At 35.6% G+C, this 115343-nt stretch carries 102 protein-coding genes, 6 tRNA genes, 2 other RNA genes and 1 riboswitch (1 of these 111 cut by a window edge); of the genes, 42 read left to right on the top strand and 68 right to left on the bottom strand.

All coding sequences use genetic code 11. The features are described from left to right. From J3U14_RS03855 to J3U14_RS03790, 14 genes are all read left to right on the top strand, one after another. Window positions 1-372, top strand: the final stretch of a protein-coding gene (locus J3U14_RS03855; RefSeq protein ID WP_267350547.1) for an exoribonuclease II. Its footprint begins 1572 nt before the window's first position; the window shows 372 of its 1944 coding nt (coding positions 1573-1944); its start codon lies beyond the left edge, outside the window; the stop codon is at window positions 370-372. Between the two features lie 228 nt (window positions 373-600). Next, the gene (locus tag J3U14_RS03850; RefSeq protein ID WP_065559551.1) at window positions 601-837 is read left to right on the top strand and encodes a YecH family metal-binding protein; all 237 of its coding nucleotides are present in this window, start codon (window positions 601-603) and stop codon (window positions 835-837) included. Between the two features lie 150 nt (window positions 838-987). Then, window positions 988-1653, top strand: coding sequence for a hypothetical protein (locus tag J3U14_RS03845; protein ID WP_267350549.1), 666 nt, complete (start codon window positions 988-990; stop codon window positions 1651-1653). 18 nt (window positions 1654-1671) lie between these two features. Further along, window positions 1672-3234, top strand: coding sequence for a glucan biosynthesis protein G (locus tag J3U14_RS03840; protein ID WP_267350551.1), 1563 nt, complete (start codon window positions 1672-1674; stop codon window positions 3232-3234). Window positions 3235-3244: 10 nt separating this feature from the next. Further along, window positions 3245-5602, top strand: a complete 2358-nt coding sequence (gene mdoH, locus J3U14_RS03835; protein ID WP_267350553.1) for a glucans biosynthesis glucosyltransferase MdoH — start codon at window positions 3245-3247, stop codon at window positions 5600-5602. Between the two features lie 62 nt (window positions 5603-5664). Further along, window positions 5665-6639, top strand: a complete 975-nt coding sequence (epmA, locus tag J3U14_RS03830) for an elongation factor P--(R)-beta-lysine ligase (protein ID WP_267350554.1) — start codon at window positions 5665-5667, stop codon at window positions 6637-6639. Between the two features lie 2 nt (window positions 6640-6641). Next, complete coding sequence (gene rmuC, locus J3U14_RS03825) at window positions 6642-8012, top strand: DNA recombination protein RmuC (RefSeq protein ID WP_267350556.1); 1371 nt, start codon at window positions 6642-6644, stop codon at window positions 8010-8012. A gap of 126 nt (window positions 8013-8138) precedes the next feature. Beyond that, window positions 8139-8384: an exodeoxyribonuclease VII small subunit gene (xseB, locus tag J3U14_RS03820; protein WP_267350558.1), complete on the top strand. Its 246-nt coding sequence runs from the start codon at window positions 8139-8141 to the stop codon at window positions 8382-8384. Then, a complete protein-coding gene (gene ispA, locus J3U14_RS03815; RefSeq protein WP_416380135.1) occupies window positions 8374-9246 on the top strand; it encodes a (2E,6E)-farnesyl diphosphate synthase in 873 nt (290 codons plus the stop codon). Before xseB ends, ispA begins: the two co-directional genes overlap by 11 nt. Window positions 9247-9261: 15 nt before the next feature. Then, entirely contained in the window at window positions 9262-11124 is a 1863-nt protein-coding gene (gene dxs / locus J3U14_RS03810; RefSeq protein ID WP_411590082.1) for a 1-deoxy-D-xylulose-5-phosphate synthase, read from the top strand. A 7-nt stretch (window positions 11125-11131) separates the two neighbouring features. Continuing rightward, on the top strand, window positions 11132-11425 hold the full coding sequence (zapA, locus tag J3U14_RS03805; RefSeq protein ID WP_065559560.1) for a cell division protein ZapA: 294 nt from the start codon (window positions 11132-11134) through the stop codon (window positions 11423-11425). A gap of 56 nt (window positions 11426-11481) precedes the next feature. Further along, window positions 11482-11664: non-coding RNA, 6S RNA (gene ssrS / locus J3U14_RS03800), on the top strand. A gap of 24 nt (window positions 11665-11688) precedes the next feature. After that, a complete protein-coding gene (locus tag J3U14_RS03795; RefSeq protein ID WP_267350563.1) occupies window positions 11689-12234 on the top strand; it encodes a 5-formyltetrahydrofolate cyclo-ligase in 546 nt (181 codons plus the stop codon). A gap of 294 nt (window positions 12235-12528) precedes the next feature. Then, entirely contained in the window at window positions 12529-13989 is a 1461-nt protein-coding gene (locus J3U14_RS03790; protein ID WP_267350565.1) for a catalase, read from the top strand. 269 nt (window positions 13990-14258) lie between these two features. Here the strand turns inward: J3U14_RS03790 and rlmB are convergent, their stop codons facing one another. The 12 genes from rlmB to J3U14_RS03730 form a co-directional block, all read right to left on the bottom strand. Continuing rightward, window positions 14259-15011, bottom strand: a complete 753-nt coding sequence (gene rlmB / locus J3U14_RS03785) for a 23S rRNA (guanosine(2251)-2'-O)-methyltransferase RlmB (protein ID WP_267350567.1) — start codon at window positions 15009-15011, stop codon at window positions 14259-14261. Continuing rightward, on the bottom strand, window positions 15012-17441 hold the full coding sequence (gene rnr, locus J3U14_RS03780; protein ID WP_267350568.1) for a ribonuclease R: 2430 nt from the start codon (window positions 17439-17441) through the stop codon (window positions 15012-15014). It lies immediately after the preceding gene. Between the two features lie 199 nt (window positions 17442-17640). Further along, window positions 17641-18933, bottom strand: coding sequence for a phosphoribosylamine--glycine ligase (gene purD / locus J3U14_RS03775; protein ID WP_267350570.1), 1293 nt, complete (start codon window positions 18931-18933; stop codon window positions 17641-17643). A gap of 45 nt (window positions 18934-18978) precedes the next feature. Beyond that, the gene (gene purH / locus J3U14_RS03770) at window positions 18979-20571 is read right to left on the bottom strand and encodes a bifunctional phosphoribosylaminoimidazolecarboxamide formyltransferase/IMP cyclohydrolase (protein WP_267350572.1); all 1593 of its coding nucleotides are present in this window, start codon (window positions 20569-20571) and stop codon (window positions 18979-18981) included. A 384-nt stretch (window positions 20572-20955) separates the two neighbouring features. Continuing rightward, on the bottom strand, window positions 20956-21861 hold the full coding sequence (gene era / locus J3U14_RS03765) for a GTPase Era (protein WP_267350574.1): 906 nt from the start codon (window positions 21859-21861) through the stop codon (window positions 20956-20958). Beyond that, on the bottom strand, window positions 21858-22538 hold the full coding sequence (gene rnc / locus J3U14_RS03760) for a ribonuclease III (RefSeq protein ID WP_267350575.1): 681 nt from the start codon (window positions 22536-22538) through the stop codon (window positions 21858-21860). Before rnc ends, era begins: the two co-directional genes overlap by 4 nt. A 5-nt stretch (window positions 22539-22543) precedes the next feature. Continuing rightward, the gene (lepB, locus tag J3U14_RS03755; protein ID WP_267350577.1) at window positions 22544-23545 is read right to left on the bottom strand and encodes a signal peptidase I; all 1002 of its coding nucleotides are present in this window, start codon (window positions 23543-23545) and stop codon (window positions 22544-22546) included. Window positions 23546-23565: 20 nt separating this feature from the next. After that, window positions 23566-25362, bottom strand: coding sequence for a translation elongation factor 4 (gene lepA / locus J3U14_RS03750; protein WP_065559570.1), 1797 nt, complete (start codon window positions 25360-25362; stop codon window positions 23566-23568). A 155-nt stretch (window positions 25363-25517) separates the two neighbouring features. Then, complete coding sequence (locus tag J3U14_RS03745) at window positions 25518-26504, bottom strand: MucB/RseB C-terminal domain-containing protein (protein WP_267350579.1); 987 nt, start codon at window positions 26502-26504, stop codon at window positions 25518-25520. Between the two features lie 6 nt (window positions 26505-26510). Next, window positions 26511-27071, bottom strand: a complete 561-nt coding sequence (locus J3U14_RS03740; protein WP_267350581.1) for an RseA family anti-sigma factor — start codon at window positions 27069-27071, stop codon at window positions 26511-26513. A gap of 43 nt (window positions 27072-27114) precedes the next feature. Then, window positions 27115-27687, bottom strand: coding sequence for an RNA polymerase sigma factor RpoE (gene rpoE, locus J3U14_RS03735; RefSeq protein WP_267350583.1), 573 nt, complete (start codon window positions 27685-27687; stop codon window positions 27115-27117). 216 nt (window positions 27688-27903) lie between these two features. Beyond that, on the bottom strand, window positions 27904-30375 hold the full coding sequence (locus J3U14_RS03730; RefSeq protein ID WP_267350584.1) for a class I adenylate cyclase: 2472 nt from the start codon (window positions 30373-30375) through the stop codon (window positions 27904-27906). A 111-nt stretch (window positions 30376-30486) separates the two neighbouring features. On the opposite strand from J3U14_RS03730, the gene J3U14_RS03725 reads away from it, so the two are divergent. From J3U14_RS03725 to J3U14_RS03715, 3 genes are all read left to right on the top strand, one after another. Continuing rightward, window positions 30487-31098 carry an NUDIX hydrolase gene (locus J3U14_RS03725; protein WP_267350586.1) on the top strand — a complete coding sequence of 204 codons (612 nt, stop codon included), beginning with the start codon at window positions 30487-30489 and terminating at the stop codon, window positions 31096-31098. 337 nt (window positions 31099-31435) lie between these two features. After that, complete coding sequence (locus J3U14_RS03720) at window positions 31436-32236, top strand: YdgH/BhsA/McbA-like domain containing protein (RefSeq protein ID WP_267350588.1); 801 nt, start codon at window positions 31436-31438, stop codon at window positions 32234-32236. Window positions 32237-32469: 233 nt separating this feature from the next. Then, the gene (locus J3U14_RS03715) at window positions 32470-33963 is read left to right on the top strand and encodes a hypothetical protein (protein ID WP_267350590.1); all 1494 of its coding nucleotides are present in this window, start codon (window positions 32470-32472) and stop codon (window positions 33961-33963) included. A gap of 212 nt (window positions 33964-34175) precedes the next feature. Here the strand turns inward: J3U14_RS03715 and J3U14_RS03710 are convergent. The 7 genes from J3U14_RS03710 to J3U14_RS03680 all read right to left on the bottom strand — a co-directional run bounded on the left by J3U14_RS03710 (window position 34176) and on the right by J3U14_RS03680 (window position 36566). Then, window positions 34176-34250: transfer RNA gene (locus J3U14_RS03710), tRNA-Gln, on the bottom strand. Window positions 34251-34276: 26 nt separating this feature from the next. Beyond that, window positions 34277-34362 (bottom strand) — tRNA-Leu (locus J3U14_RS03705). 75 nt (window positions 34363-34437) lie between these two features. Then, a tRNA-Gln gene (locus J3U14_RS03700) sits at window positions 34438-34512 on the bottom strand. 25 nt (window positions 34513-34537) lie between these two features. Continuing rightward, a tRNA-Leu gene (locus J3U14_RS03695) sits at window positions 34538-34622 on the bottom strand. Window positions 34623-34659: 37 nt separating this feature from the next. Beyond that, window positions 34660-34736 (bottom strand) — tRNA-Met (locus J3U14_RS03690). A 96-nt stretch (window positions 34737-34832) separates the two neighbouring features. After that, window positions 34833-35951 (bottom strand): multifunctional CCA tRNA nucleotidyl transferase/2'3'-cyclic phosphodiesterase/2'nucleotidase/phosphatase, encoded by a 1119-nt coding sequence (locus tag J3U14_RS03685; protein ID WP_267350592.1) that lies wholly within the window; start codon window positions 35949-35951, stop codon window positions 34833-34835. Continuing rightward, window positions 35952-36566, bottom strand: a complete 615-nt coding sequence (locus tag J3U14_RS03680) for a TIGR04211 family SH3 domain-containing protein (RefSeq protein WP_267350594.1) — start codon at window positions 36564-36566, stop codon at window positions 35952-35954. Window positions 36567-36801: 235 nt separating this feature from the next. Here J3U14_RS03680 and J3U14_RS03675 point away from each other — a divergent pair, with 235 nt between their 5' ends. Beyond that, window positions 36802-38919: an alpha-galactosidase gene (locus J3U14_RS03675; RefSeq protein WP_267350596.1), complete on the top strand. Its 2118-nt coding sequence runs from the start codon at window positions 36802-36804 to the stop codon at window positions 38917-38919. Window positions 38920-39347: 428 nt separating this feature from the next. Then, window positions 39348-40352, top strand: coding sequence for a substrate-binding domain-containing protein (locus J3U14_RS03670; protein ID WP_267350598.1), 1005 nt, complete (start codon window positions 39348-39350; stop codon window positions 40350-40352). A 93-nt stretch (window positions 40353-40445) separates the two neighbouring features. Here the strand turns inward: J3U14_RS03670 and J3U14_RS03665 are convergent, their stop codons facing one another. Genes J3U14_RS03665 through J3U14_RS03645 form a run of 5 tightly spaced genes read right to left on the bottom strand, consistent with a single transcriptional unit; the run spans window position 40446 to window position 44756 of the window. Further along, the gene (locus tag J3U14_RS03665; protein ID WP_267350600.1) at window positions 40446-41168 is read right to left on the bottom strand and encodes a hypothetical protein; all 723 of its coding nucleotides are present in this window, start codon (window positions 41166-41168) and stop codon (window positions 40446-40448) included. Then, window positions 41168-42319, bottom strand: a complete 1152-nt coding sequence (locus J3U14_RS03660) for a beta-ketoacyl synthase N-terminal-like domain-containing protein (protein ID WP_267350602.1) — start codon at window positions 42317-42319, stop codon at window positions 41168-41170. Before J3U14_RS03660 ends, J3U14_RS03665 begins: the two co-directional genes overlap by 1 nt. 4 nt (window positions 42320-42323) lie before the next feature. Then, window positions 42324-42590: an acyl carrier protein gene (locus J3U14_RS03655; protein ID WP_267350604.1), complete on the bottom strand. Its 267-nt coding sequence runs from the start codon at window positions 42588-42590 to the stop codon at window positions 42324-42326. Window positions 42591-42625: 35 nt separating this feature from the next. Beyond that, a complete protein-coding gene (locus tag J3U14_RS03650) occupies window positions 42626-43837 on the bottom strand; it encodes an ABC transporter permease (protein ID WP_267350606.1) in 1212 nt (403 codons plus the stop codon). After that, on the bottom strand, window positions 43818-44756 hold the full coding sequence (locus J3U14_RS03645; RefSeq protein WP_267350608.1) for an ABC transporter ATP-binding protein: 939 nt from the start codon (window positions 44754-44756) through the stop codon (window positions 43818-43820). The genes J3U14_RS03650 and J3U14_RS03645 overlap by 20 nt, the downstream gene beginning before the upstream one ends. Window positions 44757-44874: 118 nt before the next feature. Here J3U14_RS03645 and J3U14_RS03640 point away from each other — a divergent pair, with 118 nt between their 5' ends. From J3U14_RS03640 to J3U14_RS03625, 4 genes are read left to right on the top strand one after another with little or no spacing between them, the layout of a single operon-like run. Beyond that, window positions 44875-45795 (top strand): dialkylrecorsinol condensing enzyme, encoded by a 921-nt coding sequence (locus J3U14_RS03640; protein WP_267350610.1) that lies wholly within the window; start codon window positions 44875-44877, stop codon window positions 45793-45795. Between the two features lie 17 nt (window positions 45796-45812). Continuing rightward, entirely contained in the window at window positions 45813-46988 is a 1176-nt protein-coding gene (locus tag J3U14_RS03635; protein WP_267350612.1) for a beta-ketoacyl-ACP synthase III, read from the top strand. Window positions 46989-46993: 5 nt separating this feature from the next. After that, window positions 46994-47425 carry a hypothetical protein gene (locus J3U14_RS03630; protein ID WP_267350614.1) on the top strand — a complete coding sequence of 144 codons (432 nt, stop codon included), beginning with the start codon at window positions 46994-46996 and terminating at the stop codon, window positions 47423-47425. A gap of 41 nt (window positions 47426-47466) precedes the next feature. Continuing rightward, entirely contained in the window at window positions 47467-48492 is a 1026-nt protein-coding gene (locus J3U14_RS03625; RefSeq protein ID WP_267350616.1) for a BtrH N-terminal domain-containing protein, read from the top strand. 125 nt (window positions 48493-48617) lie between these two features. On the opposite strand, the gene J3U14_RS03620 is transcribed toward J3U14_RS03625, so the two are convergent. Continuing rightward, window positions 48618-50330 carry a carbohydrate porin gene (locus tag J3U14_RS03620; protein WP_267350617.1) on the bottom strand — a complete coding sequence of 571 codons (1713 nt, stop codon included), beginning with the start codon at window positions 50328-50330 and terminating at the stop codon, window positions 48618-48620. 428 nt (window positions 50331-50758) lie between these two features. On the opposite strand from J3U14_RS03620, the gene J3U14_RS03615 reads away from it, so the two are divergent. Further along, complete coding sequence (locus tag J3U14_RS03615) at window positions 50759-53848, top strand: beta-galactosidase (protein WP_267350619.1); 3090 nt, start codon at window positions 50759-50761, stop codon at window positions 53846-53848. A gap of 135 nt (window positions 53849-53983) precedes the next feature. On the opposite strand, the gene recB is transcribed toward J3U14_RS03615, so the two are convergent. The 11 genes from recB to prmB all read right to left on the bottom strand — a co-directional run bounded on the left by recB (window position 53984) and on the right by prmB (window position 68600). Then, window positions 53984-57445 carry an exodeoxyribonuclease V subunit beta gene (gene recB / locus J3U14_RS03610; RefSeq protein WP_267350621.1) on the bottom strand — a complete coding sequence of 1154 codons (3462 nt, stop codon included), beginning with the start codon at window positions 57443-57445 and terminating at the stop codon, window positions 53984-53986. Next, window positions 57424-57879: a phosphohistidine phosphatase SixA gene (gene sixA / locus J3U14_RS03605; RefSeq protein ID WP_267350623.1), complete on the bottom strand. Its 456-nt coding sequence runs from the start codon at window positions 57877-57879 to the stop codon at window positions 57424-57426. The genes recB and sixA overlap by 22 nt, the downstream gene beginning before the upstream one ends. A 10-nt stretch (window positions 57880-57889) precedes the next feature. Continuing rightward, window positions 57890-58186: a YfcZ/YiiS family protein gene (locus J3U14_RS03600; protein ID WP_267350625.1), complete on the bottom strand. Its 297-nt coding sequence runs from the start codon at window positions 58184-58186 to the stop codon at window positions 57890-57892. Window positions 58187-58637: 451 nt separating this feature from the next. Then, complete coding sequence (locus J3U14_RS03595) at window positions 58638-60404, bottom strand: DEAD/DEAH family ATP-dependent RNA helicase (protein ID WP_267350627.1); 1767 nt, start codon at window positions 60402-60404, stop codon at window positions 58638-58640. Window positions 60405-60780: 376 nt separating this feature from the next. Beyond that, on the bottom strand, window positions 60781-61632 hold the full coding sequence (gene nlpI / locus J3U14_RS03590; protein WP_267350629.1) for a lipoprotein NlpI: 852 nt from the start codon (window positions 61630-61632) through the stop codon (window positions 60781-60783). Between the two features lie 25 nt (window positions 61633-61657). Further along, window positions 61658-63772, bottom strand: coding sequence for a polyribonucleotide nucleotidyltransferase (gene pnp, locus J3U14_RS03585; protein WP_411597146.1), 2115 nt, complete (start codon window positions 63770-63772; stop codon window positions 61658-61660). A 308-nt stretch (window positions 63773-64080) separates the two neighbouring features. Further along, window positions 64081-64350 (bottom strand): 30S ribosomal protein S15, encoded by a 270-nt coding sequence (gene rpsO / locus J3U14_RS03580; protein WP_065559597.1) that lies wholly within the window; start codon window positions 64348-64350, stop codon window positions 64081-64083. A 140-nt stretch (window positions 64351-64490) separates the two neighbouring features. Further along, on the bottom strand, window positions 64491-65414 hold the full coding sequence (locus J3U14_RS03575) for a LysR family transcriptional regulator (protein WP_065559598.1): 924 nt from the start codon (window positions 65412-65414) through the stop codon (window positions 64491-64493). 423 nt (window positions 65415-65837) lie between these two features. Beyond that, window positions 65838-66593, bottom strand: coding sequence for a TSUP family transporter (locus J3U14_RS03570; RefSeq protein WP_267350634.1), 756 nt, complete (start codon window positions 66591-66593; stop codon window positions 65838-65840). 13 nt (window positions 66594-66606) lie between these two features. Then, on the bottom strand, window positions 66607-67677 hold the full coding sequence (gene aroC, locus J3U14_RS03565) for a chorismate synthase (protein ID WP_267350636.1): 1071 nt from the start codon (window positions 67675-67677) through the stop codon (window positions 66607-66609). A gap of 29 nt (window positions 67678-67706) precedes the next feature. Further along, window positions 67707-68600 (bottom strand): 50S ribosomal protein L3 N(5)-glutamine methyltransferase, encoded by an 894-nt coding sequence (prmB, locus tag J3U14_RS03560; protein ID WP_267350638.1) that lies wholly within the window; start codon window positions 68598-68600, stop codon window positions 67707-67709. 386 nt (window positions 68601-68986) lie between these two features. Between prmB and J3U14_RS03555 the strand changes: the two genes are divergently transcribed. Genes J3U14_RS03555 through J3U14_RS03545 form a run of 3 tightly spaced genes read left to right on the top strand, consistent with a single transcriptional unit; the run spans window position 68987 to window position 70653 of the window. Beyond that, window positions 68987-69871: a tyrosine-type recombinase/integrase gene (locus J3U14_RS03555; RefSeq protein ID WP_267350640.1), complete on the top strand. Its 885-nt coding sequence runs from the start codon at window positions 68987-68989 to the stop codon at window positions 69869-69871. A 10-nt stretch (window positions 69872-69881) separates the two neighbouring features. Then, window positions 69882-70310, top strand: a complete 429-nt coding sequence (locus tag J3U14_RS03550) for a hypothetical protein (RefSeq protein WP_267369572.1) — start codon at window positions 69882-69884, stop codon at window positions 70308-70310. Window positions 70311-70323: 13 nt separating this feature from the next. Further along, window positions 70324-70653 carry a tail fiber assembly protein gene (locus J3U14_RS03545; RefSeq protein WP_267350644.1) on the top strand — a complete coding sequence of 110 codons (330 nt, stop codon included), beginning with the start codon at window positions 70324-70326 and terminating at the stop codon, window positions 70651-70653. Here the strand turns inward: J3U14_RS03545 and J3U14_RS03540 are convergent. From J3U14_RS03540 to J3U14_RS03465, 16 genes are all read right to left on the bottom strand, one after another. Beyond that, window positions 70650-71180 carry a tail fiber assembly protein gene (locus J3U14_RS03540; RefSeq protein WP_267350646.1) on the bottom strand — a complete coding sequence of 177 codons (531 nt, stop codon included), beginning with the start codon at window positions 71178-71180 and terminating at the stop codon, window positions 70650-70652. The two genes, J3U14_RS03545 and J3U14_RS03540, sit on opposite strands and share 4 nt — an antisense overlap. Before the next feature lie 316 nt (window positions 71181-71496). Next, window positions 71497-72894, bottom strand: a complete 1398-nt coding sequence (locus tag J3U14_RS03535) for a hypothetical protein (protein ID WP_267369571.1) — start codon at window positions 72892-72894, stop codon at window positions 71497-71499. A 44-nt stretch (window positions 72895-72938) separates the two neighbouring features. Then, complete coding sequence (locus tag J3U14_RS03530; RefSeq protein WP_267350653.1) at window positions 72939-76670, bottom strand: phage tail tip fiber protein; 3732 nt, start codon at window positions 76668-76670, stop codon at window positions 72939-72941. 7 nt (window positions 76671-76677) lie between these two features. Beyond that, complete coding sequence (locus tag J3U14_RS03525) at window positions 76678-77280, bottom strand: tail assembly protein (protein WP_267350655.1); 603 nt, start codon at window positions 77278-77280, stop codon at window positions 76678-76680. Then, on the bottom strand, window positions 77270-77992 hold the full coding sequence (locus J3U14_RS03520; RefSeq protein ID WP_267350657.1) for a C40 family peptidase: 723 nt from the start codon (window positions 77990-77992) through the stop codon (window positions 77270-77272). Before J3U14_RS03520 ends, J3U14_RS03525 begins: the two co-directional genes overlap by 11 nt. Before the next feature lies 1 nt (window position 77993). After that, window positions 77994-78728 carry a phage minor tail protein L gene (locus J3U14_RS03515; RefSeq protein WP_065559614.1) on the bottom strand — a complete coding sequence of 245 codons (735 nt, stop codon included), beginning with the start codon at window positions 78726-78728 and terminating at the stop codon, window positions 77994-77996. Between the two features lie 62 nt (window positions 78729-78790). Beyond that, the gene (locus J3U14_RS03510; RefSeq protein WP_220215504.1) at window positions 78791-79132 is read right to left on the bottom strand and encodes a phage tail protein; all 342 of its coding nucleotides are present in this window, start codon (window positions 79130-79132) and stop codon (window positions 78791-78793) included. Window positions 79133-79471: 339 nt separating this feature from the next. Beyond that, on the bottom strand, window positions 79472-82042 hold the full coding sequence (locus J3U14_RS03505; protein WP_267350659.1) for a phage tail tape measure protein: 2571 nt from the start codon (window positions 82040-82042) through the stop codon (window positions 79472-79474). A gap of 35 nt (window positions 82043-82077) precedes the next feature. Next, entirely contained in the window at window positions 82078-82383 is a 306-nt protein-coding gene (locus J3U14_RS03500) for a DUF1799 domain-containing protein (RefSeq protein ID WP_081299198.1), read from the bottom strand. Then, window positions 82380-82694, bottom strand: coding sequence for a phage tail assembly chaperone (locus J3U14_RS03495; protein ID WP_267350661.1), 315 nt, complete (start codon window positions 82692-82694; stop codon window positions 82380-82382). The genes J3U14_RS03500 and J3U14_RS03495 overlap by 4 nt, the downstream gene beginning before the upstream one ends. 16 nt (window positions 82695-82710) lie before the next feature. Beyond that, complete coding sequence (locus J3U14_RS03490; RefSeq protein WP_220215507.1) at window positions 82711-83367, bottom strand: phage tail protein; 657 nt, start codon at window positions 83365-83367, stop codon at window positions 82711-82713. Between the two features lie 24 nt (window positions 83368-83391). Further along, a complete protein-coding gene (locus J3U14_RS03485; RefSeq protein ID WP_081299199.1) occupies window positions 83392-83799 on the bottom strand; it encodes a phage tail terminator-like protein in 408 nt (135 codons plus the stop codon). Window positions 83800-83949: 150 nt separating this feature from the next. After that, a complete protein-coding gene (locus J3U14_RS03480; protein WP_267369570.1) occupies window positions 83950-84426 on the bottom strand; it encodes a lysis system i-spanin subunit Rz in 477 nt (158 codons plus the stop codon). After that, window positions 84426-84866, bottom strand: a complete 441-nt coding sequence (locus tag J3U14_RS03475; protein ID WP_065559620.1) for a D-Ala-D-Ala carboxypeptidase family metallohydrolase — start codon at window positions 84864-84866, stop codon at window positions 84426-84428. Before J3U14_RS03475 ends, J3U14_RS03480 begins: the two co-directional genes overlap by 1 nt. A gap of 11 nt (window positions 84867-84877) precedes the next feature. After that, complete coding sequence (locus tag J3U14_RS03470) at window positions 84878-85204, bottom strand: phage holin family protein (protein WP_218837354.1); 327 nt, start codon at window positions 85202-85204, stop codon at window positions 84878-84880. A 348-nt stretch (window positions 85205-85552) separates the two neighbouring features. Continuing rightward, window positions 85553-86089 (bottom strand): antiterminator Q family protein, encoded by a 537-nt coding sequence (locus J3U14_RS03465; RefSeq protein WP_267369569.1) that lies wholly within the window; start codon window positions 86087-86089, stop codon window positions 85553-85555. Between the two features lie 287 nt (window positions 86090-86376). Here J3U14_RS03465 and J3U14_RS03460 point away from each other — a divergent pair, with 287 nt between their 5' ends. Further along, window positions 86377-87072 carry an XRE family transcriptional regulator gene (locus tag J3U14_RS03460; RefSeq protein ID WP_065558733.1) on the top strand — a complete coding sequence of 232 codons (696 nt, stop codon included), beginning with the start codon at window positions 86377-86379 and terminating at the stop codon, window positions 87070-87072. A 522-nt stretch (window positions 87073-87594) separates the two neighbouring features. Continuing rightward, on the top strand, window positions 87595-87876 hold the full coding sequence (locus tag J3U14_RS03455) for a hypothetical protein (protein ID WP_267349683.1): 282 nt from the start codon (window positions 87595-87597) through the stop codon (window positions 87874-87876). Between the two features lie 96 nt (window positions 87877-87972). On the opposite strand, the gene J3U14_RS03450 is transcribed toward J3U14_RS03455, so the two are convergent. From J3U14_RS03450 to J3U14_RS03430, 5 genes are all read right to left on the bottom strand, one after another. Beyond that, window positions 87973-88060 (bottom strand) — tRNA-Ser (locus tag J3U14_RS03450). A gap of 71 nt (window positions 88061-88131) precedes the next feature. Beyond that, window positions 88132-88221 (bottom strand): YnhF family membrane protein, encoded by a 90-nt coding sequence (locus J3U14_RS03445; protein WP_143425968.1) that lies wholly within the window; start codon window positions 88219-88221, stop codon window positions 88132-88134. A 25-nt stretch (window positions 88222-88246) separates the two neighbouring features. Next, entirely contained in the window at window positions 88247-90337 is a 2091-nt protein-coding gene (gene prc / locus J3U14_RS03440; protein WP_267349685.1) for a carboxy terminal-processing peptidase, read from the bottom strand. A gap of 9 nt (window positions 90338-90346) precedes the next feature. Then, the gene (gene proQ / locus J3U14_RS03435; RefSeq protein ID WP_267349687.1) at window positions 90347-91309 is read right to left on the bottom strand and encodes an RNA chaperone ProQ; all 963 of its coding nucleotides are present in this window, start codon (window positions 91307-91309) and stop codon (window positions 90347-90349) included. A 63-nt stretch (window positions 91310-91372) separates the two neighbouring features. Beyond that, window positions 91373-91729 carry a DNA-binding protein gene (locus tag J3U14_RS03430; protein ID WP_065558735.1) on the bottom strand — a complete coding sequence of 119 codons (357 nt, stop codon included), beginning with the start codon at window positions 91727-91729 and terminating at the stop codon, window positions 91373-91375. A gap of 177 nt (window positions 91730-91906) precedes the next feature. Here J3U14_RS03430 and J3U14_RS03425 point away from each other — a divergent pair, with 177 nt between their 5' ends. Further along, the gene (locus J3U14_RS03425; RefSeq protein ID WP_411598972.1) at window positions 91907-92248 is read left to right on the top strand and encodes a helix-turn-helix domain-containing protein; all 342 of its coding nucleotides are present in this window, start codon (window positions 91907-91909) and stop codon (window positions 92246-92248) included. Window positions 92249-92604: 356 nt separating this feature from the next. Next, window positions 92605-92993, top strand: an RNA gene (rnpB, locus tag J3U14_RS03420) — RNase P RNA component class A. Here the strand turns inward: rnpB and J3U14_RS03415 are convergent. From J3U14_RS03415 to J3U14_RS03390, 6 genes are all read right to left on the bottom strand, one after another. Then, complete coding sequence (locus J3U14_RS03415; RefSeq protein ID WP_267349689.1) at window positions 92988-93692, bottom strand: DedA family protein; 705 nt, start codon at window positions 93690-93692, stop codon at window positions 92988-92990. The genes rnpB and J3U14_RS03415 overlap by 6 nt on opposite strands. Window positions 93693-93718: 26 nt before the next feature. Beyond that, on the bottom strand, window positions 93719-95179 hold the full coding sequence (gene tldD / locus J3U14_RS03410; protein WP_267349690.1) for a metalloprotease TldD: 1461 nt from the start codon (window positions 95177-95179) through the stop codon (window positions 93719-93721). A gap of 94 nt (window positions 95180-95273) precedes the next feature. Continuing rightward, window positions 95274-96749 (bottom strand): ribonuclease G, encoded by a 1476-nt coding sequence (rng, locus tag J3U14_RS03405; protein WP_267349692.1) that lies wholly within the window; start codon window positions 96747-96749, stop codon window positions 95274-95276. A gap of 27 nt (window positions 96750-96776) precedes the next feature. Further along, window positions 96777-97262 carry a rod shape-determining protein MreD gene (gene mreD, locus J3U14_RS03400; protein ID WP_267349693.1) on the bottom strand — a complete coding sequence of 162 codons (486 nt, stop codon included), beginning with the start codon at window positions 97260-97262 and terminating at the stop codon, window positions 96777-96779. Then, entirely contained in the window at window positions 97249-98091 is an 843-nt protein-coding gene (gene mreC, locus J3U14_RS03395) for a rod shape-determining protein MreC (protein WP_065558741.1), read from the bottom strand. The genes mreD and mreC overlap by 14 nt, the downstream gene beginning before the upstream one ends. A 142-nt stretch (window positions 98092-98233) precedes the next feature. Next, a complete protein-coding gene (locus J3U14_RS03390) occupies window positions 98234-99277 on the bottom strand; it encodes a rod shape-determining protein (protein ID WP_065558742.1) in 1044 nt (347 codons plus the stop codon). A 363-nt stretch (window positions 99278-99640) separates the two neighbouring features. Between J3U14_RS03390 and accB the strand changes: the two genes are divergently transcribed. Together accB and accC are read left to right on the top strand one after the other, a co-directional pair. Then, the gene (gene accB, locus J3U14_RS03385) at window positions 99641-100105 is read left to right on the top strand and encodes an acetyl-CoA carboxylase biotin carboxyl carrier protein (RefSeq protein WP_065558743.1); all 465 of its coding nucleotides are present in this window, start codon (window positions 99641-99643) and stop codon (window positions 100103-100105) included. A gap of 41 nt (window positions 100106-100146) precedes the next feature. Continuing rightward, window positions 100147-101493: an acetyl-CoA carboxylase biotin carboxylase subunit gene (gene accC / locus J3U14_RS03380; protein ID WP_065558744.1), complete on the top strand. Its 1347-nt coding sequence runs from the start codon at window positions 100147-100149 to the stop codon at window positions 101491-101493. A gap of 133 nt (window positions 101494-101626) precedes the next feature. Here the strand turns inward: accC and J3U14_RS03375 are convergent, their stop codons facing one another. Both J3U14_RS03375 and J3U14_RS03370 read right to left on the bottom strand, forming a co-directional pair. Further along, window positions 101627-102397, bottom strand: coding sequence for an ABC transporter permease (locus tag J3U14_RS03375; RefSeq protein WP_267349698.1), 771 nt, complete (start codon window positions 102395-102397; stop codon window positions 101627-101629). Then, entirely contained in the window at window positions 102390-103334 is a 945-nt protein-coding gene (locus J3U14_RS03370; protein ID WP_267349700.1) for an ABC transporter ATP-binding protein, read from the bottom strand. The genes J3U14_RS03375 and J3U14_RS03370 overlap by 8 nt, the downstream gene beginning before the upstream one ends. Window positions 103335-103566: 232 nt before the next feature. On the opposite strand from J3U14_RS03370, the gene mog reads away from it, so the two are divergent. The 5 genes from mog to cysS all read left to right on the top strand — a co-directional run bounded on the left by mog (window position 103567) and on the right by cysS (window position 108756). Then, entirely contained in the window at window positions 103567-104136 is a 570-nt protein-coding gene (gene mog, locus J3U14_RS03365) for a molybdopterin adenylyltransferase (RefSeq protein WP_267349701.1), read from the top strand. Between the two features lie 205 nt (window positions 104137-104341). Beyond that, window positions 104342-104800, top strand: coding sequence for a transcriptional regulator ArgR (gene argR / locus J3U14_RS03360; RefSeq protein WP_065558748.1), 459 nt, complete (start codon window positions 104342-104344; stop codon window positions 104798-104800). 110 nt (window positions 104801-104910) lie between these two features. After that, a riboswitch (Lysine riboswitch) is annotated at window positions 104911-105085 on the top strand. A gap of 81 nt (window positions 105086-105166) precedes the next feature. After that, window positions 105167-106528, top strand: a complete 1362-nt coding sequence (gene lysC / locus J3U14_RS03355) for a lysine-sensitive aspartokinase 3 (protein WP_267349704.1) — start codon at window positions 105167-105169, stop codon at window positions 106526-106528. A 311-nt stretch (window positions 106529-106839) separates the two neighbouring features. Beyond that, the gene (locus J3U14_RS03350) at window positions 106840-107082 is read left to right on the top strand and encodes a GlsB/YeaQ/YmgE family stress response membrane protein (RefSeq protein WP_065558750.1); all 243 of its coding nucleotides are present in this window, start codon (window positions 106840-106842) and stop codon (window positions 107080-107082) included. 282 nt (window positions 107083-107364) lie between these two features. Continuing rightward, entirely contained in the window at window positions 107365-108756 is a 1392-nt protein-coding gene (gene cysS / locus J3U14_RS03345; RefSeq protein ID WP_267349706.1) for a cysteine--tRNA ligase, read from the top strand. 46 nt (window positions 108757-108802) lie between these two features. Here cysS and trmJ read toward each other — a convergent pair whose 3' ends face one another. Continuing rightward, window positions 108803-109489 (bottom strand): tRNA (cytosine(32)/uridine(32)-2'-O)-methyltransferase TrmJ, encoded by a 687-nt coding sequence (gene trmJ, locus J3U14_RS03340; protein ID WP_411603780.1) that lies wholly within the window; start codon window positions 109487-109489, stop codon window positions 108803-108805. 332 nt (window positions 109490-109821) lie between these two features. On the opposite strand from trmJ, the gene raiA reads away from it, so the two are divergent. The 4 genes from raiA (at window position 109822) to J3U14_RS03320 (ending at window position 113626) form a co-directional block, all read left to right on the top strand. Next, window positions 109822-110154: a ribosome-associated translation inhibitor RaiA gene (gene raiA / locus J3U14_RS03335; RefSeq protein WP_267349708.1), complete on the top strand. Its 333-nt coding sequence runs from the start codon at window positions 109822-109824 to the stop codon at window positions 110152-110154. 101 nt (window positions 110155-110255) lie between these two features. After that, window positions 110256-111407, top strand: a complete 1152-nt coding sequence (gene pheA / locus J3U14_RS03330) for a bifunctional chorismate mutase/prephenate dehydratase (protein ID WP_267349709.1) — start codon at window positions 110256-110258, stop codon at window positions 111405-111407. 15 nt (window positions 111408-111422) lie between these two features. Then, the gene (mutY, locus tag J3U14_RS03325; RefSeq protein ID WP_267349710.1) at window positions 111423-112460 is read left to right on the top strand and encodes an A/G-specific adenine glycosylase; all 1038 of its coding nucleotides are present in this window, start codon (window positions 111423-111425) and stop codon (window positions 112458-112460) included. A gap of 125 nt (window positions 112461-112585) precedes the next feature. Beyond that, a complete protein-coding gene (locus J3U14_RS03320) occupies window positions 112586-113626 on the top strand; it encodes an NADH:flavin oxidoreductase/NADH oxidase (protein ID WP_267349711.1) in 1041 nt (346 codons plus the stop codon). Window positions 113627-113685: 59 nt separating this feature from the next. On the opposite strand, the gene J3U14_RS03315 is transcribed toward J3U14_RS03320, so the two are convergent. Next, window positions 113686-114870, bottom strand: a complete 1185-nt coding sequence (locus J3U14_RS03315) for an FAD-dependent monooxygenase (protein ID WP_267349712.1) — start codon at window positions 114868-114870, stop codon at window positions 113686-113688. 7 nt (window positions 114871-114877) lie between these two features. Further along, a complete protein-coding gene (gene tatA, locus J3U14_RS03310) occupies window positions 114878-115051 on the bottom strand; it encodes a twin-arginine translocase TatA/TatE family subunit (RefSeq protein ID WP_411590960.1) in 174 nt (57 codons plus the stop codon). Between the last annotated feature and the right edge of the window lie 292 nt (window positions 115052-115343).

Here is a 115343-nt window from a genome sequence, read left to right as displayed (position 1 = left end):
CCGGATACAAATCAACTCAAAACCATGAATGAACGGCGAAAAATGTTAAGATTGGCAGAACGAGATATGGCCGAAAATCTATTTGCTCAATACTTATCAGATAAAATTGGTCAAACATACACAGCTGAAATTGTGGATATCAATCGTGGCGGTGCCAGAGTTCGTCTTACCGATATTGGTGCTTATGCTTTTTTACCTTTATCCATGCTACATTCTGTAAGGGAAGAAATCGTTTCATTACCCGATGAAGGCGTGATTAAAATAAACGATAACATCGGTTATAAACTCACAGATATTATCCCTGTTTCTATCTTTCAAGTAAAAAATGAAAATCAATCAATTATCGTTAAATTAACAAATATTAATGAATAATTAAAAATATGATGCCTTGCAGATTAATGATAATTAATCTTTACCTAATGCTGTAATTATTTAGCATCAAGGCATCATATATTGACAATATCTTAACGATTAAATCCTTTTGTTTCGTGATAAGATCTGATATCTTTCCCAACCTTGTTAAAACATTGCTTTTATAAGATAAATGGGTTATAAAAGTGTCGTTGTTATAGCATTAATCGGTAACATCAAGAGGGATTTATGGTATCAATTCATGGTCATGAAGTTTTACAAATGATGGAAGGGAATAGCTACACAGAATTATCTCTACTGGCAGCTATTGAACAACGATTTGGAAAACATGCTAAATTTCATACTTGCTCTAAAACAGATATGAATGCATCTGAACTGATTGCTTTTTTGAAAGCGAAAGCAAAATTTTCACCTGTAACAAATACACAATTTACAGTTAATATTCAGAAGATCTGTCACCACTAATGATAAAGTTGTAAGTTCTATCACATTTTTTACAAAAAAATACGTTGTTATAAAGTGTTATTATAAAAAAAAGTATATAATTTTTTTAATAATAGCTATATAGCATCCTATTGAATTATAACTCAAGAATAAGTTCATGGAATTTTATATATGAAAATAAGTAATATTTTAACATGTGCCATTGTTGCTATTCTTGTTTCAAGTTGCGCACTTCGATCTGATTTGTCACAGAAAAAAGCTGAAGGGAATACTGAAACAGATCAATTATTGGCTTTACAAAATAAAACTGAATATAACAATCCCTATGTTGTTAGTGCAAAAAATCAACTAGCTCAATTAATTGGCAACAAAAATTTTAATAACTATGTTATTAAGCGAGGATTGCTAACGTGTAAAAATGATAATAATTCAGCCTTTTGTGTTTTAAATTTTTATTTGACTGAATATTATAAGCTGAAATCTGATCTGCAACTCAAAAAAATAACTGAAGAAAACGAAGCTGAGCGTCAAATTGAACTGAATAAAATCAAGGCATCTCGCAGCAATATCAAAAATTATTGTGATCTTTCTGCTGATTTTGTCTCGGCAATTTATACAAAAGATACAACCAAGATTGCCAACTACTATCAACCCTTATTTAAAATGTCTGAGCAAGATATGTCAGCACTCTATTCTAAAATCAATAAAGATAATTATGCTCACTTTTTGATTGACCAAAACCCAAGTATTATTTTAGAAATGAAAAACGATTATGTTGAAAAGTGTTTAGGCAATCCAAAAGATAATATTATTAATTATTTCAATATATTTAGATAAACCCAATGTGAGTATTTTATGCACAATTTATTGCCAAACAGCCAATTTTATAAAACAGTCACATGCAAAATATTTTGCGTGTGTGCTGTTTCGTTAATTAGCTTTTCTTCTTGGGCATTTTCGTATGAGGATGTGATAAACAAAGCTAAAGACTTGTCAAAAAAAGCTTATCAGCAACCATCCAAAAATATCCCGAGTGAACTTGCATCATTACAATTTGCAGACTATCAGAAAATTCAATTTAATCATCAAAAAGCTTATTGGAATGATGAAGATACTCGTTTTAAACTTGAGTTTTATCATGAAGGTATGTATTTCGATACCCCCGTTAAGATTAATGAGGTCGTCAATAATCACGCTCAAGAAATAAAATATGATCCTAGTTATTTTGACCTTAGTCAGATTCACTTAGATAAATTAGATACTAAAAATTTAGGCTTTGCGGGATTTAAAGTACATTATCCTATCAATTCGCCAACCAAAACCGATGATGAAGTTTTTACTGCACTCGGTGGTAGTTACTTTCGGGCAATAGGTAAAAACCAAATCTATGGTCTTTCAGCGAGAGGGCTTGCTATCGATACAGGTGAAATATCGGGAGAAGAGTTTCCTCGTTTTAAAGAATTTTGGATAGAAAGACCCGAACCGAATCAGAAACATTTAGTGATTTATGCGCTTCTTGATTCATCTAGTGTAACAGGTGCATACAAAATAACGTTAATCCCAAGTGTTGATACCACTGTCACGGTTGAAGCTAAAGTGTTCTTCCGTACATCAGTAAAAAAACTTGGTGTTGCACCCTTAACCAGTATGTTTTTATACGGGCCAAATCAACCTTCGCCAATTTTGAATTATCGCCCTGCAATGCATGATTCCAATGGGTTATCCATTTTAACCAACAATAATGAATGGATTTGGCGTCCGTTAAACAATCCTAAGCGTCTGTCGTTTTCATCTTATAGCTTGGAAAACCCTAAACAATTTGGCTTGATTCAACGTGATAATGGTTTTCAAGATTACCAAGACCTTGACGACCATTATGAGCAAAGACCAAGTGTTTGGACAGAAATTCTTGGCGATTGGCAAAAAGGTCGTGTGGAACTCGTTGAAATACCGACCGCCGATGAAACTAACGATAATATCGTAACGTTCTGGGTTCCGAAAAAACAGTACAATGCTGGTGATGTTCTTGATATTAGCTATCGATTACACTATACGTTAAATGATCAGCAACGTTATCCAAGTAATGTTGCCAGAGCAGTTAGTACGCGTTTATCGCTAGGCGATATCAAACAGGCAAATCTAATTCGTAAACTTGATGGTTCTAATGCTTACGTCATTGATTTTGCAGGACCTCAATTATCCAATAAAATACCTGTTAAGGTGATTTCAAGTATCACCAATGGATCGATTGTTAGCACAGACTCACAATATAATTCGGTCACGAAAGGATGGCGTGTCATTGTAAGGTTTAATGTTGAAGATAACAAAAAAGCCACTGATATTCGTATTCAATTAGCTTCTGAGAAAACTAACGAAATTTTATCCGAAACATGGAGTGGTCAATACCCTGCACAATAGTGATAATCCTATGAAAAATGATTACTTTTCACATCTTTCTGACGCCGATAACTGGTGTCAGAAATCAAATGAACAGGAAATGCCTTCTGATGATGTGGCATTTTTGAAGTATCGCTTGCATCAAATTAGTGATACTTGTGATTTTAATGATGACAGAAAGCAACAACCTACCTATCCAGGCATTGAGCGTGTAGCAATCCAACCTCAAATTTGGAATAAACCTTTCAAAGCAAAATCCAAGCCAAATAGAAGTTTTATTGCCACAATTCGGCGTTTGATCATGTTTTTGTTGATTGCCATTCAAACTTATTTAGGCACAAATTATTTATCTTCTTTGCTACCCTATCAAAGTTGGGACAAAATTAATTTTATGGCTAATTGGCAGCTAAATCCTGAACTGGCAATTTATAACGTAATTCCCTATATTATTCAAGGAATTATAATAGTCCTCTTTGCTATCTTGTTTTGTTGGATCTCAATTGGTTTTTGGACAAGTATTATGGGATTAATTTTGGCGGTCATAGGTAAAGATCGATTCACCCTACCGATTCCAACTGATCCTGCATCCCATATTGACAATACGCATCGCACTGCTTTAGTTATGCCAATTTGTAATGAAGATGTGGCACGTGTGTTTGCCGGATTAGAAGCAACTTACCAATCACTCGTCGAAACCGGTCATGCCGCATGTTGTGACTTTTACATTTTAAGTGATACCAATGATCCCGATCTTTATGTTAATGAACTGAAAGCTTGGGCTGATTTCAATGCTAAAAAAGCCGATAACGGCTGTCAAATTTTTTACCGTCACCGCAAACGCCGCGTAAAACGTAAAAGTGGTAACATCGATGATTTTTGTCGTCGTTGGGGTCATTTATATGAATATATGATGATTCTTGATGCAGACAGTATTATGACTGGCGACTGTATTTTAAAAATGATTGCCATGATGGAAATGACACCTAATGCAGGTATTTTGCAATCCCCTCCGAAGTCAGTCAGAATGAAAACACTCTATGGGCGTATTCAACAATTCGCTAATCAAATATATAGTGATATATTTTGTTCAGGTACTCACTTTTGGCAATTGGGTGAAGCACAATATTGGGGACATAATGCGATGATTCGTTTAAAACCCTTTATTGAACACTGTATTTTATCGCCTTTACAAAAACGTAAAGGGCCTCTTCATATATTGTCACATGATCTTGTCGAAGCGACATTAATGCGACGGGCTGGTTATGGAGTTTGGATTGCTTATAATCTTAATGGTAGCTATGAAGAGCTTCCTGGCAACATGATTGAAGATCTTAAACGAGATAATCGCTGGTGTATGGGAAATTTAATCAATTTAAGATTAATCTTTAAAAGTGGAATTACCTTCACCCACCGCATTATGTTTTTGACCAGTGGTATGGCTTATATATCGTCACTTTTATGGTTGGTCTTTTTAATCTTTTCTACATTATTATTATTGGTATTTAACATTTCAGAACCACAATATTTTTACCAATCCAATCAATTTTATCCTACTTGGCCTAAATGGGATGAACAGTTAGCAATAAGACTATTATCGACAACGTTAATATTATTATTTGCGCCAAAATTTTTTAGCTACGGTATTATCATTGCCAAAACCAGAGCAAAAGACGTAGGTGGAATTTTTAAATTAACCTTATCTATCCTTATTGAAATGATATGGTCGATGATTTTAGCCCCTATCCGCATGATATTTCATAGTAAATTTGTGGTAAAAGCATGGTTGGGTAGTAAAATCCAGTGGAAATCCCCTTCACGAAATGATGACGCGTTAACATGGGGCGAGTCATTCTATTTTTGCTGGCCACTGTCAATATTAGGCATTATTTGGTTAGCGATAATAATTTGGCTCAACCCGCAATTTACCTATTGGTACATTGCAATCCTGATACCGTTAACTATTTCTCCATTGGTTATTCGTGTTTCGGGTCTTTCTAGTGTGGGAATCAAAGCTCAAAAAGCAGGTTTATTTTTAACCCCTGAAGAAACGCATCCAACTCGTGCCGTCACATTGACAGACGATTATTTACAACAAACCGAGGCTGCTTTTGTGCAACATGGCTTTATTATGGCACTTGTAGATCCGGTTTATAATGCGCTGGCATGTGCATTATCTACTTCACGTCATTTAGCGAATGAAAAAAATCAATTAGTACGTGACGAATTAGTTCATCACTATTTACACACAGATCTTGAAAAAATTACTAAAGAACAACAATTGGCAATTTTAGAAGATCCTTTCATCCTTTCTCAATTGCATCGCCATATTTGGCTGCAACAAGAAAAATACGACAATTTGTTCCAATTATGGCAAAATGAGCGTCAATAGTAATTTATAGGGCTTTAGCCCTATTTCTTTTTTATGAATTATCAACCCTCATGGATTTTTTTATGACTTGGCAACCTTCTGCATCTATCACTAACCTTCTTAAGCGCGCAAAAATCGTTTCTCAAGTAAGACAATTCTTTGCTGACCGATGTATTTTAGAAGTTGAAACTCCAACTTTAAGCCAATATGCTGTCACGGATGTGCATTTAAGTTCCTTTGATACCACTTTTTATAAACCAGGCGAATTTGAACTATCTCAAGGACAAAAAATGACGCTCATTACCAGTCCTGAATACCATATGAAACGCTTACTGGCTGCGGGCAGTGGTCCTATTTATCAAATCTGTAAATCCTTTCGTAATCATGAAGAAGTGAGTCGAATTCACAATCCCGAGTTTACTATGCTTGAATGGTATCGAATTCAATTTGATATGATGCAAATGATCAACGAAGTCGACGATCTATTACAATACGTCTTAGATTGTGAGTCTGCTGAAAGGATTTCATACCAAAAAGCTTTTCAACGTCATTTAAATATCGACCCGCTCGAAGCAGATCACCAAACATTAATTACTGCCGCAAATCAACTCAACATGGGTATAAAAACTGAAGATTATGATCGAGATTCATTATTACAGTGCTTGTTTACCTTAGGCGTTGAACCGCATATCGGGAAAGATAGACCCATAGCTGTCTTTAATTTTCCTGCTTCTCAAGCAGCATTAGCCACTATCAGTTCCGAAGATCATCGCGTTGCAAGTCGTTTTGAGTTCTATTATAAAGGTGTAGAACTTGCCAATGGATTTAAAGAACTGACAAATGCGCAAGAACAAAAGCTACGATTTGAACAAAATAATCTGGATCGCACCAAATTAAACTTACCACAACAAAATATTGATGTTGAATTATTAGCAGCAATGGAAGCAGGATTGCCTGATTGTGCAGGCGTTGCGGTAGGATTAGATCGCCTAATCATGCTAGCGCTTGAGTCTCAAAGCTTAGCTGATGTGGTATCATTTACTTTTGAAAGGGCTTAATTATGCTTGCTGCGTTGGGATTAATTGATTGGATTGCAATTATTTTTTGTTGTGTATCCTTAATTTTATTAATAATCGTTTTTAAGTACCAATTAACGAGCCATAATCTCAAACAATTATTTGATATTCAATTGTCACAGAAAAAAGAGGAATTGCAGACTCTTGTCAAACAAGTCATGCAGTTAGAAAATGAACTTAATGCGTATCGACAACAACACGTTGCTCAAAATATGAAAATTAGCGAACTGAAAACTCGCTTAGAAGAAACGCTTAATTCTGCGCATGAACGTCAAACTATTCTTGAACAAAGCGAGCAACGTCTTACAACCCAATTTGAAAACTTAGCTAATCGCATATTTGAACACAGTGGTAAAAAAATTGAACAACAAAATAAACAAAGTTTAGATTTTTTATTGTCACCACTTAAAGAGCAGTTAGAAGGCTTTAAAAAACAAGTTCAAGATAGTTTTGGTCAAGAAGCGAAAGAGCGTCATACACTGACACACGAAATTCGTAATTTGCAGCAACTCAATGAGCTTATGACTAAAGAAGCGATTAATCTTACTAATGCCTTAAAAGGAAATAATAAAACTCAAGGAAATTGGGGTGAATTTATCCTCAGTCAAATTTTGGATAATTCTGGATTACGTTTAGGTTATGAATATGAAACACAAGTAAATCTAACCAATGACGATAATCGACGATTACAGCCTGATGTCATTGTACATTTACCTCAAGGTGGTGATGTTGTGATTGATTCAAAAGTCACCCTTGTTGCTTATGAGCGCTATTTTAATGGCGAAGATGAGGTCATCAAAGCTAAAGCCATGTCAGACCACTTGATAGCAGTCCGTAATCATCTTAAACAACTTAGCCAAAAAGACTATCATAAACTTATCGGCATTAATTCGTTAGATTATATTCTGATGTTTATTCCCGTCGAACCCGCTTTTTTATGTGCCATAGATCAGGATCCCTCATTAATCAATGAGGCACTAAAAAATAATATTATGATAGTCAGTCCAACCACGCTTTTAGTGGCACTGCGAACTATTCATAATCTATGGCGATTTGAATATCAAAATCGCAATGCCGAATTAATTGCCGATAGAGCAAGTAAGCTTTATGATAAAGTCCGTGGTTTTGTTGAGGATATGGAAAATTTGGGTAACTGTTTAGATAAAGCACAACAAACATTTCAAAATTCAATGAATAAATTGGCTAAAGGACGAGGTAACGTCATTGGTCAAATTGAAAAATTTCGGGAATTAGGTGTTGAAGTTAAAAAACCGATCGATCCTGATCTTGCTTTAGTGTCACTAGATGAATTGGAGCAGAAACAAGAGACTATTTCAAATAATCACGGTAAGTAGGTATTGTATTGATAATGAAGAACGTCAGGCATTGAAGATCGCTAAATGCTAGAATATACAGATAAAGTGTCATTCACCATTCTTAAAATAACGTGTATACTCACTGAGTAAAAAGAGGATTACCTTATGCCCAAAAAAACGACTAAAGAACCGAGTTTTGAAGAAACACTGAAACAGCTTGAAACTATCGTCACACATTTAGAAAATGGTGACCTACCCCTAGATGAAGCATTGAATGAATTTGAAAAAGGGGTCAAGCTTGCCAGAGCGGGTCAAAAACAGTTAAAACAAGCGGAGCAACGGATACAAATTTTATTATCTGAAAATAGTGAAGCTGAATTGTCAGATTTTTTAGTGGATGATGATGAATAACTTAAAAACGTTGCAAGATCGTATTGATGCTTTTTTAACATCGTATTTATCAGAAAAATCGGCATCGACTTTGCAACAAGCTATGAGTTACAGTTTACTTGCTGGTGGTAAGCGAATACGCCCTATTTTAGTCTATTTAACAGGTCAAATGTTTGGTTGTCCACTTGCTAATTTGGACGAACCGGCAGCCGCAATTGAATCGATCCATACCTATTCGCTTATTCATGATGACCTACCTGCTATGGATAATGATGATTTACGGCGAGGTAAACCTACTTGCCATATTCAATTTAATGAAGCACAGGCTATCTTAGCCGGAGACGCATTACAATCATTAGCATTTACATTATTAGCTGAAAGCCAATTCATCGATGATCAAGCCAAAATTAGAATGATAACCGAACTGGCACAAGCAAGTGGTTTAGATGGGATGTGTTTAGGACAATCACTTGATTTACAAGCTGAACACCAATCGATATCACTTGAGCATTTACAAAAAATTCACTGCTACAAAACTGGCGCTTTGATAAAAGCAGCGATACGCTTAGGCGCCTATGCGAGCGGTAATCAAGCTATCCCTTATTATGCTAATTTAGATCATTATGCAAAGGCAATTGGACTTGCTTTTCAAATTCAAGATGACATTTTAGATATTATTGGCGAACAAGCCATTATGGGAAAACCACAAGGTTCAGATATTGCGCATGAAAAAAGCACTTATCCGGCCTTAATGGGATTAAAAAATGCGCAACAGTTGACACAACAACTTTGTCAACAAGCTATCGATAGTGTGAAGCAAATACCTTATAATAGTAAGCCATTACAAGACCTTGCTAGTTATATTATTAATCGTAATAGTTAACACACTCACTCAATAATAAAGATGAATTTAGATAATTATCCGCTATTAAAACAAATTAACTCTCCAACCGATCTTAGGCGCTATCCGCTTTCGCAATTATCTGCGATTTGTCGTGAGCTTAGGCAATTTTTGTTAACTAGTGTAAGTCAATCCAGTGGACATTTAGCTTCCGGTCTTGGCGTAGTTGAATTAACGGTCGCCCTCCATTACGTTTATCATACGCCATTCGATAAAATTATTTGGGATGTTGGACATCAAGCCTATCCACATAAAATTTTAACGGGTCGCCGTGATCAGATGCTGACTATTCGCCAAAAAGACGGCATACATTCTTTTCCACATCGAGAAGAAAGCGAATATGACGTATTAACTACAGGACATTCTTCAACTTCAATCAGTGCAGCATTGGGTATTGCCATTAGTGAACAAAAAAAACAATCAGGTCAAAAAGTTGCAGCCATTATCGGAGACGGTGCATTAACAGCAGGCATGGCATTTGAAGCAATGAATCATGCAGGTCATATCAAACCCGATATGTTAGTGATTATAAATGATAATGATATGTCCATTTCTGAAAATACCGGAGCATTAAATCAACATTTAACGCAAATTCTATCCAGTAAGGCCTATACTTCTTTTCGAGAAAGTGGCAAACGTGTTCTTTCCAATATTCCGCCATTAAAAGAGTTAGTTAAAAAAACAGAAGAACATTTAAAAGGTTTAATCACTCCTGCCATTTTATTTGAAGAACTGGGTTTTAATTACATTGGCCCCATTGACGGACATGATATTGAAAATTTAGTCTCCACATTACAAAGAGTGCGACAATTAAAAGGCCCTCAGTTATTGCATGTCATTACACAAAAAGGGAAAGGCTACGAACCAGCTGAAAAGAACCCGACACTCTGGCATGGTGTACCAAAGTTTGATCCTATTGATGGAACTTTCCCGTTAGATAAAAAAATTGCACCCACCTATTCGCAAGTTTTTGGTGAATGGCTGTGTGAAATGGCAGAAAAGGACGAGCGATTGATCGCTATTACCCCCGCAATGAGTGAAGGTTCTGGTATGACTGAATTTGCTAAACGTTATCCCAACCAGTTTTATGATGTGGCTATTGCTGAGCAACATGCGGTAACGTTAGCGGCAGGTTTTGCTATTAGTGACTTTAAACCGATTGTGGCAATCTATTCTACTTTTTTACAACGTGCTTATGATCAAGTTATTCATGATATTGCGATACAAAATCTGCCTGTTTTATTTGCGATAGATCGCGCGGGGATCGTGGGTGCAGATGGAGAAACCCATCAAGGGGCATTTGATTTAAGTTTTTTAAGATGTATACCAAATCTAGTTATCATGACACCAAGTGATGAAAATGAATGTCGTCAAATGCTATATACTGGCTATCTTCATCAAGGGCCTGCAGCGGTACGTTATCCTCGAGGAGAAGGAACAGGAACACCGCTAGCACCTTTAAATGCCATTCCATTAGGTCAATCTAAGGTATGCCGAGAAGGCGAAAAAATAGCTTTACTCAATTTTGGCACATTACTCCCTGAAGTTTTACAAGCTGCCGAGCAAATTAATGCTACAGTTATTGATATGCGCTTTGTAAAACCATTAGATGAGAAAGTACTTTTGCAGATTAGCCAAACCCATAATATACTAGTCACAATAGAAGAAAATAGTATTAAAGGCGGAGCAGGAAGTAGCATCAATGAATTCCTGTTATCGAAAAAAATAAAATGTGATATTTTAAACATTGGATTACCTGACAGGTTTATTCCACAAGGATCACAAAGTGAAATTAGGGCTGAAATGGGATTAAACTCAGAACATATTATCGATAAAATCAATAAATTTATAAATCAATAGGTAAAATATGGAAACTCAAGCTGTCACTATTCAAATTTTTGGACGAACGTTAAAATTTAATTGTCCAGTTGATGAAGTGGACGCCCTCAATAATGCTGCGAGAGATCTCGATCTACGCTTGACAAATTTACGTGAAAAATCACCACAAGTTGGAAGTGATCAACTAATTATGACGGCTGCACTGAATATCTCTTACGAACTGACTAAAGAAAAAGAAAAGAGTGATCAGTTTAGTGGTCGCTTAAAATTATTACAACAGTTACTTGATTCGGCTTTAAACTCTAACAATGAATCACTCTAATTGTAAATTTAATAAAAATACTATTGTATGATTTTTCAAATTTTGTATTATGTTACCCATCTCTGGGATGTTCGCGATTAAGGGTTAGTCCCCTGAGCCGATATTCTTTACTTTAGAATGATGTGACTTTTAATTGGTGTGTATGCCTTAATATTAAGGAAACCTAAAAATTAAAACACGTTGTTCACCTTGAACCTTGGGTTCAAGGGTTACGACCCTAACGACATCTTGGAGTTTTCCTTTTCTTCATAAGTGATAACTTAATGAACATCCGACAGATTATTCGCCAAAAAAGGCGTCAATTATCGCCTCATGAACGTCAAATTGCCCAGCAACGTATTTACCAAAAAATTGCTGATCATACTGCGATTGGTCAAGCCAAGAATATCGCAATATTTCTCTCTTTTGATGGCGAAATTGAAACTAAACCTATTATTGAATATTTATGGCAGCAAAATAAAGCTGTCTATTTACCGATAATTCATCCTTTTGTGTCCACTCACTTACTTTTTATTCAATACACGCCTAACAGTCAATTAATCAAAAATAAGTATGGTATTTTAGAACCCGCTTTAAATGTATTAAATGTCATTCCCCATCAAAAATTAGATATTGTTTTCACTCCTTTAGTTGCATTCGATGATCGAGGTTATCGTTTAGGAATGGGCGGCGGATTTTATGATCGTTTGCTAGCTAATTATAAAGCAGACCAAATTTTACCTATAGGTTTAGGTTTTGCCTGCCAAAAAGTTCAGCAACTAAGCAACCAACCTTGGGATATCCAATTACCTCAAATCATTTATGCCTGAATCACCTTTACAATTATATTAAAAAAAGTGATTGAAATTTGTATCATTTAAAATTGAATAGTTGTATACTTATTTACGCTTCATTTCTTAACTTTGTTTTTTTAAACAATGGCTATTCAAAAGTAATAATTTGTAAATTACAATCTTTCTTTTTACAGTATGTTATTCATCCTTTTAGTTCTTTTTTTGTTTTGTATTATTGTTTCATACTCAAGTCTTAGGGAATAAATATTCTAACTCATGGTGGAATTTTATTTCTTAAGACTTTTTTTTATAATAAAAAGGAGTGTAGCAATGTCAGAAAAAAAAGCCTTAACCACCAACAATGGAGCTCCAATAGCCGATAATCAAAATTCCCGTACCGCAGGTCCTCGAGGCCCTGTATTAATTGATGATTATCAGCTTATTGAGAAACTTGCACAATTTAATCGTGAGAACATTCCTGAAAGACGTGTACATGCCAAGGGATCGGGTGCGCATGGTACATTTACCGTGACTAATGATATCACTCAATATACTTATGCCAGTATTTTTGCCAAAGTGGGGAAACAAACTCCCGTGTTTGCCCGATTTTCAACTGTTGGCGGTGAACGAGGTTCATCCGATACAGCCCGTGATCCTAGGGGATTTTCTGTAAAATTTTATACCGATCAAGGTAACTGGGATATTGTTGGCAACAATACACCGGTATTTTTTATACGTGATGCCCTCAAATTCCCAGATTTTATTCATACCCAAAAACGTGATCCTAAAACCAACTTAAAAGATCCGCAAATGATGTGGGATTTTTGGTCTTTGTCACCGGAATCACTTCATCAAGTCACCATTCTGTTCTCTGACCGTGGTATTCCTGACGGCTTTAGACATATGCATGGTTTTGGTAGTCATACTTACAGTATTATTAATAAAGATAATGTTCGCACTTGGGTTAAATGGCATTTTAGAACGGAACAAGGTATTAAAAATATCCATCCTAAAAAAGCAGCCGAATTAGATGGTAGTAATCCCGACTCAGCACAAGAAGACTTATTTAATGCAATTGAACGCGGTGACTATCCTAAATGGCGCCTTTACATGCAGGTAATGACTGAAGAACAAGCCAATCATCATCCTGAAAACCCTTTTGATGTGACAAAAGTGTGGTCACAAAAACAGTATCCATTAATTGAAGTGGGCGTAATGGAACTTAATCGTAATCCAGAAAACTATTTTGCTGAAGTTGAACAAGCCGCATTTGAACCAAGTAATGTCGTGCCTGGAACGGGGTTATCGCCAGATAAGATGTTACAAGGGCGAATTTTTGCTTATGCCGATGCACATCGTTATCGTATAGGCACAAACTACCAACAATTACCGATCAATGCGCCGAAATGTCCGGTACACAATTATCAACGTGATGGAGCTATGCGCTTTTATACACCAGATAATGCGCCTAATTATGAGCCAAATAGTGTTGATAGCGCACCTAAACAACAACCACAATATGCTGAGCCACCGATGCATGTGCCTGCTGGTACAATGGATAGACATGATCATCGTGTTGACGATGATTACTATTCACAGCCACGCGCATTATTCAATTTAATGCGTTCCGATCAAAAACAGCTCCTAATTGATAATATTGTCGGTTCAATGAAAAACGTTGATCGTGATATCCAAATTAGACAGCTTAAACACTTTTATAAAGTCCACCCTGATTATGGTTCTGGTGTTGCCAATGGGTTAGGAATTGAAATCGATTTTATCAAAAGTTAGTTCACCTTATAACCACAGTGCCGACTTTGCTTAATCGGCACTGTATGGTTAATACATTTAGCGCTAAGTTAAATAAACAGGCTATTTATTTGTATTTACTCTTATTTTGGCTGGCGAACAGGACTTAACTCTATTGTTGAAAATTCATAGATAAATATAAAACTGTTTTGATGGTTATTTGGAAGAATTTCTTGAGAAAACAATCAAATATTGTTTTATTTACAGCTTGGTTAGTGGTTTAACTAAACCAAGCTTTTTATCCTAGTTAATTATTTAATTTTTTGTCTGACTATCTCAAATAAGCAAATGCCCGTTGCTACCGAGACATTCAGCGATGACACAATTCCCGCCATTGGAATACTGACCAATTCGTCACAATGTTCTTTGGTTAAACGTCGCATACCTTCCCCTTCTGCGCCCATAACCAGAGCCAATGGAATATTTGTTGATGATTTGTAAAAGTCAGTTTGATAAAGTGTGCGTTCTGCTTCTCCAGCTGTGCCCACAATCCACACATGATACTCGTCTTGTAACATTCGCATAGTACGAGCTAAATTGGTTACCCGAACAACAGGGATACTTTCAGCGGCTCCACAAGCCACTTTTTGTGCCGTCGAATTAAGCGGAGCCGAGCGATCTTTCGGGACAATAATAAAATTAACCCCTGCGGCGTCTGCTGTTCTGATGCAGGCACCAAGATTATGTGGATCTGTTACGCCATCTAAAATCAGAATAACGGGATTGGGTTGCTGTTCAACTAGTAATGGAATGTCATTTTCTTGATAGGTACGACAGGGTTTTACTATTGCTAAAATACCTTGATGTACACCATTTTTAGATTTGTCATCTAACCACTGGCGATGGGTTATTTTCACGATTAAACCAAGTTGTTCTATTTCATGCACAAGACTATTAAGACGTTTATCTTCCCGCCCTTTGGCGATGTAAACCTCAATAATTCTTTCAGGGGCACGTGTTAAAAGTGCTTCTATAGCATGGATACCGTAAACTGTTTCACTCATCTATTTTTTACTCTTTACTTTCTTACTTTTAGTCGTTTTACTTGTTGATGTCGATGCGATTTGAACCGCATTTTTATCTACCTTTTTGCGCTTTCCTTTATTTTTATTTGTCGCTTTCACCTTTTTTCTAACGCTGCCACTCACTACTTGTTTTTTGCTTTTACGCTTTTTAGCCGGTGCAATATCGTTATTATTTTTATCATTTAGCTGTTTAGCCTTAGTTTTTGCGGTTTTACCTTGACGCTTAGGGCTATTATTACTACTGACCAAGGCAAAATCAATTTTTCTTTCTTCAGGATTAACATTTTCTACTTTAACGCTAACTTTATCACCTAAACGGTAACTGTAATGGGTATTTTCACCAATTAAACGATTTCGTGAAGCGTCATAAATATAATAATCATTTTCAAGCGATGAAACATGTACCAGACCGTCTATAAATAGATCATCTAATCTGACAAAAAACCCGAAGTTCACAACACTTGATATGGTACCATTAAAGACTTCACCCACATGATCTTGCATATAATCACACTTGAGCCAATCAACCACATCACGCACTGCCTCATCGGCTCGACGTTCAGTAAGTGAACAATGTTCGCCAAAATAGAGCATTTCGTTAATGGTATAACGATGCCCGCCTGTCTTACTGGTTTTATGCTGTTCATTGGCTAATATCCACTTAATGGTTCGATGTAACAGTAAATCTGGGTAACGTCGAATTGGCGAGGTAAAATGACCATACTCTTTAAGTGCAAGCCCAAAATGACCTCGATTTTCTGGATCATAAATCGCTTGTTTCATCGAACGTAAAATAACTGTCTGTAACATGTCACTATCAATACGCTCTTCAATCGCTAGCATCAACTCGGCAATATCTTTTGATTTTGGGTTAACACCGCCACCTAACGATAATCCTAGTTCTTGTAAGATGCTACGTAAGTTATTCATTCGCTCTTCATCAGGACGATCATGAACACGAAACAAAGCAGGTACGTCCGCTTCAATCACCAGTTTTGCTGCTGCAACATTAGCTAAAATCATACACTCTTCAATAATTTTATGTGCATCATTACGTTGTGCTAACTCAATACTTTCGATCCGTTTATCGGCATTGAAAATGAATTTCGGTTCTTCCGATTCAAAACCAATCGCTCCACGAGCAATTCGTGACTTATCCAATATTTTGTATAAGCCATATAGGTTTTCTAAATGTGGCACTAAATCATGGTAATGTTGACGGAGTTCTTCATCACCATCTAAAATTTTCGCAACTTTCGTATAAGTCAATCTAGCATGAGAGTTCATCACAGCGTCGTAAAATTGATAACCGGTCAAACGACCTTTATTTGATATGGTCATCTCACAAACTAAACATAGTCTATCAACCTGTGGATTAAGCGAACAAAGACCATTTGATAACGCTTCTGGCAACATCGGCACGACACGAGAAGGAAAATACACCGATGTACCGCGTAAGCAGGCTTCTTTATCAAGTGCTTTATCGGGTCTGACGTAATAACTGACATCAGCTATTGCCACCCATAATCGGTAACCTCCACCACGATTTTTTTGGCAATACACGGCATCATCAAAATCACGTGCATCTTCACCATCAATGGTAACTAAAGGTAGATCCCGTAAATCTTTACGCCCTTTTTTGGCTTTTTCGGGCACTTCATCACCAAATTTACTCACCTCTTTTTCAACGGCTTTAGGAAATTCATATGGGATTTCATGATTACGAAGGGCAATATCTATGGCTAAGTTAGTCCCCATGTTTTCACCAAGGACTTCTTTAATGACACCGACTGCTTTTTGACGACGTTCTGGGCGTTGTTGTAACTCAACAACGACGACCGTTCCCATGCGTACTGTGCGTTTCGGTTTACCAGTGATTAAAATATCAAAATTTAAGCGACTATCATCAGGCACCACAAATCCAACGCCTTGTTCAATAAAGTAACGACCAACAATTAAATTACTGCGAGGCTCTAAAATACGCACAACACGTGCTTCTGTTTTTCCACGATATTGATTACTCAGTGGTTGGGCTAAAATCACATCACCTTGTAAGACTTTTTTCATCTGTTCTGGCGATAAAAAGTAATCTTCAGGGTTTCCTTCAACACGTAAAAAGCCAAAACCATCACGATGTGCAATCACCTTCCCCTTAACCATATCTAACTTTTCAGGCAGTGCATAACATTTACGGCGTGTAAACACAACTTGACCATCGCGTTCCATTGCACGTAAGCGGCGATGTAGTGCTTCTTTTTGTTCTTCAGTTTTAATGGAAACGGCTTGGGCAATTTTTTCTAAATTAGCAGGCTTCGCCTCTTTGGTTAGGTAATCTAATATTAATTCGCGACTGGCTATCGGTGAATCATATTTCTGCGCTTCTCGTTCATAGAATGGATCGTTTATCATAAGGAATATCCAGAGATCATATTTAATTGGTAGCATAACATAGAGTTATGTAACTTAAAATAAACATTCCTTTTTACTACTAATCTTTATCGATATAATTTACATAGCTAAACAAAACTGAATTATTAACATCAAAACCGAATCTAATTTGCCATTTCTAAGCCTATAAATGATATAAATTCAATTATGTTTTACTCATCTATTGAGTGTTTTTTTCACGCTCAATGGCGCGATAACCGATATCATGACGATAAAAACAGCCGTGCCAATGGATTTTATCAACTTGTTGATAAGCACGTTGCTGAGCTTCCAATACCGTATCACCTAAAGCAGTGACACAAAGTACACGACCACCGTTAGTTAACACATGCCCTTTTTCAAAAATCGTACCTGCATGGAACACTTTACAATCAACTGTCGATTCGGTAGGTAAACCAATGATTGTATCTTGGATATTATATTCACCTGGATAACCACCAGCCGCCATAACGACACCTAATGCAGGTCTTCGATCCCAGTTGGATTTAACCTTACTTAATTGACCATTTACCGCCGCCAAACATAACTCAATCAAGTCTGATTGCATACGCATCATAATGGGTTGGGTTTCGGGATCGCCAAAGCGACAATTAAATTCAATTACTTTAGGATTACCCTGTTTATCAATCATTAAACCTGCATACAAAAAACCAACATAAACATTGCCTTCTTGAGCCATGCCATTTACGGTTGGATAGATAATTTGTTCCATAACTTTGGTAAACACCTCATCTGTCACAACAGGTGCTGGAGAGTAAGCGCCCATTCCTCCCGTATTTAAACCCGTATCACCGTCACCGACTCGCTTGTGATCTTGACTTGTTGCCATTGGCTCGACATGTTTGCCATCAACCATGACAATAAAACTGGCTTCTTCGCCCATTAAAAATTCTTCAATAACCACTCGATGACCCGCATCACCAAATGCATTACCCGCTAGCATGTCACGTACAGCATTTTCAGCTTCTTCAAGGGTCATGGCAACAATAACCCCTTTACCGGCTGCTAACCCGTCGGCTTTAATCACAATTGGGGCGCCTTTGTCACGTATATAGGCAATGGCAGGATCAATTTCAGTAAAAGTTTGATATTCAGCTGTGGGGATTTGGTGACGCGCTAAAAAATCTTTAGTAAAAGCTTTAGAACCTTCTAGCTGAGCTGCCGATTTAGTTGGCCCAAAAATGTTTAATCCAGCTTTTTGAAAACTATCAACAACACCAAGTACTAATGGGACTTCAGGCCCCACTATAGTTAAATCAATTTGCTGTTGCTGGGCAAAATTAAGTAATCCACTAATATCATTTGCTTTGATATTAATATTTTCTAAATTAGGCTCAAGTGCTGTACCTGCATTACCCGGTGCGACAAAAACTTTTGTAACCAAAGGGGACTGTGCCGCTTTCCATGCTAAAGCATGCTCACGACCACCATTACCAATAACTAATACTTTCATACCCATTCCTTTAATTTGTTCTTAACTGACATTTATATTATACGATCAATGTCTAAAATGACGCATATTAGTAAAAATCATTGCAATATTATGTTCATTAGCAGCTTGAATAACCTCATCATCACGGATAGATCCACCTGGTTGAATGACACAAGTTACCCCGACTTTAGCCGCAGCATCAATGCCGTCTCTGAATGGAAAAAATGCATCAGATGCGACCACACAGCCCGCTACTTCTAAATTTTCATCTTTCGCTTTTATACCGGCTATTTTAGCCGAATACACACGACTCATTTGTCCTGCTCCAATTCCAATGGTCATATTGTCTTTGGCATAAACAATAGCATTGGATTTAACAAACTTAGCCACTTTCCAGCAAAACAGTGCATCAGATAGTTCTTTTTTAGTTGGTTGCCGTTTGGTCACCACTGTCAATTGATTTTCGGTGACCATACTTAAGTCATGTTCTTGAACTAACAGTCCACCATTTACTCGCTTAAAATCTAAACGACTATTCGATGATTGCGACCATTGACCACATGCTAATACACGTACATTTTTTTTCGTCTGCATTATGGCAAGTGCATCTTCATTAATTGACGGTGCTATAATCACTTCTACAAATTGGTTTTCTATAACTCTGGTTGCCGTTTTTGCATCTAAAGAACGATTAAAAGCAATAATCCCACCAAAAGCAGACGTTGGATCGGTTTTAAACGCATTTAAGTAAGCATTCAAAAGGGTGTCACTCACAGCCACTCCGCAAGGATTAGCGTGTTTGACAATCACACACGCTGGCTCATCAAATGATTTAACGCATTCAAGTGCTGCATCCGCATCCGCAATATTGTTATAAGAAAGTGCCTTACCTTGTAATTGTTTAGCTGTCGCAATTGATGCGTCGTTTATATCTTCATCAATATAAAAAGCTGCTTTTTGATGTGCATTTTCACCATAACGCATGTCCTGCTTTTTGATAAATTGAAGATTCAATGTTCGTGGAAATTGTCCAGACACTTTATCGGTTTCACCATAATAAGGCGGCACTAACTGCCCAAAATAGTTGGCAATCATGCCATCATATTTTGCTGTGTGTTCAAAAGCTTTAATCGCCAAATTGAAACGATATGGGTAGCTAAGAGAATTATCTTGCTGATCCAGCAATTCAATAATGGTCGCATAATCATTGTAATCAACAACAATAGCGACATCTTGATGATTTTTAGCCGCTGCACGTACCATGGTGGGGCCACCAATATCAATATTTTCAACGGCATCTTCTAAACGGCAATCTGATTTAGCGACGGTGTCAGCAAAGGGATACAAGTTAACCACGACCATATCAATCGGTGCAATTTGATGTTGATGCATCACATCATCATCTAAACCTCGCCGCCCTAAAATTCCACCATGAATTTTAGGATGAAGTGTTTTGACTCTACCCTCCATCATCTCAGGAAATCCAGTATAGTCTGAAACCTCAATGACGGGAATATTGTGTTTCATAAGCAATTTAGCGGTACCGCCCGTAGAAAGAAGTTCAACGTTTCGTTGATGAAGAGCTTGGGCAAATTCGATAATACCGGTTTTGTCAGATACGCTAAGTAAAGCGCGATGAATAGGTCGAAACTGCTGCATGACGGGGCTCCGAAGTTAATACTTTAAATCCAAATCAATTGAATCGGTATTATATAGAAAAGCATCATCGATGTTTAGTGATTAGTTTATATTCTGATAAATTTAATTATATCCTGCAAAGCGAATCTAACATTTTAAGCCTAGCATATGGAGCATTTGAAAATTTACCTTGAAAAATAGAACAAGCTTTTTTAGCTATAAAAGTGATCTGATTTTAAAAAATAAAGAGTATTGTTTGATTGGTAGTAACCGAAAAATTGATAAATAGGTAGTTCTAATGTATTCCTATCGCAATAAAATTTATTTGGTTAAAAAATGAGTTATCAATAAAGCGGAATAACCTAAACTAAATTGATAACTCATTAAATAACCAAGCAATAAGGTTTAATCGTCACTATAGCCAAGACTGCGTAATGCACGCTCGTCATCAGCCCAACCCGCTTTGACTTTAACCCATAACTCTAAATGAACCTTGGTATCAAAAAAAGATTGCATATCTTTACGCGCTTCCATCCCAATTTTTTTGATCTTTTCACCTTTATTGCCGATAACCATTTTCTTTTGACCATCACGTTCGACCAATATTAGACCATTGATTCGATACATGCCTGTTCGTTCATCAACTTTGAATTGTTCGATTTCAACGGTTACCGAATAAGGCAATTCATCCCCTAAAAAACGCATTAATTTTTCACGAATGATTTCAGATGCCATAAACCGTTGCGATCGGTCAGTAATGTAATCTTCTGGAAAATGGTGTTCACCAACCGGTAAATGTTTTTTCACAATATCTTTGATGATATCAATGCCTTCACCCTTTTCAGCGCTAATTGGTACGACATCAAGAAAATTGATTTTTTGGCTGATTTCTTGAATATGAGGTAACAATTGGGTTTTATCGGTAACATTATCAATTTTATTGATCACTAATAAAACAGGCGATTTACAATCTTTCAGTTTATTGGCAACCATTTCGTCATCATCGGTCCAGTGCGTACCTTCAACGACAAAAATCACCAACTCTACATCACCAATAGAGCTACTTGCCGCTCGATTCATAAGGCGGTTAATCGCTCTTTTTTCTTCAATGTGAAGACCGGGTGTATCGATATAAATTATTTGGTCATTACCTTGAGTATCAATGCCCACTATACGATGACGTGTTGTTTGAGCTTTACGCGAGGTAATTGAAACTTTTTGACCTAATAATTGATTTAATAATGTTGATTTGCCGACATTTGGTCGACCTACAATGGCAACGAATCCACAATGTTGTGTTGTTTCTTTCATTTTATACCTAATTGATTGAGTGCTTGTTGAGCAGCAGCTTGTTCGGCTTTACGGCGACTAAGTCCTCGCCCTAAATATTGATGATCATCATTTTCAAGTTTGCATTGAATCAAAAATTCTTGCTCGTGTTTATCACCTGTAACTTCAAGGATCAAATAACAGGGACGTTCTTGATGTATACCTTGTAAGTATTCTTGAAGTCTTGTTTTTGAATCTTTTTGTTTCACGCCCGGCTTAATTTCTGCTAACCGGCTCTGATACCAAGACAGTATTAATCGCCTGACATTTTCAATATTACTATCTAAATAGATCGCACCAATAATGGCTTCAACTGCATCAGCGATAATTGATTCCCGACGAAAACCACCGCTTTTTAATTCACCTTGTCCTAAGGTCAGATAATTTCCTAAATTGAATGCTTTACCTATTTCAGCCAATGTTGTGCCACAAACTAAGCTTGCTCGCATCTGACTTAAATCGCCTTCATCTTGCTGCTTAAATCGATGAAAAAGATCGTCTGCAATGGCAAAGCTTAAAATAGAATCGCCTAGAAACTCTAGGCGTTCGTTATGTCGTTTATTCGCACTTCGATGAGTTAAGGCTAATTCAAGTAACGAAAGGTTTTGAAACTGATAGCCAATCGACTGTTGCAAAGATTTTAAATTTTTAATACTCATGGCGACTAGTGTATGCCTCCAATACGGCTAAAGCGAATCCCCGTAGGCCATTCATCGGGTTGTTTTTCAAAGCTAATCCATATTGCTGTCGCTTTACCAACGAAGTTTGATTCAGGCACGAATCCGAAATAACGGCTGTCGCCACTGTTATCACGATTATCACCCATCATAAAGTAATTGCCTTCCGGTACAACCCAAGTCGCAAGCGGTTGTCCATTTTGATGGAAGAAGTATTCGGGTTTTTCAATTATGTTTTCCGTTGTTAAAATATCGTGTGGTTTATCACCCAGTGTTTCTTGCTGTATGTTTATATTTAATGATTCGACAGAGTTTGAATCAGCAATCCCTTTTTCTTTATACTGTTCTAAAGTATAAAAATTAGGCCCTGATTTGAATTGCTGATAAACTTGTTTCCAATTACTTAATTTTGGTTCACTGTAATGTAAATCCAGTGGTTGCGTTTTTTGCCCTACACAGTTGGTATCACTACTTTGGCAAGCAGGATAAATAAAGAGTTTTTTGTCTTGAACTGAGTAAACAATTTTATCACCAGGCAAGCCAACTACACGCTTAATTAAATCCATTTTTGAACCATCTGGGTGTTTAAAAACAGCAACATCTCCGCGTTTAGGGTGCCCTGTCGATATAATGACCGTATTAGTAATGGGATCACGCAATCCATAAGAATATTTCTGAACAGCAATAAAATCACCAATCAAAAGTGTCTGCATCATCGAACCAGACGGAATCTGAAACGGTTCATATAGAAACGAGCGGATGAAAAATACAACAAAAAGAACGGGGAAAAATGAGGCTAAATTCTCTACCCAACCTTTTGGTTTACCGACTTGAGCCAGCACTTTTCCATCGATTTCACCATTGCATTGTTTACGGACTTCCTCAACTTTACGCTGTCTTGCAGGCTTCCAGCGGTATTTTTCTAAAAACCAAAAGATACCTGTTATCAATGTTGCTATTGTTAATATGATGGCGAATGTATTAGCCATTTTTTTTCCTCTTTTACTGGTTAATCTTTACCGACATGTAAAATAGCTAAAAACGCTTCTTGTGGTAATTCAACATTACCCACTTGTTTCATGCGTTTTTTACCCTCTTTTTGCTTTTGTAAAAGTTTTTTCTTACGACTAACGTCACCACCATAACATTTTGCTAATACATTTTTACGTAATTGCTTAACGGTTGAACGAGCAATGATATGATTTCCGATTGCTGCTTGAATAGCAATATCAAATTGTTGACGTGGAATTAAATCTTTCATTTTTTCAACTAATTCGCGACCGCGATAAGGTGCATTGTCCTTATGAGTGATTAACGCTAACGCATCGACACGTTCTCCGTTAATAAGTACATCTAACCTGACCATATCGGCAACTTGGAAACGTTTGAAACTGTAATCCAATGAAGCATAACCACGAGAAGTTGACTTTAACTTGTCAAAGAAATCTAAAACCACTTCGGTCATAGGGATTTCATAGGTTAGCGCCACCTGATTTCCATGATAAACCATATGCGTTTGTACTCCACGCTTTTCAACACAAAGTGTAATAACATTGCCAAGATAAGTCTGTGGTACCAAAATGTTACACTCGGCAATAGGCTCACGCAATTCTTGAATATTGTTAACAGCAGGTAATTTAGCAGGGCTGTCAACATAGATTATCTCGTTTGACGTTGTCAGCACTTCGTAAACTACTGTTGGCGCTGTCGTAATCAAATCTAAGTTGTATTCACGCTCTAACCGCTCTTGAATGATTTCCATGTGTAATAATCCAAGGAAACCACAACGGAAACCAAACCCTAATGCACCTGAGTTTTCTGGCTCATAAAATAGCGATGCATCATTTAGGCTTAATTTTCCAAGTGCATCACGAAAGGCTTCATAATCATCCGAACTAGTCGGGAATAACCCAGCATAAACCTGGGGTTTTACTTTTTTGAACCCCGGTAATGGGTTTTCTGCTGGTGTTTTAGCAGATGTTAATGTATCACCAACAGGAGCCCCTAAAATATCTTTAATTGCACAGACAACCCAACCTACTTCACCACATTGTAAACAGGTTTTGTCGACTTGTTTTGGGGTAAATATTCCAAGGCGATCAACATTGTAAGTCATACCTGTGCTCATCACTTTGATTTTATCCCCTTTCTTTAATTCACCATTTTTAATGCGAATTAAAGACACAACACCAAGATAATTATCAAACCATGAATCAATTATCAATGCCTGCAAAGGTGCATTTGAATCGCCTTCAGGTGGCGGAATATCATTAACCAATTGTTCGAGTACATCAATAACCCCCACACCTGTTTTTGCTGAACAGCGAACAGCATTAGAGGCATCAATACCAACAATATCTTCGATTTCTTCTGCCACACGTTCCGGCTCAGCAGCGGGCAAATCAATTTTATTTAGCACTGGGACAACTTCAAGATTCATATCTAAAGCGGTATAACAGTTTGCCAGAGTTTGTGCTTCAACGCCTTGACCTGCATCAACCACTAACAACGCCCCTTCACAAGCCGCTAACGATCGCGATACTTCGTAAGAGAAGTCAACATGACCGGGGGTGTCAATAAAATTAAGCTGATATGTCTCACCATTTTTTGCATGATAATCGAGCGTAACACTTTGTGCTTTAATTGTTATACCACGTTCACGTTCAAGATCCATTGAATCTAAAACTTGTGCTGCCATTTCACGATCAGAAAGGCCTCCACAAATTTGTATGATGCGGTCTGAAAGTGTAGATTTACCATGGTCAATATGAGCAATAATTGAAAAATTGCGGATATTTTTATTCATATCAATAAATTATATTTTGTATTTTAGTTGTAAACAATTAACTATTTAAATACCGAATAGTGATAAACAGTATCTCATAATAATTATAAAGCTAGAAAGAGTAGCATTTTACACATTTATCACTGCTAAGCATAGCGTTATCGAGAAGTTAACCACTATTTCTCAATAATATTTTGTGCAATACGTTCTATAGTCGTTCGCGGTAGATTACCAATAATGATAATATTCTTTTTAGCAATATTGGTTGAAAAAATGGTTCGTCCACCTTGTTGGATAAACTGATTAGCCTGATTTGCTTTTTCGGAAGAAACATTGACCGTAAATGAAAAAACGCCATCTGAAAAAAGCTTTGTGGCTATATCTGAATTATAAAAATTGACATTATATGCTGCCACTTCTTTAAATCCTTTAGGTAGCCATGCTAATCGCCATGAATCGAGTACGTTTTCTTGTTTTTCAATAGATAATAAAATAGGGTAGCTTCGAGTTTCGATGTATTCCTTTACTGCTTTTTTATCAAAATTTTCGTCGAGATCGACTACTTTAAGTTGGCTGATAATTTCGCTATGTTGATCTAATAAATCTATACGAATCGGTAGGTAAATTTCATCATCAACCCAAATAACATAGCTATAACGATCTTTATCTTTTGCGACCATTTTAACCAATTGTACGCTACGATTTGCTGTCCGTGTTTTTCCTAATAAAGTAAAGTCATATACATCGGTAAGTTCATTAAAATCGTTATATATAATATCTGGGAAAGCCTCAACAATTCGTGAACTGCTTATCGAAAAAGACTCGCTATCCGGTTGGAAGTAGCTAATGACGTTTTCATGTAAAATAATTTCTCTCGCAGCACCTTCAAGATAAAGTAACAACGCTTTGACATCTTTTTTATTTTCCGCACCTAAATGCGTGTATTCATATGTGGTAACGTATTGATTTTTATCTTGTGATAAGAAGTGAATTTGATAATCTTGAGTTTGCACTGCCTTGCTCATTTTATTAAGCAGAGCGACAGGATCATTATTTTCACTAGCTTGAATTGACAGGGACATTAGCAGAAAAAACAGACTAGCAAATATATAGCTACTCTGTTTTATCATTGTTTGGAAATTTGAATAAAATTTTAATTTCATTTCGGATTACTGAGCATTTAACCTTTTTTGCAGTTCATAATCTTGTACAAGTAATCTGATTTTATCATATTGTCTTTTTTCTAGAAGTTGCTGATCATTCTGTTGCTGTAGTCCTCCAACAGGCGCAACATTGACACCAACAGGGATGGTATTTAAAGTTGGGATATTACTATCACTATCAGATTGACGTTGTTGATATTGTACACCCGCAATAATCGCTAAAGTAACGCAAGCAGCAAGACCAACTTGACTGACTTTTGCCATGACGTCTTTGAGACGAATCCAAATAAGATTTTGTTTATTTGGTCGCGATATTTCATCCTGATTAGGTTGATTGGTTAATTTGTTATAGATATCTTCTTTAGCAATGGCGTTTGCCACTTGTTTAGAAATATCCAAAGTTAATGCGCTACTATGCAAGTCACCACGCATTGCTTCTCTGGCAATATGATAGCGATGCCAACATGATTGAAGGCTTTCATCATTTGATATTTCATCAATGAAATGATCACTTGTAAACTCGCCATCCATAAGCAATGAAAGTTGCTCTTTCTGTTCAATTCGCATAGTAGATACCTTAAATTTATGACTACTCATTATCATTTTGTATTCAACCAATTAATGGTTTTAATTTTTCATCAATCGCATCTCTTGCTCTAAAAATGCGTGATCTCACTGTTCCAACCGGCGTATCCATTATTTCTGCAATCTCCTCATAACTTAAACCATCAATTTCACGTAATGTAATTGCTATTCTTAAATCATCAGGAAGCGCATCAATTGCTTCAAATACGGCTTTTTTAACTTCATCAGAAAGCGCTAAATTCTCAGGATTATCAAGATCCCTGAGCGAATCAGCTCCTTCATAACTTTCCGCCTCGCTTGCATCAATATCCGATGAAGGTGGTCTTCGACCTTGAGACGTTAAATAATTCTTTGCTGTGTTAACCGCTATGCGGTATAACCATGTGTAAAAAACACTTTCCCCTTTAAATAAGCTTAACGAACGATAAGCTTTGATAAAGGTTTCTTGTACAACATCTGGCACTTCAGAAGCGAGTACATAACGAGAAACCAAGTGAGACAATTTATTTTGATAACGAACCACAAGTAAATTGAACGCATTTTTATCTCCGTTTAATACACGGTCAACTAAAACTTGGTCTGTTACTTGCTCCCCCATTAAAGGCCATTCCTCATTATGTTAATAACTGTTGCTCGGCCAAAACGCTGCACTCACACAGTTAGATTCTTAAATTAAAAAAAAGTTCCATTATTTTAATAGAAATTTTATTTTGGGATCTATTAATAATTAGATTAAAGTTTTTTAAAATTAAAACCAGTTGATTTATTTAACTATTTTTCATAACACTATTGTGTAATGACATTTTAAATAATGCTAATTTAATAAAAAGATCTCACGCTTACCAGCATCATTATAGGTGATTTGGTAGAATTGAGGTAGATTAAAATTGACTGAACTACTCGTTTTAAAGGTAAAACGATCATCGGATAGCACATAAAAATCATTTATATCTTTAACCATACTCTCCTTTGTGCCGTTGCAATTACGGTAAATTTCTATTTGGTTATTTTCATTCAAAATGTAAAGATCGAATCCTGAATCGGTATCTTCAAAAAAGAATTGAATGATTCCCTCATAGGCAACACTGTCAATTTCTTTTGGTAACTCATTTGTTTGATCCAAAATATTTAACGGGCGACCTTGTACTTTATTGTTCGATACTGCCCCATAAAAATCGATTGCATTATCAAACTGATGAAAAGAGACCCCTAACCTTTCAAAAAAGAGATACCATGAAGAACCACCTATCCGTAATGGTTTAACCTGTGTCGAATTATTTTGTGTCGTGGTTAATCGTAATTCTATACACTCATCCATTAATGTTTTCATTTGTTGCTTAATTTCATTACCTAAATATTTACTGTAGCAAAAAATTTCCATAGGATTAGGTAAATCCGCATCTTTGTGCATGCGATTTAATAACGTTTTAATCGCTTCCAGTACGCACAACGCTCCGCTAAAATGTAGTACACGTATTTCATTCCATGAATTGCGATAAAGCAAATCAACCGATCCCACTAAACTTAACTCTTTTTTTCCGTAATTTAACACATTGTTGCTAAACTCAAATTCAAAATCTAGATTAGTACTAGGATCATCTTCAAGATTTAACATGATTGCTAAATGACGAATTTCACAAGGCCCATATAACTGTTCTTCCGTCGCCTTTGGAATTTCTATAGGAAAATATTCTTTTAAGTTTTCAATTAATTTATTGATTTTCGAGTTATCTCTTTTTTCACCGTCATGACAGTAAAATTGAGTTTTATCTGAGATTAAGCCATTAAAATAACACCAACCGACTAGTTTAACCAGATATTTACTATATTCTAAATATTGATGACCTGAAATTGAGTTTAATACCGGTTTTTGATTATACACATACCAACCAGCACGATTAATTCTATCTTCTTTTACGTGGATAAACGTTAATGCTTGTTCTTGCAAATTATTAGCAATATTTAACTTTAACGTCGTTATTTTTCCGGGTAATACTTCAAAAGAAGCGTAAAGCTTACGAGTTAATATTGCCATATCTTGTGGACTAATGAGAGAATCCAAATTATTACGGCGCCCAAAATTAAGTAAATTTCGGTATCCTGTCATCATGGTTTGCAGTAATATTTCATGCATTTCTCGAACTTGCTCTATCTTCCAAGTATGACTCGCATCCAATTTAGCTAAACGCTCTGACGTCCAGCCCCACTCTTTTACCAGATCATTCAAAACGTCCCGACGCCATGAAACAGTTTTTTTTGTTTGAGAAAGTTTTTCGTTTACTTTTAGATAAAAACAGATTCTGATCAGATCCAGCCTTTCAAAATCTTTAATCTCGATTAAATATTGAGTGATCCTATCTAAAAGCATATAGTAAGAATCTAAATTTATTCCCTTTTGAGTTAGCGATTTTTGGATACATTCTCGCATTTCATAAGCTATGGGTCTATTTTGCGGATATATCCAAGAATAAGCTTCTAGTAGTAACGTTTTGAGCACCGCTTTAAAAGGAGAATCGATACTTTTGTAGAGTTGCCATAAACTGGCTCCAAAATACTCTTCAGCAGAAAGACCTGTTAAAGGTCCAAAATCGATCCACTCTTCCCGCTTAATTAGCTTTGAATCAACCAAAGCATTCACACACTGTTCATAAGTCGAATAGCTAACGTTATTCACGGTGAAGTTATAGGGCACCACAAACCATAACAGATATTTTCCTGCTAATAGTGTGGCTGTTCGATAAAATTCCTCAAGTAATAAAATGTGTTGCGCAGAACCACAATTTTCCCCCATTAAACATTCATGATGTTTATTGATGAAGCGATCCACATCAACGACAAATAAGGTTAATTTTACATTTTGTTCTTTAGCCCAATTTTCGACTAAACGACATTTTTCAATTAAGGCTTGCTTTCTTTTTTCGGATAAATTATTTTCAATACAAAGCCAAATATCTAAATCGGATTCGACTGATTGTCCAATGGAACATGTACTACCCATGGAGTAGAGTGCCGATATTTCGGGATTGTTCACATTTGGAATAGCCTCAAATTCAAAACAGTTCTTGAGTTGCAAACAAATCTCATCGGTTGTCTGGTAATAAGCGATTCCTGATGGAGTATCTTCAGCAAGATAGCCGGGCAATTTAGGGTGATGAAAATGAAAAATGGCGGGTAGCAAAGAAAATACACGTTGAAACTCAATTGACATCCCAGTCAAAGCACGTTCATGTTTTAGATGGACAAGATCTTTAAGTTCTTTTTTTATGTTATTAATATAATATAGCATAACTTTATCTGGATGAAACACGTGTACTACTAACGGACTGCCTCAATCTAACATTTTATGAGTAGAAGGTAAATAGAATAAAAAATATAAAAATTTGTTAAGTGAACTATTATGATAACAATAGAAAAAATTACGAATCAATTTAAAACAAATAGTAACGCGAGCTCGATTGATAACAAAGCTGCAGTACTTTTACCCATTATTAACGATGGCAAACAACCTCAATTGTTATTTCAGGTCAGATCGAACAAACTTAAATGGCAACCAGGCGATATCTGTTTTCCTGGCGGTCGGGTAGAATTGACTGACTTAGATCCAGAATATACCGCAAAAAGAGAAACATTTGAAGAATTAGGTATCCCAATGAGTCAAATGACTATTTTAGGAAAAATGCCTAAATTTATCGCCACATTGGGGCTAGTCATTTATCCGTTTGTTGCAAAAATAGATTCCCTTGATAATTTACAGCTTAATCGGGATGAGGTCGAACAAATATTTACCGTACCGATTGATTGGTTTATTGAAAATCCCCCGCAACAAGCTGTAATGCTAATCGGGCATAAACCATCAGATAACTTTCCTTTTCATCTATTACCAAATATCCGCTCTGACTGGCAAAAAAGATCGGAGCATAATATCTTGTATTATTCATATAATAATCGTATTATTTGGGGATTAACTGCCCAAATTTTATCTAATTTTATCAATACAATTAGTCGTTAGTTAAAATGGATAACTCGAAACCAATCTAATTATTCATTTAATTAAAGCTTTTTTTGTAGCAATTTGTAGTAATTTTAGCAATTAATGCTAAACAATATGTCCATGTAACAAAAAATCCTTGAGAATCACTCAGTAAATATTTTAAATAGATAGCGTTGTTTAATTTATCTCTCGTTAACAACTTTACGTCTGAACACTTTTGAAAGTTAAAAAAAGACAACATCTGAGAGCTACTTAAGATTTCTACACTCTCTATTAAAGATTTCATCTCTACCCATTGAATAATTGTTAAACATTGATTATTAATTTCAATCATTTAAAAAATAAGGGTATTATCATGAAACGTTTCAATAAATCATCGATCGCATTAGCTGTAGTATTATCGTTACCGTTCGTTAGTGTTTATGCTGCCTTACCTTTAACCGATGAAGAAAGTAGTAATTTAATTCCAATGAAAGAGATTTCGGTAACAGGTAATTATTTGCAAGCGCAAAATGCGGAAGATGATATTTCAAAAGCAGCCGATGAAGCTGGAGCTAAGTATTATCATATTAAAGCACTTGAAGCGGCAGAAACATCAAGCTCAGCTGATTCTGCTATTGTCTATGCTGATATTTATCAATCTAATGCACCGATTGCATTAAATAAAGAAGAAACAACTTATAATGGTATAGTTGCTTATGAACGTAACAAAGCACTTTATTATTTGCCATTTGAAGTTGTCAAATTTAAAGGAAGTTTTAACAACACATCTGAAATCACCACTGAAGCAAGTAAAATCGCAGCAGATAAAGATGCTTATGCATTTTATATCAGCTCTATCGAGCCTTCTAATCTAAAAAATCAATCTCAAGATGTTGAAGTGGCTTTATATAAAAAAGATGCGCCAGTAAGAGATTATATCGTTACCAAAGCAATTGAAGGTGAAGATGCTTATGAAATCAGTAGTGATGCATTTAAAACGATGAAACCTTATACCACAATTGTTTTCCATGGCGTCTTTAACAACACTACTGAAATAAGTGCTGCTGCACAGAAACATGCAATTGCAAATGGCGCTCAATTTTATTACGTGAAAGAGGTATCAACCAACCCAGCCAATACAGCACAAACAGTTTATGTTAATTTATATAAATAAAATATCTTAATTGCATTTTCCACGTGTTAGAGAACTCAATCACTTTAACCCGTGGAAAACATAAAATCACACAATACTTAAATAGTGAATAATGCTGTTTAAATAGCCAACCTTTATCTGTTTAATAATTTATTTGTTAAAAACATATATCTAAATTCATTACAAAACATAATTTTAAGAAACACCTGATTTTTCTCATTTTCAATCACTGCATTAAAACGGTTGGGAAACGTATGTTATTAAAAAATGTTAGGATTAAACGATATATCAATGTTACGAAAAAAATATTAAAACACAGTTCTTTTGTCATCATTTTTGTTAGTTCAACAACTGATGCACTCAGTGCTAAAACAGCGCAAGTTATTCAAGGCACTGCGCCTTATTTTACTCAAGCTGACAAAGTAGGGGTTGAAGGTGCTCGTGATTACGATAAAGCAAATTTTATTTATTTTGGTGTTAAATTCAAAGGTGCAACATATTCGGGAATGAATGAGCTAAACATGGCGATAAAACAATCTAGATTTTCCGCCGTCGATCCAAACACAACCACACCCAATCAACTGTTAGCGCTATTAAAATCCAGTTATGGATTAGAGGGGACTATACTGCCATTTAACCCTTTGTTAGTTGCCGATGATAGGAATAATGTTGCTGATGATGAAGGTGATATTCCAATTAAAATAAATCCTCCTGATGCAGGATTAAAAATCGATTGGTTTTATCGCTCTATCAATCAATCTTTTTTGTTGCTGGAATCAGATAGAAATAGAACTTTTTGTGAATTGGCTCGATTAGGTTGGAATCCCTATATTCGAATATCAGGCCCTGTTGTTTTAGTGACCGAATTTGGAGAACCAAACTTCAGAGTTTATGCATCGCCTAAACGGGACTTTTTTATTTATAATGCAATTAGACCCACCGTATGTGCAGCCAAACCTTCTATTGCTTACTCATTTGTTTTTGAAGGTCGGGATTATACAGGAGACTGGGCTAAACAAACTTGGGGTGAAAATAATGAATACACGTATGACTCTGGTCTGGTTAATAAGGTGCGTTCAAAAGGTTTTCCAACAACTGGGTTTGACCATGCTCAATTCACCATGTCTTTTGCAGGTGTTCCATTTGATTTATCCACCATTTCAACATCGACAAATTCAAATGGTGTAAATCTGACAACTAATCTTCTTAAAAACAATGATATTGATGACTACTTAGTTAATACTTCTCTGCAATTTCATTTATCCGGAAAAGCGACCGACAAGCCTACTTTTTCAATCAAGTCCAATGGGAACGAAATATACACTTTTACAATTAATAAATGGTTTGCTACGTCTGATTTGAATGCAACCACTTATGACCAAAGTGCACTAGCTTGCCAAGGCAATTATGTTGTTCCAACGATTGAAGACTTTACCAATAGTGATCAAACAATTATCACTTCTGGAGCATGTAAATCAGATAACAACTCTAACAATTGTTTGGCAATCAAGAGTAACCATTATTATCGAAAAGTTGGAAAGAGTCTTTTTGCTGAATGGGGCGATATCACCAATGAACAAAACCAGTATTACCATGCTTATCCGGGTAATAACTTTCCTAAAAATATTTTATATTGGACATCGGAAGAAAGAGATACTAATCATCAATATGCAGTGGGGCCATCTATTGGTGCGATTGAATGGTTAGCGAAAGATGAACCGATCAATTTTGTTTGTGTGCTTAAATGATAACGCGTCTGTTCGAGGATTTTGCTGTAATCATACGCTTATTTGAACTGATGATTTAAAAAATAATAGTGATAAATTAATTTTTTTAAAATATAAAATATTGAAGTTTACTGAAGCGATGCCAATTTGAACAAAATTTATTGAAATTTAAATTTAGATCTTATTGGAAAATAGAAGCGATTGATTCTTTGTAATAAGAAAAGCAGAATAAATGGCTGGGGTACCAGGATTCGAACCTGGGCATGGCGGGATCAAAACCCGCTGCCTTACCGCTTGGCTATACCCCAATATTATTCAGGAAAAAGATATCTAGTGGTACGGGTAGTGAGATTTGAACTCGCACACCTTTTCGGAACTAGAACCTGAATCTAGCGCGTCTACCAATTCCGCCATACCCGTATTGGAATACTCAAGAAAGTAACAAACAGAGATAAAACAGATTAACTAATAGATATCAAAATATGCAGATTGGAATGGCTGGGGTACCAGGATTCGAACCTGGGCGTGGCGGGATCAAAACCCGCTGCCTTACCGCTTGGCTATACCCCAATAAAGGATAACATTAAGATTAAAATGGTGCGGGTGAAGGGACTTGAACCCCCACGCCTCGCGGCGCCAGAACCTAAATCTGGTGCGTCTACCAATTTCGCCACACCCGCATGATATACTTCCGGTAAAAGTATAACTTAATCTTAATGGTGGCTACGACGGGATTCGAACCTGTGACCCCATCATTATGAGTGATGTGCTCTAACCAGCTGAGCTACGTAGCCATTTCATTCGCAACGTCATAACCAACACTGCGAGGCGCATTATGCTTGTGTTGAGGCAAATCGTCAACCCTTTTTTTTAGATATTTTAAAAAAAAGTTATGATTGATTAAGTTGCAAGCGAATCCAGTTTAATATCACTTCAATTCGCCTTTTTTGCAACTCAAGATTAATGGATTGTCCAGTAAACCCTTGAGCAATAATTTCTTGCACATTCACACTATAGGCTAAATTATAAGCATGTTCAAGATATTGAGCTTGCGGATAAGTTGCGCTTTCATTGAAAGCTTCACTGGCAATAATCAATTGCTTTAAATGATGAGGATGACGCCAAACATCAATACCATTTAATAATTCTAAAATTTGTGAAGCGCTTTGCACTGTTATATGACTAACAACCTTTCTGTATTGTTGAACTATTTTGGCAATTTTAGAAAATGAAGTTGGTGCTTTTATCTGTTTACATAAACGTTCAACGGAATCTTTACTGATTAAATCACCACATAAAACGCCAAAACGCACAGTTAACTCATGGGTAAGATTTACTGATTTTTTTAAAGCATAGATTATATTGGTCGTTAACACTAATTCAGGAAATAAAATTTGAAGTGCTCCGCATTGCTCAAGGACTTGGAAATAAATTTGTGGATTTTCGCTGGCTAATGCTTTTTCCGTTTCTTTCCACACTCTTTCAGGAGTGAGATAGCTTATTTCGCCTATGGATATCATCTCTTTCATAAGATCCATTGTTTCTTGAGCGATTGTAAATCCTAAATGATGATACCGAGCAGCAAAACGGGCTACGCGTAAAACACGTAAGGGATCTTCGCCAAAGGCACTTGAAACATGACGCAACAATCTTTGATTAATATCATCTACGCCATGGTAAGGATCGACAATATTCCCCTGCTCATCCATGGCAATAGCATTGATAGTGAGATCCCGACGAATTAAATCTTGTTCTAAGGTAATTTCTTTACTGAAATCACAAATAAAGCCACAATACCCTTTTCCTGATTTACGTTCAGTACGCGCTAAAGCATATTCTTCTTTCGTTTTTGGATGTAAAAATACCGGAAAGTCTCGACCGACTTGCTCAAAACCTAACGAAATAAGTTCTTCGGGGGTTGCGCCAACGACAACCCAATCTCGATCGAAAACTGGCAGACCTAATAATCTATCCCGAACTGCTCCACCAACAAGATAGACTTCACTCATCTAACGCATCCAACGGTCTTTTTTACTTCGGCGAGGCATAATAATAGGTAAAATAAGACCTAAGATAAGTCCACCACCTGCAACAAGACCACCATAAGTAAACCAAGTCACAATTAAGTCACGTCGCTTATCATCTACTTGATTTAACATTGAGTCTAACATTGCTGCTTGTTCTTTTACTTGTTTTTCCAATTCGATATTTTTATTTTTCAAGTTCTGAACTAATTCTTCTGAGGTTCGTAATTGTTGCACATAGTCGGTCACTAATTTCTGTTGATATTTATCCGCATTATCAACTTTATCTTTGTATTCGGCTATTTTAGCTTCCAAATAAGGAATACGCTCTTTAAGGCTTGGTGTATCGCTTAATTTATTGGTTTCGATCCATGCCACATTGCCACTTTTCAGCAGCAGCTTAGTGTATTTACCATCCGCACTTCTTTCAAGCGCATTGACTTTTGAACCACTTTTGATCGTATTTGTGAAAGCATGTTGTTGGCTAGGACCACGACGTAAGTAAACATCAACCTCATCAATAACATATTTATCAACAGCATTTGCACTAAAAGCAACTGCAATAAGAGAAATTAAGGTAAAAATATTTTGTTTCTTCATAAAATTTCAACTAATCATCCATAAATAATTACATAATAACATAAAAATTGGATATTTCGCATAATCATTTTACATTTTATGTTTCTTAATTATCCAATACTTAATTCGCCTCATCAATTGAAAACGATTACATTTTTTATGCGATCTTAATCACAGATTAAAAAATTTATTATTTAAATAAAAGAGAATAATCGCTAATTTATATTTAGCAAAGCAATTAACAATGGGAGATATTATGAACTGCCGTCTTAGCAATAAAAATTTAGATATTCTTATTCGAACAAAACCCTATGCAGAATTATGTTATTTTGGTAAACGATTACATGATGATCACATTGAAAATTATGATTTATTTATTCCGGCAGTGCCAAATTCACGCATTGATGTTCACGTCCCTTTTACTCTCTGTCCAGAAGAAGGATTAGGTAATTTTAGTACGCCAGGATTAGAAGGACACAGGAATGGAAAAGATTGGTCTCCCGTATTTGTTACCAAAGATGTAAAAAAATCAGACAATCAAATAACAATTATCAGTGAAGACAGTATCGCAAAATTACGTTTAACCAGTCAGTTTATTTTGGATGATTGTGGGGTATTACAATGTCAAAATAGCCTGACCAACTTAGATGAAGAACCTTATTCAGTCAATCGATTATCAATAACGCTTCCTATTCCTGAACGTGCACAAGAATTAATGGCTTTTAGTGGACGCTGGATTAAAGAATTTTTTCCTCACAGAACAAAAATTGAACATTGTAGCTATTTACAAGAAAATCGCCGAGGAAGAACTTCACATGAATATTTCCCTGGTATGATTGTTGGTACCACAGGGTTTAAAGAACAAACAGGCGAAGTTTGGGGAATTCATTTAGGTTGGAGTGGTAATCATCGTATCCAAGTTGCGGTTAAAAGTAATGGTAAACGCTTTATTCAAGCCGAAGCATTATATAGCGCAGGCGAAATATCGCTCGCCCAAGGTGAAACCCTTACAACACCATGGCTATATGCCACTTACAGTGATGAAGGTTTGAATAAAATGAGTCACCACTTTCATCAATTTCTGCGTAACAATATTATTACCTTTCCACAAAATAAAGCACGTCCTGTTCATCTTAATACTTGGGAAGGTATCTTTTTTGACCATAATCCAGATTACATTATGAAAATGGCAAGTAAAGCGGCACAAATGGGCGTTGAGCGCTTTATTATCGACGACGGTTGGTTTGGCAAGCGTGATGACGATTACCAAGGTTTAGGTGATTGGTACCTTGATGAACGAAAATACCCCAATGGACTTGAACCGGTTATCGAGCACGTGAAAAATTTGGGCATGGAATTTGGTATTTGGGTTGAGCCTGAAATGATCAACAAAAACTCGGATTTATATCGAGCACACCCTGATTGGCTACTTGAGTTATCGGGTTATCAACAACCAGAAGGACGTCATCAATATTTATTAGATTTGCAAAATCCTGCTGTTTTTGATTATTTACTTGAAAGATTAATATGGTTACTGGGTAGTTATGATATTGATTATATTAAATGGGATATGAATCGAGAAATTGTTCAAGCGGGTCACAATGGCAATCCAGCTATTGTTGGACAAACAAAAGCATTGTATCGTTTACTCGATATTTTACGAGAAAAATTTCCGAACGTAGAAATCGAATCATGTTCATCAGGGGGTGGACGGATAGATTATGAAATATTAAAACGAACACAACGATTCTGGACATCAGATTCTAACGATGCATTAGACAGACAAATCATTCAACGCGGAATGAGTTATTTCTTCCCACCAGAAGTCATGGGCGCACATATTGGTGGCGGTTTGTGTCATACAACTTATCGTGAACTGAACATGAATCTTAGGGGATTAACTGCTTTATTTGGTCATATGGGCGTTGAACTTGACCCCGTAAAAGAATCAGAAGTTGAACAGCATGCATTTGCACATTATATTGGACTACATAAACAATTACGAAATTTATTGCATAGTGGTAACAATTATCGATTGGATGTTGATGACAGCAATGCAATGCAAAGTTATGGAGTAGTAAGCCAAGATAAAAAAGATGCTGCGTTTATCATTGCCCAATTAACCTTACCAACTTATGCTTTGAGTGGTAACTTACGCTTGACTGGTCTACTGCCCGAAAAACAATATTTGATTGAAATACTTGATCTACCTGATAATATTGATCCGAAAATAAATGGACATGTAATGAAAGCTCTACCTTATTGGATGGTCAACAAAACGACATTATCAGGCGACTGGTTAATGCAAATTGGACTACCTTTACCCGTTTTAGATCCTGCAACAGCAATGTTGATTAGAGTGGTAGCTCAATAAAAACTTTTGACTTACAAAGCACACAATAAATTTACAAAAAATTAATATTTTTTTGAAAATAACAAGGGGGAAAAAGGCCATAATGCAATTTTCCCTTTGTATTAAATTAAGTTTGCATGATCAGAATTTAATCGAATTATTGGCAAATAGTTTTTTTTCCTTTATTATAATTAGTTAGGAATAATAAATAGTTATAGTCAATTATTAAGAGAAACAAACTGGATCAACTAAAAGAAGTTTTAAGATGTAAGTAAAGTAAAAGATATTTTAGTACAGATTACTTCCCGCTTTACAAATACTTTTCATTTTTATTTCGTTGGTAGTCTACATAGCTCTATATTGGCAATCTTAAATTATAAAAATTTACATGAAATAAATTTAGTTTGAGTAATTATTTTAGCGATAGTAATTTAATAAAAGGTTTTTTTATGGCGACAATAAAAGATGTTGCATATTTAGCTGAAGTTTCAGTTGCAACGGTATCCCGAGTTATAAATAATGCAAATAATGTAAGTAAAAATACACGTGAAGTCGTAAAAAAAGCCATGGAGACATTAAACTATTATCCAGATGCTAACGCTCGCGCATTATCTCAACAACACTCTAATACAATTGGCATTGTGGTCGCCGATGTGTCCGACCCTTTTTTTGGGGCGATGGTTAGCACGGTTGAAAAAGTAGCTTATCGAACTGGTCATTTTTTGCTAATTGGCAATGGATACCATAAAGAAAAACAAGAATACAATGCCATTACTCAGCTTATTGAGCACCGCTGTAAATCATTAGTTGTTCATGCCAAAATACTTTCCGATGAAACACTCATAAAATTGATGCAACAAGTGCCAGGAATGGTTATCATCAATCGTATAGTGAAAGGGTTTGAAGCACGTTGTATTGCACTTGATGACCGTTATGGCTCGTATATCGCGGTCAAACATTTAATTCAAAATGGACATAGGAAAATAGGTTATTTATGTTCGAATCACGAAATTTCAGACGCTTCAGATCGACTAAATGGTTATAAAGATGCGTTGAGTGAATTTAATATCGAGATAGAACAGAATCTAATTACCTACTCTTCGCCTGATGAAATAGGTGGAGAAGAAGCCATGAAATCCTTATTAGAACGGAATCGAAACATCACCGCTATAGCCTGTTATAATGATTCTATGGCTGCGGGTGCCATGTCAGTCCTGTATGATAATGATTTAAAAATCCCAGCTGATATTTCTGTTATTGGGTTTGATGATTTATTAATGGCTAATTATTTACATCCTAAACTGACAACGGTTCGGTATCCTTTACAAGCAATGGCAGAACAAGCAGCTGAGCTTGCCTTATCCCTCGCTAAAGGAGAGGCTCCCTCAAATAACTTAATTAATATTTTTACCCCAACATTAACTAAACGTTATTCTGTCAATTCTATAGGCTAAGGTAGAAATAAACATTCAATAAAGCGTTTCAATATTAGCGGCTTAACAATAAAGAAAAATGTTAAGCCACGATTAAATAATCGTATTGAACAATCAATGTTTATGTAAAGGTAATTTTTTTATTAATAATAATTTATTTAATATCAGATCAACCGAAATTACATCGCAATTTGGTTGGCTATTTAAATCAAACGTTTTTAAAACAGAATCATAAAAATAATTCGCATGGGTCATTATTGGTTGATTGCTGACATCACCCTGGCAAGGTTTGTTGGCAATGGTTAAACTGGCTAAAGCTGAAGTATCAGGATGCCGAGTCAACAATAACCAAAAACTGCCTTCTTTAGAATATTCATCATAACGACGTGATTCATAACACCACCCCACCAATGCCTGATCAACCACACCTTCTTGTAAATCCGTTATGGCTGGGAGTAAAATCTGTGACCAATTACAAATATCTGTCGAAATAAAAATATTGGGTCCATTCACTTTCAATGCATCAGCAACATAAAAAGAAATCGCATTATTTATGCTATTAATAAAATTAAATGGTCGTGGTGTTTTACGTTGAAAAATATCCATCTCCAGTTCATACATATTACTGGGTGAACTAAAAATTGAGGTCACATACACGCCACAATGAGCATTAATCTTTTCTATGGAAAGCGCACCTAACAATGATAACAACGCTAAACGACTTGTACGTCGACTATTAATATTAAATTGCTGTTTAAGCAAATTTTTTAACTTACTTTCTTCACTATGGCTCTCTGCGATAAACTGTGATGTACTGAGTAAAAAAACACTTTGCATTATTCTGTTATCTCCAACAATAACACAGCGTTATTACCGCCAAATCCAATACAATTTAATAAATAATAACCTTGAGGATAAGGTTTTGAAATGTCTGTAAAACCATTTGTATAAATAGGTTCAGATTGCGCCATGTGATAATTTGGATAACTAGGCGTCTGTTTTGATTCAAATATCAACAATAATATTATCATCTCAAGTACACCAGATGCCCCTAATGTATGACCAAGATAAGGTTTAAAAAATATCAACGGTTTTCGCTCTGTAAAAGCATTTGTTAAGCTATCAATTTCAACTTTATCATTCATTGGACTACCTGTCGCATGAGTTTTAATGGCAACAATATCGGTTTCAGTCATATCGAATTGCGTTAACGTGTCTTTAATGAGTGCGCTAACATTTTTAGGATCCGTTGTGGTAATATTAGAGGTATCACATATCGTTTTACCGCCTTTTAAGATAAATTGATTATTGTTTGCTAATCGTGGTTGATTGCTTAATGCAATACAACCAATCCCCTCCCCTAAAATAAGTCCTTGGCTAACACTTAAAAATGGTGGTTGATAATTATTTGTTAGTAATCCTAAAGCATTAAATCCTTCTAAAGTGATAGAATTGAATGATTCAAATCCCACAATGATTGCCCGTTCAATTATGCCTTGGGAAATGTAATTTTTTGCATAAAGTAATGCATTAGAACTTGAAGTACAAGACGTCGCAACATTGATCACATTAAGATTTTTCCATTTTAATTTAAGTTGTTCTGCTATTTCATTTAAAGAAAAAGGTTGGTGATAACATGCTTCTGTTAATTCTGATAATTCCTTATTAAAAAATGTAATTTCATGCGAAGACATTGCAAAAGAAGTGGAAGCTAAAAAAATTGGGATTTGTTCCAATTCTGATTCTTGCCACTGACACGCCTGTAAAGTTTGCAAAATTTGAAATACTATACGATCAACAATCTCAGTTAAACTTAGCCGTTTTTTATCAAAGGCTGGAAAATAATTAACAGATAGTGATTCACTTGCTGTATTTAAAGGAATCAATTTAGGTTTTCTTGGATGAAAAAGAATATTGCTAATAATCTCATGGCAGTTATCACCTTGTGCGCACACCGCAGAAAAACCATTAATGTAAACATTGTCCATAATATTATTTTTTTATTTGCTCAAGTACATATTTATTGAGTTTCGAAACCGTGACCATATGTATTCTTACTTCTCGGTCACCTTGTAAACGAACGCCAAATTGCTCTTTTAACGCTACGCAAATTTGTAATGCATCTAAAGAATCTAAATTTAATCGACTGGTAGGCCCAAACAGCGGCTCATTATCTGTTAACTCCTCGGCAGTTAAGATATCTTCTTTTTCAGATTCGGTAATAATTAACTGTTTTAATTTAAAAATTAAATTATCCAAATTTAACCTCTTGTTTTTATTATTTAATTAAAAATTTATAAATGCTTATTATTTAATTGCCGATAGTAAATAATTCCTGCTAGCAATAAAAAAATTAGCGCAAAACCTATTAACGACAACCATTGTGGTAATATTTGTACAAAATCATACTGATCAAGCAAAAGATTATGAAAGCCTTTCAAAGCCCAAGACATAGGCGAAATTAAACAAATTATTTGCATGGTTTCTGGCATCATATAACTCGGTACCATAATACCGCCTAAGGCTGCCATAATAATATTTCCCCCACCACCTAATACCACAGCATGTTCTGCCGATTTTGCAAGAACGCTAACTAACAGTGCATATCCCAAAGCAGATAAACTAATTGCTATCGATAACAATGCATAGTTCCAATAAGCGCCTTCTAAAACAAATCCTGTAATATTGATTAAAGGTAAAATATAAATACCTAACAAAATCATGCCAATAAACTGTAATTGATTAATCAAAAAATAAGGTAACAATTTTGCGATAAGTAAAGAAAATGCCGATGATTTTGCTAGTCGTAATCGAATAATAGTGTTCGTTTGTTTTTCACAAGTCATGACATTTGATAAAGGAATCATGATAAAAAACATACCAAAAATTAACCAAGCAGGAACACTTTGTTGTACCGAACTCGGTTTAACCACTTTAGTGCCTTCTACATTGATAAACTCTTCAGTGATTATTTTTCCTGACAAATAGTTATCTAGTTGTTGTTGCCGTTTTATTTCGATTGCATCTTCATCCATTATAGAAGAATCATTGTTTGGCGTTGAAAAAATATCTTTAAGCCGTAGCTGTAAATAACTTTTCTGGATAATTGTTTGTAAATTCATCAATCTTAGTTGATCGATCCCCGCTAAGGTTAATAATGCTAAAGGCGATTCATTACTCAAATTCTCGGTATTTTGATTGGAATTAATTAATAAAAAATCATAATTTCCCTCAATTAATTTAGCTTTTGCATTATCCTTATCAGCTATATCAAAAAAATCAACATTCATATTTTCTTGATTGCCCAAAATCACTATTAACTGCGAGTTCAATAAATTGGATGATTCACCGACTAAGGCTATTTTAGTATTTTGATTGAAATCATCACGTTGGCTTAATGCCACAGACATAATGAACATAAACAACATAGGCATAATAAAAAGAACAGCTATACCATGTAAATCACGACTCAACAGACGAAATTCTTTAGCGATTGCAGCTAGCATTGCTTTGCCCTCCATGCCTCAATACTGACTTATTCAAGAAGTCCAAATAAAATGACTCTAAAGAACCATGACCATACTGAATATTTTGTATTTGGTATTGTTGAAATTCTTGTAATATTGTTGTGATCTGCTCAGGCGATGAATCAATGACAACTGTTTGCATTGGGGTATGTCGAATTAAAGTGGCATTAAATTGGTCAAGCACATGTGAAGGCACACTTTGCGCTAACGTGATAATACATTGTTGTTGAGCATGTTGTGTCAATATCTGATCAATAGAATGGCAATACAAAATTTTACCGCTCTCCATAATGGCAATTTTTTGACATAAACTTTCTATTTCGTGTAGATAATGAGAAGTGTAAATGACAGTTACCCCTTCTTTAGTTAATTGCTTCACACTGTCTAATATAAATTGGCGGGATGCAGGATCAACCCCAACCGTAATTTCATCCATAAAAATTAGCGTTGGCGAGTTAATTAACCCTATAGCAAAATTTAATCGACGTTTTAAACCACCCGACAAATTCGCTGACAACTTATTTTTATAATCTAAAATATCGACTTTTTTCATCAATGAAATTAGAAAATTAGGATCTTTAATTTTATACAACGAAGCAAAAAATTGTAAATTCTCGAAAACCGTCAATTGAGGATAAAAAGCATATTCTTGTGGAATTAAAGAAATACGTTGCAACTGTTGACGTGACAACTGAAAGAAGATCTGATTATTAAGATAAATTTGCCCGGATTGTAATGAAAGTAAACCCGACATTAATGATATCAATGTTGTTTTGCCGGCGCCATTAGGCCCTAATAATCCAAAGCATGTGCCGGATTCAATTTCTAAATTAATATCACACACCGCATAATTATTAGCATTTTTATAGCGATAAGTTACATTTTGGAGCTTTAACATACAATTCTTTAAAATAATTTTAATTTTTATAAACAGAATGTTAACATATTATGCTATTATAACAAAATGCATGTTAGGTAAACAATTAACGATAAAATCTAATAAATCAATTATAACAATGAGTAACAAAAAAAACGTTCTATTAGTGTACTATTCACAAACGGGTCAATTAACACAACTTACTAGACATTTCGTATCACCTTTAGCTAATCATGAAGATATTAATTTAGAAACGCTTGCTATTGAACCTCAACAAGCCTATTCTTTTCCATGGTCTTTTAACCACTTTTTTAATATTTTTCCAGAAACGGTTCATTTAATGCCTTCACCCATTGTTGCCCCACAATTTAAACAGCAAAAATATGATTTAATCATTCTAGCTTATACTGTGTGGTTTTTATCCCCTTCTCAGCCTATCACCGCATTTTTACAAGATAAAAACACGCAACAACTCTTAGCCGATACCCCTGTTGTCACGTTAATTGGATGTCGCAACATGTGGTTAATGGCACAAGAAACCGTGAAGAAATACTTAAAAGAAGCAAATGCTAATTTAGTTGACAATGTTGTTCGCATAGATAGCTGTGGCGGGCCTGCAAGTTTTATTGCTACACCGCTTTGGATGTTTACGGGGAAAAAACAGCCCGTACGTTGGCTACCGAAAGCGGGCATATCTGATGAGGACATTAATGATTGTGCTAAATATGGTGAAAAAATTAAAACCGTATTGCTAACACAACCCAAAATCACTGAGCCAATGTTAAAAAACATGGGGGCAGTCAAAGTCAATGAACGTTTGATTCTTAGTGAAAAATTTGGTTATCGCAGCTTCTATTTATGGGGCAAACTGATCATTAAAGCAGGTAAAATCGCTCGACCACTTCGTCAAGGTTTACTTTATTTTTATATTATTTTCTTGGTAGTAATCATTTTAACCGTTGTGCCAATTAGTGCACTGATCAAAACATTACTATCCCCATGGTTAAAAAACAAAATCAGTAAACAAAAACATTTATTTAGTTGGCCTTCAGGCGAATAAAATATAAGAGTAAGACAATGAAAACACATAATGTTTATATTAATAAAATTGCCGCATTTTTACCGAATAATCCTGTTGATAATTCATCAATGGAAAATGTCCTTGGACAAGTTGGTCACAAACCGTCCAGAGCAAGAGCAATTATTTTAAAAAGTAATGGGATAAAAACGCGATACTATGCGATTGACCCGCATACTCGTCAGGCAACACATAGCAATGCCAATTTAGCAGCACAAGCCATAAAGTTATTGTTCAAAGATAACCATCAATTTGGTATAAATGAAATGACTTTTTTAGCCTGTGGTACTTCTTATCCCGATCAGATTATGCCTGGTCATGGAGTCATGGTTCATGGCGAACTCAATGAAACTCATCCTTGCGAAGTTCACAGCAGCTCAGGTGTTTGTGTTGCAGGTATGTCAGCACTGAAACACACGTTTAATGCTGTAAAAGTTGGTGATCATTGTACCGCCGTTAGTTGTGCATCTGAAACTGCATCTGCTGTAATGAGAAGTGAGAACTTTGAAGCAGAAATAGAACAAAAAGTGAAAGCGTTGTCTACACAACCTGAACTGGCCTTTGAAAAAGATTTTTTACGTTGGATGCTATCTGATGGAGCTGGGGCTATGCTATTGAGTAGTAAGCCAAATAGTCATCATTTATCATTAAAAATTCACTGGATTGATATTTTATCCTACGCAAATGAGATGCCAGCATGCATGTATGCTGGCGGTGACTACTATCAGGATCAGTTCATAGGTTGGAAGCAATTTACTCAACTTGACCAACAAAATCAAAGTTTGTTAAGTGTTAAACAGAATGTAAAAATGCTAAATGATAATATTGTTAAGTATACCGTTGAAAAGATGCTTGCTAACTCAATTAAAAAACATGATTTGAAAAAAAATGATATCGATTATTTTTTACCTCATTACTCTTCTCATTATTTTCGTGAAAAACTCTATCAAGGATTGATAAATATTGATTTTGAAATTCCTTATGAAAAATGGTTTACCAATCTTACTTCAAAAGGTAACACAGGTTCAGCTTCTATCTATATTATACTTGAGGAATTTTTGCGGACGCATTCACTCAAGCATGGGCAAAAAATATTATGCTATATCCCAGAAAGTGGGCGATTCTCATCTTGTTTTATGTTACTTGAAGTCATTGATGCTAACCAAGAGAATTAGAATTTATGGATATTAACCAAATTCCACAAGATAAAAGTAAAACTTATGGCGGTCATGCCAAAGTGGTTTATGCTGTTAAAAATGGAAGTTATACAAAAGCAACTACTAGCGGTTGGGAAGATGAAGAGTTTGTAACATTACAAGCTGTAGATGCATTAGCAGAACAAACTCAGTTGGCTTTTCATGCAGTGAAGAATGAACAACGCTCATCACTCTTTTACTATATGTTTTTATATCGTCATGATATCACTAGCCTTGCTCAAACAAGTGGTTTTTTTCGTTGGCAAATCAAACGGCACTTCAAACCTCAGGTTTTCAAAAAATTATCAGATAAAAAATTAAATCGTTATGCACAAGTCTTTAATTTATCCATTGAACAGCTAAAACAGCTTCCGACTGAAGACAATCGAACGCAAAACAATTATCCATTTAAATAAACTTATTAGATTTTGTATAATCATAATAATCAGGCAACATAATGACAATTCATCATTTTCAACATCAGCACACCGCACACTGTGAAAGCGGTGTTATGTCGACGCTACTCAAGCACCACGGTTTTGATTACAGTGAACCCATGCTCTTTGGTTTATCTTCTGCACTTACATTTGCCTATTTACCGATTATAAAACTTTCGGGTATGCCACTCATCGCTTATCGTATGCCTCCAAAAACAATTATTCGTAATTCTTGCAAACGATTAGGCATTAAACTGAACATGCAAAAATTTGTCTCCGCAACACAAGGCATGCAAAAATTGGATCAAGCATTAGACAACAATCAATTAGTTGGACTACAAACTTCTGTTTTTTGGTTACCTTACATTCCCGATGCTTTGCGCTTTCATTTCAATGCGCATAATATTCTTGTCTATGGGAAAGAAGCAGAACAATATTTGATTAGTGATCCGGTTATGGAATTACCAGTTCAATGCTCAGCATCAGACTTGGAACGGGCTCGTTTTGCTAAAGGTGCATTGGCAGGAAAAGGATTAATGTATACATTAGAAGATACCCAAAAACAGGATCACCATGTAAATCTATCTCAAGTGATTCGCAGTGCAATCCTTAAAAATGCGCGCCAAATGCAAGCCCCTTTACCTTTTATTGGTATTAAAGGTATTCATCTTTTAGCTAATCGAATCCAAAAACTAAAAAATTCGATGAAAAGTGATCAATATAAAAAACTTTATCTAGGTCATATTGTTAGAATGCAGGAGGAAATCGGAACAGGTGGAGCTGGTTTTCGTTATATGTATGCTTCATTTCTTCAAGAGGCAGCAGATCATTTCTCATCAAATCACAAACCATTATTGATTGAGGCTGCCGATAATATGACTAATATTGGCGATGCGTGGCGTAAATTTGCTAGCCGTACGGTAAAATTATGCCGAAATTTGAACGAAACTGGATTTAATGAGGTATCTGAGTTATTACACCAAGTTGCCGATAGTGAAAAAAAATGTTGGCGATCACTCAGTCAAAGTATCAAAAAAATAGCTTGAGCAGCTAATAATGATAGGTTATTTTGATGCTCAGAAACAAATGATAAGGGCTTTTAAAAAAATTTAAACGTCGAAAAAATAGAGACCTATTTTCACGAATTTAGGTCTCTATTTCATTAATTAAATTAAAACCACACTTCAGTTTGCACCCCAAAACTAATTTGATGTTTTTTACCATTAAATTCAAATTTACTAATATCATTATTTAATGACTCAATATACGATAGATAGAAACGAATATCGGGACGAGAGGATAAAATACTTTCACCTACTTTAAATGAATGATACAGGGTTGTTTTGTAGCCTTCTTCTTTATAAGTTCGACCATTAACTTTATTTTTTTGTTTAAAGTAACCAATTTCAATACCACTTTGATTGTATTGATCCCAAATATAAGCAGGTCTTACTGCTGATTTAAAACTGGTAAAATCTGTGTGAGGTAAGTTTAAATCATAAGAATAAACATCTTTACCTGTTGTTAAAGCTAATGCATGCGCCACAATAATATTATCAGAAAAATACGCTTCACCTTCAGAAACTAATCGATAAGCCTTACCTCCTGTGTGTTTACCTATATAATCATTATCAGCATTAGCGGCAAATTCTGGATTATTGGTATTGATATTGCCCAAATGTGAAGCGACTGAATTGGTTGCAGTCTGTAGCGTTAGCTGATTAAAACCACCAAAAAAGTTATTTTGACGTAGAACAACACTACCTAACCAAGCATTTTTAACAGTGACATCATCTTGCAGTTTCGATTTGTTCGGCGCTGAGTATCGGGCATTAACAGCAAACAATGCATCTTGCCATAATGGGATATCTCGGTAACGCAATTCAATTTCATTGATATCAACTTCTTCACGCCTTACTTTAGCTATATCTGTTCCCGCTGTTTTTTTATTGACCTTAACATTCACATCAGCACGTAACAATGCTAAATCTAGCTTTCCTACGCCAATTTCCAAATTTTCAATACCGACACCCCCACCAGCTGGCGATTTTTGGGTTTTCCAATCAAGCATTTGAATTTCATTATACGGTAAAGAGTGCTTACCTACCCACAAAGTCGCTTCAGGAAAAAGAGGAACAAATCCTTTGGTGGCTAAGTAGATATCAGAAAATTGCATGATATTGTCGTCTTGCGTATTAAACAATCCAGCCGCTTTATCGGTTGCCACATTACCATCAATCATAACAATTGCATCCACTCGACGACCATCTTGATCATACACTTTTTGTCTGAAGACAAGATCGTACCACCCCCCATATTCGTTCCCAAATCGTCCTAGAGCGCCTTCGGCATAATTTTTGGGTTTACCATTCATCGAAGTTGACCAACCACCACGAAAATACCCATTAAAGGAAAATCCAATTTCTTCTTTAATATAATCTTTGAATTCTGTTAACGTAAACGATTTTTTAGTGGCAATATTACTATTCTGTTCTTCATTAGTTTGGCTATCAGTGACTAACACAATCGCATTATTGTTAGTAGGATGCTTAATACTAAAAGGTTGTAGATTAACTGATTTTTGTTGTTTGAGTGCGGCGGTTTGTATTTTTATCTCTTTTTGTTGATTGCTTATCACTAACTGTTGCTTTTCTAAATTAAGACTTAACTGAGCAATTTGCTTATTCGATTCAATCAGCTGTTTTTTCAAATCAATAGATTCATTACTCAGCGCAATTAATTTTTGCTCTAATAAATTAATTCTTGCCTCTAACTCATCTTGAGTAGCAGCTATCGCATTAGGCAAATAAAATAAACCGAGCATGGTAATTAAAACAATTCGCTTAGGCTTTACTTTTATTAATGATTTTGTTAGATATTTCATTTTTCTCTACTCATAATTTAATTGTTTATTCATTAGTCTTATAAATTTAAGACAAAAAAAAACCTAAAGAATAGGTAACAACAACTATTCTTTAGGTTTTGCCCGCTTAATATCGGTAGCAATCCAAAAGCTAATAATTAGCGTTTTCAATATAACAAATAAAAAAATGGTTTCAAAAATAAAATCCTGATGTTGTGACTTAAGTCACAGTAATTAAAAGTTATTTAAAGATAAAAAATGTAACCGTAAACAAAAAAAAATAAACAGAATTAAGAAACTTACAATTTTATACATGATTCCGATTAGACAAATGTTATATTGTTCACTGTTGTATGTCCTAATTTAGTTATAATAATTCGCATTCAAAAATTGGTTAGATTAACGTAAATCATTTAGTACTAAATTGTTAAGATTAAAATGGTGAAAAAATGAATCTCTCTTTAGATACAATCATAAGTAGAAATGATTGGAATAATTTATCAGTTCTTAGTATTAATAGGCTTCCGACACATTCTAAATTCCACAGTTGGCGTGATAAATTACAAGCTAAAAATAATATTGATTCAGAATCAATATTATCTTTAAATGGGGATTGGTTTTTTAGCTATTTTGATAACCCCAAACACGTTCCGGAATCATGGTTAGAAAGAGAGATAGACACCAATACCATTCCCGTTCCATCTAATTGGCAATTACACGGTTACGATGCACCAATTTACACCAATATACGTTATCCATTTCCTTATAATCCCCCTTTTGTTCCTAACGATAATCCAACAGGTTGTTATTCTCGTTATATCAATATTACGCAAGCATGGTTAGATAAAGGGGAAACTAGAATCATTTTTGACGGTGTTAGTTCTGCTTTTCATCTTTGGTGTAATGGTCAATGGGTGGGTTATTCACAAGACAGTCGAATCGCTGCGGAATTTGACTTAACCCCTTACTTAAAAGTTGGGCAAAACAGAATAGCAGTCTTAGTTTTAAAATGGTGTGATGGAAGTTATCTTGAAGATCAAGATATGTGGCGATTAAGCGGTATTTTTCGAAATGTTTCGCTACTTAATAAACCTAAATCACACCTAAAAAATATCCAAATTAAGACAGAACTTGATGCCTGTTATCGGAATGCTACGTTATCGATACAAGTTGACGTAAAACACAATGACAATATGGATCAATTAAATATTGGCATTGAATTATGGAAAAATAGCGATTTGATTTCCGGACAATTTCAACTGATTGGTACCGAACCCATTGATGAAAAAGGGGGCTATCATGATCGCCTGTTTTGTCATATTCCAGTTATTTCACCTGAATTATGGAGTGCTGAAACACCTAATCTTTATCGTGTCGTAATCAGTTTATATCATAAAAAATCCGGGCTTATTGAATCCGAAGCTTATAATATTGGTTTCCGAGTGGTTGAGATCAAACATGGTCAGCTTTGTATTAATGGTCAACCTTTACTTATCAAAGGAACCAATCGCCATGAGTTTTATCCGGATCAAGGCTATGCTATCACTGAAGAAGCCATGCTTCATGATATAAAACTGATTAAACAACACAACTTCAATGCAGTACGTTGCAGTCATTATCCCAATGATCCTCGTTGGTACGAACTTTGTGATCAGTATGGACTTTATTTAGTCGATGAGGCGAATATAGAATCTCACGGCATGTTCCCTATGTCCCGTTTATCAGATGACCCCTATTGGCTCGCAGCATACAGTGAACGGGTTACACGCATGGTGCAACGAGATCGCAATCACCCATCTATTATTATCTGGTCACTTGGGAATGAATCCGGGCACGGTTCATCACATGATGCACTGTATGCTTGGATCAAAAGTAATGATCCAACTCGCCCCGTTCAATATGAAGGAGGAGGCGCAAATACGGCTGCCACCGATATTATTTGCCCTATGTACGCTCGAGTCGATCAGGATCAGCTTCATCCAAAGGTACCTAAATGGGCTATAAAAAAATGGATATCCCTGCCCGATGAAAACCGCCCACTTATTTTATGTGAATATGCACATGCTATGGGAAATAGTCTTGGTGCTTTTTATAAATATTGGCAAGCATTTAGGCAATATCCAAGATTACAAGGTGGTTTTATTTGGGAATGGGCAGACCATGGTCTTCGTTGCCAAACATCATCAGGAGAAAGTTATTGGGCTTATGGCGGTGATTTTGGCGAGGCTTACCACGATAGGCAATTTTGCTTGGACGGCTTAGTTTTTCCCGATCGAAAACCGCATCCAAGCTTAATCGAAGCCAAAAAAGTTCAGCAACCTTTTCAATTCAAACTCATTAGTCAAAAACCTTTAGTTGTCGAAATAACCAACGAATATTTGTTTCGACGTACTGATAATGAACTATTACAATGGGAGATCTTAATCGATGGTAATAAACAACGAAGTGGTCAAATTACCCTTGATATGCAACCAGATAGTACAATCAGAATAAAATTACTTGATAGCTTACCTAACTATATCAATTGTGAAGATGTTCATCTTTCTGTCATTATTATCCAAAAAGAAGAAACTCCATGGTCACCAATTGGTCATCTTGTCGCTTGGGAACAATGGCAACTTGAGAATGTCTTTATTCCGCCTCTTAAGCTTAACAAGCTTAAAACCCCCATGACATTAAAGGAAAATAAAAATAATTATTTAATTTCTCATCAAAATCAAAATTGGTTATTTGATAAAACTACTGGTTTTCTAAATCAATGGACTAAAGAGGATAAACCATTATTGGCTTCGCCGTTTTGTGATCAATTTATTCGAGCGCCAATTGATAACGATATTGGAATTAGTGGTGACTATGATAGCAATAACAATCCATTTGCTTGGGTTGAACAGTGGAAAGCAGCAGGTTATTTTGATTTAACCCATAAATGTCTTGGAATACAAGCTTCACAATCATCCAGTACTATCATTATCGAAGCGTTGCATGGTTATTTTTATGAAGGTCAAAGAGTGATTCAAAGCAAATGGATTTATCAATTTGATCAGCAAGGCTATTTAACGCTAACGGTTGATGTTGATATTGCCAACAATATGCCAGCGCCTGCGCGTATTGGTTTAACATATCAACTTAACGAAATCCCAGAAAAAGTTAAATGGCTAGGTTTAGGGCCGCACGAAAACTATCCAGACCGTAAACACTCTGCCATTTTTTGTAAATGGTCATTACCTTTTTCTGAACTCTATACTCCTTATATTTATCCTTGTGAAAATGGTTTACGCTGTGATGTAAAGAAATTAATACTGGATGAAATGACGATCACCGGTCAGCAATTTCAATTTAACATCAACCAATATGGTACTCAACAGTTAATGGCGGTCACACATCGTCACCTTTTAGTGGCGGAACCTTGTGCTTATGTGAGTATTGATGCTTTCCATATGGGGATTGGTGGTGATGATTCATGGACGCCAAATGTCCATTCTGAATTTTTATTAACTAAAAAACATTATCGTTATCAATTAACCTTCGAGGTTAACTAAAAGTTACGATGATAAAAAAGAACAACGATAAGGCATAATAAATTTGTGCTTTATCGTAATTTGCTTAACAAGCAGTTAAAGCTATCGATTCAAATATCAAAAACTGAGATTGAGGTACAACAACTAGCAACCTATTTAACTAACACCATCAAATAGCTTATCTAACTCTTCGATAAAAGCTTGTTCAGGAAGATGGTAAAAGATACCATGGTCTGGCATACCACGTAAAAAAAGATAATAAACTCCCCCAAAATGGGTTTGATATTGATAATTAGGTATGCGGCTTTTCAAAAAACGATGTAACGCAAGACTATAAAGTTGATATTGCAACTCATAACGATGCTCACACATCACCTGTTCTAATGCTTTTTGTCCATAATCTTCAGCTGAATAACCTAACCAATTTGATTTATAATCAATAATATAATATTTCCCTTGATATTCAAAAACCAAATCGATAAATCCTTTCAGCATGCCTTGTACTGTTTCAAAATCAAGTGTTGGACATTGATAAGATAAGTTGTCATAGGTTTTACAAATGCTATCAAGTTGTTCACAACTTACTGCTTCACGAATCGGAAAATAAAATTGTAATTCATTGATACATCGCCCTGTTAATACATCTGATAACACCAAACCTTGTTGATTAAGCGTTGTGGACAACACTTGTTGTAACCATTCCAATAAAATAGCTTGCCAAGTTTGATCTAAATTGAGTTTTGTTATTGTTTCACTACACAAGGTTTCGATATTCTTCTCAGAAACATTTTCCATTATCTTATGCAGCAAAGTCCCCACATACGCCCCTTTGGGAAAATGGTGAATATCATAGGTTAATTCGGTCTGCAAAGTGGCTTGGGATTCTGGCGTCTGTTCATCCCAATCGCTGATAATTTCTGGATTGATTGTTAAAACAGCGTGATGTTTTTGCAGTTCCGTATAACTGGTTACGCGCCACTGATGACAAAGTTTCCGTTTAAATACATTAGCCGTTAAAGATTGATTTAGCTGACAATGAGCAGTGTACTTATCATTTTCAAGGGGTAATTCCACATTAATGAGATCCGCCATTGCTGCTATATTGTTTAACTCACCTTTTAACAGATAATGGATAGCTGATTGGTCTTTCTTCATAGAAGCAAGACCAATACTACAATGATAAACGGATCGTGTCATAGCAACATACAATAAACGTAAGTCTTCCGCCATGCGTTCATCTTCAATCTGTTGTTTTATTTCATCCGTTAACATCCATGCATAAGTTTGTTGAAAATCGTTATTTTTATCATGATAAAACTGTGTATCAGACACACGATATTGGCAAATAAAAGGTAACCAAACGATTGGAAACTCTAAACCTTTTGATTTATGGATGGTGATAATCTTGACTAGATTTTCATCACTTTCAAGACGCTGCTCATGATTTTCGAGATTAAAATCAGGATTAACAATCTGTTTGGTTAACCAACGTATTAACGCATGTGGACTATCTAAATCATCTGCAGCTTCTTGTAATAACTCACTTAAATGCATAAAGTTAGTTAAAATACGCTCTCCGTCTTGTCGAGCAAGAATATTTTCCGCTAGCTGACGTTTTTTCATCATTCGACGTAACATCACCAATACGCCATAATATTGCCATATAACCTGATACTGCTTAAATTCTTCTACTAAGCTTTCCCATTTATCTTGATCATCAGTGATTTGTTCAAGTTCAGACATCGTCTGTCCTAATAACGCCGTCATCATAGCCAAACGTAAAGCGGCTTCATTTTCTGGCATCAATACCGCTTGCAGAAGGCAAAGCACATCCTTAGCCTCATCTGACTCAAACACGCTATTACGATTGGATAAATAGACACTTTTAATGCCACAAACGGCTAATTTTTGCTGAATAATTTCAGCTTCTCTACCTGTTCGTACTAAAATGGCTATATCTGACGTCGTTATTGGGCGACAACCCTTGCTATCATTAATTAATATTGAAGAGTCCGATAACCATTTGACTATTTGCTTGGCACAGCAATTTGCCATCTGCTCTTGATAATCAGCTTTGGTTGTTACTTCTTCTGGCAATAAATAAGCTGTTAAAGCATTGCTTTCTTGATCATTAATTAGCAATGATTTTTGCTTATTTTTTTCAGCGCAATTCATTGGTAAAAAGGGAATATCATTAAAAACAAACGGATTTTCATGATGGGCGAATAATTGATTTACCGCATTTACCATAGCTGAGGAGGAACGGTGATTCACATCCATAGTAAAATAATTATCACCGGTTGAACGTTTCGCCTTAAGATAAGTGAAAATATCGGCGCCACGAAAACTATAAATAGCTTGTTTCGGATCACCGATAAATAATAATCCGGTATCAGATCGCTTGCTATCATAAATACGATCAAAAATTTGGTATTGAGTTGGGTCGGTGTCTTGAAATTCATCAATTAAAGCAACCCGATATTTCGTTGAAATACTTTGTGCTAATCGTTTTCCTGTTCGTGTCACTAACGCCCGATTAAGCTGCCAAAGCAAGTCATTAAAACTTATCTCAGTGCGTTTAATTTTTTCATCATAAATGCCTTTTTGGATTATGGTTACAATATCCATTAAAATATGGCTTCGCAAATCCAGTTTACACTTATAGAGTGTATCAATTTCAGTAAAAACAGAATGACTTGGAACGATTTTTCCTTCTTTTGTTTTGCTCGCCAGAACTGATTGACAAAATTTTTCAAGCTCATTAGGTAATGCAAACGTAAGCGTTGTACTATTAGCCCATTGTGAAACTTTTGAAAGCCAATTAGGCAGATATCGGCTACTATAAGATTGTTTACTGACACCCGATTGATTAATAATATCCGATAATTGATCAACATGCTTTAACCATGATTTTTTTACCGTTTCAATCATGTTAAAATTTTGCTGATAAAACTCAGCTATTGCTTCGGTAATATTGGGGTTTAATTCAGTTTTCTCATTAAAGGTATTGGATAAATAAGGGGTAATATCGGCTAATAATTCCGCCGGCTCTTTCCAACAGTCTCGAACTAAATAAGCATACGATTTTTCAAGAGGTGTAAAATAGTATCGCCAGAAATCTTGCACGACTTGTAATTGCAATTGATATTCGTCGGTGATTAATTTTTGTTCGAACAACACGCCGGACTCAAACGCATGGCTAGTTAGTATTCTTTGACAGAAACTATGAATCGTGTAAATTGCTGCATCATCCATTGATTGTTGGGCTTCAGTAAGTCGTTGAATCGCTTGTTGACGATCAACAATCAATGTCATTAATTGCTGATAAATAGGATCATCATGTTCACCGTTTAATAATGCCAGTCTTAACTCTTGTATGTTTTGTCGTATACGTGAACGTAACTCTTGAGTGGCCGCTTTGGTAAACGTCACCACTAAAATTTGGCTAACATCAAGCGGTGTAGAATAGCTATTTTCACCAATGCCAAGCAGTAACCTTAAATATATAAAGGCAAGCGAATAGGTTTTACCCGTACCTGCCGATGCTTCAATCAGTGTTCTGCCTGTTAACGGTAAATCAAAAAGATTGAGTTTTTTTATTCCGCCTGATGAAACCATTCAAGCTTACCAATAGTTGATGTTAACTCAATGCATGCAATTGATGCAGTCGGAAACATGGGCGGAGAGATATCAGGACAAAGTTCATTAACCAAATATCCAACTAAAGGAAGATGCGAAACAATAATCACTTGCTCAATACCTTGAGAAGGAAATGTCGATAACAAATTCGCAATATATTCAGGATTACCGCCAGGTACTAACAGTTTATCTGTTTCTACCGTTGAAACAGAAACTTGTGATGATAACTCTGCTAATGTTTGCTGAGCACGTAAATAAGGGCTAACTAAACCAAGATCAAATTGGAAACGTTGCTGTTTAAGCCACAGCCCGGCATGGTTTGCCTGACGAATTCCATAAGGAGTAAGGGAACGGCTTGAATCAGATGAAGCAGAATAACCTGCTTCACCATGCCGCATTATACAAACTTTCATTTATATCCAATTAGCGTAATTTTAATTGAAAAATCAAGCATTCAGCGCCACAACAAAAGGTAAATTTTGCCGTTAATTTAAAACCACCGTCAACCTTATCAACACTGCTATTAATTTCGCAAGGCTCAGTTGCCACATCTTTTGCTGCTTGAGTTAAAGATGCTAATTTAGCTTGTGCTTCTGACTCTGTCGCAAAGACATGCTCATACTCAGCCGTGCAATCCTCATTATCTATGATTGTGCCAACATCTACGCAACAACACGCCGGAGTATCATTTGCTTTACATTTATTTAAAGAATCTGTCATGCCATACCTCTGTTTTACCGATTAAATTGACAGTAGTATACTCTCAATCATATCTAAGGGCAAAATTCTCATCAGGATTTATTTAGAATAGCTTTACTTTGATAACATTCTTTGAAAGATAAAACGACATTGTTATTGACTAAATGGAATCAAGAATCCGAGTTGTAATTTGAGTTTTTTGAAATTGAGAAAATTAAAATAAATCTTGTCTATATGTCAGTAACCTTCACCAGCAAATCAACGATTCAATTTGTAGTTAACTCAATGCCCTTTTTCAGTTCTGTTAAGGTATTCTTTTGTTATGAATCCAAATCCGTTTAACCAGAAAGGCGTTCAATTTAGGTTATTGGGATTGAATTTAATTGAGATAGTTAATGTTTTGGTAATCTTAAAAAGATTTAGATCATAAAAAAAGCAAAAAAACCTCTACCAAATGGTAGAGGTTATATGATTAAAATTTAGGTGCAGATGAACGACCTCGTTTTTTTGCAAAACTTTTATCGTTCGATTCTGTTCGGTTACTTTTACGTCCCCGTTTAGCATCTGACTGAGCACCACTGACCAAGCTCATTTTCATTGGTTGATTCAGTACCCGTACTTTTTCTAAATGTTTAAGGATATCTTTTGGCATTCCTTTTGGTAACTCAACCGTTGAATGGGTTTCATAAAGTTTGATGTTACCAATATAACGGCTACTAATATCCGCTTCATTAGCAATAGCACCAACAATATGCCGAACTTCAATACCGTTCTCTTTACCAATTTCAATACGATACATATCCATGTCACCCACATCACGTCGTTCTCGGCGTTTTGGTGATTCTCGATTATCACCTCGTAGTCGACGCTCGCCACCACGATTATCTCGATCACGATTTTCACGAGATGGTTTAAATACCGGATCAGGTGGTAAAATTAATGGACGCTCACCTTGGGCAAGCTTCAATAATGCAGTTGCAATAGTTTCAAGATCCGCACCACTTTCAGTTTGGATTTGACTTAATATTGCTTGATATTGTTCTAAATCGTTACTTTCAAGCTGTTGTTGAACTTGCTGATTGAACTTAACTAAACGACGTTTTTCTAATAATTCTTTAGAAGGTAAGCCCACTTCTGGGATTGGTTTTTTAATTGTTTGTTCAATATTTTTTAGTAAACGACGTTCACGGCTATCAACAAATAAAATTGCACGACCTGCACGGCCTGCACGACCTGTTCGCCCAATACGGTGAACATAAGATTCTGAGTCTAAGGTAATATCATAGTTGATAACTAAACTAATACGTTCAACATCTAATCCGCGCGCTGCCACATCCGTTGCAATTAAAATATCTAATCGACCATTACGTAATCGATCAAGTGTTTGTTCTCTTAATTGCTGAGTCATATCTCCATTTAATGCAGCACAACTGTACCCGTGTTTTTCAAGCACTTCGGCGACATCAAGCGTTGCTGTTTTTGTTCGTACAAATATAATTGCAGCATCAAAATCTTCTGCTTCAAGAAAACGTATTATTGCCTCATTTTTACGCATTCCACGCACTAACCAATAACTTTGATCGATATCAGGCGCTGCTTGATTAGTCCCTTTTATCTGTACTTCTTTTGGATTATGCATAAATCGTTTAGTGATACGGCGAATTGGCGCAGGCATTGTTGCTGAAAATAGCGCTGTTTGATGATCTTCGGGAATGGCAGCCATAATATTTTCAACATCATCAATAAAGCCCATTCTTAGCATTTCATCGGCTTCATCAAGAACTAAACCTTTAAGATTTGAAAGATCTAATGTTTTACGATTTAAATGATCTAATAAACGTCCAGGCGTGCCAACTACAATTTGCGGTCCTTGTTTTAACGCTCGCAATTGCACATCATAACGCTGACCACCATATAGGGCTAATACATTCACCCCTTTCATATATTTTGAATATTCTGAACAGGCATCAGCAACTTGTATTGCAAGTTCACGTGTTGGTGCTAATACTAATAGTTGTGGCGCTTTTAAGCTGGCATCAATGTTCATTAAAAATGGAATGGAAAAAGCCGCTGTTTTTCCACTTCCGGTTTGCGCCATACCAAGCACATCTTTTCCATCTAATAATAGTGGAATACATTCAGCTTGAATGGGTGATGGTTTGCTAAAACCAAGATCATTTAATGCGTTAAGGATGTCCTCGGATAAACCAAGGTCAATAAAAGAAACTTCATTTGTCATGTAAACTCGCTTATAAATTTATCATATATATAAACTTTCTATTTTAATTGCTAAACAATTAAGCTTAATGAAATAAAGTAATTCATCTCAATATGGTTAAATGTTTAATTGCATTTCCTTGAAAAGAAAGCTATATATAAATTTATGCCAGCTCACTAAATTGAAAATTTACGATTCACATCAAAAATTAATTACCGATACTATAATTGATTATTGTTGTGAATGTTATATGGACAAATATCACATTTGCGCAATACTCTGATCCGATTAAGGATATAACTAATTAACGACTCATCAATAACTTGAACAAGTATTAATAGTCAATCAGAACTAAACTATAACAATATTTTCACTTTTAAAACTGGCATGACCCATGTTACTTTTCCTCAAGTAACTTCATTTCATAGAGTGCCTGTTGATGTTCAACAAAGTTATAAATATTATTAGCTAAAGCATATTTAAATAACATTTTGGCACGCTCATTATCACCTTTATTCTGATAATATTTACCCAAATAAAAGTAGGTTTCACAAAGACGCTCAGCTAATTGCCGATTATTTTCAACGCCTTCTTGAAGATTTTGCATCAATTTAGATTCATTAATTTTACCTAAATAAAATGCAACAATATGGCTACTATAAATCGATTTATCATTTAACCGATTATAACGGTCTTGTAACATATTTAATGCTGTTTTCTTATCAATCTCATTTTCAATTAGATAAAGCCATAATAATCTAATTGGCTCATTCACATCATATTGATAAAACTGAAGAGCGTCTCGGTTAGCAGATTGATAATGACCTGTACGATACAACGTGATTGCTCGATTCAGATATGCATAAGCATAAGCTGGATCGATTTCTAAAGTTGTATTAAAAGACATTAAGGCAACATCAAAGTCACCTTCTCTTAAAGCATAAGTCCCTAAAAAGTTATAAATATCTGGAATGTCAGCGCTATAACCTAATAAGGTAGAAAAATCAATTTGCGCAAATGCTTTAAAACCTAATGAATCATAAACAATTCCCCTTTCAAAAATAAGCTGCATTCGGGTTACAGTATCAATATTTTTTTGGGATAATTGTTGGCTAATCTGAGCAATTTTCAATTCATCATTATACGAAACTTGCTCAGGAACAGCCAAAAGGAGCGGTGAACTTGAACAACCTGACAATAGAATAACAGCTATAAGTAAGCAGACAATCCTCAGGTTGAAAAGTTTCATTTTAAAACCCCTAATGATTAATTTTTTATTCAGTAATTGGTGAATGTTCCGTTGTTGGTTCAATTGCATCTTTCATACTTAAACGAATTCGACCTTGACGATCAATTTCAAGGACTTTCACATTGACTTCTTGTCCTACTTTTAAGTAGTCAGCTACTTTTTCGACACGGTGATCAGCGATTTGAGAAACATGAACCAATCCTTCTTTACCACCAATAATAGAAACAAACGCACCAAAATCAACAATTCGAGTGACTTTACCAGTATAAATTTTACCAATTTCAACATCAGCAACTAAATTATTGATACGCTCCATAGCATCTTTAGCTTTGTTCGCATCTGATGCTGCAATTTTAACTGTGCCATCGTCAGAGATTTCAATGGTTGTGCCTGTTTCTTCAGTTAATGCACGAATCGTTGCGCCACCTTTACCGATAATATCACGGATTTTATCCGGATTAACGTTCATTGTATAAATACGTGGGGCAAACTCAGATATTTCTTGACGCGGTTTATTAATCGCTTGGTCCATTACCGTTAAAATATGCAATCTGGCACCTTTCGCTTGATTAAGGGCAACTTGCATGATTTCTTTGGTGATACCTTCAATTTTGATATCCATTTGTAATGCACTCACACCTTCACGAGTTCCGGCTACTTTAAAGTCCATATCGCCAAGATGATCTTCATCACCTAAAATATCTGATAATACGACAAATTTATCGCCTTCTTTAACTAATCCCATTGCAATACCTGCAACTGATGATTTGATTGGCACACCGGCAACCATTAAGGCAAGTGAAGCACCACAAACAGAAGCCATAGACGATGAACCATTTGATTCGGTAATTTCAGATACGACACGTACGGTATAAGGGAACTCTTCTTGGCTAGGCATGACCGCAGCTACACCACGTTTAGCTAAACGCCCATGACCAATTTCACGACGTTTAGGTGATCCAACCATACCTGTTTCACCGACAGAATATGGCGGAAAGTTATAATGCAATAAGAAACGTTCAGTATATTCGCCAGTTAATTCATCAATAATCTGAGCATCGCGTTCAGTCCCTAATGTTGCTGTGACTAACGCTTGAGTTTCACCACGTGTGAATAAGGCGCTACCATGTGCTCTTGGTAATAAATTGGTACGGATATCCAGTGCCCGAACCATATCTTTTTCACGACCATCGATACGCGGTTCACCAGCGATAACGCGCTGACGAACAATTTGGCTTTCCAAATCAATAATAATGTTCATCACTTCGTTTTCATCAAGTTCTTCATCTTGCGCTTTTAAAGAGGTTAGCACATCTTCTTTAATCAGATCAATTTGCGCATAACGAGCTTGTTTTTCTGTGATACGGTAAGCTTCACCTAGACGATCTTTCGCTAATTCAGAAACAGCATTATATAATGCTTCATTTTTAACTGGTGGAACCCAATCCCATTTTTCACGATTCGCTTTCGCCACAAATTCATTAATGTTATCAATGACCACTTGTTGTTGCTCATGACCTAATACGACTGCAGCTAACATTTGTTCTTCACTTAATAAATCAGCTTCCGACTCAACCATCAGTACCGCACTTTTCGTACCAGCAACCACTAAATCCAAACGGCTATTTTGTAGTTCTTTTACTGATGGGTTCAATACAAATTCATCGTTAATTAAACCAACTCGAGCAGCACCAATTGGACCATGAAAAGGCACACCTGATAAGCAAAGTGCAGCGGAAGCACCTATCATTGCAACTAAATCTGGACTAACATCCGGATTGACTGACACGACTGTTGCAATGATTTGAATTTCATTAACAAATCCTTCTGGAAATAATGGACGTAATGGACGGTCAATTAAACGTGCAATTAACGTTTCGCCTTCGCTTGGACGACCTTCACGTTTAAAAAATCCACCCGGAATACGACCGGCAGCATAAGTACGTTCTTGATAATTAACTGTTAATGGGAAAAAGTCTTGACCTTCTTTGACTTTTTTATTAGCCACCACCGTAACAAATACAGCGGTATCGTCCATATTAACCATGACAGCAGCCGATGCTTGACGTGCTAAAATACCTGTTTCTAAAGTAACAGTGTGGCGTCCATATTGAAATTTTTGATATGTTGGATTAAACAAAATAATATCCTCTTGTTAATAATGCTGTTGAAATGAAAAGCTCGACAGGCAGTAGTTTTAAGTACAACTTATTGATTTTTTTATTTCAACAATGTAGGGTCATCAACAAAAGATTATTTCACTGTCACGACTAATGACAGATCTATAAATTATAGAGCTCTCATTAGTCGCGCGAAACATGAGATACAATCTTTTAATGTGTTGATTTACAAAAACGAATTAATTTTACTTTCGAGCTGAGCATTATAGCAAAGCTCAAATTTTTAACAACGAAAAAGAGGCCTAAGCCTCTTTCAAGTAGATTTTGATTAGCGACGTAAGCCTAATTTTTGAATCAATTGGTTGTAACGTTCGATATCTTTACGGCGTAAATAGTCTAATAATTTACGACGGCTAGATACCATACGTAATAAACCACGACGGCTGTGGTGATCTTTTTTATGCTCAGAAAAATGACCTTGTAAATCATTAATACGCGCAGTTAAAAGAGCAACTTGAACTTCAGTTGAACCTGTATCGTTAGTTCCACGACCATATTCAGCTACGATTTTCGCTTTAGCTTCTACAGTTAGAGACATAATAAACCTCATAAAATTAGTATAAAACATGGCATGTCCGATCTCTAATTCAGACAACCTCGGTATTCATATAAATATGAATTGGGCGCAATTATACTGAATTTTATTAAAATAGCAATTTGATTTACGTAACTATAAGTTTACTTAAGTTCAAAGCCATACTCTTCTTGAATCAATTTTTTCAATGCTTCAATATAATTTTGTGCAGACAGGCTTAATTGGGCTTTTTGCGAAGTAATCCAACCTATCAAAATTTTTTCATTAACTTCAAGTGGTATGGATAAAATATCAGACCCATTTAAATCCGTACTTAATACGCCAGTACTAATCGTATAACCATTTAACCCATGCAACAAATTAAACAAGGTGGCTCTATCACTCACATGAATACTTTTTTTATGGTAAACAGTACTTAAAATCTCTTCAGAAAAATAAAATGAATTATATTCTCCCTGTTCGAAAGACAAATAAGGGTAATTTTCAAGATCACTTAACGTTAACGATTTCATTGATGATAAAGGATGATTGGTGCTGATAAATACGTGTGGGTGGGCTTCAAATAGCGGATGAAATGTCAATCGATGTTCTTTCAGTAAGCGTAGAATCACTTTTTGATTAAAATCTGTTAAATATAAAATCCCAACTTCACTTCGTAAATTAGCCACATCGGTAATGATATCGTAAGTTCTGGTTTCTCGGAGAGTAAACTCATATTCATCAGTATGATTTTTTTTGATGAGATTCACAAATGCATTGACAGCAAATGCATAGTGTTGAGTGGAAATGCTACAAAGTTGTTTTGAAGGGACTTTTTTTGAATAATGTTGTTCTAATAATTCAGCTTGATCTAAAACTTGTTTCGCATAGCCTAAAAATTCAACGCCATCAGTGGATAATGAAACTCCTTTAGACGTTCGTACAAAAATTTCAATACCAAATTCTGCTTCTAATTCTTTAACTGCTGTGGATAAGCTTGGTTGGGTAATATAGAGATTTTTTGCAGCTTCATTAATTGAACCTGAACGAGCAATTTCTAAAATATAGCGTAATTGTTGTAGTTTCATAGCGTCACTTATTTAGTCGTATAAGCCCATTACGGGATAATATCTTGTTAACTATATACCAAAAATTAGCAGATGTGCACTAACTGATTGTTTAAAATTAAATCTGACATACAGGCACAATACTATTTAATTTATTTGTTTACCAAATGAAATGTAATTGGGATAGTTAAATGAATGAGGAGTTGAAAATCTAGACTAACAGGTTTTATAAGTGATGGGTGAAAGGAGTAAATGAAAGGATTAATTTTGCAACGTAATTGCGTGTGTTAATGAATAGAGCCAATTGATTCTACCAATTTAAAATTGTCTAGCTGACCAGTTATAGCCTCGTTTTGATTCAATAAACATGTATATGAATCATGATAATTACCTATTAATCGACCTTGAACAAAGTTGACTTATCCTTGTTCGTATCTATTGCCATTAAATAAAAAAATTTTCGTAGATTAGTTTGATGCTCATAATGGTCGAAACGGTGATTAACATAGGTCTGATTAATTTGCGCCCTTTAGTGATTACCATTTTAGCGCCTACCCTTGCTCCAATAAATTGACCTAATAACATAATCAGACCAATTGACCAAACAACTTCGCCACCTAAAATAAAAAAGATTAGACCAGCTAAATTTGAGGTGAAGTTTAAAACTTTAGTATGTGCCGTTGCTTTTGTGAGATTAAAACCTGCAAGGGTAATATAAGCCACAGCGTAAAATGAACCCGCACCGGGGCCAAAAAATCCGTCATAAAAACCGATTCCCAAAGCAGGTATAAGTGCAAATTGAATAATAGAGAAACGACTTTTACGATCATCTTCGCCAACTTTTGGCGAAAGTAAAAAATAAATGCCTACGCTAATAGTTAATATGGGTAGTAAAAGTTTTAAAAATTCAGCTTGAACATGGATGACTGAAATCGTACCTATAGCAGAACCAATAAAAGCAAATGCAATCGCCCACTTTTGCTGTTTTAAATCAACCATACGTTGACGAATAAAATAGAGACTAGCTGAAAAAGATCCACCACAACTTTGTAACTTATTTGTTGCTAACGCACTAGCGGGTGGCAGCCCTATAGCGAGTAAAGCTGGCACAGTTAATAAGCCTCCACCACCAGCAATTGAATCAATAAAGCCAGCTACAACAGCGATAGCAAATAATAAAACGAGTATTTCATCACTCATAAATGATTACTCATCATAAATTCACATCGCTGCATTGAGCTCGATAACGAAGATAATGATCCATCAGCACTATAGCCACCATTGCCTCAGCTATCGGAACCGCACGAATCCCCACACATGGGTCATGTCGCCCATGCGTAGAGACGTCAACCGATTCACCAAATACATTTATCGAACGACCTGATATTTCAATACTTGGCGTGGGTTTAAGGGCAATATTGGCGATTATCGTTTGTCCGGAACTTATCCCGCCTAAGATACCACCAGCATGGTTAGATAAAAAACCATTTGGTGTAATTTCGTCTCGATTTTCGCTTCCTCGTTTAGTGACAACCGCAAATCCGTCGCCAATCTCAACCCCTTTTACCGCATTGATGCTCATTAAAGCATGAGCAAGTTCAGCATCTAATTTATCAAAAACAGGTTCCCCCAATCCTACAGGAACATTTTCAGCCACAATACACACTTTAGCACCAATCGAATCTCCCTCTTTTCGTAACGATCTGAGTAGCTGATCGAGCGACGCAAGTTTTGATTCATCTGCACAAAAAAATGGATTTTGTTCAACTTGCTGCCAATCTTTTAATTCGCACTCAATATCCCCCATTTGTGCTAAATAACCACGAATTTGAATACCCATTTTTTCGTGTAGATATTTTTTAGCTATTGCTCCTGCCGCTACGCGCATCGCTGTTTCACGAGCAGAAGAACGCCCTCCCCCTCGATAATCTCTTATCCCATATTTGTTGTGATAAGTGTAATCTGCATGGCTAGGTCGAAAAATATCTTTTATTTGGCTATAGTCTTGCGAACGTTGATCGGTATTTTCAATCATTAATCCAATACTTGTACCAGTTGTTACCCCTTCAAATACACCAGATAATATTTTAACTTGATCAGGTTCTCGGCGTTGGGTGGTATAACGAGAGGCGCCTGGGCGACGGCGATCTAAATCTATTTGTAAGTCTGATTCAGTTAATGCTAATCCCGGTGGTACACCGTCAACAATACATCCTAATGCAACACCATGCGATTCACCAAACGTTGTGACTTTAAATAATTTTCCGATTGAGTTTCCAGACATAATAACCTTATTCCGATTAATGCATAAATTTATTTAAAATAGTGATGATATTTTATCAAATCTTGCTGTGTGATTGAAAATACCCCGAATCCACCACGCTCAAAGTCAATCCAATTGAAAGGAACATCTGGATACTGTTCTTGCAAACTAACCCAACTATTTCCTACTTCACAAACAAGGACACCGTCGGGAGTTAAGTAATTAATCGAATCATGCAAAATTCGTTTTACTAAATCCAATCCATCAAATCCGGCTTCCAGCGCCAGTTTTGGTTCGTATAAATATTCTTCTGGCAAATCATTCATATCTTCTTCATCGACATAAGGCGGATTGGAGACAATAAGATCGTATTGTTTAACCGGCAAATCATTAAAGAGATCCGACAAGATAGGAGTAACTTGAAAGTTCATTTCATGCAAGTCGATATTAGTTTGAGCAACATCGATTGCCTCAAGCGAAATATCAGTGATATCAACATGCGCTTTAGGAAAAGCATAAGCACAAGCAATACCAATACAACCACTACCGGTACAAAGATCTAAAATATTTCCAGGCGGTGTGGTAAGTAGCGTTTTGAAATGATCATCAATTAATTCACCAATCGGTGAACGAGGTATTAAAACTCGTTCATCAACATAAAAACTATGTCCACAAAACCACGCTTGATTTGTTAAATAAGGAGTTGGAACCCGATCGTCAATTCGCTTTTGAATAATATCAAACAGAAACTGTCTTTCTTCTTCCGTCAGATTGGCCGCGTAAAATTCGGGAGGAATAGATAATGATAATCCTAAACTGGCTAAAATAAGTTGTTTTGATTCATCGATAGGATTATCCGTTCCATGTCCTAAATAAATTTCTGATTGACTGAGTTGTGAAGTTGTCCAGCGAATAAAGTCCTGAACAGTACTTAAGTTTTCCATAATGGCTCCAAAAGATCGAGGAGAGGAAGATATCATTCGTCAATGAAGGTCATCTTATTCTCAATAAATATCGCAAATCGAGTGTTTAAACAAACCTTTAAAATTGTATCATTCATTTATTTCAACAATTTAATTATTCGCAATATAGGGTGAAGAAAGTAAGTTAAATAAATTAAATATACTCATTATGATAATCTATCATTTTAGAATTAATTTTAATTCATTTATGAATTTTTTAACTACGCGAAATATTATCAAAGTATTTTATTATATTCAATTATTCATTCTCAATCATAATAGTGAGTCATGGAGAGTATTTTTTAATAATGACTTGATAAATATAAATTTAACAGATATAAAAAACATTTTAGCTTAATGAGGCAATCATGTTTTTTCTTTCTAAATTATTTAAACCCCAAAATACTCATCCAAAATCCGTTAACAATTGGCTTGATGAATATATTACAATTCTTGCCGAACGTAATTTAAAACCCAAAACAATCGAAATAAAAACGTATTTGCTAAAAGTTATCCGTCAGCAAATTGGAGATAATCCTCTCTCCCAAATAACCCCTCCTGATATTTCCAAAATTATTAAAATCTACACAGACCAGGATAAAGCACCGTCAGCAAAATGCATGTACCACTTGATCAAAGATATCTTTCGAGAAGCTTACGCACAAGGTTGGAATGACAGAAACCCAGCCGAGCCAATCAAATGCCCTAAGGTTGTGGTCAAACGTTCACGCATGACATTAGGCGAGTTCAAAAAAATATTGAGTGAGGCGGAAAAAACAGGAAACAAAATAATGCATGACGCTATGACATTAGCATTAGTCACAGGTCAACGCCGTTCAGATATAGCTGAAATGAAAAAATCAAATGTTAAACGAAATTATTTATTAGTTGATCAGTATAAAACAGGTGCAAAAATCGCGCTACCGATAAAACTTGAATGTAAAAAAATTGGCACCAGTTTACGGGACATTATTGAATCAGCTGATAATGATTTTCTGGTCAGTCGTAATAATGAAAAAATAAAATTAGACGATATAACGCGTCAATTTTCACGATTACGCGATAGAGTTTTTAATCGTGATTATTGGACGGGAACACCTACCACGTTCCATGAAATTAGATCGCTGTCAGAGCGTTTATATAGAGAACAACGAATTGACACAATGACATTACTCGGACACAAATCTCAGCAAATGACTGATAAATATAATGATAGTCGAGGACGTGAATACAAAAAACTGAGAATAAATTAAACCTATTTATATGGTAGGTAGCGCTATTGACGTCGTGTCAATTAGTGTAAACGGTGAACCATTCATTACGGATATCTCAGAGATTCAATCTAAATTAACAGATTTGAATAACAGGGTTTATATTACTGAATCATATCGAAATGGGGATAGTTGGTATCAACGTTTTTCCAATGGCTTTATCATGCAGGGTGGGACGCAGAAAATTGGCGACGTAGGGAAATTATCTGGCGGTAGCGTAACATTTAATATGATAACACCATTTTCAACAACATGTTGGACACCTCACCTAGAACAGATATCAATAAATCAAGGATGGAATTATTTAACAAGTTGTATACCGCAAATTTATACTGATAGATTTGTTTTGTATATTTATAACAATCACTCATCGTTGGTTGCATTTCAGCCAGTGTTTAGATGGTTGGCGTGCGGTTATTAGAGGAGATAAGATTATGACATATACTGACGAAGAATATGCAGAAATGGCAATAAAAGCGAATGAAGAAGGGAAGGTGTTAAAAAACATAAATGGCAAGTTAATGCTCGTTGATTCTGAACCTATTGCGTTAACTAACGAACAAATTGTCTCACAAAATCAAACTATGAAAATCTCATTAATCAACGAGGTTAACGAAAAAATAGCTATCTTACAGGATGTTATAGATTTAGATATGCAAGAATCTAATGAAGAGGAACAGCTAAAACAATGGAAAAAATACCGCATTTTATTAACTCGTGTTGATGCATCAGATGTTAATGTGGTATTCCCTGAAAAGCCCTAAACGGGCTTAGCTGGGAATTCAATATCTAATTTATTTGTATCAATAGATTTTAGCTGTATACGATATAATTTCCATTTTTTCAGTAGTTTTTTATCCTCATCTGTTGCTATTTCAAGCTCTATTTTGTCATTCAAGATTTCTATCTCACTATTAGCATCAGATAACAAATTTGCTAATTTTGATTGGTTTAGTTTAATGATAAAAGCATTTTTTTGCTCTTCATCAAGTATCCATTTTTCACCATTCCATTTGCAAAATTCGAATGGCTCAAGTAGAGTAAATCCTGCTTTTAGTTCACCAAGGTAGTCAATTTTAACAGTTTCTTTTGTTTCAATATTAAAAGCGGTTTTTTCGCGGTTATCCTCGACGAGAATCCATTTCCCGTCTTGTTCGCATGGACAATAACCCTCTTTAATTGTAGGGGCAATCCGTAGCGCATTATCAGGCGGTAGCGTGTCATCGTTCGCCTCTAATTGATGTGTAAATGGTTTTAAATCGTTTGTGTTATCGTAATAATAATTAATCATAAATTTTCCTATTTTGTTCACCTACTCGACAAGTAGGTAGTTGGGAGGATGATGCTATCCGTAATATAAAAGGAGGGTTGCCTCTCGGTGATTTTAAAGCGCTTCTCGGACATGCTAAATTAATGGCAGGAGATAAAAATGGTGCTATATCAATATCATCAGCTGGAGATGATTATGTTGCAAGCTCGATCTCGACACCAAATCCACGTCAGTTGAGATGGGTATTTTTCGACTTTGACGCATCACGTTTTGTGCCAACCTCACATGAAAACAGAACTATTAATCTCGGAGGGACCCCAGTTATATATTTAGGAGTTTAAACACCCAGATAAATTACGGGGGTCCCTCCGATATTGATTGCTCTATTCTCATTCGCGGTTGGTGCTACTCGTGAAGCATCGAACGATAAAACTGTATGCCATCCGTGGGAATTTCCACCATATGCTGGTTTGGCAATGGCATCGACCCTAAACGCACCATTCGCATCTAGTTTCGAAGTGAGAAAATTACCGAATTGGGCGGTAATATTACGTGTAGCGTCATCCTCCCAACTACCTACTTGTCGAGTAGTTCCATTTACTGCACGCATAAAACATCCACGTCCATCTGGCGCAAATGCGGTTGGCACGTTAATATATTGAAGACCGTTAATAGTTTTAATCGTAATGCGATGATCGTTTTTATAGTTAACTGATAAACTATTTAAAGCCTGTCCCTGCGGCGAACTGAGCAGATAATTATCACCATTTCTGAAATACCAACCGAACGGCAATTCATCACGCCGAAATGGCATTAAATCCCATTTTCCCACCCAGTCAGAACACACTAAATGGTTACCTACCATATAAATAGGTAAGCCGTTCACATCTTTTTTAACAGCAGGAATAGCACCAATATCATCAGCCGTTGGTTTATTATTAGGCGAATAAACACGAACATCATTTTCTTTTAGCGTTTTAACATTTAATGAACCATTAATTGACTGATCATTTGCACCGGATTTTTTAAGAAAAACGGTAGTATCAATTGAAGATGCGGCATTTTTAGCGTCTTCTGCTGATTTTTTAGCATTTTGTTCAGCTGTTTTAGCATTGTTCTCAGACAAGCTGGCAGCATTTGCGCTATTACTAGATTTTTGAGCTGAATCACGTGACGCTGTGGCTGATGAACTAGCACTATCTGCGCTACTTTTTGCTGATGCTGCACTATTGTTCGATGATGAGCTTGCGTTTTTAGCTATATCGGCATTTTTTGATGTCTGTTCAGCGTAGACCTTACTCTGTTCCAGTAATTTGGTGAGTTCATTTGCAATTGAATATTGTGATTTTATTGTGACTTGCCTACCATCAGGAGCGGTTAGGGTAACCGCATCCTCACCCGTTAATATCATTTGCCATGCATCGAGTTGTGTTTGATAATAGTTTAACATTTCAGATATTCGCAATGCTAATGCCTCAATAGAAACATTAGGCGATGTTGGAATTTGGTATTTAATACCACTCCTTGTTTTTCCATTGTATTTATTTGCTAGCGTTAATTGTGTATCAGATTGAACTGAAGCTATTTCGCAAATTTCTATAAAACCTTCAGTATTTAACAGCAACATTTGACCAGCACAAATACCAATTAATGAATTGGTCCATTTTGTACCAACTCCCGTTACTATTTTACTTCCATTTGTTACTGCTATCGTACCTGTATTATACCACGACATAAGTTCCCTCGAATTTAATTGAATGCTTTGAGATTTATTTACTACTAATTGATTATGAAACCATCTGAGTTTTTCATTAAAAATACTAGCGTATTGAAACTAAATAAATATATTGGTCGACCTTCACCCGGTTTATTAATTGTGATCGAAATATCGACTTTTTCACCATAAGTAAATGGCGGAATATATAGACATAAATTTCGAAGCCTATTTTTAGTGTAAATTTTTTTTAAATCCATTGGATATTGATTATTGAATAAAATTGTAGGATTACCTCGAAAATTTTCCGCAATTTCCCATCTATTACCTATGATATTTTTAGACCAAAATTGAGATTTAACAATGATTTCATTAGCAAAACAAAGTTTTTGCCATTGTCCATTTGCAATAACACTCATTATATGTACATTTTGATTCGGATTTAATTCTTGCAATGTGACATCTTTCACAAATGAAACGGCCGAAAGCACATTCCCCTTGATTTGATTAACATTTAGAGTACCTTTAATTTCACAATTCTCATTGATAACGACATTATTCAACTCTCCTGATGTGGCACGCAATCTCCCTGAAATGTCAGCATTAATGGCTTTCAATGTTCCTGTATGCTTGGATAATTGCCAACCAGATACACCCTCTCTAAAATTATTTGATTCAATAACATTGCCAATTTTCGTGTTCGTTATTGAAGCATCACCAATAACTGCATCATTAATGACAACTTGATTACCCTGTGTCGTAAAGACTGTTTGAGGATTTCCATTGGCTGAGTTCATGATTGAAAAACGATCTTGAAGAAAAATGACATTACTTTGCATTCCTTGTTCAGTATTTTCAACACCCATTGTCATACCTGCAACATACTGTTGACCTTTGTCATCTACTTCAACTTTCATTGTACGATGAGCTGAAACTTTACCATTTAAATTATTTACCGTTTCACTGACATCTGAAATGGTGGTAGAAACATCTCCAACTTTTGTGTTAATTGCCTGTATTGATTTGGCAGTAGCGGCATTTTGTTCAGCTGTTGTCTGTTTTAATTCTGATAAATTGCTATTTATATTACCGTATTTAGCGTTCAACTCTTTTAAAGCAATGGCTGTTGCTGCTTTCTCAGTTAATAACGCTGAATGGGTTTCATGAATTTCAGCGAATAAGTTGCCGTTTTCAACTCTGCGCTGTTTTGTCTCAGCGTCTATAGCCAGTGCATTTTCAATAATGGATTTTGCATTCGCTATTGAATTAATAGCAGCATTATCTGCAGAGTCGACAAGAGATTGCCAAGCGTCTGTTTCTTTTATTTCTTCAAAAATATGGTCTGTCAAATCGTTAGTATTGGTACTTGAAACACCTCTAACCCAATCTGTCCAATCACTGATGTTACCAATTTTATCGACAAGGCGAGCACGGTAGAAAAACTGTTGACCTATAGCTAACCCGGTCTGAGAATAATTGCAAGTTGGGTAACTAACATTGCTTAATAGCAGGGCATTTTCTTCATTTTCAGTCGTACTATATTGAATTTCTGTGTAACTACTATCACCGCTTCCAATTGGAAACGACCAATTAAGGTCAATACCAAATACCACACTTTCGCTAGCAGTAAAGTCTACTGGTCTGTCAGGTTTACCAACTTTTCCCTTGATTGCTTTGGCTTGTGAATAAGCCCAGGGTGAAGATGCATCTATCGCATTTACTGCACGTACTCGAACTTCATAAACACCAGCGTAAACACCTTCGACGGTAAAATTCGTTCCATTAGTTCGCCCAATATTAATCCAAGACGAATTATCTTTTCTCCATTGAGCAATATAGTTTGTCGCACCTTCTACCACATCCCAAGAAGCTTGTAATGATGCCACTGACAGGCCTTGAGATATATAACTACTTTCTGATAAAACAATATTTTTGGGGGATGAAACTGAACTTGGTGGAGTAACAGTTATTGGTTTTGACTCTAATCGTATACCTTGATCTATATATTTGAATTTATTTGGATCATGATGAATAGCCGTAATTGTAAACTGACCTTCATTAGACGATGATATTGAGGTTACTCTATAATACTGAATAGCGATATTATCACTATCAATACACCATACTGCACCAGCAACTGGTGTCAGTTTATAATTAGCCGTAACAGTGAGTGTTTTTTTATCTGTACTAATCGCTCTAATTGTTCGGCTTTGCGCAGAACCATCTGGTAAATTAAGGACTAACCGATCGCCCACATCATATTCAACGGCTCTATCTAATGTGATTTTTCGTCCTTCAACAGCGTGAATACGCCCGCCATTTTCTTTGCCAGAACGAGAAGGGTCAGCAATCCCAATAATTCGTGCAGGTAAAGGAATATAGCCATCGAGTCCTACCGAAAATGTGATCACTTCATCTTTTGCATTAGAAAGTAAAGCCCAACGTCCACGTCGTTGCGCTTCAGCTTGCGAAGTACAACCTATCGCTGTTAATTTCATGACATTGACATCATAACGACGCATCAAATCATGATCCCACACTGCCTCAACATCATCACAATAATGATTGTTAGGATCAGAATATGCAACTAAACAGGATGTATAACGATTTTTATATGAACCACCAGAATAGGTAAAATCACCGATAACATTAGAAGGATGATAGATAAAATCTGGTTCATCTTGTGGCATATCTGCGGTTAAACAGATCTGATCATTACCCCAAAATATAATACCCCGAAATGAAGCCACTAAATCTTTTAGAACGTTATAAGCCTCTTCTTGACTTTGTATATATTCGTTACAAGCAAAGCGAGGTTCCATGCCACCTCGACCATCAGGTACCATTTGATCACAATACTGACCTAATTGATAAATTGACCATTTATCGAGCATTGTTGAATCAATTCTGACCCCCATACCTGCTATCTCATCACGCATCAAATAATAAGAAAGCCAAGCAGGATTATTGGTATATGCCATTTTAAATCCGCCAGTCCAAGTGCCTGAATAGGTCCTGTTTACCGGATCATAATTGTCTGGTACTTGGACAATTTTTCCTTTCAGTTTACAACTAATTTTAGGAATAGAACCATTAAATTGGCTAGCATCTAACTCGATATAAAGTAGAGCGGTATTAGGATACCGTAATTTACTGTCAATAATTTCCGCATATGAAAAAACACTAAACGCATTAATCAATTTATTCGATTTCGAATCAGGTGTTAATCGTCTAACACGTATACTCCACCCTTCTAATGCATTTGGTAAATTGATGCGATGATCTCGCTGATATTCTGAGGTAGTTTTTCCATTAAATTCACCATGAATAACAGTTTCAAACGCACTGCCATCTGTTGATAAGTCAATAGTATACTTGGTAACAGTTCCTACCGTATCACCATTTTCTTTATAATGTAAATGACTTGGTAAACTTAATTTGATTCTTATGGCATCTAATTCTAGATTACTAAATGATCGTATCCAAGGATTGTCAGATTTTACTGTAAAAGCGGCTTTTAACTCATTACTTATTTCAGGTATTCCTTGAATATAATCTTGCGTTTGAGCACCATTACGGAATTCCCATGCAACACCATTAAAATTACGTGTACCATCGAGATTGGCTAGTGGAGTATTATCAATGAATATATTTTGTTCTGTTAGATCGCCTTGAATTTCCCCTTCACTTAATGCTAAAAGCACTTTGAGCTTTGCTGTTGAAAGCAAATTATCGGGTTGTTCATAAGGTCTATGTTGCTTTTTTTTACCGCCCTTTTGACCTTCTATTAATTGCATAATCCACCTATTGTTGATCTTCTGAATAAATACCCGCGTTAATCACTGCGCCACCAATTTCACGGTTACCTAATAAAACAGGAACAGGATAGCCTACCGCATTGGTATTAACGGGCGCTCCAAAACCATAGTTAGGTTTATTTTCAGTATTTGATGCCCCGCCTGCGTTAAATTTAGGCTGAGGGGTAAGTAATTGCACAATGCCACCTAATGCCATGCTCAAACCAATACTAGCTAAAACTGAAGATGCAGTAATTTCAGCACCCAATAGCGTTAAAGAGGCACCACCAGTAAAGAAAGCACCAATTAAAGCAACGGCTCCGATCACAACTTGTAATAAACCACCACTTTTTGCGCCTTGAGCTATCGGCATAATCACATAATTTTTGCCATTAACATTAATATCAAACTCATCAATTCCAATATTTTTTCCATCCACAAAAAAGGCAAACTTAATGCCTTTTAAATGAGCCGTACTCATATATTTTTCAAACCCTTTTATTGTCACACAAAGTGCGCGTAGCAATTCCCGGATATTGTTTACGTCATACGTATGCTTTTTTCCAAATTGCCTTGCCATTGCACCTTTCAATGTTAACTTACTGAGCATTCAATAACTCCTTATGCCGCACAATGCGAACAGTTCTATCTCTAAAATATTTACCGTAAGGTGTACGTGTAGATAATTGACCGTACAGGTGGTGTAAAATAAGATTATCACCCACATAAATAGCAGCATGATTTGTGACTTGCGAACCAATGCGCATCATAACTATGTCCCCGACTTTCATTTCATTCAGACCGACTTCAACAAATCCTTCTGCTTGCCAATTATCATCATAAAGATGCTCTTTCCCACTATCCCACCATTCTCGTGGCACTGAATAATTGTTTAATTTAATCCCATATTCACGATCATAATAATCCATTATTAATGACCAACAATCAGCGTGACCAAGCAACCATTGCCGTCCGGTATAATCTCGATTTATTCGTGGCGATATTGTGCAAAAATCACCATCAGGGGCAGACATTATTCCCCATTCAATACCTGTATAATCACATTGAATACGGTCAAACTCTGACGGAACCAGTGACGTAACATCAGGATGAGAATGAATAATCATGATAATTTCACCTTGTTTTTCTGCAGCTAACTGTTCTTCTGGTGATATTAAAAAATGCGCTTGTGGATTATCTGAAATGTTTTTACAAGGTAGATAGATCTGTTTTTTTCCCGTATCAATAATGAATCCACAAGCTTCATTTGGGTATTCGCTATCCACATGCTTTTTGATTGAATCTAGTAATTTTTGTCGCATATTACTTACCTTGAAGATTAGCCGCAGGAAAACCGCCAAACGGAAGAGGTTTATTACCATGTCGGGCTTTACAATCTTTTAATAGTCCTCCACATTCATCTTTTGCCGGATCATCAACGGCAATTCCATCTTTGGTGAAAAACTTATTTCCAGCATAATCACAGCCTGTACCTGAGCGGTACCATCCGCGCATACACCAAGTACATAGTGTTGTGATTTGCCTGGTAGGCAATTGTAAATTTTGAATATCAAATGGCGAACAAAGTTCAAATTCAACAATAGCTTTCGTTTCTTCGCGTTTATTATTAATAAAAAATAATTGAACTCTTTCTTGAGTTGGATCGGCTGTGGCATTACCTGCTAACCAGTTGTCTGAATCAAGATATTTTGCCATTGTGGTATGAATTTTTACTCTCGCTTGAACTAAATCATCATAATCTATACACAATCTAGTCACTCTTCCGTCAATATTACCGATTGACAATTTAGGGGTAGGTTGTGCACCCGTACTACTTAATTCAAGATCGCTTAATTCATACGGATACGGTAAATATTCTTTACCTTGCCATTTTATAGAAGGTAAATTTCCAACAGCAAAGGAAGCCCACCCTTCAGCAGAGATATTATGAGAATGAAATCGTAAAACCTCATCAAGCCCAAATTTTGTACAATCAACTTCAATAAGTTGTATCAGCTCATTGCCTTCAATGGCTTGTAAATCTTGTGTTATTGACATGTTCTCTCCATCAATCCCCAAAACTTAATTAAGAAAATTTTTTGAGGTCTACATTTGAATAATTAAGGTGCATAAGATTGGACAAAAGTAAAACTTAGCTTTACCACATTCGAAGAGATAAATTCAGATTTGATTGATTCGTTTTGAACACGATATAATCTTTCTTCTCCCCAAGGGTTAACCCACTGAAAGGAATGAATAATATGGCTGTTAAGAAACTGACGGATTTCAGATAATTCGTTACAATGACCCGTATAGGACAAATCCCATGTTTCACCTGATTTATTGATTCCAGAACTCCAAATTTGCGAATATCCATCGTTAAATTTTACTTCTGTGATACTCATTTTTTCCCCTCCATTGGGGGAATGCATTGTTTTCCATTTAAATTTATCTACTTTCATATACTCCTCAAACAAAATTTGGTTTTGAATATGTCTAGGTAATTTAGTTGAATTAAAAACATCAAAATTGAGTAATTAACAATACAATTTTTTGACATAAGCGTGAGAACGGATATTTATTAATGTGATCAATTCTAACTTTATGTTTTTTTTGCAATAAGAAATTAACTTAATTTTGTTGAACTGAATCCATTTACGCGCTATAGACGACTAAAATACGATGATATTCCAAGAAATAGGGATGACTAAAAATGAGTTGTTATTGTGTTTTAATATTCGAATAAGTATTAAAATTATGCCATTTAGAGATTTTAATAAGAATCTAAATGGTTAATATTATTACTTCATCGCATACATGACGTTGTATAACTCTCCTCCCGGTGAAACTGATTTTTTAAACATCTCATTCATTTGCCGTCTAATAACTGCATCTACTTGAGATTGAACTTGTTTTGGATCGGTATTTTTGCCATGAGTAGAAGTACTATTTTCTGAAGACATATTTAATACAATATTGGGATTAACAGTGATTGCATTTGAAGAAGGAGTTGTGCGTTGGGCTAATGCTATCGGAGCCGAAATAGAGGTATGAATATAACCACCGCTATCGTATCCTTTATGAGAATCATTCATCAGACTATAAAGATAGTCTACACCTAATCGTTTAGTTGCCTCTTTTGTAAAAACAAACTCGCCTTTATGAACAATTCCTGCTGGTTGGTACTTGTTACCTCGTCCGGTAAAACCGCCCGGTACCAATGCATATCCCACACTTCCACCCGAAGCATATCCAAGAATTTCACCCCCTGTATAAGCTTGTTGAAGCCCTCCGGTCGCTTTTCCTCCACCACCAAAACTCGTTAAAGCTGATTGAATAATCTGCGCTAAAATCAATTTATTTATAATTTCAATCAGATTAACTAAGATAGTTTTTGCAAACTCCTGAAAGTTTGCTTTGCCTGTTGTGACAAGCGTTGTCATCATTTGAGACATAGATCCAATTGAATTTTGCGCAAAATCTTTAGCAACACTAAAAACATCTTGAGATGTTTCAGCAAATTCTTTCAAACCGGTTGTTAAACCAGCTATCCAATCTCCTTTTTGTAAATCTTCTTGCACAAAACTTTCTTCTAAAAGTTGAGCTGCCTCAAGGTAGTTTTGGGTTATAGTGATGATGTTTTCTTGACTTAGATTATTACTCGGATCTAAATCTTGTTCCTTATTTCTTTCTAAATTAATTCGACTTTGATACCTTGATGATTGAGATGATGTCATTCCAAAGGTCGCTTTTTTATCTGCAATCTCATTTTGTAATTGAGTAGAATTGTGAGTAATATTTTGTAAAATCTGTTGGGCTTTGATTCGACCATTGATTTCTTCAGAAATTGCCGCATTTTTTTCATATTGAGTAAGTAACGACGCTTTATTGGCTAGTAAATAACGTTCTTCTGCGGTTAGTCTACTTTTATTGTTTTCTTGTTCCAAGATGTTAATCTGAGCTTGCAAATCAAAGTATTTTTTACGTTCTGCCGTTATCGCAGCGATCGTTGCATTCTGTTCTTTTAATGATTCTAGTTGAATTTGAAGATTTTTCTCATCACGTTGACTAGTTTTTAATAATGACGGCGCACTATTTTTTGAAGAAAATAAAGTATTTATTTTATTTCTATTGCCTTTATCGCCTTGAGGGTTGCCATTTAAATCATTTAATGACTCCAGTACTTTTTTAGAGTTATGGACTTTAATGATAATATCTTTCAATTTAATTATAAAATCATCTAAATTATCATTTCCTACTCCCGTTTCCTTTGATATATTTCCTATATAAGTTGCAATCTCATTTAATTTATCAGCCAATTCAAATGAATCTGAGATTTTACTTATTGCATAAAGTTTATCATAAAAAACTGATGCATTTTCATTACTAATATTAAAAGATTTATTGGTTTTCTCAATTTGTTGACGAATATAACGTTGATTGTCAGGTCTACCATCAGTATAGCTTAAATTATACTTTATTTGGGGATGTTCAGCTAAAATATCCCTGGTTAAAGATTCTTTTGAACTTATAACTCTTTTTGCATTTAAATCAAACTCTTCTAAAAGCTCATTAATTGCTTCTCTCGAATGAACAATTGTATTATCGGACAGTCTTTTAGAAGTTTGAATAAATGCCGTCGCAAGGCTAGGATTTATATTTGCTAGCTCCTTCAATTCATCAGTAAATGAAACTGTTCCATCTTTATTTAGTTTAACAATACCATACAATTTTTCTTGGGATTCTCTTAAACTATCAGTGGCAGATACAGCATTATCAAAATAGTCAAACAAATCCTTACCGACGACGGCACCCACTTCAACTATCGTACCAATAGCTTTTCCAACAGGACCGAATAATTCACCAATTTCTATTCCATGTTCCGCCAGTGTCATTAATGGATTTTTCTTTACATTCGCTTGTGTGGACATCTGTTTCATTTGATTTGAAATCTGACTTAATGCCGCACTCATTTTTTCACTTGTATTGGCAAATGTTTCTTGCGATTCAATTATCCCAATTAATTGATACTTAGAGCTTTCAATTATTGAATTAAAAACTTGAAAAGCATGAGCATCAATAAATCCATTTCCATTATTGTCAGATAATTGTTGTTGCACGTAAAGCAGATTATCCAATGCTTTGTTGACCGGATGAATGATCCCTAATAACTTATTATAGACTCCAATTTGGTTATACAAAGATTCCAATTGACGTTTACTAATATTGTTATGCATTAGTTTAGATGTATTTAGTGTTCTCAAACTTTTATCAGTGGTTTTAAGCTTTACATCTAACTCGTTAATTCTTTTAATCTCTTTATCAAGATTGCCTGTATCAACTTTTAATGATAATGTAGTTGTTTTTGACATAGATTACCCATATTAAATAAACCGACTTTCGTCGGTTATTTTGATTTGTGTATGATTGTTAAGGCCTGACTTTCCATTAACCGAATATCATTAAAAATTTTTTGGTTTCCTTTAATATCAAGCATTTGCATTACCCAAGGTAAGCAATTATAGTCAAGACCTAAAATACCACTCATGCTTGTTCTCCACTGCGTTGACATGGCTTGGAATAACTGGAAAGCATCCCAGTTATCTGACCATATTTCTATATACTCATCTTCATAATCGACTTCCGATAGCCCAAAAGAATCAAGTTCAGCTTTTGAAGGCGTTGATGAATAAAGTGCAGTGGCAAGCTCTATGAGTTTTTTTCTCGTTGTCCCAACATCTCTTTATAATAAGTATTAGTTATTGCTTGCCAAGCAGCAGGATAGTTATTTAATAAGATATTTAAATTTTCTTGATTAAACTCTTCATCCAAATTCCAACCAGATACAATTTTTATCATAAATTCAATGATAGGTTTATCCTTAAGCTCGGTTTCAAACACGGTCAGTTTATCAACTGAATAATGTTTGAAATCAAAGCTAATTTGACCATCGTCCAATCCAGGACGCGGAATGGAAACTTCACATCTAAATGTCGGATCTGCAATAAGTTTAAATTTTGCCATGATTAAAATGCCCTAATTAATCTTTATAGAAAGTGATTGCTGGTGACTCAACTGTCGCACTTACTTTTACAGTTTCAATATCATTAATGGCTGTTGTAGGCGTCGGATCAAAAGCAATACGGACAGAGTCATAACGTGTTTCTTTAGCTTTAGGAACATACATTTTCATTGCAACAACATTATTGGTTAAATCCAACTGTTGTAACAATGTGTAGATAGGTAATGAGCTGTCATGAGCAATGGTAAAACTTTTACTTTTCGCTGATTTGATAGTCGGTAATTGACGTTCTGCATCATCATCAAGGAACTGAATTTGAATAAATTGCTGTTCACCACCTTCAGTAGCAACCTCTTTAATTTGAGGTAGTTGTTCCCATTCCGTTATTTTGGTAATAGTTCCTTGTCCTTCTCCAACAGGGAATACCGTTGTATTACTAGTATTAATATTGCCCAAAGTCACTTCATTGTTATTTACGTGAGAAATTTTTGCGACAATATTATTCAATTTAGTCCATGATGAAGTGAGCATGACTTCGTCCCCGACCACTAGTCCATGCCCTGAATTTAACGTTACCACTGCTTCTTTAGCATTAGAAATTGAATTAAAGTTAGTTACTTCGTTGTGTGATTTTTGCACATACACACGTGAACCATTAGGTAAAGCAAAACCCATAATATATATCTCCTTAAATTTTATTTAAAATATAGAATCAGCACGATAGTTAAAGCTGATCGGTAGTGTATAACAAGCATTATCCATTTTTGCTGGATAAACACTTGGTATAGAATTTACATAAAGTGAAAAGTTATGACTTGTTAACTCTAAATTGAGTGGAAAATGCTGAATAATTTCATCAGATATTTGTTGAGAACGTAACTTACCGCTATTGATAGGTGCGACAACAGAAATTTGATAAACACCTCGATAAACCTTCAATTTTCCTTCTGAATCAACGCTTGTTGTTACTTCTGGTAAAATATAAGTTCTGAGATAAATATCGGAATGAGAAAGAATTTCACTATTTTCATCGAAAACAGGTAAGTTCAGTTTTTTTGCAATAATATCAAGGTGAGATTCAAGCAATGCTGAGATTGTTGAAATCAAATTATCATCTCCTTAGCGACATTTTAAAAATAGATCTTGTTAATTATTGTTTGCTTATAAATTTCATAAAAACTTCAGAAATTAAGGAAGAGTTTTTAAATTTATTCAATAAATTCGATTAGAAAAAGCTATTTACACCTGATAAAACAATTATCTATTACACATAAACAGTGTGTTATTTTGAGGTGCAATGACCTGACAGTAGTATTGTTGCCATCCTTCGATTAGGGCTTGGTTATAGCTGATTGCGTGGGTAAGACGGTAATAATCTTGTTGAGAAGATTTTGCAAGTCGTAAGGCTTTGTCAGCAATATCGCCGGTGGCGGCACTATTTCGTTCGAGGGTGGCGACTTTGATGCGCAACTCGACAAGACCATTATCCACATCATCACGTAAACTATCTGTTTTAACCTGTTCATCTTTTATTGTCTCAAGAATATTTGACTCAATTAATTTAATGGCACTGTTACCTTGTTTATACGCGTTAAATTGCGCTTCTAACGCCACCGTTTTAGCCATTGCCAGTTGTTCACCTTGCCAACAGTGATATGCAAAATAAATCGCTAAACCGGTTATTACAATGCCACCATACGGTAATAACTTAATCAACAATATTAATTTATTCATCATACTAATCCGTTTAAATACACCGTTTTACCACCATTTTTGACGGCGGTCAGCACTATTTGGCGATTATGAGTGGGACTGAATCCGATATGAACCCATTGATTATGCTCCTGAATAAGCTTATCAAACACGACTCCTGCATCTATCAATCGTTGACAGATTTGTTTCGGTGTGCCAAATGGCGAACGGAAGTCAACCGCCAAACCTTGAGTGTGTGCACTACTTGCCACCCCGCCTACCCGGGCATTTAATGCCGGACAACGGTAACCGGAAGTAATGATGATGGGGTGCTCAAGGGCTTTTCTGACCAGTTCAAGTTTTATTGCTGTTAATTGGATATTGGGCATCAGTGCTGCCGGTACGGAATTGTCAATTTTTAATCGACTGGCCGTCAATGAGTAGGTAAACTCATCCAGTTTAAAATGTTCAGTCAGTTTCATTAGTTTTCCTTTTAATCATCATGTCCACGTGTTTTTTTTATTAATTGTTCTTCAAGCGCTTTAATTAAGGTTGCACCCGACCACCCCGCTAAACCGGCAACACCGCCGGCCAGCTCAAACTGCCAGTTAAAATAACTGGCTGCCAACACCACCAGCGCGCCGGCAAAAGTAGAAATAAATATCTGAGCAATTAAAATCATCAGATTAAACTTATTCCCATTAATAATGTGATAGCAATAACTGGCTAATGACCCCAGTAAGGTGACAAAAAACAAATAAACGACAACATACCAATTGATATGGTCAGGCTCTTTGATTGGCATAGGTTTCATCTTCATCGTGAGCCTCCTGCTGAGGCAGTTAAAAATAAGAAAAGGTTACGCAGCACTTATGTATAAATTATTTTCTGTGATTGCTCTGCGAACCCGTTGAATTGTGATAACTGATAGTTAAATCGTAGACATAAAAAAACCGCAATGAAGCGGTTGAATAAAAGAGACTTATATTAAAGAAGTTTATTTAATTTATTTTGATTATTTTATATGAATAAACAGGATGTTAAATAACATATTGCAAATTAAAGGCAATAAAAAAGCCCGCTTAGCGGGCTTAAGTAACAATTCTTGATTTTGAGATAATTATACATACATTAGCGTACGTTGTCAAGATTAACTGTCCCACTTTTTTTAAAACACTAAATGTTGCAATAACTCCAGTTCAGTGCCGGTTAACATCGTTTGCATCGATAATGCACCAATAATGTAACTTTCACCACTACTTTTTATTTTTCGGATATTGCCTTCACTACAGGCCAAATCCTGCGCTATTTCACGTAAATTTTTAGGTTTGATAATTAATGTCGACGATATTTGTGTTTTGCTTGGTTCAATATAAAGATGATCATCCACGATCATTTCGTCTCCATAATAAAATTTAATTAAGACTTTTGCTTCTTCTTTTATTTTCGTAATTTTACTGTTTTTCATCGTCGAAATAATGCCATCTATTATTAACCCGTCTTTATCTAAACAGACCTGTTTATATTCCTTTTTTTGGGATTGATATAAACTAAATACTTTGCGTTGTTGATAGGCTTCTTTTCGAGCCCAATTACCCCAACGGGTTAATACTTGAGTGATATCATAATCAGCATTCAAACTCACTTTATTAAGCCATTGTGTCGGGTTTTGATATTGTTCAACATTGATTTGTTTTGCTAGCATTATTCACCTCAAGTAGTTTCATTTTATTAACGTTAAATTAATAACTAGTAAAAGAATTAATTATCAACATGTTTTCATTCATGTTTTATCTCTCTTTCAGTATTAAAGTTATTTTTTATATCTCTATTAGCACTGATCATGACAAAGATATTCTTGAAAAATTCCTTTCAAATAACTATTATTATTAATAATAACAATAGTTATCATAAAAATCAATAACCAATGTTATTTGAATGATGATAACTTGAGTTATACAATAAAGTACTTCATTACAATGGGATAAAAAAATGACGACATTTACAGAAAGATTAAATTCAGCATTGAAACAATCTGGTATGTCTCAACATCAATTAGCTGAAAAGGTTAAAATTAGTCAGCCCGCCATTCAAAAATTACTGTCAGGAAAATCCAATACATCAAGAAAAATTGTTGAAATAGCCAACGCGTTAAATGTTGATTTATTGTGGCTGACAAAAGGCATTGGCAAAGCGAAATTAACTAAAAATAGTGCCAATGCGACAATGTTAGGAGCTATCGATGAATGGGATAGTAAAACACCACTTGATGAGGATGAAGTTGAAGTGCCATTTTACAAAGATGTTAGGCTTTCTGCAGGTAACGGATTTGCTGATGATATTGAAGATTATAACGGATACAAACTGCGATTATCACGGTCAACAATGCGAAAATATGGAATTGATAAAGACTGTGCCGTATGTTTAACTGTTTATGGAGATAGTATGGAACCTGTTTTTAGAGACGGGTCAACTGTCGGTATCAATCAAGCAGACACTAATATTCGAGATGGAAAAATATACGCAATTAATCATGACGGGTTATTAAGAATAAAAATATTGGAAAGATTGCCTGGTAATCAAGTCAAAATCCGAAGTTACAATTCAGATTATGATGATGAAACTGTTTCTTTGGATGATATCACCATTCTAGGAAGAGTCTGGTGGCAATCATCGATATTGGATTGATCGACACATAACATTTACCGCTTCGGCGGTTTATGTTCCTACCATTATGCCCTAACATTTTAATTTTTTATCGTAACCTCATTTTTTATTACTTTTGTTATTGACTTTTTTGATAACTTATATTATCATTATGGTTATCAAAACTAATCAACTTACCATAAAGTTAGCAATACCACGAGTTACTAATGGGGTAACAAGATTCAAGTAGCTAGCAGGGGCTTACGAACATACTGCGGTTTTGATGAGATATTCAATACAAGTTTGTGTAAACCAATTTATTGAATATCTGACAACTGGAAAGACAGTAATATTCTACACCCTTTTGCCCCGAAATCGGGGCTTTTTTAGAGGTTAATATGACGAATAGAGATTTTGTTAAGATGAAAATAAAAGATCGTTTTCATCCTGATTATCAATTAACGAATACCGAGATCAAATTTTCATTATTTGGTATTTTTATTTTAATCTTGTTTGGATTATTGCTTTTTTAGTTGGAATAGATAAACAGCAACGAGGTACGTGATGCATCAATTACACCGATTAGTTGAAAACGCCTATGAAGCTAATTTTTGCAAAATGCTTGATAGAATTGAAAAACAAGATGCAAGAGATGAGTGGATCGATAAACGGGCTAGCGAACTTATAAAAAACTTTAGCAATGAGAATGACTGGCAACTTCTAGAATTAATTAAACTGAAACTTGATAATCACGCAGTTAATGCTGAGATTTATGATCAGTTCGTTTCGGATATTTGCTATTCTCAAGCAAGAGAAGAATCAAAAGCACAATTTAGTAACGTATAGATAATAAAAATTGATACTTTATAATCAATATCCTAAAAACTAAAATGTTAGATAACGCTGTTTTAAACGTAAAGTCCAGCAAAAATCGGGAAGAGATGGCGGTGAGGAAGGGATTCGAACCCTTGATACGTTGCCGTATACACACTTTCCAGGCGTGCTCCTTCAACCACTCGGACACCTCACCTAAATTATAAAGCCTGCTTTTCAAAAGCAGGCGCATACTATAATCGTCACAAAACAATTTTTCAAGTATTTTTAATTCATACAAACAATCACACCAAATGCAGCAATTAAACTGAGTATGGCAACTGTACTAAATAATGCATATTTTAAATTTGAACACATATTTTTATCTCCAATTTTAATTATTTTATTGATCAACCGAAATGTTTAATGGAATGACATCACTGTTTACTTGTTCTTTCGCAATTTTGGAATATTTAGGCGCAAAATCAAGCAGTATTTCAACAGCTTCATCTAAATAAGCATCGGGTCGTTTATAATCTTTTGGTAAGTCTTCTAATTTCGCAATTGGAGCCAAACCAGCACGACTCAAACGCTCATTCATGCGTTTCAAATCTCGGTCATCATCGCTCTTTTGTTCATCTTCCCGATATTGTTTATTTAAAGAAACAATATAACGACTATCCTTTTTATCATTGAACCGTTTAATATCATCTTGAATGTAGATAAACTCAGGATTTTTGGCAATTCGAGCTAAATGGTTGGCTTTAAGTTCTGAAAATAAAGGTGCGATATTTGCAACTTTTGAATATTGCGCTGAAGGTATTTTATCCCATGGCAAAGCATTATCTAAATATCTTTCACCGGTTTCGTCAACATATTTTTCATTGATCATATCAATGTCAGGATCAACCCCTTTAAGTTGCGTACTCCCACCATTGATTCGATAAAATTTTTGAACAGTATATTGCACACCGCCTAATTCAGGCCAGTCCGGATGTAATCTTGCATCCACTGGATAGGCTATATTTCGGGAGGTTTGCACCGTTCCTTTACCATATGTCGTTTCTCCAACAATCAACGCTCGACCATAATCTTGCATTGCGGCAGAAAAAATTTCAGAAGCAGAGGCACTGTACCGATTTATCATTACCACGATTGGCCCTGAATATTTGATACTTTCATTTTTATCATCATAAACATTGATTTTTTGTAGATTGTCACGCACTTGAACCACAGGCCCTGTATCAATAAATAGCCCAGTTAATGCAATAACTTCTGCTAAAGAACCACCGCCATTATCGCGTAAGTCGATAACAAGCCCTTGCAGATTATCTTGATTAGCTTGCGTTAATAGTGAATTGACTTTTTGAGTTAATCCTATATAAAAACTCGGAATTTCGATAACACCAACCTTCCCTCGTTGATTGTCAATAATTTTTAGTTTAGCTTCCCTGTCTTCAAAATGAATTTTATCACGTGTTAATTCAACAATTTTAGGTTTGCTACTATTGCCTGCCGGTAAAATTTCGAGTCGGACAACAGTTCCTTTTCGCCCACGAATTTTTTCAACAACATCATCGAGACGCCAGCCAATAACATCTTCAATGGCTGAATTACCTTGTCCGACACCAATAATTTTATCACCAATGGTTAGTTGTTTACTTTTTTCAGCCGGTCCACCCGTTACAAAAGACATAATCTCGGTGTAATCATCTTTTTGACTTAAAGTGGCTCCAATACCTTCCATTGATAAATTCATCTCAGCATCGAAGTCTCGTTTCTTTCGTGGCGCCAAATAGCTGGTATGAGGATCAATTTCGCGTGCAAATGCATTCATAAACACTTGGAACGCATCTTCAGTTTTGGATTGTAACAATGTTTTTAACACACGATTGTAACGTTTAGTTAAAACTTCACGTATCTCTTTCTCATTTTTACCGGATAATGAGAGACTTAACTCATCATATTTGACTCGTTTATCCCAATAATTATCAAGCTCTTCTTCGGTGCTTGCCCATGAAATATCTTCTCTTTTAAAATCAATATTTTCATTAGTTGAAAAATCCATAGGGCGTTGTAAAACTTTTAAAGCATATTGAAATCGGTTATATCTTTTTTGAATAGAAAGATTATAAATGTCATAGGCCATTTTCAAATCGCCATCTAACAGCTCTTGACCTAACGACGCTTGTTTATCTCTAAAACTATCAATATCACGCTGAATAAAAAAAGATTTATTGCCATCTAATAGTTTAAAATAGCGGTCAAAGATTTTGGCTGAAAATGCCCCATCTAAATCAAAATTACGGTAATGGGCTTGAGTAAAATAGTTAGTTACCCTATTTGCCACAATTTGATGAATTTGATCTTGTTTAAGCGTAGGTAATTGTTCTGTAACTGACGAATTAGTCTGAACTGCTTGGCAAACGATACTTGGACTAATAACACAAAGAACAAGTAACGATTTTCTTATACCTTTAAATAAATTACTCATTGCCATTCTCTATTGATTAATTATGTGCTCTGGTTTAACTGTTAGTTGCATACCTGAACCAACCTTCACTTTGATATGTTCTTTTTCAATATCAATGATCTGCACTTTTAATGGTTTATTGCCCATCGTAACCTTAACAAAATCACCAATTTTTAAAACTCTATTTTTTTTAGGTGGAGTATAAGCTCTTTTAGGTTTCGATTTGTTTTGTTTTTTAAAGTGCTCTTTAGCTTTACTTTTGCTCTCTTTAAGCTGTTGTTGTGCATAATCCATCTGTTCTTGGGTAATGACTTCATTGAGATTACCATCTAAATCAACACGATGCGAGCCAACTTTTATACTATATAAGTAACGCCAATTATTGGTATAAACACGTAAGGCAACACGTAGTTTCGTTTTGCTTAATTCTTGGTTTCCATCAAGACGTGAAAGTATGTCCTGAAATATGCCGATTTTCAAGGGTTTTGCTTCGCCCTCAATAGTAAAACAATTAGGAAATTGTTGGGCTAAATATACAATAATTTCTTTACTATTTGTCAATTGAAACTGTTTTTCCATCTGTTCTGCCGTAATAATTAAACTGTTGGGTTGTGAATGAATTGCGTTATTGTTTACTTTGGGTTGTTCTTTAAAGGATTCTATCGTTTTTTCTTTACTTTCTATTAGTTGTTGCTTAGCAAGATTCATCTGTTCCTGAGTTATGATTTCATGGGGATTACCGTCTAAATCGATCCGATAAACCCCAATTTTTATACTTTCTAAATAATGCTGACTATTCATGTAGAAATCTAACGCATCATTGAGTTTAGCTAAGCTTAATTTAGGGTTTTCATTTAATCGGGAAATAATGTCGTAAACAATGCCCTTTTTAAAAGGTTTGACATTATTCCCAAACGCAAAAGAATCTGGAAATTGCTTAACTAAATAAGCAATAATTTCGTCATTTGTTGTTAATTGAAATTGTTTTCCCATTTACTTTTCCGTAATAACTAAATTTTATAAGCGCTAAAGTATATATCAGCTAAATTAATAACACTAATCTTCTTTATTTTGTTTATTGATGAAACTGATGAAATCTTTTATACCATTTCGCATTAGCCATGAAGAGACAATCGATTGCTCATCGGGTGTCAATTGTTCAAAAGCAGTCATCCAAAGTTGAAGAGGTTCAATGGGTGAAATTACATAGCTTGCACTCTCTTCCTCAATATATAATGCTTTTTTGACATCTGACGGTAAACTTCCAATATGATATTCGACAGCTTTACCTCGAACACCTGAACGTTTACGTGCAGTCCATTTTTCAGCTCTTGCTTTTCGATTAATACCTTGTATTGTTGTAGGCATCCCTGCAATGCTTGACAGCTCTTTAGATGAGAACCATTCTTTCATTTTAACCATCCTAATTTTAAATAACCAGAAAAAAATACAGAAATTAAAGAAATCTTGTTATACTAAATAAGAAACGAATTATTATCACAAATTAACTTGAATAATGAAATTACTCGTTTCAGTAATTTTAGAGCATAGCATAGATAAAATAAGTTATAAACTAAGAGGGAACAAAAAATGGAAATAAAATTCAGCGATTGGCATCACGCTGATATTATAGCTGCACTAAAAAAGAAAGGGACAACACTATCTGAATTATCCCGCCGATCGGGTTTTAGTTCGTCAACTCTTGGTAATGCGCTTGTTCGACCATGGACAAAAGGGGAATTTATCATTGCTAAAGCCCTTGATTTAGATCCGTCCGAAATTTGGCCTAGTCGTTATATTGATGCAAAAACAAATCAGCCAATTAAGCGTGTTGTTTATGAAAAGAAATTAAATTTTGAATCATCCGGTTTAAATCAAGAAATGATTGAAGAAATGATAGAAAAAATAAATAAAAATAATCAGGAAACTTAAGAAATATTTCAATGAAATATATAAAGATTAAGTTCATTTGTTTCTAAATTTTATGTATTGACTGATATTTTCAACAAAATTAAAGTATTAAACTATATTAATTTTAAGTGACTTCTTATTTTGTTTAAAAATAGTTTTTTAGTTTAATTAGTGAATGAATTAGGGAGTATATGATTACTCATTTTTTTATTGTGACTTCGCAAGTTGCATCATTATTTTTAATTTAGTAAAACTAGAGATAAAAAATAGTTTAATTGAGTTTAAAAACCATTCTTTTAAACAGATATTCTTATTAGTGATGCTAAAATCATGATGCTGTGCTAGACAAAATGATACTTTACGCTATACTAATCTGCGAAATTAACCAGACAATCGCTGCTTTGTTGTAGTCCTTGTAAAAGTGGAGACAAACAGAGGGGAGGAAAGTCCGGGCTCCATAGGGCAGAGTGCCAGGTAACGCCTGGGGAATTTTGGCGTGAGCTAAAATTTACGACTAGTGCAACAGAGAGTATACCGCCGATGGCTTATAGTTAAGATCAGGTAAGGGTGAAAGGGTGCGGTAAGAGCGCACCGCGCAACTGGTAACAGTTGTGGCACGGTAAACTCCACTCGGAGCAAGGTCAAATAGGGATTCATTGGCGCGGCCCGCGTTGAATCCGGGTAGACTGCTTGAGCTAATGCGTGAGTATTAGCCTAGAGGAATGATTGTCCACGACAGAACCCGGCTTATCGGTTAATTTCAATTTTCTTCTTTTTGATTCTCAATTTCAGCGACATGCACTTGTTTCTTTTTGTTTAACCAACGTTTTAACGCCAGCCAAATAGAGAAGATCAAACCTAAAAGCAATAACAATACAGGAATTAACATTAAAAGTGACATGATCTGCTTCTCATAGGTTTTAAAAATCGGCGACAAACCGAATAGATAACCTAAAGTCACAATCAAGAAAATCCATAATGTTGCACTAATCCAATTATAAATATGAAATTTTCTACTATGTAGATTGGATAATCCAGCCATCATCGGTAATAATGTTCGTACAAAAGCAATAAATCGACCGATAAACAACGCTTGTAATCCATATTTATGGAATAAAACTTCGGATTTACGGTGATATTTTTCAGGCAGGTGTTCCATCCAACCTTTTACAATTTTGGTATTACCAAGCCAAAGCCCTTGTAAATAACCTAACCAAGTTCCCAGGGCTGCTGCTGCAATTAAGATGACATTGATTAACCCGAAATGGAAAACATCAAGACTAATTAGCACACCAGTTAAAAAGAGCAAGCTGTCACCCGGTAAAAAAGCTGCCGGTAAGACGCCATTTTCTAACAATATGATGACAAATAACATACCATATAATGTCCATAAGACATTAGGGTTTGATAGTGTTGCAACATCCATATTAATAAAAGCTTGATAAAGAGTAATGATTGTTTCCATCTATTTTAAAATCCTATTCATCTAAGTTATTGGTGATTAATAGTACCACCTACAGTTAAATTATTCACTTTCAATGTTGGTTGCCCAACACCTACCGGTACACTCTGCCCTGCTTTACCACAAGCACCCACACCAGAATCTAATTCAAGATTATTCCCGACCATTGATATTTGTTGCATGGTTTCGATACCGGAACCAATTAATGTTGCCCCTTTTACCGGCGTCGTTATTTTGCCTTTTTCGATTAAATATGCTTCTGATGTGGAGAAAACAAATTTACCAGAGGTTATATCAACTTGACCGCCAGCAAAATTTGGTGCATATAAACCATAATCAACACTACTGATAATTTCATCGAACGTTGAATTGCCTGATAACATATAGGTATTCGTCATTCGAGGCATCGGAAGACAATCATAGCTTTCACGGCGTCCATTACCTGTAGATTGAGTATTCATCAATTTTGCATTGAGTTTATCAAACATATAGCCTTTTAAAATGCCATTTTCTATCAGTACTGTTTTTTGACTTGGCGTTCCTTCGTCATCAATAGAAAGTGAACCGCGTCGATTTTCCATTGTACCGTCATCCACTATAGTACAAAGTTCTGAAGTGACTTTTTCACCTATTTTTCCTGAAAATACAGAGCTATTTTTACGATTAAAGTCACCTTCTAAGCCATGCCCCACCGCTTCATGTAATAAGACACCTGGCCAACCTGCGCCAAGAACAACTGGCATTGTTCCTGCTGGTGCTGGTTTAGCAGATAGTGAAACTAATGCTTGGCGTACGGCTTCACGTGTGTAGCTATCGGCAATGCTTTCCCCTGTTTTAGGGTGAATAGTTAAAAAGTAGTCATAACCAAAACGACCACCACCACCACTACTACCACGTTCACGCTTGCCATCTTGCTCGACAAGAACAGAAACGGATAATCTGACTAATGGTCTGATATCGGCACAATAAGTCCCATCAGTAGCCGCAATAAGGATATCTTCATAACTGCCAGTCAAACTCGCCGAGACTTCTGTAACTCGTGAATCAAGCGCACGTGCTAACTGATCGACTTGCCTTAATAAGGCTATCTTTTGATCTTGATAAAAGCCATTAATTGGATTAATTGACGGATATTTTAAGCTATTTTCCAATGTTTTAAGGGGAGTAATTTTAATTGGCGTTTGTAAAGTTGTAATGGAATTTGCCGCCAAGACACTCTGCTCTAAGCGATTTAAAGCAAGTTGATCGGTATAGGCAAACCCTGTTTTTTCGCCAATGATAGCTCTAACCCCCACACCTTGATCACGATGATAAGAAGCATTTTTGATAATACCATCTTCGATTGCCCAACTTTCATAAAAGCCCGATAAAAAGTACAAATCGCCATAATCAATTTTTCTTGAACCTAACATATCCAATAAACGCATAATATCTGAATGATTTAGGTTATTTGGACAAAGTAGTCGTTCACTTACTTCAGTTACAATCATAGATTCCTTAATTAATATTTCAACTTTAATAATTTTTAAAGTTCACTTATTATCAATATATTGTTAATTTTTCATATCTCAAGGCTTTGAAGCTTTACATTAATACCACATCATATTGTTCTTGAATATAAAGCGGTTCAACTTTGACTTCAACACGTTTACCAACAAACACTTTCACTTCAGCTAAAGCATGTGATTCATCATTATTTAAAGCATTGGCAACCGCTGCAGACGCATAAACCAATAAGTATTCAGAACGATGTGCTTTATGAACACGGACAATTTCACGCAATATTTCATTGCATACGGTTTCTACGGATTTGACGATACCGCGACCTTTACAGGCTGGACACTCTTCACATAAAATGTGCCCCAAACTTTCACGAGTACGTTTACGCGTCATTTCTACTAAGCCTAAAGTCGAAAATGAATTTACGGTCGTTCTTGCTCTATCTTTGGCTAAAAAATCTTGTAGTGATTGGAGCACTCGTTCTCGATGGACATCTTCTTGCATATCGATAAAATCGATAATAATAATACCACCTAAATTACGTAATCGTAATTGACGCGCAATAGCAATAGTTGCTTCGATATTCGTATTAAAAATTGTCTCTTCAAGATTGCGATGCCCAACAAATGCGCCTGTATTAATATCAATTGTCGTCATGGCTTCGGTTTGATCGATAATTAAATAACCACCTGATTTTAATTTAACTTTACGATCCAGTGCTCGTTGAATTTCGTTTTCTGTATCATAGAGATCAAATATTGGCGCACTACCTCGATAGTGCGTTAGTTTATCAGTAACTTCAGGCATGAATTCTTGCGTAAATTCAACTAATAAATCATACGTTAATTTTGAATCAACCAAAATGCGCTCAATAGGATCGCCAACAAAATCACGTAATACACGCTGAGAAAGTTGTAATTCTCCGTAAACCAGATTTTTACTGATTGGCCTAGCCATACGCTCTTGTATTTTTGACCACAGTCGTTTTAGAAAATTAGCATCTTGTTCTAATTCATGCGCACTTGCACCTTCAGCTGCCGTACGAACAATAAAACCACCTTGATCGGTAACATACTGTTCAACAATTTTTTTAAGTCTATCTCGTTCTTCTTCACTTTCAATACGTTGAGAAGTCGCCACGTGAGCTGAGTTTGGACCGGGCATTAATACTAAATAACGAGAAGGCAATGTAATATCTGTAGTTAACCTTGCCCCTTTAGTTCCCAACGGATCTTTAACGACTTGTACCATCAAGTCTTGTCCTTGGCGAACAAGTTCAGAAATATCTTTAACTTGAAATTGCTCTTGCTCAGTATCCGATACACATTCCGTATGAGGCATAATGTCTGAAGCATGTAAAAAGGCTGCTTTTTCAAGACCAATATCAACAAATGCTGCTTGCATGCCAGGTAAAATGCGGATCACTTTACCTTTGTAGATATTTCCAACAATACCACGCCGAGATTCACGATCGACATGAATTTCTTGTAATACACCATCTTCAATATAAGCGACACGAGTTTCAGAAGGTGTTACGTTCATTAATAGTTCAACTGACATAAAGATTCCTGTTAAATAGATCGCTAATTAATTGATCGCAAAGCTCCGTCTCACTAGTCGTAAAAATAGGTAAATTACTATCCATAATACTCCGTCAACAAAACTTGATAGTAAATTTAATGGGGACATTGTTATAGTATGGTAAATACTGACCTGAAATAAAAACATCAATAAATTATAACAAATTGATATGCCAAAAATAATAAAGCATTGTTGCCATAATGCTAAATTACGTATCAACTGGTATTTAAAAATCAGTAAATAAGCAATAATAGAAAAAATAAATGCATGGATACCGATTATCGTACCGGAAAAGAGATCCATAATAATGCCTAGAATAAATGCTGTCCCTATACCAACACGATGCGGAAGCGCAATTAACCAATAAGCTAAAAAGAGCATTAGTACATGTGGCTTGTATATATTATAAGATGGCGTCCAAGGTATAATTTGTAAACATAAACCTAAAAATAACGTTATCCAAATAACCAGTATTCCTCTAGGGTTTTTCATGTTGTTCTCCTTGATCGCCCCATAATAGTAATAGATAACGTAGTCGTTTTAAATCAGCAGTCGGAGTAGCTGAAATAATGGGTGATGAATCACTGATATCAATTTTAACTGAACTTACTACCGCAACAGGATAACCTTCTGGAAATCGACCATCTAGCCCCGATGTGACAAGAACATCACCAACTTTAATATCAACATTATTCGGTAAAAAATCGAGTGTTAAATCATTATTACATCCATTACCGACAGCAACCATAGCAATATCATTTCTTTGCACTTGAACAGGTATGGCATGTTGAAAATCACAAACTAAAATAGCTCGACTCGTGTTTTGAGCTGTCTCATAAATCTGTCCAACAATACCTTTTTCATCAATCACAGGTTGCCCAACATATACACCTTCATGTTGCCCTTTATTGATAACGATCTGATAAGCGTAAGGATTAGTATCAGCTAATAAAACTTGAGCAGCCATTTTATGCTCTTCATGCCATAAAGGTGCTTTCAATAATTCCCGTAATCGATTATTTTCGTGTCTTAAATGTGCAAGTAGTAGCAGATCAGCTTTTTTATTTAATAATTCTTCAGATAATCTTTCGTTTTCATTGACTAATTCTTCTCTGGATTTCGACATTTCATAGAGTGAATCATACGATGCTGCCGGTGAATTAGAAATGTAATAAAGTGGCGAAATAATAGTATCAAGATAATATCGAATTTCTTTAAATGGACGATAATTAACATCAAAAACTATTAAAATTAAAGCAAGTGCCATAGAAATAAATAGTTGCACACTAAGCGGTGAACGATTAGAAAAAAGTAATTTCATTGTTCAATACTTACCTGTTATATACTTAAGCGCTATTGATACAAAGATGTGACTCCGTCGACAATGTCGACGGATAAGAAAGTATGATATTGAATAATTTACCACTTTATTGCACTAAATGAAATGGTAACTAAGACAAATCTTAATCTTCACTGAAAAGATCACCACCATGCATGTCAACCATATCCAGTGCTTTTCCTCCGCCTCGTGCTACACAAGTAAGCGGATCTTCAGCGACAACAACATGGATACCCGTTTCAGCGGCTAACAATTTATCGATATTACGTAATAACGCACCACCACCTGTTAATACCATACCATGTTCAGAAATATCAGAAGCAAGCTCTGGCGGACACTGCTCTAAAGCGACCTTGACAGCACTCACGATACCACTTAATGGTTCTTGTAACGCTTCTAAAATCTCATTCGAGTTCAACGTAAAGCTACGAGGAACACCTTCTGCTAAATTTCGACCACGAACTTCAATCTCAAGAACTTCATCACCCGGATAAGCGCTACCAATGAAATGTTTAATTTTTTCGGCTGTTGCTTCTCCAATGAGAGCACCATAATTACGACGAACATAGTTGATAATAGCTTCATCAAATCGGTCACCACCTATTCGAGCAGAAGCAGAATAAACCACACCATTAAGGGAAATCACCGCAACTTCTGTTGTTCCGCCGCCGATATCAACAACCATCGATCCCGTTGGTGACGAGACGGGTAAGTCTGCACCGATAGCGGCTGCCATTGGTTCTTCAATTAAATAAACTTCACGGGCACCTGCCCCTAATGCCGATTCCCGAATAGCACGACGTTCAACCTGTGTTGCCCCAACAGGCACACAAACAAGAACACGCGGGCTAGGTCTTAAAAAACTATGGCTGTGCACTTGGCGAATAAAATACTGTAACATTTTTTCTGTGACAGAAAAGTCAGCGATAACACCATCTTTCATTGGTCTAATAGCTGCAATATTACCTGGAGTACGCCCTAACATCTGTTTCGCAGCCTGTCCGACAGCAGCAACACTTTTCGGTGTTCCAGAACGATCTTGTCGAATGGCAACAACGGAAGGTTCGTTTAATACGATCCCTTGCCCTTTTACATAAATAAGTGTATTGGCTGTACCTAAATCAATAGATAAATCATTTGAAAACAAGCCGCGAACTTTTTTGAACATAATAAAAACTTTTCCTAGAATTAATCTTGTTTAAGTATATTTAGAGTTTGAAGCAAGCTAATTATAAAATATAATTTTCTTGTAAAATCGGTCAAAATAATATCTTATTTAGTCTGTCAATTCCATAGCAAGCCTCAATAATAATTGAGTTATAATATTGTATCGCAATTATAAAATAATACCTAGAAAATAGTATAGCAATAGATTGTAAAGGAGATATATAATGACAAATTATATTTTACAGTGTATCCTGCGGCGTTAATGTTGAGTTACTGCCTTATTATCACGTTAAAAGATTTCTTTTAAGATATTAAGGATGCATTAATTAATTGTTACTTATATCAAATAAACACGGTGTAATTCATGGATATACGCAAAATTAAAAAATTAATTGAGTTAGTTGAAGAGTCAGGTATTTCAGAACTTGAAATCTCTGAAGGTGAAGAATCAGTACGTATTAGCCGTTCAGTGGCAACAACAAGCTATTCTGCGCCTGTACAAAATATTCAAATTCCTCAAGCTGCTCCTGTTGTAGTAACATCAGCTTCTTCTAATGGAGAAGTGGCTAATGAAGTCGAGCCTGTTGCTGTTTCTGGAACAACAATAAAATCCCCAATGGTTGGTACTTTTTATCGTACACCTAGCCCTGAATCAAAAGCGTTTGTTGAAGTTGGGCAAACAGTGAATGTGGGCGATGTACTTTGCATTGTCGAAGCGATGAAAATGATGAATCAAATTGAATCAGAAAAAGCTGGGACTATTAAAGCTATTTTAGTTGAAAATGGTCAACCCGTTGAATTTGATCAACCATTATTCATTATTGAATAATCAGAATTTATTAATTAATTTTTACGATTAAGAGATTGAATATGCTTGATAAAATTCTTATTGCTAATCGCGGTGAAATTGCGCTACGTATATTACGTGCATGTAAAGAACTTGGCATTAAAACTGTTGCTGTTCATTCTTTGGCAGATAAAGATTTAAAACATGTCTTACTTGCAGATGAAACTGTCTGTATCGGTCCTGCAGCGTCTGCCAAAAGCTATCTTAATATACCGGCATTAATTTCAGCGGCCGAAGTTACCGGTGCAGCTGCGATTCATCCTGGATATGGATTCTTATCAGAAAATGCTGATTTTGCAGAGCAAGTTGAACGTTCTGGTTTTATTTTTGTCGGTCCAAAACCAGACACGATTCGTTTAATGGGTGATAAAGTATCTGCGATTGAAGCCATGAAAAAAGCAGGTGTGCCTTGTGTACCTGGTTCTGATGGTCCATTGAGCAATAATATTGATACAAATAAACAGATAGCCAAAAAAATAGGTTATCCCGTCATTATTAAAGCCTCAGGTGGCGGTGGTGGTCGTGGTATGCGTATTGTTCGTGATGAAAAAGATCTAGAACAATCCATTAAAATGACCAAATTAGAAGCCAAAACTGCCTTCAATAATGATATGGTTTATATGGAAAAATTCCTTGAAAATCCACGTCATATTGAAATACAAGTGCTTTCTGATGGTCAAGGTAATGCAGTTTATTTAGGTGAGCGCGATTGTTCAATGCAAAGACGTCACCAAAAAGTGGTAGAAGAAGCTCCTGCTGTTGGTATTACGCCTAAAATGCGTAAATTTATCGGGGAACGTTGCGTTAATGCTTGTATTGAGATTGGTTATCGTGGCGCAGGTACATTTGAGTTTTTATTTGAAGATGGCGAGTTTTACTTCATTGAAATGAACACGCGTATTCAAGTAGAACATCCTGTAACTGAAATGATAACTGGCGTTGATTTGATTCGAGAACAAATCTTAATTGCCGCTGGCAAACCACTTTCAATCAAACAGAGTGATATTCATATTAAAGGTCACGCGATTGAGTGTAGAATTAACGCAGAAGATCCAAAAACATTTATGCCATCACCGGGTAAAATTACTCGTTTTCATGCGCCGGGTGGGTTTGGTATTCGTTGGGAATCTCATATCTACGCTGGTTATACCGTACCACCATATTATGATTCAATGATTGGTAAATTAATTGCCTATGGTGAAACTCGTGAAGTGGCGATCGCTCGTATGAAAAATGCGTTAGCTGAACTCGTTATCGATGGTATCAAAACCAATATTGATCTTCACATTGAAATTATGAATGATAAAAACTTCCAAAAAGGTGGAACAAATATCCATTACTTAGAGAAAAAACTAGGTATTTATGAGTAGTCCATTAATGTCTAATCTCGACAATAATATTGTTATTTTAGCGTGTTAATTGCTTGATTTGTCAAATCATTAACATAAAACTTAACGGTTCTACTTATCCGCCGACTTATGTCGGCGGTGTTATTTTTACTGCTTAACTTCTTAATCCTTTACCACTTTCAATCAAACGCCACACAGCGATATATAAAATCACCACAAACAAGATAAGCATTGAAAAAGTGATCCATAGCGAAACATCTGTGGTACCAAGAAAACCATAACGAAAACCATTAATCATATAGACAATAGGATTTAATTTAGATACCCATTGCCAAAATGTTGGCAGTAACGTGATTGAATAAAATACCCCCCCAAGATAAGTTAACGGCGTTAACACAAATGTTGGCACAATACTAATATCATCAAATGTTTTAGCATAAACTGCATTTAACAGTCCAGCTAACGAGAATAGTATTGAAGTTAATAGTAGTGTGAAAATAACGAATACCCAAGAATGAACTTCATAAGTCACAAAAAAAAGGGATACCATTGTCACTAAAGCGCCAGTTAAAATACCTCGAATAACGCCACCACCAACAAATCCCCAAATTAAGATATGTGTTGGAACAGGTGCAACTAAAAGTTCTTCGATATTACGTTGAAATTTAGCACTAAAAAATGATGAACAAACATTTGTATAAGAGTTGGTAATTACCGACATCATAATTAATCCCGGTACAATAAATGCCATATAACTATGACCACCCATATTGCCAACTCGTGACCCAATTAAATTGCCAAAGATAATAAAGTAAAGCGACATAGTTATAACAGGAGGAATTAAGGTTTGAATCCAAATTCTTAAAAATCGTATCACCTCTTTACGCCAGATACTTTTTAGGGCTATCCAGTATAAGTTATTCATTATCGGCTCCTTTTGTTTGAGTATCATTACGGACTAAATCAACAAATAACTCTTCAAGTCGATTGGTTTTATTGCGCATACTGATAACTTTGATTTGTTGTTGATTAAGTTGCTCAAACAATTGATTTAATCCATGCTGTTTATCGACTTTAACTTCCAACACGCCTGGCTCTACATTGGTAAATGCATAATCGTTTAAAACTATAGGCTGACTGGTTGGTAAATAATCGATAATAATCGTTTCAGATTGACTATTCGCCAGTAAATCACGCATAGAGGAATTAGCAATGAGTTCACCATGTTGAATAATACCAATATGCCGACATAACATTTCTGCTTCTTCTAAATAATGTGTGGTCAAAATAATCGTAATACCCTGACGATTGATTTCTCTTAAAAAATCCCACATAGAACGTCGTAATTCAATATCAACCCCTGCCGTTGGTTCATCAAGAATTAATAATTTAGGTTCATGAACTAATGCTCTTGCTATCATGAGTCGTCTTTTCATGCCACCTGATAACATACCTGCTCGGCTATTACGCTTATCCCAAAGATCTAAAATACGTAAATATTTTTCAGCACGTTCAAGTGCTAATTTACGGGGTAATCCGTAATATCCACCTTGGTTTGCAACAATTTGCAGTACTTCTTCAAACTGATTGAAATTAAATTCTTGAGGCACTAACCCTAACTGCCTTTTGGCGTTGACAATATCTTTATCTAAATCAAATCCAAAAATTTTAACTTGACCCGATGTTTTGGTAACCAAAGAACTTATGATTCCAATCGTAGTGGATTTTCCAGCACCATTAGGCCCAAGCAGTGCATAAAAATCACCAGCTTGTACAGTTAAATTAATACCTTTTAATGCTTCTACACCATTTTTATAAATTTTTTTGAGTTCAATTAACTCAAGTGCAGGAATAGATGACATGGATGTATCCTAATTGAATATTTTATAATTAAATTGCTATAAAATCCTATTTGATGTGAATTAATATTGACAATATAATTATTCATTGTAAAGCGCTTTTTAGCATTATTTGAATTGATTATATGGCACCCCATTAACAAAACATAAAAAAGATTAATGTTTGTTAAAATCAACTCACAAACGCTTAAACTAAGTTAAGTTAAAATAAATCATTAAGTAAGGAAAGAATATTATGATTAAGATTGGGTTGGTTTCGGTATCAGACCGTGCATTTAATGGTGTATATGAAGATGAAGGAATTCCATCTTTAATTACCTGGTTAACAAAAACATTAAAAACCCCGTTTGAAACCCTACCGCGTATTATCCCTGATGAACAACCGTTAATTGAACAAACCTTATGCGATTTGGTGGATAAATTACATTGTGATTTAATACTGACAACTGGCGGAACAGGGCCAGCTTTAAGAGACGTCACACCCGATGCAACAATAGCGATAGCCGATCGTATTTTACCTGGCTTTGGTGAACAAATGCGTCAAATTGGTTTGCATTTTGTGCCCACTGCAATTCTATCCAGACAAATCGGTGCAATACGAAACAAATGTTTAATTCTGAATCTACCTGGCAGACCTAAATCTATTCAAGAAACATTAGAAGGTGTGAAAGATAATGCTGGAAATGTGATTGTAAATGGTATTTTTGCCAGTGTGCCTTACTGTATTGAGCTATTAGAAGGACCATACATCGAAACACATGAACATGTTGTTAAAGCTTTTCGACCGAATAAACCTGTAAAATAGAAACTTTAGTTTTATGCAACTTTGATGCATAATTATCTAATAAAATAAACTGCTTTTATTTCTCCATTCGATAAAAGTTTTTGTGCAATAAAAGATAACTTCTGACTTCTATATTGTTATATCTGATTGATTTTAAACTTTTAAGCAATGTTTATAAATAAAATTGAATGTCAAAACAGTAAAACATTTAATCCAAAGGAACACTATGAAACAAGATGATTTCACTCGCGTATTTAAAGAGATGCTAAGTCAAGAAAAATTTAGTTCACAAGTTGAAATTGTTCAAGCTCTTCAAGAGCAAGGTTTTGACAATATTAATCAATCTAAAGTATCAAGAATGTTAACTAAATTTGGTGCCGTGAGAACACGAAATGCCAAATCGGAGATGGTTTATTGTTTACCCGCTGAAATCAGTGTTCCAACGACAAGTAGCCCATTAAAAAATTTGGTTTTAGACATTGATTATAATAGTTCAATGGTCGTCATTCGAACTAGCCCAGGCGCTGCGCAACTTATCGCAAGATTACTTGATTCAATCGGAAAATCAGAAGGTATTTTAGGTTCCATTGCTGGCGATGATACAATTTTCAGTACACCAACGAAAGGATGTACGGTGAAAAAATTATATCAAATTATTCTTGAGCTATTTGAACAGGAATTATAAAAACTGATCAGTTAACTTTTCTGTTATTATTTGAATTTTTAATATTTAACCTATTGACACAATTAACAGAATCGTTAATTCTATACACACTGATTTTGTAATTTAAATCACAAGAACGAAGAGGCGCATTACTCAGGTAGATTATTTTAGGGGCTGGAACCGTTAATAAATGATTGAGGGGATGTAATGCCGAGATTTAATTGATAATCCAGAACTCAGTTAGATCGACTGCAAGGGCTGAATCCCTTGGGTTGTCACCCTAACAGGTGGAGCGCTTCAGGGTTTTACTCATTTTCCTTAACGGTAAATAAGTCATGACCTCGCTCTAACTCTGTTAAAAATAATAATTTTTAATATGAGGAATTCATGGAAACATCATTTGTAATTGCTAAATTTGGTGGTACCAGTGTTGCCGATTACCAATCTATGGTAAACAGTGCAAATATCGTTGTCACCAATCCGAATGTCAAAGTTGTGGTATTATCTGCCTCTGCAGGTATTACAAATTTATTAGTAGCTTTAGCTGAAGGGCGAGATGCTGAAGTAAGAGCACAACACATTGCGAAAATTCAATCTATTCAATATAGTATTTTAGAACAACTTCCTCAAAATCCTACATTACGTGCTGAGATAGATCAGATAATTGCTAATATTGCCTCTTTATCAGAAGCCGCTAGTCTCGCTACATCATCCGCCCTAACCGACGAACTTGTCAGTCATGGCGAAATTATGTCTTCTAAACTTTTTGTAGAAATATTGAAAGAAAAACAGAAAAATGTGTTATGGTTCGATGTGCGTAAAGTCATGCGGACGGATAATAAGTTTGGTAAAGCCACACCAATAATTGAAGATATTAAACAACTCTGTTGTGCACATTTAAAATCATTGTATGCCAATAACATTATTGTTACACAAGGATTTATTGGTTCTGAAAGCACCGGTAAAACCACTACCTTAGGTCGAGGTGGTAGCGATTATACTGCCGCTTTGCTTGGTGAAGCATTAAATGCAACACAAATCGATATTTGGACAGATGTTGCAGGTATCTATACTACCGATCCTCGAATTGCGCCATCCGCTAAACGCATTGACGAAATTTCTTTTGCTGAAGCGGCTGAAATGGCAACATTTGGCGCTAAAGTGTTACATCCTGCAACACTGGTGCCAGCTGTTCGAAGCAATATCCCAGTATTTGTCGGGTCGAGTAAAACGCCACAAGCAGGCGGAACAATTGTTTATAATACCAACAGTATCAAATCCGATCTGCCATCATTTAGAGCATTAGCATTGCGCCGCAAACAAACCTTACTTACGTTAACTAGTTTAAATATGTTACATGCTCAAGGCTTTTTAGCGAATGTGTTTACTATACTGGCTAAACATAATATTTCGGTTGATTTAGTCACAACGTCAGAAGTCAGCATTGCATTAACCATTGATACGACAGGAACCAACACCAATGGCACCAGTTTATTAACTAAAGCACTATTTGATGAGCTTTCCACACTTTGCCATGTCGATGTTGAAGAAGATTTAGCTCTAATTGCCATTATTGGTAATAAACTGACATCAACCAAAGGTATAGCCAAAGAAGTATTTGGTGTCTTAGATGATTTTATCATTCGACTTTGCTGTTACGGTGCTAGCACGCATAACCTTTGTTTATTATCAAGAAGTAATGATGCGGAAGACATCATTAAAATTCTCCACAAAACAATTTTTGAATAATACTCTCTATGAGGAAGATAATCTCTTCCTCTTTATCTGTTAAGTTCAAGCTAAATTCCATACTAAGCTAAAAAATAAATTGTAAAGCTTAATAAAATATCTAAACATTTAATAAAAAAAATTATAGAATATAGCTAAATTATTTTATGCCGTACGTTCATAAAACTGTTCTCTATTTATCAATTGTCATCAATCTTCATCTAGTTTTGTTATTAGTAATTTATACGTTTAAAAAGTGTATTACTTTTTTTAATTCAATTTACTACATCTGTAAACTAACATTAAATACAACAAAATAAGGGTAAATTATCATGGGTATTATAAGTTGGATTATTCTAGGATTAATTGCCGGTTGGATTGCTAAATTTTTCATGCCTCTAGGCAGTGTTGGGGTGGTGAAAACCATTCTACTCGGTATCGCGGGAGCCTTGGTAGGAGGATATATAAGTACTTTCTTCGGCTGGGGAAGCGTCACTGGATTCAATTTCCCAAGTTTGTTTATCTCAGTATTAGGGGCGATTTTATTAATCTATCTTTATCGTCTTTTCAGATAAAAAATTCGTTTCAAATCAAAATTGGCGGATTTCTTCCGCCAATTAATTAATGCAATTATCAAAATAATTCTTATCGATAATTCAATGAATTTTATTTTTTGGTTTAGCATCAGTTATCATACTCACCGCTTTTAAACCTACGCCTGTAGCATCAAAAAACCGAATGGCATAAATTAGATTCCTTTCATTTTCGTTGTAAAGATGTGAATAAGTAATTTCGTCGTATGGCGATTTTTGTTATATTAATCTCCAAAATCACTTATTAATAAATAGTAAACTAGAATGCTTAAAATATTCAATACATTATCTCGAGAAAAAGAAGTATTTCAATCCATTACCCCCAATAAAGTCGGGCTTTATGTCTGTGGTGTGACGATTTACGATCTTTGTCATATTGGTCATGGGCGCACTTTTGTCGCATTTGATGTTGTTTCTCGTTATCTACGTTTTTTAGGTTATGACTTAACTTATGTCCGTAACATTACCGATATTGATGATAAAATCATTAAAAGAGCCCTTGAAAATGGCGAAACCTGTGAACAATTGACCGAACGTATGTTACAAGAGATGTATGCTGATTTTGATGCATTGAATATTAAACGTCCTGACGTTGAACCTCGTGCAACTCAACATATGCAACAAATTATTGAATTGGTTGAAGAGTTAATAAAAAAAGACCATGCTTATATTGCTGATAATGGCGATGTAATGTTTTCCGTCGATAGTGATCCTAATTATGGTATTTTATCTCGTCAAAATTTAGAACAATTACAAGCGGGTGCCCGTGTTGATGTTGTTGATGTAAAACGCAATCCAATGGACTTTGTGTTATGGAAAATGTCTAAACCAAACGAACCAAGTTGGGATTCACCATGGGGTAAAGGTCGTCCTGGTTGGCATATTGAATGTTCAGCAATGAATAGCTACCAATTGGGTAATCATTTTGATATTCATGGTGGTGGGTCTGATTTGATGTTCCCACACCACGAAAATGAAATTGCTCAATCAACTTGTGCTCATGATGGACAATATGTAAATTATTGGATGCATTCGGGTATGGTAATGATTGACCAAGAAAAAATGTCAAAATCACTAAATAACTTTTTCACGATTCGTGATGTATTAAAGCATTATGATGCAGAAACAGTTCGCTATTTCTTATTGTCAGGTCACTATCGCAGTCAACTCAACTATAGTGAAGAAAATCTAAAACAAGCCAGAATGGCACTAGAGCGTTTATATACAGCTTTACGGGATACCGATCCTAATCATCCTCATACCACACCAGACAGTGATTATTACCGTCAATTCTGTCAAGCAATGAATGATGACTTTAATACACCTGAAGCCTATTCCACACTATTTGATCTCGCGCGTGAAATTAATAAAGCAAAAGCGGAAAATGATATGGCGCATGCCAATGAATTGGCAGCCGAATTACGCTATTTATCTGCTGTTCTAGGTTTATTAGAACAAGATCCAGTCAAATTTTTACAAGGCGAATCACAAGACGATGTTGATAGCACCTTAATTGATGCTTTGATTCAACAACGTAATGAAGCCCGCGCCAGTAAAAATTGGGCGTTAGCCGATGAAGCCCGAGATAAACTAAATGCTATGAATATCGTGCTTGAAGATGGTGCGAATGGCACGACTTGGCGCAAAAAAAGTTGATGATATAAGTTAAAACACCCATTTAAAAATGGGTGTTGATAATCATCTATCTTAATTTTTTATCCACTGACGTTAAAATACCCCGTAAAATATTTAACTCTTGTTGTTCAATCCGTGCGCGAGTAAATAACCGACGTAAGCGCCCCATAATTTGACCGGGGTGATTAGCATTAATAAATTCAGTTTTCAACAAAGTTTGTTCTAAATGCTGATAGAAACGTTCGATGTCTTCATCTTTGGGAAACTCAATACTATTTATATCAGCCTCTTGTTCAGTTAAAACAGAATCAATATTTAACATCGACATTCGTATTTCATAACAAAGCACTTGTACTGACATCGCCAAATTCAATGAGCTATAAGCTGGATTTGCAGGAATCCCAACATGATAATGGCACTTTTGCAACTCCTCATTAGTTAATCCCACTCGTTCACGACCAAAAACCAAAGCAACATTTGCATCATTATTAGATGCTTCTTGAATAATTTTATCGCCACACTCTTTTGGTGTTAAATTCGGCCACTGTAAGCTGCGAGGACGAGCACTAGTCCCGATCACTAACCGACAATCTGCAATCGCCTCATCCAAAGATGAAAAAATTTGGGCTTGTTTTATAATATCACTCGCTCCAGCTGCTAAAGAAATAGATTGAGAATCTGGTTTTATTACTGGGTTAACCAAACAAAGATGCGTTAATCCCATTGTTTTCATTGCTCTAGCGGCTGAACCCATATTACCAGTATGCGAAGTTTCAACTAAAACAATCTTCACGTTATCTAAATAATTCACAATATCCTCATTAAAAAGTATCGAGTTCCTATTAGAACCAAATAGTTAACAGTATATAGGAAAAAGATGGCAAAATGCAGATTTGAAATCTGATTGATTAAAATCAGCAGAAATTATTTTGAATGTTAATCACAAAATTTACAGAATAAATAAATAACTGATTGACGAAACTGCAATAATTTGCCAATGTAGAGGTAGAAATCCCCCATTGAGTTAGCTCAATTTGTTAGCGAATTTTTTAGTAAACTTTTTAGTAAACATAGTGGAGGTCAATCATGACGTTAAGTATTACCAGTAAACAAATGGACATTACTCCTGCAATTCGTCGTTATCTTGAAGATAAGTTTTCGAAACTAGATAAATGGAGAGCACTGTTAATCAACCCTCACTTTATATTATCGAAGGAACCTGATGGATTTATTATTGATGCCACCATTGCAACCAAAGGCACACCGTTAGTTGCTTCAGCTAAACACATTGATATGTATGCAGCAATTAATGATCTTATTGGAAAACTCGAAAAACAACTCAATAAGATTCAGCATAAAGGGGAATCTCGCCGAGCCTTTGATAGCATCAAAGGATCCGTACTGGAAGAGCAAGTTTAGAAAATAGATGATCACAAATAAATTAAAAGGCACTTTGATAGTGCCTTTATTTTTTAGCTTGTTATAATATTACACATCTATTTTTTACTTAATTAAGCCAAATGACTGTTAATCCTTTACTACCCTTGCGAGATAAAATTAATGAAATTGATGCGAAATTATTAGAACTTGTAGCTAAACGTCGCCAAATTTCAACACAAGTCATTCAAACAAAAATTGAAGCCAACATTCCTTTGCGTGATTTAGAACGTGAACGCTCATTAATCAATTCACTTATTCATCAAGGAAAAGACTATCATCTTGATGATATTTTAATAAAACGTCTATATCAGGTTATTATTGAAGATTCCGTTCTACTACAACAAAAGATCTTACAAGAAAAACTTAATCACAACACCATAGCGACGGCAAAAGTTGCTTTTTTAGGGCCCAAAGGCTCTTACTCCCACTCTGCTGCGCGACGTTATGCGAGTGCTCACTTTGAAGAAATGACGGAATCTAGTTGTTCAACCTTTAAAGATGTTTTTGAGCAAGTCGAAAAAGGAGTGGTGGATTTTGGTATTTTACCTATCGAAAATTCAAGCTCTGGTTCGATTAATGAAGTTTATGATCTTTTACAAAAAACCAATTTACATATCATTGGTGAACTTTCATTACCTATAGATCACTGCGTACTTGCTATTGCTGATGCCAAACTGGAGCAAATTGACACTATTTATAGTCATCCACAACCATTTCAACAATGCAGTAACTTTTTAGAAAAATCACCTCATTGGAAAATTGTCTATTGCGACAGTACCTCGTCAGCTATGGAGATGGTAGCAAGCCTCAATAAGCCAAATGTTGCAGCAATGGGTAACAAAGATGGCGGTGAATTATATGGACTACAAGTACTTGAACATGATTTTGCTAATCAAAAAGAAAATATCACTCGCTTTATTGTGTTAGCTCGACATCCTGTTGACGTTTCAAATCAGATACCTGCTAAAACAACTATCCTAATGAAAACAGGTCAACAAGCTGGGGCTTTAGTTGATGCATTACTAGTATTGCGCAATCACAACATTGTCATGACAAAGCTGGAGTCTCGACCAATCCATGGTACGCCATGGGAAGAGATGTTTTATATCGATCTACAAGGTAATCTAAATTCTCATGAAATGCAAACTGCGCTCAAGGAACTCTCAGCTATTACCTTATACACCAAAGTGCTTGGCTGTTATACAAGTGATTCCATTTCTTCTCTCATGTAATATATTATTAACACTATGCAAAAATTTTCAAATGCCGTGCTCAAGTGGTATGAACAGTACGGCAGAAAAACGTTACCATGGCAAATTGAAAAAAGTTCTTACCATGTTTGGTTGTCTGAAGTGATGCTCCAACAAACTCAAGTTGTAACTGTCATCCCCTACTTCAATCGTTTTATTGAGCATTTTCCGAAGATAACCGATTTAGCACACGCCCCGATTGATGATGTGTTACATTTGTGGACTGGATTGGGTTACTATGCTCGAGCCCGTAATTTACATAAAGCGGCGAAAATGGTTACTGACAAGTTTAAAGGTCACTTCCCTACTTTATTTGATGATGTCGTTGCCTTACCCGGTGTTGGGCGGTCAACTGCTGGCGCAATTTTGTCGCTATCTCAAAACCAACATTACCCTATTTTAGATGGTAATGTAAAACGGGTTTTAACACGCTTTTTTGCTGTTGAAGGTTGGACTGGCAATAAAAGCATTGAAAACAGACTTTGGCAATTGAGCGAACAGGTCACACCAAAGCATGATGTAGCAAAATTTAATCAAGCGATGATGGATATAGGTGCAATGGTTTGCACTCGCACTAAACCTAAATGTAACTTATGCCCACTACAAAGTGATTGTATCGCTCATCAAACAAACAGTTGGCAACAATATCCTACCAAAAAACCGAAAACAACAACTCCTGAAAAATCGGCTTATTTTTTGATGCTAGAATACAACCAGAGTATATGGCTTGAAAAACGACCGCCATCGGGTATCTGGGGCGGTTTATATTGCCCACCACAATTTGCTACAAAGCAAGCATTAATCAATTGGCTAAACGATTGTGGAATTCAAACAACTCCACCACAACAATTGATTTCTTTTCGCCATACTTTTAGCCATTTTCATTTAGATATCATACCGATTCATTGCATCATGGTTAACAACACGAAATGTTTAGATGAAAGTAATGGCTATTGGTATAACTTAACAACAGAAAATGCGAAAATTGGCTTAGCAACACCCATTTACAATTTATTGAAGCAATTGAATTCATGATTGATTAAATGAGCTTAAAATTGATCGGTTGGTTAACTATCGGTTAAATTAGAGATATTATAGCTTAATTATTCTTCACAAAAAGTTGAGAATCTATTGTTCACCAATAATTTAAGGAATTCTATATGGCTAAAATATCTTATTTAAATACGCCTTTTACGATTAAAAGATTATCATTAAAAAATCGTATTGTTATGCCTCCAATGTGTCAATATCAAGCTAAAGATGGTTTACCAAATGATTGGCATTTTATTCATTATGTTTCAAGAGCTGTTGGGGGCGTTGGTTTAATTATTGTTGAAATGACGAATGTTGCACCAAATGGACGAATCTCGCCAAATTGTCTAGGCTTATGGAATGATGAACAACGTGATCAGTTTAAACGCATTGTTGATGCCGTTCACGCCCAAAATGGCAAAATAGCCATTCAAATTGCCCATGCAGGGCGTAAAGCGTTGGGAGCTGATGATGTGGTATCTTGCTCTCCCCTTCTTTATGACGGCGTTAACGAAGCCAATAAACAGTGGCAATATCAAATGCCAAGAGAATTATCAAAAAATGAAATCGCTGACATTATTCAAAAATTTAAAGAATCAACCCGTCGGGCCGTTGAAGCTGGTTTCGATGCAATTGAAATCCATGGCGCACATGGTTACTTAATACATCAATTCAGTTCACCTAAAACCAATTTACGAACCGATGAATATGGTCAAGATAAGTTACTCTTTGGAGAACAAGTTATTAAAGCCGCTAAATCGGTTATGCCACCTGACATGCCGTTAATTATTCGGTTTTCAGCGCAAGAATATGGTAAAGATGGATATAGTGTTGATTATGGATGCAAAATAGCTAAACGTTTTGCCGATGCGGGCGCTGACGTTTTAGATGTGAGTGGTGGCGGTGACGGACAACTTGATCCAGCTCACACCCCTGATTTTCATGCCGGTTATCAAGTTTACTTGGCTAGCGCTATCAGACAATCGATAGATTTGCCAATAATAGCTGTTGGTATGCTTGAGGATCATTACTTAGCCGATTACGTTTTAAGCCGAGGTGATGCAGATTTGATAGCTGTTGGTCGAGGCTTATTAAATGATCCATATTGGCCTTTACGTATTCCTTCATCGCCATTTGTTCCGGCATCTTATCAAATCGCCTTTAAATAACTTAAGCTAAAATTTTACTTCCTGTAGCACACGCTACAGGATAATAAACATCAGCAAATTTATATCTTCATGGCATATTTAATTAACTGTTTTTTTAATGGAGAACAATAATCAATAGTATTCATGCCTACCGTTCTTAGTGCCTTCTTAAATAAGTTATCCCCATTAAACATATCTTGAATAGTTTGCATTGCCGCTAACATTACCATCGTATCTTTACGACGCGTAAACTGAAATGATTTTAGATTACTGACCAAGCCAATATCCTGATTCTCATCGATTAATTTTTTTATTGTCGACACTAACAAGGCCGAATCTTGAAAACCTAAGTTGACGCCTTGCCCAGCTAAAGGATGAATTGTGTGCGCTGCATCGCCAACTAAAACTAAACGATGTTTAACAAACTGCTTGGCAAAGCGTGCTTTTAATGGAAAAATCATTCTTGGGTTAATTAACTGACAGTGGCCTACTTTATCACCTGTTAATTGAAATAATTGATGAGAAAAGTCGGTTTCAGATAACAAAGCTAAATTAGCTGCATTATCAGGTTTAGTTGACCATACTAAACAACTTTTATTAGGATGATAAAGGGGAAGAAAGGCAACAATACCATTGGGATAAAAAATTTGTTTTGCACAAGCATGATGAGGATATTCGGTTTCAACGGTTGTAATAAGTGCGTGATGAATATAATTACGTTCTAAAACCGAAATATTTTCATGCTGACGAATCCATGAATTTGCACCATCTGCACCAATAATAAGTTTCGCTGGTAAAGTAACCTGATCTGCCAAGGTCAAAAAAGCACTATTATCATCGAATACACTATCTATCACTGCTTGACTATAAATCGTTATGTTGTTACTAGCTAAAGCATAGTGATATAAATAATGAGACATAACGTGATTTTCAATGATATAACCTAAATTTTGATAACCATAATCCTTAGCCTGTGCTGATAAATGAGCCTGACCATTCTTTTCCCACACATCAATTTCGGTAAACTCTTGCACACGACCACTTAAGCAAAGTGCATCCCATACACCAATTTGAGCAAAATAGCGCTGGCTAGCACCATTTAGCGCTGAAGCTCTGACCCCAATCTTATGCTTTGGCAAACTTTCATGTAGGTGAATATTTTTATCAATAATGGCAATTTTCAAATCATAATGACTTAAAGCACAAGCCGTTGCCAAACCTACTAAGCCACCCCCAACAATGGCGACATCAAATTGAATACTCATAGTTCAATTATTTATTATCTAATTTAGGATCATTCTTAGATTCAATATCTTCACTCATCTCCTTTTTAAACCCTTTCAGCGCCGAACCTAAATCAGATCCTAAGTTTCGTAGTTTTTTAGTACCAAATAACAAGACGACAACAGCAAGAAAGACTAAAAGATGTGGGATACTAAATGACATAATAAAATCCTCTTTATTAAATTTTATTAATTCGTCTAACAATAGAATTGTAAACAAATGGTATATATGTTTATACATTATACCTTTTAAGGGATGATTTCATAAGAAGTTTAAGCAAAAAAAAAAGACCTGCATATAAATATGCAGGCCAACATGAAATATAAGGAATATAAGGAAAGAAAACAATGAAAAATCCTTACACTGCTTATTATCCATTTTTTTTCGTTTCAGTCAACGTTTTTATTTGTTTTTTTATTTATTTTAAATTTTAAAAGAAAAAGGTCAAAAACAA

Source organism: Gilliamella sp. B3801, from assembly GCF_026536645.1.
Classification (GTDB): domain Bacteria; phylum Pseudomonadota; class Gammaproteobacteria; order Enterobacterales; family Orbaceae; genus Gilliamella; species Gilliamella apicola_I.
This window is presented reverse-complemented; position numbering and strand designations above follow the sequence as displayed.

Excerpts from the sequence above, each read along its gene's own strand:
- J3U14_RS03850 (WP_065559551.1), top strand. The coding sequence starts at position 601 with ATGGTATCAATTCATGGTCATGAAGTTTTACAAATGATGGAAGGGAAT.
- J3U14_RS03845 (WP_267350549.1), top strand. The coding sequence starts at position 988 with ATGAAAATAAGTAATATTTTAACATGTGCCATTGTTGCTATTCTTGTT.
- J3U14_RS03840 (WP_267350551.1), top strand. The coding sequence starts at position 1,672 with ATGCACAATTTATTGCCAAACAGCCAATTTTATAAAACAGTCACATGC.
- mdoH (WP_267350553.1), top strand. The coding sequence starts at position 3,245 with ATGAAAAATGATTACTTTTCACATCTTTCTGACGCCGATAACTGGTGT.
- epmA (WP_267350554.1), top strand. The coding sequence starts at position 5,665 with ATGACTTGGCAACCTTCTGCATCTATCACTAACCTTCTTAAGCGCGCA.
- rmuC (WP_267350556.1), top strand. The coding sequence starts at position 6,642 with ATGCTTGCTGCGTTGGGATTAATTGATTGGATTGCAATTATTTTTTGT.
- xseB (WP_267350558.1), top strand. The coding sequence starts at position 8,139 with ATGCCCAAAAAAACGACTAAAGAACCGAGTTTTGAAGAAACACTGAAA.
- ispA (WP_416380135.1), top strand. The coding sequence starts at position 8,374 with ATGATGAATAACTTAAAAACGTTGCAAGATCGTATTGATGCTTTTTTA.
- zapA (WP_065559560.1), top strand. The coding sequence starts at position 11,132 with ATGGAAACTCAAGCTGTCACTATTCAAATTTTTGGACGAACGTTAAAA.
- J3U14_RS03795 (WP_267350563.1), top strand. The coding sequence starts at position 11,689 with ATGAACATCCGACAGATTATTCGCCAAAAAAGGCGTCAATTATCGCCT.
- J3U14_RS03790 (WP_267350565.1), top strand. The coding sequence starts at position 12,529 with ATGTCAGAAAAAAAAGCCTTAACCACCAACAATGGAGCTCCAATAGCC.
- rlmB (WP_267350567.1), bottom strand. The coding sequence starts at position 15,011 with ATGAGTGAAACAGTTTACGGTATCCATGCTATAGAAGCACTTTTAACA.
- rnr (WP_267350568.1), bottom strand. The coding sequence starts at position 17,441 with ATGATAAACGATCCATTCTATGAACGAGAAGCGCAGAAATATGATTCA.
- purD (WP_267350570.1), bottom strand. The coding sequence starts at position 18,933 with ATGAAAGTATTAGTTATTGGTAATGGTGGTCGTGAGCATGCTTTAGCA.
- purH (WP_267350572.1), bottom strand. The coding sequence starts at position 20,571 with ATGCAGCAGTTTCGACCTATTCATCGCGCTTTACTTAGCGTATCTGAC.
- era (WP_267350574.1), bottom strand. The coding sequence starts at position 21,861 with ATGAAAGAAACAACACAACATTGTGGATTCGTTGCCATTGTAGGTCGA.
- rnc (WP_267350575.1), bottom strand. The coding sequence starts at position 22,538 with ATGAGTATTAAAAATTTAAAATCTTTGCAACAGTCGATTGGCTATCAG.
- lepB (WP_267350577.1), bottom strand. The coding sequence starts at position 23,545 with ATGGCTAATACATTCGCCATCATATTAACAATAGCAACATTGATAACA.
- lepA (WP_065559570.1), bottom strand. The coding sequence starts at position 25,362 with ATGAATAAAAATATCCGCAATTTTTCAATTATTGCTCATATTGACCAT.
- J3U14_RS03745 (WP_267350579.1), bottom strand. The coding sequence starts at position 26,504 with ATGAAATTAAAATTTTATTCAAATTTCCAAACAATGATAAAACAGAGT.
- J3U14_RS03740 (WP_267350581.1), bottom strand. The coding sequence starts at position 27,071 with ATGCGAATTGAACAGAAAGAGCAACTTTCATTGCTTATGGATGGCGAG.
- rpoE (WP_267350583.1), bottom strand. The coding sequence starts at position 27,687 with ATGGGGGAGCAAGTAACAGACCAAGTTTTAGTTGACCGTGTATTAAAC.
- J3U14_RS03730 (WP_267350584.1), bottom strand. The coding sequence starts at position 30,375 with ATGCTATATTATATTAATAACATAAAAAAAGAACTTAAAGATCTTGTC.
- J3U14_RS03725 (WP_267350586.1), top strand. The coding sequence starts at position 30,487 with ATGATAACAATAGAAAAAATTACGAATCAATTTAAAACAAATAGTAAC.
- J3U14_RS03720 (WP_267350588.1), top strand. The coding sequence starts at position 31,436 with ATGAAACGTTTCAATAAATCATCGATCGCATTAGCTGTAGTATTATCG.
- J3U14_RS03715 (WP_267350590.1), top strand. The coding sequence starts at position 32,470 with ATGTTATTAAAAAATGTTAGGATTAAACGATATATCAATGTTACGAAA.
- J3U14_RS03685 (WP_267350592.1), bottom strand. The coding sequence starts at position 35,951 with ATGAGTGAAGTCTATCTTGTTGGTGGAGCAGTTCGGGATAGATTATTA.
- J3U14_RS03680 (WP_267350594.1), bottom strand. The coding sequence starts at position 36,566 with ATGAAGAAACAAAATATTTTTACCTTAATTTCTCTTATTGCAGTTGCT.
- J3U14_RS03675 (WP_267350596.1), top strand. The coding sequence starts at position 36,802 with ATGAACTGCCGTCTTAGCAATAAAAATTTAGATATTCTTATTCGAACA.
- J3U14_RS03670 (WP_267350598.1), top strand. The coding sequence starts at position 39,348 with ATGGCGACAATAAAAGATGTTGCATATTTAGCTGAAGTTTCAGTTGCA.
- J3U14_RS03665 (WP_267350600.1), bottom strand. The coding sequence starts at position 41,168 with ATGCAAAGTGTTTTTTTACTCAGTACATCACAGTTTATCGCAGAGAGC.
- J3U14_RS03660 (WP_267350602.1), bottom strand. The coding sequence starts at position 42,319 with ATGGACAATGTTTACATTAATGGTTTTTCTGCGGTGTGCGCACAAGGT.
- J3U14_RS03650 (WP_267350606.1), bottom strand. The coding sequence starts at position 43,837 with ATGCTAGCTGCAATCGCTAAAGAATTTCGTCTGTTGAGTCGTGATTTA.
- J3U14_RS03645 (WP_267350608.1), bottom strand. The coding sequence starts at position 44,756 with ATGTTAAAGCTCCAAAATGTAACTTATCGCTATAAAAATGCTAATAAT.
- J3U14_RS03640 (WP_267350610.1), top strand. The coding sequence starts at position 44,875 with ATGAGTAACAAAAAAAACGTTCTATTAGTGTACTATTCACAAACGGGT.
- J3U14_RS03635 (WP_267350612.1), top strand. The coding sequence starts at position 45,813 with ATGAAAACACATAATGTTTATATTAATAAAATTGCCGCATTTTTACCG.
- J3U14_RS03630 (WP_267350614.1), top strand. The coding sequence starts at position 46,994 with ATGGATATTAACCAAATTCCACAAGATAAAAGTAAAACTTATGGCGGT.
- J3U14_RS03625 (WP_267350616.1), top strand. The coding sequence starts at position 47,467 with ATGACAATTCATCATTTTCAACATCAGCACACCGCACACTGTGAAAGC.
- J3U14_RS03620 (WP_267350617.1), bottom strand. The coding sequence starts at position 50,330 with ATGAAATATCTAACAAAATCATTAATAAAAGTAAAGCCTAAGCGAATT.
- J3U14_RS03615 (WP_267350619.1), top strand. The coding sequence starts at position 50,759 with ATGAATCTCTCTTTAGATACAATCATAAGTAGAAATGATTGGAATAAT.
- recB (WP_267350621.1), bottom strand. The coding sequence starts at position 57,445 with ATGGTTTCATCAGGCGGAATAAAAAAACTCAATCTTTTTGATTTACCG.
- sixA (WP_267350623.1), bottom strand. The coding sequence starts at position 57,879 with ATGAAAGTTTGTATAATGCGGCATGGTGAAGCAGGTTATTCTGCTTCA.
- J3U14_RS03600 (WP_267350625.1), bottom strand. The coding sequence starts at position 58,186 with ATGACAGATTCTTTAAATAAATGTAAAGCAAATGATACTCCGGCGTGT.
- J3U14_RS03595 (WP_267350627.1), bottom strand. The coding sequence starts at position 60,404 with ATGACAAATGAAGTTTCTTTTATTGACCTTGGTTTATCCGAGGACATC.
- nlpI (WP_267350629.1), bottom strand. The coding sequence starts at position 61,632 with ATGAAACTTTTCAACCTGAGGATTGTCTGCTTACTTATAGCTGTTATT.
- rpsO (WP_065559597.1), bottom strand. The coding sequence starts at position 64,350 with ATGTCTCTAACTGTAGAAGCTAAAGCGAAAATCGTAGCTGAATATGGT.
- J3U14_RS03575 (WP_065559598.1), bottom strand. The coding sequence starts at position 65,414 with ATGAAACTACAACAATTACGCTATATTTTAGAAATTGCTCGTTCAGGT.
- J3U14_RS03570 (WP_267350634.1), bottom strand. The coding sequence starts at position 66,593 with ATGAGTGATGAAATACTCGTTTTATTATTTGCTATCGCTGTTGTAGCT.
- aroC (WP_267350636.1), bottom strand. The coding sequence starts at position 67,677 with ATGTCTGGAAACTCAATCGGAAAATTATTTAAAGTCACAACGTTTGGT.
- prmB (WP_267350638.1), bottom strand. The coding sequence starts at position 68,600 with ATGGAAAACTTAAGTACTGTTCAGGACTTTATTCGCTGGACAACTTCA.
- J3U14_RS03555 (WP_267350640.1), top strand. The coding sequence starts at position 68,987 with ATGTTTTTTCTTTCTAAATTATTTAAACCCCAAAATACTCATCCAAAA.
- J3U14_RS03550 (WP_267369572.1), top strand. The coding sequence starts at position 69,882 with ATGGTAGGTAGCGCTATTGACGTCGTGTCAATTAGTGTAAACGGTGAA.
- J3U14_RS03545 (WP_267350644.1), top strand. The coding sequence starts at position 70,324 with ATGACATATACTGACGAAGAATATGCAGAAATGGCAATAAAAGCGAAT.
- J3U14_RS03540 (WP_267350646.1), bottom strand. The coding sequence starts at position 71,180 with ATGATTAATTATTATTACGATAACACAAACGATTTAAAACCATTTACA.
- J3U14_RS03535 (WP_267369571.1), bottom strand. The coding sequence starts at position 72,894 with ATGTCGTGGTATAATACAGGTACGATAGCAGTAACAAATGGAAGTAAA.
- J3U14_RS03530 (WP_267350653.1), bottom strand. The coding sequence starts at position 76,670 with ATGCAATTAATAGAAGGTCAAAAGGGCGGTAAAAAAAAGCAACATAGA.
- J3U14_RS03525 (WP_267350655.1), bottom strand. The coding sequence starts at position 77,280 with ATGCTCAGTAAGTTAACATTGAAAGGTGCAATGGCAAGGCAATTTGGA.
- J3U14_RS03520 (WP_267350657.1), bottom strand. The coding sequence starts at position 77,992 with ATGCGACAAAAATTACTAGATTCAATCAAAAAGCATGTGGATAGCGAA.
- J3U14_RS03515 (WP_065559614.1), bottom strand. The coding sequence starts at position 78,728 with ATGTCAATAACACAAGATTTACAAGCCATTGAAGGCAATGAGCTGATA.
- J3U14_RS03510 (WP_220215504.1), bottom strand. The coding sequence starts at position 79,132 with ATGAAAGTAGATAAATTTAAATGGAAAACAATGCATTCCCCCAATGGA.
- J3U14_RS03505 (WP_267350659.1), bottom strand. The coding sequence starts at position 82,042 with ATGTCAAAAACAACTACATTATCATTAAAAGTTGATACAGGCAATCTT.
- J3U14_RS03495 (WP_267350661.1), bottom strand. The coding sequence starts at position 82,694 with ATGGCAAAATTTAAACTTATTGCAGATCCGACATTTAGATGTGAAGTT.
- J3U14_RS03490 (WP_220215507.1), bottom strand. The coding sequence starts at position 83,367 with ATGGGTTTTGCTTTACCTAATGGTTCACGTGTGTATGTGCAAAAATCA.
- J3U14_RS03480 (WP_267369570.1), bottom strand. The coding sequence starts at position 84,426 with ATGAATAAATTAATATTGTTGATTAAGTTATTACCGTATGGTGGCATT.
- J3U14_RS03475 (WP_065559620.1), bottom strand. The coding sequence starts at position 84,866 with ATGAAACTGACTGAACATTTTAAACTGGATGAGTTTACCTACTCATTG.
- J3U14_RS03470 (WP_218837354.1), bottom strand. The coding sequence starts at position 85,204 with ATGAAGATGAAACCTATGCCAATCAAAGAGCCTGACCATATCAATTGG.
- J3U14_RS03465 (WP_267369569.1), bottom strand. The coding sequence starts at position 86,089 with ATGCTAGCAAAACAAATCAATGTTGAACAATATCAAAACCCGACACAA.
- J3U14_RS03460 (WP_065558733.1), top strand. The coding sequence starts at position 86,377 with ATGACGACATTTACAGAAAGATTAAATTCAGCATTGAAACAATCTGGT.
- J3U14_RS03455 (WP_267349683.1), top strand. The coding sequence starts at position 87,595 with ATGCATCAATTACACCGATTAGTTGAAAACGCCTATGAAGCTAATTTT.
- J3U14_RS03445 (WP_143425968.1), bottom strand. The coding sequence starts at position 88,221 with ATGTGTTCAAATTTAAAATATGCATTATTTAGTACAGTTGCCATACTC.
- prc (WP_267349685.1), bottom strand. The coding sequence starts at position 90,337 with ATGAGTAATTTATTTAAAGGTATAAGAAAATCGTTACTTGTTCTTTGT.
- proQ (WP_267349687.1), bottom strand. The coding sequence starts at position 91,309 with ATGGGAAAACAATTTCAATTAACAACAAATGACGAAATTATTGCTTAT.
- J3U14_RS03430 (WP_065558735.1), bottom strand. The coding sequence starts at position 91,729 with ATGAAAGAATGGTTCTCATCTAAAGAGCTGTCAAGCATTGCAGGGATG.
- J3U14_RS03425 (WP_411598972.1), top strand. The coding sequence starts at position 91,907 with ATGGAAATAAAATTCAGCGATTGGCATCACGCTGATATTATAGCTGCA.
- J3U14_RS03415 (WP_267349689.1), bottom strand. The coding sequence starts at position 93,692 with ATGGAAACAATCATTACTCTTTATCAAGCTTTTATTAATATGGATGTT.
- tldD (WP_267349690.1), bottom strand. The coding sequence starts at position 95,179 with ATGATTGTAACTGAAGTAAGTGAACGACTACTTTGTCCAAATAACCTA.
- rng (WP_267349692.1), bottom strand. The coding sequence starts at position 96,749 with ATGTCAGTTGAACTATTAATGAACGTAACACCTTCTGAAACTCGTGTC.
- mreD (WP_267349693.1), bottom strand. The coding sequence starts at position 97,262 with ATGAAAAACCCTAGAGGAATACTGGTTATTTGGATAACGTTATTTTTA.
- mreC (WP_065558741.1), bottom strand. The coding sequence starts at position 98,091 with ATGAAATTACTTTTTTCTAATCGTTCACCGCTTAGTGTGCAACTATTT.
- J3U14_RS03390 (WP_065558742.1), bottom strand. The coding sequence starts at position 99,277 with ATGTTCAAAAAAGTTCGCGGCTTGTTTTCAAATGATTTATCTATTGAT.
- accB (WP_065558743.1), top strand. The coding sequence starts at position 99,641 with ATGGATATACGCAAAATTAAAAAATTAATTGAGTTAGTTGAAGAGTCA.
- accC (WP_065558744.1), top strand. The coding sequence starts at position 100,147 with ATGCTTGATAAAATTCTTATTGCTAATCGCGGTGAAATTGCGCTACGT.
- J3U14_RS03375 (WP_267349698.1), bottom strand. The coding sequence starts at position 102,397 with ATGAATAACTTATACTGGATAGCCCTAAAAAGTATCTGGCGTAAAGAG.
- J3U14_RS03370 (WP_267349700.1), bottom strand. The coding sequence starts at position 103,334 with ATGTCATCTATTCCTGCACTTGAGTTAATTGAACTCAAAAAAATTTAT.
- mog (WP_267349701.1), top strand. The coding sequence starts at position 103,567 with ATGATTAAGATTGGGTTGGTTTCGGTATCAGACCGTGCATTTAATGGT.
- argR (WP_065558748.1), top strand. The coding sequence starts at position 104,342 with ATGAAACAAGATGATTTCACTCGCGTATTTAAAGAGATGCTAAGTCAA.
- lysC (WP_267349704.1), top strand. The coding sequence starts at position 105,167 with ATGGAAACATCATTTGTAATTGCTAAATTTGGTGGTACCAGTGTTGCC.
- J3U14_RS03350 (WP_065558750.1), top strand. The coding sequence starts at position 106,840 with ATGGGTATTATAAGTTGGATTATTCTAGGATTAATTGCCGGTTGGATT.
- cysS (WP_267349706.1), top strand. The coding sequence starts at position 107,365 with ATGCTTAAAATATTCAATACATTATCTCGAGAAAAAGAAGTATTTCAA.
- trmJ (WP_411603780.1), bottom strand. The coding sequence starts at position 109,489 with ATGGGTTCAGCCGCTAGAGCAATGAAAACAATGGGATTAACGCATCTT.
- raiA (WP_267349708.1), top strand. The coding sequence starts at position 109,822 with ATGACGTTAAGTATTACCAGTAAACAAATGGACATTACTCCTGCAATT.
- pheA (WP_267349709.1), top strand. The coding sequence starts at position 110,256 with ATGACTGTTAATCCTTTACTACCCTTGCGAGATAAAATTAATGAAATT.
- mutY (WP_267349710.1), top strand. The coding sequence starts at position 111,423 with ATGCAAAAATTTTCAAATGCCGTGCTCAAGTGGTATGAACAGTACGGC.
- J3U14_RS03320 (WP_267349711.1), top strand. The coding sequence starts at position 112,586 with ATGGCTAAAATATCTTATTTAAATACGCCTTTTACGATTAAAAGATTA.
- J3U14_RS03315 (WP_267349712.1), bottom strand. The coding sequence starts at position 114,870 with ATGAGTATTCAATTTGATGTCGCCATTGTTGGGGGTGGCTTAGTAGGT.
- tatA (WP_411590960.1), bottom strand. The coding sequence starts at position 115,051 with ATGTCATTTAGTATCCCACATCTTTTAGTCTTTCTTGCTGTTGTCGTC.